Raw genomic sequence first — 90,082 nt, forward strand, 5'->3', positions numbered from 1 at the left:
CGCGGGCGGGTTCGGTCATAGCGCTGGCAGCTCATGCAGAAGAATCGGCGCATTGTAGCCCAGGGTCCCCGGCCGCTATGCGGCGCCGGCCGAAGTTGCTCTAGAATGTCGCGACCACGCATGGGAGACGCCAGGATGATCAACGCCAAACTGCTGCAACTGGTAATCGACGCCTCCAACGATGGGATCGTGGTGGCCGAGCAGGAAGGCGAAGACAATATCCTCATCTACGCCAATCCTGCGTTCCAGCGCCTGACCGGCTACGAAGTGGATGAGATTCTCTACCAGGATTGTCGTTTTCTACAGGCAGAGGATCGCGACCAGCTAGGTGTTACGGCCATTCGCGAAGCAATCAGGGCCAGCCAGCCCTGCCGCCAGATCATCCGCAATTACCGCAAGGACGGCAGCACGTTCTGGAACGAGCTGTCGATCACGCCGGTATTCAACGAAGGTGACCGGCTCACCTATTTCATCGGCATCCAGAAGGACGTCAGCGCCGAAGTCGAGGCCAAGCAGCGCATCCGCGAACTGGAAGCCGAGGTTCGGCAGCTCAAACAGCAACTTGCCGAACTGAAGCGCTGATATCGCGTCCGCGCTTCACTAGAGCGCCTGCGGTGCCCGGCGGCACAGTGCAACCAGCGACCGGACCCAGCTTTCGTGCGTATTCATGCAGGGAATCAGCTGTAGCTCTTCCCCTCCCGCCGCGACGAACTGCTCGCGGCCACGGTCGCCGATCTCTTCCAGTGTTTCGATGCAATCCGCAACGAATGCCGGGCACATCACCAGCAGTTTCTTCACCCCTTTGGCAGCCAGCTCTTCCAGATGCGCCTCGGTGTAAGGCTCGATCCACTTGGCACGGCCCAAACGCGACTGAAACGACACCGACCACTGCCCTGCTGCCAATCCGGCACGGTCGGCAAACGCAGCGGCGCTCTGCAAGCATTGGGCGCGGTAGCAGCTGGCGAGTACCTCACCTTCGGCTCGCTGGCAGCAATCTGTGGTTTTCAGGCAATGCGAGCCCGTCGGATCGGTCTTGTGCAGATGGCGCTCGGGCAGGCCATGAAAGCTCAGTAGCAAATGATCGAATTGCTGGGCCAGGTGCGGCCTGACGCTGTCCACCAGCGCATCGAGGTATTCCGGCTGGTCGTAAAACGGCTGCAGGATCGAGAGTTTGATGTCGAGACGCTTGTAGCGGATCACCCGCTGCGCCTCCGCTATCGCGGTGGTAGTGGTGCTATCGGCGAACTGCGGATACAGCGGTGCGAATGTCACCTGCTTGATGCCCTGCTTCGCGAGCCTGACCAATGACCCTTCGATGGACGGCTCACCGTACCGCATCGCCAGTTCCACCGGACCCTCGGTCCAGTAAGGCCGTACCGCATCGGTCAGACGCCGGCTGAGCACCACCAGCGGCGACCCCTCGGGCCACCAGATCGAGGCATACGCATGGGCCGACTGCGCCGGGCGTTTGACGAGAATCAGCGATACCAGCAGGCGCCGAAGGGGCCACGGCAGATCGACCACATAAGGGTCCATCAGGAACTGGTTGAGATAGCGCCGGACGTCGGCCACCTCGGTAGAAGCGGGCGAACCCAGGTTGACCAATAACAACGCCTGCTCAGTCATGCACATTCCTGACTACTGATTTAGAGAATCCGCCATCCCATCGGTCGGCGCGCTATTTTCACACAGGCCCTACGGCTTGCGCAGGTCCGCCAATGCCGCATCCAGGCCGACGAAGCGAAAGCGAAAACCTTCCGCCTCCAGTCGCGATGGGACCGCCTTCTGTCCGCCCAGAATCAACCCGGACAACTCACCCAATCCGGCCTTCAACGCCAATGCCGGAACAGGTATCACGGTCGGTTTGCCCAAGCTGCGGCCCAGCGCCTTGGCGAAGTCGGCGTTGCGTACCGGTTGCGGCGAGCAGGCATTGTAGGGGCCCTGCGCGGCAGGCTGCCGCAACAGAAAATCTATCAGGGCAACTTCATCGTCTATATGAACCCAGGGCATCCATTGCCGTCCGTTACCCTGGCGCCCGCCCAGACCCAGGCGAAAGAGCGGGACCAGACGCTGTAGGAACCCACCCTGGCGCGCCAGCACCAGACCGGTACGTACCAACACGACCCGGATACCAAGACGCTGCGCACGCAGGGCGCTTTCCTCCCAGGCGTTACATAGCTGGGCCGCGAAATCGTTGGTGACCGGGGCGTCCTGCTCGTGCAGCTCGCGCTCGCCGCCATCTCCGTACCAGCCAACCGCCGAACCGGATATCAGTACCTGCGGTTGCTGCTCGCGCCCAGACAGCCACTCGATCAGCTGTTCAGTCAGGTTGACCCGGCTGCTCCAGAGCAACAGCCGCCGCGATCGGGTCCAGGGGCGATCGGCGATCGGCGCACCGGCCAGATTGATGATCGCATCCAGCGGCATCTGACCCAGTTCCTCCAGTTGACCGATTCCCGTCACCGTCTCGCCGCAACGTTCGGCCACCCGTTCGGGTGAGCGGCTCCACACCCAAAGGCTGTTTCCTTCGGCCACCCAGCGCCTGCACAGTTCTCGCCCGATCAGGCCAGTCCCTCCGGTCAGCAATATATTCATGCGTGGCCTCCATGAATCAGCGAATAGCCGGCCCGTACCCAAACGGTCACCGGTCGATGCCTTGATGATAGACCTGTACGCATAAGCGCCCATGTATAGATTTTTTAGACGACACGGCCGATTAAGCGAAACCGATACAGCAACTGAACTGAGTGGTAAACGTCGTACCAGCCTGTCAGTTCGCCCATGAGCAGCTCCTCATACTGACAGCTTTGAGCTGCACCAATAAGTTGTACAACCTTGTTGACTTGTACAAGAGCAAGCCTAAGATAGCCACAAAGTTGTACAAAATAAAGTTTCCGTGCAAGAACGCATTGAGGCCAAGCCGATGACTCAGCCGTCCCGCCCCACTATCAAGATCGGTATCAGCGCCTGCCTGCTGGGCAATCCGGTGCGCTTCAACGGCGGCCACAAGGAGTCGCGACTGTGCAGTGATACGTTGGCTCGTCACTTCGAGTTCGTGCCGATCTGCCCCGAAGTAGCCATTGGCCTGGGTACGCCGCGCGAGCCTATCCGGCTGGTTGGCGACCCTGCCAGCCCCCGCGCCGTCGGTACGGTGCATACGGAGCGGGATGTCAGCGATGCGTTAACCGCCTATGGCGAGCAGATTGCAGCCGAGCGCGACGATCTCAGCGGCTACATCCTCATGCAAAAATCCCCCTCTTGCGGCATGGAGCGGGTAAAGGTCTACCAATCCAACGGCCATCCAATCGATGGCGGAGGTACCGGCCTGTTTGCCCGCGTCCTGATAGAGGCGCGGCCGGATCTGCCCATCGAGGAGGATGGCCGACTCAACGACCCGGTGTTGCGGGAGAACTTCCTGACCCGAGTTTTCGCGTATGCCGAATGGCAGCGCTTGCTGCGCCTGGGCCTGACGCGCAAAGCGCTGGTGGATTTCCACTCGCGCTACAAGTACCAGCTGATGGCGAACGACCCGCAGCAATACAAGGCACTCGGCCAACGAGTAGCAACGATCGGCAATACCCCGCTGGATGAGTTCGCACCGCCCTACTTCAGCCAGCTGATGTTGGCACTGAAGAAAGCCGCATCACGCGGCAACCACAGCAACGTGCTGCAGCATCTGAGTGGCTATCTCAAGCACGACCTTGGGCGCGAGGACAAACAGGAACTGCAACACCTGATCACCCAGTACCGCGATGGAATCGTGCCTCTGGTAGTGCCGCTGACGCTGCTCAAGCACCACTTTCGTCGGCATCCGGATCGCTACGTTGCTAACCAGGCCTACCTGCAGCCGCATCCCGAAGACCTCAGCTTGCGCAACGGCATCTGATCATGACTGACGTCTCAGATGACCGCATAGACGACGACCTCGCCGAGGGCTGGGTTCCGATCAGGGAGGTCGCACGCCTGACCGGGGTCAACCCGGTAACGCTGCGCGCCTGGGAACGGCGCTACGGCCTGATCATGCCGCGACGCACGCCGAAAGGTCATCGGCTTTATGACGACGGCCATGTGCAGCGCATCCAGAGCATTGTCAGCTGGCTAAACCGCGGCGTTGCGGTGAGCCAGGTCAAGCAACTGCTGGACGAACGCCAGAGTGCCAGCCTGAGCCAACACAACCCGTGGAGCGATCTGCATGAGGAAATGCTCCTTGCCATCGCTCAGCTGGCGGAACACCGACTCGATGACAGCTTCAACCGTGCGCTGGCGATCTACCCGCCGCGCACGCTATGCGAGCACCTGCTGCTACCGCTTTTGCTGAGCCTGGAACAGCGCTGGTACAACACTTTCGGCGCGGAACTCGAGCGCGGCCTGTTCCATTCCTGGCTGCGTACCAAGCTTGGTACGCGCCTTTACCACAGCAATCGCCAGCACAACGGCGCGCCATTGTTACTGGTAAGCCTGAGCGACCAGCACTTCGAGCCGGGTCTATGGCTCTGTGCCTGGCTTGTCGCCAACACGGGCTGCCCGGTTGAAATCATTGAGTGGTCCGTGCCCCTTACAGAACTACCCCTGGCCCTGGAAAGGTTCGCACCCCGCGGCCTGTTGTTTTACGCAAGTCAGTCGCTGGATAGCGGCTATTTCCGGCGGCAACTGTCTCGGCTGGTTCCTCCAGCTTCCCTGCCACTGTTGCTGGCCGGCCCGGCCGCCAGTATCCATCAGGCGGAGCTTCAAAACGTGCCCAACCTGACGCTGGCCAATGATCCGCCTGCCGTGCTTGAAGCGCTACAGACCAGCCTGCTCCTTGGCTGAAAGGAAACCCGAAATGAAGCAATTGCTCTGGCTGCGCAGCGATCTGCGTGTCGCCGATAACACCGCCCTGGTCGCAGCGATGAATGCCGGGCCGACCATCTCCATCTACCTGATTACGCCCGCGCAATGGCTCGCCCATCATGACGCGGCGTGCAAAGTCGATTTCTGGCTGCGCAATCTGAACGCGCTTTCGGCACGCCTCGCCGAGCTGAACGTGCCCTTGCTGATCCGCTGTGTAGATCACTGGCAAGCGGTGCCTGCCCTGATCGCCGACCTCTGTCGCCAGCACGGCGTGGAGGCCGTGCATATAAACGACGAGTACGGCGTAAACGAGCAACGTCGTGACAATGCGACGGCCGAGGCACTTCGCCAGACCGGGACGACGCTGCGACGCCATCTGGACCAACTGCTTTTTGCGCCGGGTAGCGTTAAGACCCTGGCCGGCGACTGTTTCAAGGTCTTCAGCCAGTTCCGCAAAGTCTGCTACTTACGCCTGAGCCATTCGCTGCCACGCTGCCTACCGGTCCCCGCACCGCAAGCGTGGATGGCTATTCCAAGCGATCCGGTGCCCGAGATTGTGCAGGGTTTCACCCCGCCCAGTGACGCGCTGCGTTCGCACTGGCCCGCCGGCGAACACGCTGCATATGGTCGGCTGGCGTCTTTCGCGGCGCAGGATCTGGCGGACTACCAACAGCGTCGCGACTTTCCCGCCGAGCCTGGCACCAGCCAGATTTCGGCCTATCTGGCGGCCGGTGTCGTATCGCCGCGGCAATGCCTGCACGCCGCGCTGGGAGAGAACCAGGGCGAGCTGGACAGTGGCAATCCGGGCGCCGTCACCTGGATCAATGAATTGCTTTGGAGGGAGTTCTACAAACATATCCTGATGGGCTATCCGCGGGTTTCAATGAGCCGTGCCTTTCGCCCAGAAACCGAAGCCCTGCCTTGGCGCCACGCGCCCGACGAGTTGGCCGCCTGGCAGCAAGGCCGTACCGGTTTCCCGATAATCGACGCGGCTATGCGCCAGCTGTTGGCCACCGGCTGGATGCATAACCGCCTGCGCATGGTGGTTGCCATGTTCCTGAGCAAGAACCTGCTGATCGATTGGCGCGAAGGCGAGCGCTGGTTCATGCAGCACCTCATCGACGGCGACCTGGCCGCCAACAACGGCGGCTGGCAGTGGAGCGCCTCAACCGGCACCGACTCGGTGCCCTACTTCCGACTGTTCAATCCGCTCAGGCAGTCGGCCCGGTTCGACCCGGACGGTCGGTTTCTGCGCCACTGGTTGCCGGAGCTGGCGCAGCTGAGCAACCGTGAGGTTCATGACCCGTGCGTTATGGGCGAACGCCTTGCCGCCGATTATCCGCAGCCGATCGTGGAGCTGACGATGAGTCGTGAGCGTGCCCTGTCCGCCTTCAGAAATTTAGGCGCGCTGCCGTAATGGGGTCGGCTCCGCCGCGCGAAGCCGCTCCAATCACTTCAACCGCAAGCACTGCATGAGCGCAGTGGTCGAATCGAGATTCAAACTGGCCGTCAACAACCCCGGCATTCCAATGCACAGACTATCGACGTTTATCGGCTGTCATCGACGGGACGTTACGCGATGTTTTGATTTGGTCTGAGAGTTCATAGTCTTGGTCTCACCAACCAACAGGAGCCAAGCCGATGATCCCAGCCCCGCTGATCGAAACCTTGCGCAGCGCCCGCAATGTCGTGGTGTTCACCGGTGCCGGTGTCTCGGCCGAAAGCGGAATCCCGACCTTTCGCGACTCGCTGACCGGCCTCTGGGAGCGCTTCGACGCCGCCTCCCTGGCCACGCCCGAGGCCTTCCGCACGGACCCTGCTTTGGTCTGGGGTTGGTACGAATGGCGACGCATGAAAGTCTTGCAGGCTCAGCCAAATCCGGCCCATCGAGCCATTGCCGAGCTGGCCCGGTATGTGCCCCGTCTCACACTGGTTTCACAGAACGTCGATGATCTGCATGAGCGTGCGGGCAGCACTGAGGTCATTCATCTTCATGGCAGCCTGCATCACCCACGCTGCTTCACGTGCGGGAAAGCCCCAGAAGAGCCACTGAGCATGCCCGACGAGCCGGAAGGAGGCCGCCGGGTACAGCCACCTCAGTGCGCATTCTGCGATGGCCAGTTGCGTCCAGGCGTGGTCTGGTTTGGCGAAAGCCTTCCGCTCGATCAGCTGAACACCGCATTCGCAGCGGCGGAGCACTGTGATGTGCTGCTGTCGGTAGGCACGTCCGGCCTGGTCTACCCTGGAGCAGAAGTGCCAGGGCTGGCCTGGCGCGCCGGCGCGACGGTCGTCCACGTAAATCCTCAGGCGGGAACCAGCCATGGCGAACGAGAATACGCCCTGGCCGGCCCGGCTGGTGAACAGCTACCTGAGCTCATTCAGCAGACGTTCGGCAAATCCTGACGTTGAAATCAACCCGACCACGTGCTGTTGAGCCCGGCTATACCCGCCACGATCAGCGCGGTCGAGAGTAATTTCAGCGGCGTCAGCGCCTCTCCTAGCAGCAAGGCGCCCAGCAATACGGTGCCAAGCGTGCCAATACCCGTCCAGATTGGATACGCGATGCTGACTGGCAGGTCGCGCAGCGCCAGGGTCAGGAAATAGATGCCCGCGCTCGCACCTGCTGCCACCAGAATACTGGGAAGTAGCCGAGTGAAACCCTCGGCGTACTTCATCGCCATCGCGAACAGCACCTCGAATCCAGCCGCCAGCAGAAGAAATATCCAGCCGCTGGACATCAAAAATCCACTGCCAGCTGTGCCAGCCGTAGTTGCGCCGCCTGGTATGAATCTTCGAACGCCATCCCGCCGAACTCATCGTTCTCCACCGCAACCACCTCTACATCGGTGATACCGATCAACCCAAGCACATCACGCAGATGGGTATCGGCGTGGTTGAGGCGCGCGTTCACACCCTCCGGGCCGTAGCCGCGGTCTCCCCGTGTGGTAATGATCAGGCCGCGTTTGCCAAGGACTCGTGGCTTGTACTGGTTTACTGGGTCCTCGGGCGTGAAGTCGAACGTGCGACCGATACGAACGATCTGGTCGATCCAAGCCTTCACGCCGCTAGGAACACCGAAGTTGTACATGGGAGCAGCAATGACCAGTCGATCCGTGGCAAGCAGCTCACCGACCAATTCATCGCTAAGCGCCAGGTCGGCGTGCATCGCCAGGGTGCGCTCGTGTGGCTTGCTAAAGGCGGCTGCTACCCAGCCCTCGGTGACCGGCGGCAGCGTGATGCGACCCACCTCCCGGCGCGAAATCTCAACGTCACGCTGCTCGGCCGTCAAGGCTTGAAGAAAATGATCGAGCAAGCGCCGTGAATGCGAGCGTTCCCCGCGTGGGCTGCCCTGTATGCCAAGAATTCTTTTCATCACTTACCTCCCGATGCCGCACCATGCGGCTGACGGGGGCCAAGTTATTGGCCACAGCGAGTGACGACAAATGAGCAATACTCTTGTCGGATGAAATCAACTCACCTGAGGGCATCATGTTCGCGAACCTGCCACTCACCGCATTGCGCACTTTCGAATCCGCCGCGCGGCTGCAAAGCTTCAAGGCGGCGGCCGAAGAGCTCGCCGTCACGCCCACGGCGGTGTCGCATCAGGTCAAGTCGCTCGAAGGATGGCTGGGCGTGCCGCTGTTCCAGCGAATGGCTCGAGGCGTGCGTCTGACCGAATGCGGCGAGCGGCTGTTCCGCAGCCTGCACGGAGCGTTGCTCGAGGTCGTGCAAACCGTCGATCATCTGCGCCCGCAGCCGAGCATCGGCAGCCTGACCCTGTCCACCACACCAGCTTTTGCGGCGCTCTGGCTGATTCCTCGCCTCGGCCGTTTCTATCAGGTGCACCCCGGCATCAAGGTGCGTGTCGAAACGAGCACCGACCTGCTCGATCTACATCAGGACGCCAGCATCGATCTGGTGATCCGCTATGGCTATGGCAGCCATTCCACCCTGCACAGCCAGTGCTTGCTCGACGAATGCTTCGGCGTATATGGCGCGCCAGGGCTGCTCGCCTCCCTCGATCCGACGCGACTGACGCTGATCACTGTCCGCTGGCGTAACTCGCAGCTTTACGATCGCAGCTGGAAAGCCTGGTGCGAAGCCGCTGGCGAGTCATGGCTGGAAGCCACCGAGTTGCGCGAATACGACGAGGAGCATTACGCCTTGCAGGCAGCCATCGCCGGGCAGGGTCTGGTGCTGGCGAGCAACGTGCTGGTATCGCAAAGTCTGGCGATGGGACTGCTGCAACCCTACCGCCCCGAGATGACCGTCCCCGGGGCGAACTACACAGCGCTCTGCGTACCCGGCCGTGAGCGGCATCCCCCGGTCAAGGCCTTCTTCGACTGGCTGAACAACGAGTCCGCCAGTCGCTGAGGGCTGTCAGGTCAACGGTGAGATGACTGCGGCCTGATACGCCGGGCGCTGTTGCAGTCGCTCATACCAGCTACGCAGGTTTGGCAGGTCTGGGCGTTCGATGGGCATCTCGAACCAGGCGTAGGCGTAGCAACCGAGTGGAATATCGCCCATGCCAAAGGATTCGCCCGACAGATACGGCTGGTCCGCCAAGACTTGATCGGCGATGGCGAGGAGCTTGCCGCATTGCTCCAGCCCTGCATGCACGGCGGCCATGTCGCGTTTTTCGGGAGCGGTACGCACCATGTTCCAGAACACCGGACGGAAGGGCGCTGCCAGGGATGACGTCACCCAATCCATCCACTTGTCAGCCGAGGCGCGCTCGCGCGGGTCAGCACTCCACAGCGTGCCCTCGCCATACTGCACGGCCAGGTAGCGAACGATGGCGTTGGATTCCCACAACACAAAGTCGCCGTGTTCGAGGCAAGGCACCAGGCGATTCGGGTTCTTCTCGGCGTATTCTGATTCACCCACTACGCCGAAAGCACCTCCCGCATCGACGCGGGTATAGGGAACACCAAGCTCTTCCAAGCACCAGAGCGCCTTCTTCACGTTGGTCGAATTGATTCGGCCCCATAGCTTCAGCATGCAATCACCCTCTCTTCGGTCGGCGTTCGTCGCCGCGTTCAACCCTAACCGCAAATCGATGACACGCGCGATATCCGAGCGGATCAGCGTGCTTTCCTTTGCGCCGCAAGCAGGCGCGTTGCGCCTTGGACTTTCTGGGTGAACCAGAGTACCCGACTCACCCCACGAGTGATCGCCACGTAGGCCAGGCGCAGATTCTCGTCAGCCATGGCCTGGTCGTAACTGTTTCGGAAGAACCCCGAATAGGCGTAGAGCGCATTGCGCAGCGGATGTTTTTCTGGCGGCAGGCAGTCGTCGACGATGATGGCGACTTCCGCCTGCAGCCCCTTGGCCCGGTGAATGGTGTAGGCCTTGACCGGCAGCTTCTTATCCAGCTCGGCCTGGATCGCGCGCAGTGGTTCGTTGCGCCGGCTGAGCACCAATACGGCGTTACGATCCGCATTCGGCCGGGTTGCGACGTGCTCGCACTGTGCCTTGATCTCTTTGATCAGATCAGGCAAACGCGCCTTCACATCGAAGCGGGTCACCAGCTTCACGCCGTGATCGCCGGGTTGCGTCGCCTTGCCGGCCTTGCTGATCTTTGCCTGCTTGAACTCAACGCCGGCCAATACCGCCTCGCCGTCGCGAATGATCGGCTCGATGGATCGATAGTTGGTTTCCAACAGCAGCACCCTGCTCTTCTTCGACGCGCCTCTACTTGGGAAGTACTTGTCGAAATCCATGAACAACTCCGGCGAACTGCCACGCCAGCCATAGATCGACTGCCAATCGTCGCCAATGGCCATCAGACTCACGGCCTCGCCCTGGCTGGCCAGCGATCGATGCAGCGCCTGTAGCCATTGCACGATCTGCGGCGAGATGTCCTGGAACTCGTCGATCAACAGATGACTGAACGGTGCCAGGGCGTCCATGGAAACACTTCCGCTGCCCGACGCCAGTCGCTGTGTGAGTTGCTGGAAGGCACCGTTGAACGTCATCAACCCCTGTGCCTGCAGCGTGGTCTGGAAATGCTTCCAAAATAGGACCAGCGCCTCGATGAACCATCGTTCGCGCTCCGAGCAGGTCATCCGGCTGGTCTGCATGTGCTCGATGCGAATGCCGATGCTTTCGATGAAGCCCGCCTGTGCGTAGAACACTTCGAACAGCGGAGCCGGAGCGAACTCTCCTGCCAGCTTGAACATATCCAGCGGCGCCTTTGGCAGGGTGCGTTTAGCGTTTTCGGTGACAGGCGGTGGCAGATCCAGCAGCTTGTGAACCAGCGTGCGGAAGCCATCCTCTTCGGCGTAACAACGCTGGTACGCCTGCTTCAGCAGCCGCTGCTGTGCCGGGCGCAGACGCGAGGACGTCAGCGGATTGTCCAGCTCAGTCGGCGAGGCGCCCTTATCGTCCAGCTGTTCGAACCACACCGGTTTTCCCAACACATCCCTGGCCAGCTCGGCCATAGACGAGTGGAAGGTGCGCACGCATCGGCGAACCGTGGCCGGGTCGAATTCGACATTCCAGAAACCCAGCACCCTGATCAGCTGCTCGCGCAGTTGCGCGCAGGATGCGTTGGTAAATGAGATCACCGTAAGCCGCTCCGGCGGAATCTCCAGGTGACACAGCATGAACACCACCCGAAGTACGAGTGTGGTGGATTTGCCTGAACCGGCGCCCGCGAAAATCCGCGTCACTGGGCTGTCGCTGAGGATCATTGCCCATTGTTCTTCGGATGGCGCGCAGATCACACCGGCGTCGACCGCACGACCGACGCGCAGACGCATGGCCTGAATCTGCTGATCCTCGACGGAAAGTTTTGCCGGGCCATAGATGCCTTCGCCACCGGGCTTGCGCGGTTTGGCTCGTGGCTTGGCGGGCTGCGTGGGCTTGGCGAAGGACTCGGCTTTCTTGACGCTGCGGTCGAGCGTGGGAGATGACTTGGAGGCGCGCTTGCCGGCCTGCTTGGGAACAGCACCGGGCCAGGGCCGCAGCACCAAGTTATCTTCCGATTGCAGATAGGCCGAGGTGCGGGGGAAACAACGCGCCAGCGCACCCGAGATGAGCAGCTTGTAGCGCTTGACGGCAGACAACATGAAATCAACCAGAGCATGAACAGATGGTTGATATGGTAAGGGTTTTTCGCGATGGGCTGGCGTCTGACCGCACAGTGGCCGCCCTGCGTTAGAACACGACGTTCGTCACCTGCATGGCACCCTGCGGGCGAGCTGACGACTAAACAGAACAGTCGTCCGCGACGCTTGCCGCATATCCATTGCGCAACACGCCACAGGCCCCCCATGTACAGAATCGGTTTCGCCTGCATGTATCGGCATCCCGGCCATAGCGAATCGCTGAAGGAGCTGGAGGCCATCGAGCGCGCATTCAATCCGCGCTCAACCACGCTGCGCTGGCTCAACAGCGTGTCCCAGGACATCGCTCGTGAAAAGCTCAGCGGCATCATCGAACACAACCTGGCCGCGCAGCTGCGCCTGCTCGACTACGTTGGCAGCTTGCCAGCGCCATTGCGCATGCTCCGGCTGAGCAGCGATCTGCTGCCGTTCTACAGCCACCCCGAGGCCGCCGAGTTTTACCAGCAGTCCGAGGTCAGAGCGACCCTGGAGGCCGGATTCGCCAGAATAGGCGAGTGCGCAAGAGCGCAGGCCATTCGCTTGTCGCTGCATCCGGGTCAGTACTGCGTGCTGGGGTCGGATAAGCCGCAGGTGGTGGAAAACAGCCTGGCGGAATTCGAGTACCACGCCGACATGATCCGCATGATGGGCTTCGGCCGGCAGTTCCAGGACTTCAAATGCAACGTGCATATCGCTGGCCGTCTGGGCGTCGATGGCATCCGTGCTGTCTGGCCGCGCCTGTCGCAGGAAGCGCGCCACTGCATTACCTTCGAGAACGAAGAAAAGACGTATGGCGTCGATGACTGCCTGCAGCTAGCCGATCTGGCACCCGTTGTGCTGGATATCCATCATTGCTGGGTCAACGAGGAGCGCTATATCGACCCGCATGACGAACGCGTGGCGCAGATCATCGACAGCTGGCGTGGCGTGAGACCGACCATGCATTACTCGCAGCCACCGGAAAGCTTGATCGCCGAGGGGTTTTCAGCGGAAGAGAAACTCGAGATGCACGCCCTGCTACAGCGTGTAAGCAAGCGCGACCTCTACAGCCACAGCAAGCGCATGTGGAATCGCTGGACGAACCTTTACGCCCGTGAGTTTCTGGATCGCTTCGACATCATGTTCGAGGCCAAGGACAAGAACCTGGCCGCGCTGGATTACTTCGCCGATTACCTGGCGGACGAGGAGGCTTCGAATCTGCGGTAACGCGAGGTCAACGACACAGATGCCGGCGCGTCTGAACTCGCTGGCACGGTAAGGCGAAAGCGCGAAGGCAATGGACTGTTGGTACAGGAGGAATTGTTGCCGGTATGCGCAGTATTGTTTGTCACCGCGTGCCAAACGCGGGCTAGATCACTCGTAAAAGCTATAGGGCTGCGGATGGCAGCCCTGCGCAAGCCCCGTGACGGTTTGCGCAGGGTGGCGAGGGTTAGGAATTCCTTACGTGAATCTCATGTTCCCGACGCTTGGCCAACGCATCGGCGGCGACGAGCGCCAACAGTGGTAGCACACCGACCTTGAGTGCCAGGTCCCAGGATCCAAGGAAACCAATAAGTACCGCTCCTACAACGACGATTATGGCTATGCAATGTGCACAGAAGCGCCACAATTCGAGTGCAACGACCTGAGCATTCTGGTTGTTGATCATACTGAGCCCCTCTCTTGTTGTAGTCGCCTTGTATAGGTTCAGCGTAGCTTTCCTGAGCACATGCGCAAACACATTTTTGTTTCATTAATGTGTCTAGCACGCAGGTTACAGCGATTTTTCACAATGGTTCGGTTAAAGCCAAACGGCCCGATGCGCGGCGCCGAGATACCTGTTGCCGCCCTCCGCAGGCAACAGGCGCGGTACCCCTGTCAGCGGCGAGCTAGCGGTTGCCTGCGAGAATCTCGTCCAGTGCCTGTTCCAGAATATTCACGGTACGGTCGAGGTTTTTTAACTTCTCCAATCCGAATAGACCGATGCGGAAGGTTCGGAAATCGCTCGGCTCGTCACATTGCATTGGTATGCCAGCTGCGATCTGCAACCCTTTCGCGGCAAACTTGCTGCCGCTCTTGATTTCGCTGTCGGTCGTGTAGCACACCACGACGCCTGGCGCCTCGAAGCCATCGGCCGCAACGCTGCTGAACCCCTTCTCGGCCAATAGCGTCCGCACCCGCTGGCCCAGCTCAAGTTGCTGGGTACGGAGGGTCTGGAAGTCATAGCCCTTGGTTTCCAACATGACATCACGGAAACGCGCCAAGGCATCGGTCGGCATGGTCGCGTGATAGGCATGCCCACCCTGTTCGTAGGCCTGCATGATCTGCAGCCATTTCTTCAAATCACAGGCAAAGCTGCTGCTCCGTGTTGCCTCGATGCGAGACAGCGCCGCTTTGCTGAGCATTACCAGCGCACAGCAAGGCGATGCGCTCCAGCCTTTTTGCGGCGCGCTGATCAGCACATCGACCCCGCTTGCCTGCATGTCCACCCAGAGGGCGCCGGAGGCGATGCAATCCAGAACGAACAGACCACCGACCGCATGCACGGCGTCGCCTACTGCACGTAGATAGTCGTCAGGCAGGATCATCCCGGACGAGGTTTCGACATGGGGCGCGAACACCAGGTCCGGCTTCTGCGCGGCAATGGTTGCGACTACTTCGTCTATCGGCGCCGGAAAGTACGCCGCCTGGGACGCTTGGCTTTGCGGTCGCGCCTTGAGCACCGTGGTCCGCTCTGGAATCGCGCCCATCTCGAATATCTGGCTCCAGCGATAACTGAACCAGCCATTGCGAATCACCAGACATCTGCGTTCATGCGCCAACTGGCGCGCTACCGCTTCCATACCGAAGGTGCCACTGCCCGGCACTACTGCCACCGCATCGGCGTTGTAGACGGATCTGAGCGTGGTGGAAATATCGTTCATCACGGTCTGGAACGACCGGGACATGTGATTCAGGGATCGGTCCGTGAAAACAACCGAATATTCAATCAGCCCATCGGGATCGACGTGTGGGTAAAGGTCCGACATGGAATAGCTCCGCAGCAAGAGACCCAACATCGACCCTGCCCGAAGCCCGAACGCTTTACAAGCGCCACCAACCCCCGCCACCGCATCTCCGTGCCGTGCGAAAACGTGCCAACCAACCCAGGCGGCCTGAAGCGCCACAACGCATACCTATTTATAGAAGTTCAATAAGCAACTTACCGCCTGTCGGATTCATGCCAAATAGTCACAGGTGATTGATTAACAGCTAGTTCAAAAAAATGGCGCCATAAATGCTCATCGCCTAGCAATTCAGGGCCTCGAAACGAGTTCTACTTGATCAGCGACATGGCTATCTAGTATCAAACTAGTGTCACTGAATACTATTGACGGTTTATTGGCGGCATTAATAAGGCGTTCGCGGTTTTAATCATAAATAAAACGAATTATAAAAGCGCAACCGAAGCAGCAGGCCGGCCTGGTCGCCCCGCCGCTTCGTCTAGCAGTTCGTTCTGTTTGTGGATTCCGTCTGCTCCGGCAGCGCCCTTTATTGATCGATTCCCTGTCGCTTCGCTTCAGCGAGACGCCTCGTCACGTTTCGCTGTTCCCGTCACGGTGAGCTCATGCCTATTACAACCTTTCCGAGCGCCAACAAAGGCCTCATTTCCGTCATAGCCCTAACCGCCCTGCTGGGCTTTCTTCCCGGCGTCAGCAATGTTCATGCTGCAACCACTGGCGGCACGAGCGCAGCGGGAATCTCCTATTCAGCGCTGATCAACAAATTCACCAACAGCTATTGGCTGAATGGCTCCTGGCGTGCGTCAGCAGGCGTTTCGGTCGCTGCGACTCAGCAGAACATCGAGGCGTTTCGTGTCGGTACATCCGTACGAACCGCAGACGGCCAGATCCGCACCGTCACGTCGATCAAGCCTGCAAGCGGCGCGCTGACCGTTTTCATGAATGGTCCAGCCCTGGATGGCAACGTTATCGGTTATCCGAACCGCCTGAGCGTGAGCAACACCGCCGGTCCGACTCCGGTCGCCACTACGCCGGATAGCGAGCCCGTCGCTGCATCGAGCCACGCCTCGCTGATCAACAAGTTCACCAACGCCTACTGGCTCAACGGGTCCTGGCGCGCATCAGCAGGCGTTTCGATCGCTGCCACCGCCCAGAACAAGGCGACCTTCGTGGCCGGCGCATCGGTACGCACGGCGGATGGCCAGGTACGCACCGTCACTTCGGTAAAGCCGGCCAGCGGCGCGCTGACCGTATTCATGGATGGCCCCGTCCTTGACGGCAACGTCATCGGCTATCCGAACAAGCTAAGCCTGGCCCCGTCCCCGACCCTCTTGCCGGCTACCCCTTCGGCTCCGCTGGCAGAGGTAACACTGCCAGCGCGCGAGCCCGTACAACTCGTCGGCGTCGCTCTGTCCGGTGCCGCATTCGGGCCCTCGGTTCTACCGGGCAAGCATGGCACCAACTACATCTATCCGGCCGAGTCGTATTACAAAAAGTACGCCGAACAGGGTCTGAAACTGGTCCGCCTGCCATTTCTCTGGGAGCGCATCCAGCCGCAACTGGACACCGAGCTCGACGCTGCGCAGTTGGCGCTGCTCACGCAATCGCTCGACTTCGCACAGAAGCACGGCGTAAAGGTCGTGCTGGACATGCACAACTACTACCGTTACTACCGCGAGCCGATCGGCTCGGAAAGCGTACCGATCAAGTCGTTCGCCAACGCCTGGAAACGTATCGCGCTGAAAATAGGCGATCACCCGGCGCTCAGCGGTTATGGCCTGATGAACGAGCCGAACACCAAGGGGCTCTGGCCTGCAGCCGCACTGGCAGCAGCCAAAGAGATCCGCAAGGTCGACCGGACTAACTGGATCTATGTCGCCGGGGATCGTTTCTCCAGCGCCTGGCACTGGCCGCAGTCCAACACTCAGCTCATCGCCGACCCATGGATGCGCGACCCTGAGAACAAGCTGATCTTCGAGGCCCACATGTACCTCGACCGCGATACGTCGGGTATGTATGTCGACAAGACCGAGACCTTCGCTCCGGACCTGGGGATCATTCGCGCCAAGCCATTCGTAGATTGGCTGCGGACCAATAATCTGCGCGGCTTCATTGGCGAGATGGGCGTTCCGAACTATGCCCCCGATGCGATCGTCGCGATGGATAACCTGCTTGGCTATCTGCGCGAGAACTGTGTGCCTCTCACTTACTGGGCCGGGGGCCCGTGGTGGGGCAACTACATACTCGCATTGGACGTCTCGGGCGGCGCGGAGCAACCCCAGCTACCGATCCTGCGAAAGCACGCTGCCACACCGAACAGCTGCGTAGCGATTGGTGAGCCGCTGTAATACGGTTGAAAGCAACGGAATCGAAGGCCCTGTCACGTTCTGCGTGGCAGGCCTTTTTTCTCCATTTCTCGCCTACGCTCTAGTAAAGGCGTGGTTCTTGACGGCGCTGTAGTACAACGCAAGCGGAACCAATCACCAGATCAACAGGACGAATCCCTGTGCCTGTGCCTGTGCCTGTGCCTGTGCCTGTGCCTGTGCCTGTGCCTGTGCTCAGGCATCTGAATGGATTGACATGACGTCGAGCCGAAGCGCCGAGGATCGGAATGACCGAAGGGATCTTGTTGGCAGCGACCGGCCTGCTGCTGGTGCTGACCTTCTTGCCACTCTGGAAGAACCCAGCCTGGTGGGTGCGAGGGCTGGACTTTCCCCGCCTGCAGCTGTGCGTACTGGCCTTCGCATTGCTGCTGGCTCAGGCGTTGCTGCTCTCCTACTCCGAGCCGTTGCAGATCCTGATTTCCGTTCTGGTTGTCGGCTGCCTCGCCTATCAAGCCTGGTGGATCATTCCGTATACCCGGTTATGGCGAGCCGAGGTAAAACTTGCCGACACGAGCCGCGACAGGCCGCGTATCCGCGTCATGGCGGCCAACGTCCTTACACCGAACCGTCAGGCTGACAAGCTCAAGGCGCTGGTGCACAAGCATCGACCCGATGTGCTGGTGACGCTGGAAACCGATCACTGGTGGGAAACGCAGCTCGAGGAGCTAACCGGCGAGTATCCCCACTCCATTCGCTGTCCGCTGGAGAACCTCTACGGCATGCACGTCTGGTCACGGTTACCGTTGGAGAATGCAGAAACTTGTTTTCTCGTCGAAGACGACGTGCCATCCATGCACGCCAAGGTGCGCCTAAACGACCAACTGGCGGTTCGCATGCACTTTCTTCATCCCGCTCCGCCCAGCCCGACGGAGAACGATGAATCCACCGAGCGCGATATCGAGTTGCTCGTGGTGGCGAAAAGCGTACAGGACGACGAGCAAGACACGCCGATCATCGTCACCGGCGATCTGAACGATGTGGCCTGGTCAGCCAATACACGGTTGTTTCGCAAGATCAGCGGGCTGCTCGACCCTAGAGTGGGGCGTTACATGGTCAACAGTTTCCATGCCCAGCACTGGTTTCTGCGCTGGCCGCTGGATCACCTGTTTCATAGCCATCACTTCCAGCTGATCCGCATCCAGCGTTTGCCACAGTTCGGCTCAGATCATTTCCCGGTACTGGTCGAACTGCAGTACGACCCCGCTTCGGAGCAGCAGAGCCTGCAGGGCGACGCGGCCGACGAACTCGAAGCAGACCAAAAGATCAGCGAGAAGCCTGTCAGCGCGTCGGATGTACCGGAGCCAGAGAAGCGCTGAGATCAGGTCCCGCTAGCCGTCATGCCGTCGTGCCGTCAGCCGGCTTCGATTCGCAGCCCGTGCAGGTCGCCGCTCGAGCTTGCCGGTCACCCCTCGGTCCGGCAGCAAGCAGTGCAATCCGTGGCGCTCGAAACCCTTGCTCAGTTTCAGACCTCGTTGACCCGGTTGAACTGCGTCGCCAGACGCATCGTTTCGTGAGACTCAAGCGCCAGCAGATCGTTGGCAAGGTCGCGCGCGCCATCGATTTCGGCCCGACGCGCCAGTGAGCGGTACAGGTCCATGACTTGATTGTGGATCGTGAAGAGCTCGTAGGATATCTGCTCGACGCTCATGGCCGCATACGGCATGGCACAGGGTTGGCTGCGTATAACCGGATTGCGCGCCACGTAGTCGTATATCCAGGTATGCAGGGCCTTCGGGTCGGCATGACGCTCGACGCGTTCGATGGCGTTGGCCAGTGCCTTTTCATGATCGGCGAGATAGGCCAGCAACCATTGTGCCCGCTGTTCTTCGTGTTGCGGCGCGCTCCGGCGCAGGCATCTAGACAGTTCCCGGTGGGTATCACGGGTCCAGTCAATGAGGTCTTCGAATCGCTCGATCTTCATTCTCTCTTCCCTCCACGCCTTTCGATGGGAACGGAGCCGCTCGCTAACGAGTCTTCCGCAGACACCCGCAGCCGCATCCATTTTCCCCGGGCTCAACGGGTCGCTTTTACGGGTCATGATTGAAGATTAGCCATGAGTGACTGAATTGGCCCGGAACCGGCCCAGGCCTGCGCCGAATATTGCCGCCGGTCCCGCCAATCGGCGCGCGACGAAGGTCTACGCTGAACACAAACAGCTCGATGAGCTGACCGACGCTGCGTTCGGAGTGGTCCGTCGCAGCGACACACCGCCATCGCATGACAGAGGGCAGGCATATGGAGACCACAACGCTCGGCATCAAGCTCGACGAGGCAACCGGTGATCGACTCGAGGCGGCAGCCCGGCGGATCGGCCGCACGCCACATGAGCTGGTGGAACAAGCGCTGCTCCAGTACCTCGATCATCTCGAAAATGGTGCAGAACCCCTCGGTGCTACGCCACTGGAGCACGCTACCCAGCAACCGGCGGTCGCTGTCGGGCACGGCCGTGAACCGTTCATCGAGTTCGCCGAGAGCATCCTGCCGCAGCCTGTGCTGCGCGCCGCCATAACGGCAGCCTACCGCCGACCTGAGCCCGAGGCGTTGTCGATGCTGCTGGAACAGGCACGACTGTCGCCAGAAAAAGCCAGCGCCACACACCAGCTGGCCCTGCGTATCGCCGGGAAGTTGCGCAATCAGAAAAGCGCCGGTGGGCGTCAGGGCCTGGTGCAAGGATTGCTGCAGGAGTTCTCGCTGTCGTCCCAGGAAGGCGTGGCGTTGATGTGCCTCGCTGAAGCCCTGCTACGCGTGCCCGACAAGGGCACCCGCGATGCGCTGATTCGCGACAAGATCAGCACCGGCAACTGGCAGCCTCACTTGGGCAACAGCCAGTCTGTATTCGTCAATGCAGCGACCTGGGGGCTGATGCTCACCGGCAGACTGGTGGCCACGCATAACGAATCCAACCTCTCCTCCTCGCTCAATCGCCTGATCGGCAAGGGCGGCGAGCCGTTGATCCGCAAGGGCGTGGACATGGCGATGCGGCTGATGGGCGAGCAGTTCGTGACCGGCGAAACCATCAATGAAGCCCTTGCCAACGCCCAAACCATGGAAGCCAAGGGTTTTCGCTATTCCTACGACATGCTCGGCGAGGCGGCTCTGACCGCCGCTGATGCACGCCGCTATCTGGCGTCGTACGAACAGGCGATCCATTCCATCGGCATGGCCTCGCGCGGGCGAGGCATCTATGAGGGACCGGGCATCTCGATCAAGCTGTCGGCGCTGCATCCCCGCTACAGCCGTGCGCAGTATGACCGCGTTATGGACGAGCTCTACCCGACCTTGCTGTCGCTGACGCAATTGGCGCAGCGCTACGACATCGGCATCAATATCGATGCGGAAGAAGCGGACCGCCTCGAGCTGTCGCTGGATCTACTCGAACGGCTCTGCTTCGAATCCTCATTGAGCGACTGGAATGGCATCGGCTTCGTCATCCAGGCCTATCAGAAGCGCTGCCCGTACGTGGTGGATTATCTGATCGATCTAGCTAAACGCAGCCGGCATAGGCTGATGATTCGCCTGGTCAAGGGCGCCTACTGGGACAGCGAAATAAAGCTGGCGCAGATCAACGGGTTGGAGGGCTACCCGGTCTATACCCGCAAGGCCTACACCGATGTGTCCTTCATTGCTTGTGCACGCAAGCTGCTTGCGGCACCGGAGGCGATCTATCCACAATTCGCCACTCACAACGCCCACACCCTGGCCGCCGTGTACCACCTCGCCAGACAGAACTATTACCCCGGCCAGTATGAATTCCAGTGCCTGCACGGCATGGGCGAGCCGCTCTACGAGCAGGTCGTCGGCAAGGGCAGCGAGCGGCTGAACCGGCCGTGCCGTATCTACGCACCGGTCGGCAGCCACGAGACGTTGCTGGCCTATCTGGTGCGCAGACTGCTGGAGAACGGCGCCAACACCTCATTCGTCAACCGCATCGCCGATAAGAGCATTTCGCTGGAAGAGCTGGTCGCCGACCCGGTGCTGACGGTGGAGCAGATGCTCACCGCGGAAGGCACACTCGGGCTGCCTCACCCGCGGATCCCACTGCCCAGACATCTTTACGGAGAGACACGCCTCAATTCGTGCGGCCTCGACCTTTCTAACGAACAGCGCCTGGCCTCGCTTTCCTCCGCCCTGCTCGCCAGTACACATCAGCGCCATATCGCGGCGCCGCTGCTCGGCTGCGAGAACGCCTCGATGACATCGGCCGAACCCTTGCTCAACCCGGCGGACCATCGAGACGTGGTCGGGCTGGTGCAGGAAGCCAGCGAAGAGGACGTCGACAATGCGCTGCGCTGCGCGCAGGACAACGCCAATCTCTGGCAGTCCACTCCGCCTGCCGAGCGCGCGGCGGCGCTCGAGAGAGCGGCGGCGCTGATGGAACAACGCATGCAGCAATTGATGGGCGTACTCATCCGTGAAGCGGGTAAGTCATACGTCAACGCCATCGCTGAAGTGCGCGAAGCGGTGGATTTCTTGCGTTTTTACAGCGCCGAGGTGCGCAGCAATTTCGATAACGACACCCATCACCCGCTCGGCCCGGTGGTCTGTATCAGTCCTTGGAATTTCCCCCTCGCGATCTTCACCGGGCAGGTCTGCGCCGCGCTGGGCGCCGGCAATACGGTATTGGCCAAACCGGCCGAGCAGACGCCGTTAATCGCCACGTTGGGCGTGCAGATCCTGCATGAGGCCGGCGTTCCCAAGGGCATCCTGCAGCTTCTGCCCGGGCGCGGCGAAACCGTCGGTGCACGGCTGGTGGCCGATGAGCGTGTTCGCGGCGTCATGTTCACCGGTTCCACTGCAGTTGCCTCGATTCTGCAACGCAGCATTGCCGGGCGGTTGGATGAGCGCGGTCGGAGCATTCCGCTGATCGCCGAAACAGGCGGGCAAAACGCGATGATCGTCGATTCCTCGGCTCTGACCGAACAGGTCGTGATGGACGTGATGGCCTCAGCCTTCGACAGCGCCGGTCAACGCTGCTCGGCGCTGCGCGTGCTCTGCGTCCAGGAAGACGTCGCCGAGCGGGTCATCGGCATGCTCAAGGGTGCCATGGCCGAGACGCGCATGGGCAATCCGCAGCGGCTTGCGGTGGATGTCGGCCCGGTTATAGACGCTGAAGCGCGAGACAACATCGAGCGTCACCTCCAGGCGATGCGCGATAAAGGCCGCCGGGTGCATCAGATGGCCCGCATCGACGAGCAGGAATGTGCCCTCGGCACCTACGTCACCCCAACGCTGATCGAGCTGGAGCGTCTCGATGAGCTACAGCAGGAAATATTCGGGCCGGTGCTGCATGTGTTGCGCTATCGCCGTGCCGAACTGGACCAACTGCTGGAGCAGATCAACGCCGCCGGTTACGGATTGACCCTGGGCGTACACACCCGCATTGACGAAACCATTGCCAAGGTCATTGACTGCGCCAAGGTTGGCAATCTCTATGTCAATCGCAACATCGTCGGCGCGGTGGTGGGCGTGCAGCCGTTCGGCGGCGAAGGGCTGTCCGGCACCGGCCCCAAAGCCGGCGGCCCGTTGTATCTGTATCGCCTGCTATCGGAGCGGCCACACGACGCACTGCTGCGGGCGCTGGATTTTGGCGGCACGCAGGCATTGCCAGAGGTGCAGCAATCCCCTGTACAGACCGATTCCGCCCGGCAGTTCAGGCAATGGGCGCAGGATAACGGCCGAAGCGAACTGGCGACGCTTTGCGACCGCTACGCCGAGCAATCCCAGAGCGGCACCACGCGATTGCTCAACGGCCCCACCGGCGAGCGCAACAGCTATAGCCTGCTGCCTCGCGAGTACGTGCTGTGTCTGGCCGAGAATGTAGAGGATCTGCTTATCCAGGTCGCCGCGGTACTGGCTGTCGGCAGCGAAGCGGTGATGCCGGATACGGCGCTGGCCAAGGATCTGATCGCAGAGCTGCCGCAAGCGGTACAAGCCCGCGTCACCGGCGTTGCAGACTGGACCAGCGATGCGGCACGCTTCGATGCGGTGCTTCACCACGGCAATCCCGATCAGCTGCTTGATATCAGCCAGAGCCTCTCACGTCGCAGCGGTCCCATCGTTGGCGTGCAAGGCATGGCCTCAGGCGAAACTGACATCCCACTGGAGCGTCTGCTGATCGAGCGTGCGCTGAGCATCAATACTGCCGCGGCAGGCGGCAATGCGAGCCTGATGACCATTGGCTGATTGTCACGACCCGCCGTCCGGCCGAGGGGCGGCGACCTGTGCAAGCGCGGACCGTTGGGGCGTAGACCGACCTCAGGTAGCAAGTCGTGATCGCAGCACAACCGCCGCTGAAGCGCCGGCTGCCCTGCCACAGGTCCGCTGGAGGCCAATCCGTCGCGTACGCGCAGCTTATAGATCGCTATAGGTTCGGTGCGTTCGAAGTACTCCATCACGCGGGTTACCCCGAGTGGGAAATAACTTCGTTTAACAGACCGATATCACCTCGTACTGCTGGCGCCGGCCATTCACCTGTACTTCGACTTCGTCACCTTCGCGCCGACCGAGCAGTGCCTGCCCCAGCGGTGAGCGTGGCGAAATGACCAGCACCTCGGTGCGGTCCATAGCCACCCGTAACCCTGCTGCGTCCGGTCCCAGAAAGACCCAACGACAATCACCCGCGAGTTCCAGAGATACCAGTGCACCTAGCTTGATCGCTTCATCCACCAAGGAGCGCACTGGCAGGTTGCGGTAGCTGGACAGCGCCGTCTCGATCTCATGGGCACGCCGCCGCTGACCATCCGCCAGATAAGCGGCCTCTAGGCCGCGGGTGTCGTACTTGTTTTCGGCCTTGCTCTCGGCGTGCGTTGCCGCTTCGTGGGAAGCCTTCAACGCATCCCTGGCAATAGCCAGATCGGCCTGTAGCGTCTCGATGATCAGCGCTAGGAGATGGGTTTTGTTCATACGGGCTCGGAATAGGTGTGCAGGCGTCTAGCATGGCATCGGCGCGCACCGTGAGCCATGATGATTGCCGCATCGGTCAGCAGCGCCACGAGCAAAGGCAGCCCTCCGTCCAGACACGTTGGTGACAGACGCACCGTCGCCAACCCCGCCGATGGTCGGGTGGGCGATGAACCGATGCCGAAAAGTAGCTGTCCAGACAGAAGCGTCTGGATCAGCTAAACATGCGATTTGTCGGCCGCGCGCGGGATATTTTTACAAAAGAGGAAAATTGCCGCAGGCGACGGAGCGAGACGCTGCTTATACTGACCACCCATCACAACCTGGAGCCATACCCGTGAATAAAGCCGAGTTGATTGAAGCGATCGCAGCCTCCGCTGATGTACCGAAGAGCACCGCCATCCGTGTATTGGACGCCTTCACCGAAAGCGTAACCAATACCCTGCAGAACGGTGACAGCGTGACACTGGTCGGTTTCGGCACCTTTGCCGTCAAGGAGCGCGCCGCTCGTGACGGTCGCAACCCTCAGACTGGCGCGACGATCAAGATCTCCGCGGCCAAGCTGCCAGGCTTCAAGCCAGGCAAGTCGCTGAAAGATGCGGTGAACTAAGCCAGCATCCGAATACCGGGCCGCTGACGTCCTTCGCGGACGCAGCGCCTGCTTCAACCCTGCCCAACCTGCTCATTCCCCGCACCGATTCCGACCCCCACGGCCTGATGCCCGCGCGACGCGAACGCGACAAGGCGGTCCGGATGATCACATCACCCTCGATAACACGATAGCAACGCCAGCCGCGCGAGACCGCCCTGCCCGGCAGAAAATGTGGCGAGCCAGCGGGCACGATCTGAGCCGCGCCGCTTGTGCTGCCGAGTGGGAGTTACTTGTCGCGGTCCACGGCAAAGCCAGCCCAGGCCTGACGTGACGGCATGATCTCCAGCCGGTTGATGTTGATATGCGCAGGAAGCGTAGCCACGTAGAAGATCTGCTCGGCGATATCCTCAGCCGTCAGCGGTGTGGTAGTGCCGTAAAGCGCATCGGAAGCCGCCTGGTTGCCCTTGGTCCGGACCAGCGTGAACTCGGTTTCAGCCATGCCTGGAGCGATGTCGGTGACCCGCACGCCCGTAGCGATCAGGTCGCAGCGCAGGTTGTAGCTGAACTGCTGGACGAACGCCTTGCTGGCGCCATACACATGACTACCCGGATACGGCCATTGGCCGGCCACCGAACCGATATTGACGATGCTGGCGCCCTTGCCGGTCTCGATCAGTGTCGGCAGAAGCGCATGGGTGACGTTGACCAGCCCGGTGATATTGGTATCGATCATGGTGTGCCAGTCATTCAGATCAGTTTTCTGCGACGGCTCCGGAGCCAGAGCGAGGCCCGCGTTGTTGACCAGGCAGGTCACTGCGCGGAAGGCTTCCGGCAGCTTGGCGACGACTTCCTTGACCGCCTCGTTCTTGCGCACGTCCAGCGTGGCGACATGTACCGGGACCTTGCCGACCAGCTCCTCCTTCAAGGCGTCCAGGCGTTCGGCGCGGCGACCGGTGAGCACCAGCGACCAGCCCGCTTCAGCAAATCGACGGGCGGTGGCGCGACCAAATCCAGAGGTGGCACCGGTGATGAAAACGACCTTACTGTTCATGCTTTTCCTCTTTCGATTAGCGACGCTTGTAGAAGCGCGCAATGGTATCGGTGGCTTATGGTCCGTTGGTCGACTGAAAATTTCGAGTAGTTTCTCCGCCTCGTTAGGCCAACGCATGTACGGATTGATCAAACGAAGCCGCCGCTTATTTCAAATTAATACAAAGCAGAACGCTGGCGGTACGGCCCGCCTGGAGCGTTTTATCAGGCTTTCAGCCACACCGAACAGCGGCTTAATCCCCCGTTCAACCGCTATAGACTGAAAGGCGGATTTCAGGGCGTAAGCGTGGCGGTTAAAAGCCGATCTCCAGCCATCAAAGGAATCTGAACATGCTCACAACAAAAACACTTCTAGCAGGCGCTATCGCGGTACTGGTAGCGAATCAGGCTTCTGCCCTCAACGAATCCACGCAGGACCAGACGGGCACCGATAATTACGCCGATGTGGTGCAGCAGAACGGAACAGATAACCTCAGCAGCCAGTTGCAAGATGGCGACGCAAATGTCGTATATACCCTGCAGAACGGATCGGAATTAACCGCCACGAGTGAGCAGCGCGGGACGGGTAATTTCACTACCATCGAACAGGAAGGCAGAACCAGCCAGGCGGATGTGTCGCAGGACGGTAGCTACAACCTCGCCACTGTCTACCAAGCCGCCTATGGGGAGGTCGGCCACACGGCGACCATTTCGCAAATCGGCACTGACAATCTGGCCTATATCGAGCAGATCGATGGAGCAGCCAATAGCGCAACGATCGACCAGGATGGGCTGCGGAACGTGGTTGACGTATCGCAGCAGCTAACCGCCAACCATCTCGGCGCCACACAAGTTGGCGAAGACAATACGCTACTGGTCGAGCAGCTTGGAAATAGCTCGGCCTATACAAGCCAGACCGGAACCGCCAACGCCATCGACTTGCAGCAGGATGGCGGATTCTCCGGTGCATCTGCCACCATCAGCCAAAACGGCACGGGCAACCAGGCCACGCTCACCCAGCAATCCAGTCAGTACAGCGCAGGTGACGTGCAACTGACTCAGATCGGTACGAGCAACGTTGCCAATGTGGTTGAGAACAGCGGTTTCGGAAGCTTCACCTTCACCCAGGACGGCACAGGGAACGAACTGACCGCACAGCATGGCGGCCGCTCGACGACGGTGGTAGGCACTTCGACCGGTGACTATAACCGGGTCGACATTCAACAGGGCTTCGACGGCAGCAGCCTGCTTATCGACCAGAACGGTACACGCAACGAAATCGATGTTGACCAGACGGGCTACTACGGTAGCGGCGACATTCAACAGACCGGCACGGAGAATTACGCGTCGCTGGTTCAGATCGGAACCTCTGCCAGCGTGACGCAAGAGAGTGCTGTCATCATGCAGACCGGTAACGGCAATTCGGCGTTCGTAACCCAGGGGCAGTAGCGCCTCAAATACACAGGTTATCCGGCAGGCCCGTCGATGCGGGCTTGCCGCGACAAGCTCCAGCCCCCCTGAATCCCCTTCCTCCAGAGCTGAAGAAGAACGGCTTGCGCGACGACGGCCGTCACGCAGCACTGGCGTATTCCAGCGCCCTTAAGTCAAGCGGATACCCCGTGGAAAGCATCTCCGTGTTGCGGACCCTGCCATCTGCGCAGTCCCGGCGGCCAGCATAGCTATAGTTGTCTTCAGAGCCCTGATCGGATCTTGCACCGCTGAATCCATCGCAACGGCGCGGAGTAGTCCTTTTTTCGCAAAGGAGGACGAATAAATGTTTTGTGCATTTATGCAGATCGAGTATGCGGCAACCCGCATTGTCTTGAACAAATTTGCACTCTAGGATCAGGTAAAGCTTGATCGATCCGACGTCCCCGACAACAACAATCGCCAAGGGCCTACTATGAACCAGTCAAGTGCCATCCCCACAGTCAAACTCCTGATCGGCGGCGAGCTCGTCGAGTCGTCTACCAGCGAGTGGCGAGACATCGTCAATCCGGCTACGCAGGAAGTGCTCGCTCGCGTGCCCTTCGCCACCGATGCGGAAATGAACGCTGCGGTCGCCGCCGCCAAAGAAGCATTCAAGACCTGGCGCAAGACACCCATCGGCGCGCGCTCGCGGATTTTCCTCAAGTATCAGCAGCTGATCCGCGAAAACATGAAGGAGCTGGCCGCTATCCTCACCGCCGAGCAGGGCAAAACCTTGCCGGATGCCGAGGGTGACGTCTTTCGCGGACTGGAAGTGGTCGAACACGCAGCGGGCATCGGTAACCTGCAGCTAGGTGAGCTGGCCAACAATGTCGCCACTGGCGTCGACACCTACACCCTGCTGCAGCCGCTCGGCGTCTGCGCCGGCATCACCCCGTTCAATTTCCCGGCGATGATCCCGCTATGGATGTTTCCGATGGCCATCGCCACTGGCAATACCTTCGTCCTCAAGCCGTCCGAGCAGGATCCGATGGTCACCATGCGCCTGGCTGAGCTAGCCATGGAAGCTGGCGTACCGCCGGGCGTGCTCAACGTCATCCATGGTGGCGCCGACGCAGTGAACCTGATCTGCGATCACCCGGATATCAAGGCCGTCTCCTTCGTTGGGTCGACCAAGGTCGGCACCCATGTCTACAACCGTGCGAGTCAGGCCGGCAAGCGCGTTCAGTGCATGATGGGCGCCAAGAACCACGGCATCATCCTGCCCGACGCGCACAAGGAGCAGACCCTCAACAACCTGACCGGTGCTGCATTCGGTGCGGCCGGTCAACGCTGCATGGCGTTGTCGGTGCTGATCCTAGTGGGAGAGGCGCAGAGCTGGCTGCCGGATCTGATCGCCAAAGCCAAGACATTGAAGATCAACGCAGGCGCCGAGAGCGGCACCGATGTCGGCCCGGTGGTGTCCTGCGCAGCGCTGGATCGTATCAGTTCGCTGATCGAGCGCGGCGTCGCCGAAGGTGCAGAGCTGGCGCTGGACGGTCGCAACCCGCAGGTAGCTGGTTACGACAAAGGCAACTTCGTTGGACCGACCATTTTCTCCGGCGTGACGCCCGAAATGAGCATTTACCGCGAGGAAATCTTCGGCCCGGTGCTCTGCGTGATGCAGGTCGACACCCTCGACCAGGCCATCGAGCTGATCAACGCCAACCCCAACGGCAACGGCACCGCCCTCTTCACCCGCTCCGGGGCTGCGGCCCGTCATTTCCAGGAAGAGATCGACGTCGGTCAGGTCGGCATCAACGTGCCGATTCCGGTGCCGGTGCCCATGTTCTCCTTCACTGGCTCGCGCGCTTCCAAGCTGGGCGACCTCGGCCCGTATGGCAAGCAGGTGGTGCAGTTCTACACTCAGACCAAGACGGTCACCCAGCGCTGGTTCGACGAGAACGAAGTCGGCGGGCCGGTGAACACCACCATCAACCTGAAGTAACCGCGACAGGCGCCGTGCCTGTCGGTCACGGCGCCGTCCAATCGCCATCAATAAGAAGAAGGAAACGGCCATGCATATCGGTTTTCTCGGACTCGGCAACATGGGCGGGCCCATGGCCCACAACCTGCTAAAAGCCGGTCATCAGATCAGCGTCTATGATCTTTCCGCCACTGCGGTCTCCGGGCTGGTGGCTGCCGGCGCTAAGGAAGCCACTTCTCCCTCCGCCGTTGCCCAGGCGGGAGTCGAGGCGATCATCACCATGCTGCCGGCGGCCGCACATGTAAAACAGGTCTATCTCGGCGAGGACGGCCTGCTGGCTCACGTGCCGGCCGGTGTGCTGCTGATCGACTGCTCGACCATCGATCCCATGAGCGCGCGCGAAGTTGCCGCCGCCGCGGAAAATAACGGCAACCCGATGCTCGACGCCCCCGTCTCCGGCGGCACGGTCGGCGCGGCGGCCGGCACCCTGACGTTCATGGTCGGTGGCAGCGACGCGGACTTTCAAACGGCTCGGCCGATCCTCGCGAACATGGGGAAGAACATCGTCCACTGCGGTGGCAGCGGTAACGGTCAAGTAGCCAAGGTCGCCAACAACATGTTGCTGGGCATCTCCATGATCGGCGCGGCCGAAGCCATGTCACTGGGCGTCGCGCTGGGGATGGATGCCAAGGTGTTAGCCGACGTAATCAACTCATCCAGCGGTCGTTGCTGGAGCTCTGAGGTCTACAACCCCATCCCCGGCGTGGTGGAAAACAGCCCAGCCTCACGCGGCTACAGTGGCGGTTTCGGCACCGACCTCATGCTGAAAGATCTCGGACTTGCCAGTGAAGCAGCCAAACAGGTACGCCAGCCGGTTATCCTCGGGGGTCTCGCGCAGCAGTTGTACCAAGCCTTCAGCATGCAGGGACACGGTGCACTGGACTTCTCCGCGATCATCAAACTCTACCGTCAGGAGAACTGAGCATGACCCAGGCAGAAGCGCCGGTACTGATCGAGGTTCGCAATCGCGTCGGCTACCTCACCCTCAACCGCCCGGCTGGGCTGAACGCCGTAACGCTGCCGATGGTACAAAGCCTTCATCGCCAACTGCAGGATTGGGCGGATGACCCGGACGTAGTCGCCGTGGTGTTGCGCGCCGCCGGTGAGAAAGCCTTCTGCGCTGGCGGAGACATCCGCTCGCTGTACGACAGCTACCAGAACGGTGAAAGCCTGCACCGCGTCTTCTTCGAAGAAGAATATGCCCTCGACCAATACATCCACGCCTACAGCAAACCGCTGCTGGCCTTGATGACGGGCTTTGTGCTTGGTGGCGGTATGGGGCTGGTCCAGGGCGCTTCGCTGCGAGTGATTTCCGAACGCACGCGGATGGGCATGCCGGAAGTTGGCATTGGTTATTTCCCGGATGTCGGGGGTAGTTATTTCCTGCCCCGACTGCCGGGCAACCTTGGCATCTACATGGGCGTGACCGGTAATCACGTCGGCTCGGCCGACGCGCTCTACGCCGGACTCGCCGATTACTGCGTGCCCCATGAGCGCTTCGTCGAGCTGGAACAGCGGTTGGACGAGCAGAACTGGAGCGCACCGGCCAGCGAAGCGCTCAACACCCTGCTCGCCTCCATGGGCAGCAGGGAACTCCCGGACGCACCCTTCAAGACGCTGTTTCCGACCATCGAAAAGCATTTCGGCCATGAAAGCATCGCTGCCATCCGCGACTCTCTGGCCAGTGAAAGTCGCCCGGAGTATCGCGACTGGGTGGCCGAAACTCTTAAGGTCATCGATAGCCGTTCGCCGCTGGCGATAAGCGTCACTCTGGAAATGCTCCGTCGCGGGCGCGAGCTGCCCCTGGCCGAGTGCTTTCGCATGGAGCTGCACCTGGACCGGCAGTGGTTCGACCAGGGCGACATCATTGAGGGCGTCCGTGCGCTGATTGTCGACAAAGACAAGAATCCGCGCTGGAACCCACCTACGCTGGATGAAGTGACGCCGCAACGCGTTGCCGATTTCTTCGCTGGCGTCTGAGAGGGTCGAACCATGCAAGACATCGAACTGAGTGAAGAACAGCGGATGATCCGCGACATGGCGCGCGACTTCGCCCGCGCCGAGATCGCACCGAAGGCTCAGGCCTGGGAGCAGGCCGGCTGGATCGGCGACGACACCGTGACCCAACTGGGCGAGCTTGGCCTACTCGGCATGATCGTTCCCGAACAATGGGGCGGCACCTATATCGACTACGTCGCTTACGCGCTGGCGGTCGAAGAAATTTCTGCCGGCGACGGCGCCATCGGCGCGTTGATGAGTATTCACAGCTCGGTCGGCTGCGGTCCTATCCTCAAATACGGCACGCCGGAGCAGCAGGACGAATGGCTGCCCGATCTGGCTGCGGGCCGCGCCATCGGCTGCTTTGCATTGACCGAGCCCCAGGCCGGCTCCGAAGCCCACAATCTTCGCACCCGCGCCGTGCTGGAAAACGGCGCGTGGGTGATCAACGGTGCCAAGCAATTCGTTAGCAACGGCAAACGCGCCAAGATCGCCATTGTGTTTGCAGTGACCGATCCCGACTTGGGCAAGAAAGGCCTGTCGGCGTTTCTTGTGCCCACCGACAACCCTGGTTTCGTCGTCGATCGCATGGAAAGCAAAATGGGCATCCGCGCGTCGGATACGTGCGGTGTCACGCTGCGCGATTGCCGCATTCCAGAAGCCAACCTGCTTGGCCCGCGTGGCAAGGGTCTGGCAATCGCCCTGTCCAACCTCGAAGGCGGACGCATCGGCATCGGCGCCCAGGCTTTGGGCATTGCCCGCGCGGCATTCGAAGCGGCACTTGGCTACGCCCGCGAGCGTATCCAGTTCGACAAGCCAATCATCGAGCACCAGAGCGTAGCCAACATGCTGGCCGACATGCACACGCGGCTCAACGCCGCTCGCCTGCTGATCCTGCACGCCGCCCGCCTGCGCAGCGCCAACCTGCCATGCCTGTCGGAAGCCTCCCAGGCCAAGCTGTTCGCCTCGGAAGTGGCCGAGTATGTCTGTTCGAAGGCCATGCAGATCCACGGCGGCTATGGCTATCTTGAAGATTACCCGGTCGAACGCTACTACCGCGACGCGCGCATTACGCAGATTTACGAGGGATCGAGTGAAATTCAGAGGTTGTTAATTGCGCGAGAGTTGAACAATTACGGGTTGTGATCAACTCTCCTGTGGCAGGAAATAAGGGCACGCCTAGGTTTGCTACCGATCAGGAAGCCGTGCGGTACGGGATCGCCAGCAAGCTGGCTCCTACACTTCATCGAGTTGCGATCGATGGTCTACGGCCCTGATCGATTTCGGTATCCTCACCCTTGTAGGAACCAGCCTGCTGGCGATCAAGGCGCGGCACCAGACAGTAAGACGAAACACCTCGAAGCAGTATTCCGAGCGGCAGATGACGGCAAGCGCGACCGCCATCCAGACAACAATAAGAAGGATACGAAGATGCTCAAAGGTACGATGCAGCAGACTCCGCTGATGATCAGCGGCATCCTAACCCACGCAGCCACGGCCCATGGCGACCGGGAAATCGTTTCACGGCTAGTGGACGAACCCATGTGGCGTTACGACTACGCAGGCCTGGCGAGACGCACCGGCCAAGCCGCGTCGATGCTGCGCAGCCTCGGTGTGCAGCCCGGCGACCTGGTTTCGTCCATGGCCTGGAACACCCATCGTCATTTCGAGCTGTTCTTCGCCGTTCCCGGCATTGGCGCCGTCTTGCACACCGCCAATCCACGTCTTTCCGACGAGCAAATCATTTACACGCTGAACCACGCAGGTAGCGGTGTGCTGCTGTTCGATCGCAACTTTCTCGCCGTGGTCGAGCGCGTACGACCACGGCTGGAACACATCCACACGTTCATCATGCTCTCCGACGCGCAACGCACCGAGCCCGGCGAAGTGGGTGCGCTCAGCTATGAAACGCTTATAGCCGAACAGGAACCGATCACCGACTGGCCACAGTTCGATGAAAACGCGGGTGCGATGCTGTGCTATACCTCCGGCACCACCGGCAACCCGAAAGGCGTGGTGTATAGCCATCGCTCCGTGGTCCTGCATGCCATGGCGGCGGGCCTCACCGGCGCCTTCGGCTTCTCCGCGTTCGACTGCATCATGCCCTGCTCTTCGCTCTACCATGCCACCGCCTGGGGTGTACCGTTCACCGCTGCGATCAACGGCTGCAAGTTCGTGTTGCCCTGCGACAAGATGGACGGCGCCAGCCTGCAGGAGCTGATTCAGACCGAAGGCGTCACCTTCTCCGGTGGCGTACCGACAATCTGGACCATGTACCTCAACTACCTGGAGCGCACCGGTGAGAACACCGGCAAGCTCAAGTGTCTGGTCATCGCCGGATCGGCCGTACCCAGGGCGCTTGCCGAGAAGTTCGAGACCCGCTATGGCGTCAGCGTCCGCCAGCTCTGGGGCATGACCGAGACCAGCCCGCTCGGCGTGGTCGCCACTCCGACGCCCAAGCTCACAGCCATGGGAGAGGCAGCCACCAACGAAGCGATCTGGACCCGCCAGGGGCGCCTGCAATTCGGCATCGAGCTGAAGATCATCGACGAAGCGGGCAACGAACTGCCTCACGACGGAACCAGCTCTGGGGCACTACTGGTTCGCGGCCCCTGGACCATCGAGCGCTACTTCCGCACCGAGACCAGTGCGTTGAACGAAGACGGCTGGTTCGACACCGGTGACATTGCGACTTTGGATCCCAACGGTTACATGCGTATCACCGATCGCAGCAAGGACGTGATCAAATCCGGCGGTGAATGGATTAGCTCCATCGACATCGAAAACATCGCCGTGGGCTGCCCTGGTGTGCGCATCGCCGCGGTAGTCGGCGTGGTGCATCCCAAGTGGGAAGAGCGTCCAGTATTGATCATCGAGCCCCATGACGATGCCGATATCTGCGCCGAGGCGGTGCTCAGCTACCTTGAGCCACAGATCGTCAAATGGTGGATGCCCGATGCGGTGATCATCGACACGGTACCGCTCACTGCCACAGGCAAGATCGACAAGAAAACGCTGCGCGATCGCTACCGTTCACACCTGATGGACACGACGGCGGCTGCGGCGAGCGTGTAGTTTTTTTAGGCGACTGGCCTGATGGATTTCGCGGCGCGCGTCATTCTGCAAATCCGCTGGCCGACGCATTCGCAGGTTGGGCTGAGCCCGCGAAAGCCCATCGCAGCCAGAGGCGAACGACAAGTGCCGACAGACCCGCTGGCTATCGCGCTGCGCAACACGCCCCCTGAAGCAGCAGCCGAATGGCCTCGCGCCCGAAGGACTGGGACGAATTAGCGAACCCGTCGATGCATCCACAGATCACCTCGCCTGGAGTCCGCCATGCCCCCGCAAAATACCCAATCTCGCCAAGGACCGCTGCTTGGCTTGCGTGTGCTGGAGTTCGCTAGCATCGGTCCTGGCCCTCACTGCGCGATGCTATTGGCCGATATGGGCGCAGAGGTGCTGCGCATCGAGCGTGAAGGGGGTAATGGCTGGCCGAATCCTGTGGTTGATCGCGGACGCAAGCGGCTGACCCTGGACATCCGCACGCAGGCCGGGCGCGAGCGCTGCCTGGCGCTGGCCGAGAACGCGGACGTATTGATCGAAGGCTTTCGCCCCGGCGTGATGGAGCGCCTGGGGCTCGGCCCCGAGCAAGTTCACGCGTGCAATCCACGGTTGGTTTATGGGCGCATGACCGGTTGGGGCCAGACCGGCCCACTCGCAAACAGTGCCGGACACGACATCAACTACCTGGCGATCACCGGCGCGCTAGCAGCGATCGGCGGACGGGAGGGCCCGGCGATCCCACCGCTCAATCTAGTCGGCGACTTCGGCGGCGGCTCGCTGTATCTGGCGTTCGGCATCATGGCTGCGCTGTGGGAGCGGGAACGATCAGGTCAGGGGCAAGTGATCGACGCCGCCATCGTCGATGGCGTGTCCTCGATGATGACTTTCTTCGCCGGGCTGCTGCCCAGCGGAGCCATTTCCCTTGAGCGCGACCGTAACCTGCTGTCCGGTGCTGCTCCTCATTACCGCTGCTACACCTGTGCCGATGGCCGCGATATCTCCATTGGGCCGCTGGAGCCGCAATTTCTCGCCGAACTGATGCAGCGCATCGATGCGCCGAAATCCTTGCGTGATGGCTGCAACGACCCGGCACAATGGCTGGATCAGAGTGAGCGGCTCGCCGCGCTGTTCGCTTGTCGTACCCAGAACGAATGGTGCGCTCTGCTCGAAGGCACCGATGCCTGCTTCGCCCCGGTGCTTACCCTGGAGGAAGCCGCGCAGCATCCGCATATGCTGGAACGCGGTGTTTATCGTGATCTCAACGGCGTCCTGCACGCCGCACCGGCCCCGCGCTTCTCGCGGACACCTGGAGCGATCAAAGACTCGGTCAAAGATGCGACAGGCTGGGACTGATGGCTCTCATTGCGGTGGGCTGAAGCCCACCCTACATAAGCGGAGCAACGATGCGATCCGGTACACCGATCCCCGCGTCGACTCCCCGTACCCGTAGGGTGGGCTTCAGCCCACCAGACCACGTCCACCTAACGTGGCGGCTACACCCGCCCTACATAAAGAGTTGCCTGTCGTCCGTGGGCCCATGCAGAAACACCGTAGGGTGGGCTTCAGCCCACCGGACAACGTCCACTTAACGCGGGAGTTACGTCCACCCTGCATAAAGGTCGCCTGTCGTCCGTGGGCCTATGCAGAAACACCCTAGGGTGGGCTTCAGCCCACCAGACCACGTCCACCCAGCGCAGTGTGCTAAAGCCCGCTCCACATGACGATGCCGGTCGCCGGTCGGATCTTAATCGCCGCGGAGGGCGGGCTAAATACCGAGTAGAAATCTACTCGCCCAAGTTGCGAGCAATCACCAATCGCTGGATGTCGCTGGTGCCTTCGTAGATCTGGCACACCCGCACGTCGCGGTAGATACGCTCTACCGGGAAGTCTTTAAGGTACCCATAGCCACCCAGCGTCTGAATCGCTGCCGAGCAGACCTTCTCTGCCATTTCTGAAGCGAATAGCTTGGCCATCGACGCTTCGACCAACGCCGGCTGACCGGCTTCGCGCAACGCGGCGGCGTGCAACACCATCTGCCGAGCGACCGCAATTTGAGTCGCCATGTCAGCCAACCGAAATGCGACGGCCTGGTGCTCGCTGATCGCCTTACCAAACGCCTCACGCTCACGAGCGTAATCGCGTGCCGCTTCGAACGCCGCGCGCGCCATACCAACGGCCTGAGCGGCAATGCCAATGCGGCCGCCTTCGAGGTTCGCCAGGGCGATACGGTAACCTTCGCCCTCCTCGCCCAAGCGCTGGGACTCATGCACGCGCATATCTTCGAACGCCAGCTGGCAGGTGTCCGAGGCGTGCTGACCGAGCTTGTCCTCGACGCGCACCACCTGGTAGCCGGGCGTATCGGTCGGCACGATGAAGGCGCTGATGCCGCGCTTACCGGCATCGGGATCGGTGACGGCAAACACGATCACAGTGCCGGCATGCTGACCCGATGTGATGAATTGCTTGGCGCCGTTGAGCACGTAACCATCGCCGTCACGCCGGGCGCGGGTGCGCAGGCTGCTGGCGTCGGACCCCGCATGGGGCTCGGTCAGGGCGAAGGCGCCGATCTGCGCGCCGCTGGCCAATGGCGTCAGGTAGCGCTTCTTCTGCTCGTCGTTACCGAACCGCAGAATCGGCACGCAACCTACCGAGTTGTGCACGCTCATGATGGTTGAGCAAGCGCCGTCGCCCGCGGCAAGTTCTTCCAGCGCCAGGGCATAGGCAATGTAGCCGGTGTCGCTGCCGCCCCATTGCTCCGGGCAAAGCATGCCGAAGAAGCCGAGCTCGGCCATCTCGCCTATCGCCTCGGCCGGGTAGCGGTGCTCACGGTCCCAGTCGGCGGCGAACGGCTTCAGTCGTTCCTGGGCGAACTGCCGGGCCATGTCACGGATGCTGGTGTGGTCGTCACTGAGCAACATGAGCAATCCTCAATCGAGCAGTTCGATGGCCATAGCAGTCGCTTCGCCGCCGCCAATGCAGATAGCCGCGACGCCTTTGCGCAAGCCGCGATCGCGCAACGCGGCGATCAACGTGACCAGAATCCGCGCGCCTGACGCGCCAATCGGATGGCCCAGGGCGCAGGCACCGCCGTTGACGTTGACCTTGGCGTGATCCAGGCCGAGCTCACGCATGGTGACCATGCTGACCACGGCAAAGGCTTCGTTGATCTCGAACAGATCCACCTCGTCGAGGCGCCAGCCGGTGCGCTCCAGTAGTTTGTGGATGGCGCCAATGGGCGCGGTCGGGAACAGATTCGGTGCGTCCGTGAACACGGCATGTCCGTGAATAATCGCCAGAGGTTTCAAGCCAAGCTGTTCGGCCTGGGAGCGACGCGTCAGCACCAGCGCGGCGGCGCCATCGGAAATGGAACTGGAATTAGCGGCGGTAACGGTGCCGCCCTCGCGGAACGCCGGCTTGAGGGACGGAATCTTCTCCGGCATCGCCTTGGGCGGCTGCTCGTCGTCGCGAATGGTGCGCTGCTCGCGTCCCTGTGTGACCTCGAGGGGGGCGATCTCGCTGGCGAAGCGGCCGCTGGTAATAGCGTCGCGAGCGCGCTGCAGCGACGTGAGCGCGTAGGCGTCCTGCTCTTCGCGGCTGAAGCCATGGTTCTGCGCGCAGTCTTCGGCGAAGGTGCCCATCAGCCGACCCTTATCGTAGGCATCTTCGAGACCATCCAGGAACATGTGGTCGAGCACCTTGCCGTGCCCCATGCGATACCCGCTACGGGCTTTTTCCAGCAGGTAAGGCGCATTGGACATGCTCTCCATACCGCCTGCGACGACCACGTCAACACTGCCGGCACGCAACGCATCATGCGCCATGATGGCGGCCTGCATGCCAGAGCCGCACATCTTGTTCAGCGTGGTGCTCGCGGTGGCCTTCCCAAGTCCCGCTCCGAGTGCCGCCTGCCGTGCGGGCGCCTGGCCGAGCCCTGCCGGCAGCACGCAACCCATCAGCACTTCCTGCACCTGGTCGGCAGCGATGCCGCTGCGCTCCACTGCCGCGCGAATCGCAGCCGCGCCAAGCTCCGGCGCGCTGACGCTTTTAAGATCGCCTTGAAAGCCGCCCATGGGTGTACGGGCGCAGCCTAGAATCACGATTGGGTCGTTGTTCATTATCTATCTCCCGATTATTTCGCAGCCATGCGCAGCGCGCCGTCGAGGCGGATCACTTCGCCATTAAGCATGTCGTTCTCGATGATGTGGCGCACCAGGGCTGCGTATTCATTGGCGCGACCCAGACGTGGCGGAAACGGCACGCCGGCGGCCAGGGAATCGCGTACCTCCTGGGTCATGCCGGCCATCATCGGCGTCTCGAACACGCCTGGGGCGATGGTCATCACGCGGATGCCGTGACGCGCAAGCTCGCGAGCCGCCGGTAGCGTCATGGCCACAACGCCGCCCTTGGAGGCGGCATAGGCGGCCTGGCCGATCTGGCCGTCGTAGGCGGCGATGGATGCAGTATTGATGATCACGCCGCGATTGCCCTGCTCGTCCGGCTTGCCCCTGGCAATGGCTTCTGCTGCCAGGCGCAGCATATTGAAGCTGCCGATCAGGTTGAGGCCGATGACCTTGCTGAAACTTTGCAGACCATGCGGGCCCTGGCGGCCCAGAACCTTTTCGCCGCTGGCGACGCCGGCGCAATTGACCAGCCCGTGCAGACCGCCGAAGTGTTCAAGCGCTGCATCGATCGCCGCTTGCGCCGCAGTCTCGTCACAAACATCGGTGACCACACCGAGGGCGCTCGCGCCCAGCGCTTCGCTGCGCTCGTCCAGCAAGTCGGCATTGATGTCCGCCAGCACCACCTTGGCGCCAGCGGCGACCAGCGCATCTGCGGCTGCCGCCCCCAGGCCGGATGCGCCGCCGGTGATCAGAAAAACCTTGTTTTGAATATCCACAGCACGACCTCGCAAAGATGATAGGGATCGCTGCAGACCAGCTGCCGGATCCTGCTGGCTACATCTTCATCAGACCGATCAGCACGAACAATGGTCGTTGCATGCAATCGCGGTGACTGTTTTGGCCAAACCGTTTCGTCTGCTCCACACCTTCACGACCGCCAGCAAATACCTGGCCCTTGCCCGGTTGGGGGTGAACAAGCCCACGCCAGCCACCGGTTCGCGAGCAAGCTCGCTCCTACGAAAAGCAAGACATGCCATGAGCGGGTTGCTGTGCCCGTAGGGTCCAGAGGATGCGGGCAATCCTTGCTCAGCGCGGCGGCTTTAATCGGCGCGCAAAATCAACCCGCGGTACTGGCCCGGATTGGTCCCGGTCCATTTGCGGAACGCTTTGTAGAACGAGCTGACATCGGCGAAGCCCAGTCGCTCGGCGATCTCGACGTAGGTGATCCCGGCGTCGGACAACCACAAGGTTGCCATTTCCTGGCGCACCAGATCCTTGATGGCCTGGTACGGCAAGCCCGCTTCGGCAAGCCTTCGCCGAAGCGTCGATGGCGACATGCATAGCTCCTTTGCAAGCCTTTCACTGGTCGGCCACTGTTCTGCCGGCAGCCTACGCAGCTGTGCCTTGATACGACTGGCGAGGCTGGTGTTATCCCGGTATTTGACCAGAATGTTCGCCGGCGCCTGGGCCAGAAAGCCGTGCAACTCCTGTTCGTTGCGGCGCACCGGCAATGCGAGCACCTCGGCGGCGAAGATGATTCGTGTGCTGGACCGGGCAAAGCGCAGATTGTCGGAGAACATCACGCGGTAATCATCAGTAAAAGCCGGCTCGGCGCAGCGCAGCTCGACGGCCAGTAGAGGGATGCGTCGCCCCACCAACCAACAAGCCAGGCCATGCACAAGCATCCAGAAAGTGAAATAACCAAAGGCGCGTAGAGGTGGCGATTGCGACTCAACCAACCTGATCTCGGCCAGGCTCTGGCTGCGATGCAGCTCGCCGCGAAAACGCTCGAAGGTCAATCCGAAGAAATCCAGCGCCACTTGCATAGCCCTGTCGAGCGTCGGTTGGGCCATCGCCGCGCGGCAAACGAAGGCAAAGCTGCCGGTACGCATCCGTCGTGGATCCATGCCGAAGAACTCATCATCGAAATGCCGCGCCAGCCGCCGCCAGAGCTTGCTGTACTGGACCACGTCAATCCGCGCCTCCGGATTGCCAAGATCGATTGGCAAGAGGCCTAACTTGTCCAACAGAGCTTCGGCAGGCAGCGTTGGCGCGGTGAATGCCAACAGTGCTTCATGCACCAGCTGAACCGAAATGGTGCCTTTGTCCTCACGGTTCATGCGCGACCCATCATCTGGTCCTGGCTCTTGGCGGCAACTTCACGGAGAAAATCCCAGCAGACGCGCATGCGTGCGAGGTCCTTGTTTTCCACCGGCATCAGCATCCAGAAGGTGCGGGTGAATTCGATTTCATCGACCAGCACTTCCTTGAGCAACGGCTCCTTGCGTGCCGAGAAGGCCGGCAGAATCGCCAGGCCTGCACCGGCCGCCACCGCCTCTTGCTGGGCAAGGATGCTGGTGCTACGCAACGAGTGCTGCCGGGGACGGACAATCTCGTCGAGGAAAAACAGCTCCTTGCTGTAGAGCAGGTCTTCGATATAACTGACGAAGATGTGCTGGCTCAGATCTTCACGGCAACGGATCGGCGGATGCTGCGCCAGATAGGCCTCCGAGGCATAGAGCCGTAACACGTAGTCGGTCAGTTTGGTGATCACATAAGGGCCACGCTCCGGTCGCTCCAGGGTGATGACGATGTCCGCCTCGTGCCTTGCCAGGCGCACCGAGCGCGGCACTGCCAGCAGGTCCACGCCGAGGTGCGGATAGTCACGGGTCAGATTGGCCACCTGCCCGGCCAGCATCACCGTGCCGTAGCCTTCGGTGGCGCCGATACGCACCTGTCCGGAAAGCTTGTCGGCGGTCAGGCTCGGTTGCTCGATGGAGGCAATGGCGCTTTCCATAGCTTCCGCCTGGGCTAACAACTCGCGGCCGGCTTCGGAGAGTCGGTAGCCCGCCTTGGCGCGGATGAACAGCTGCCGGTCCAAGGCTTTCTCCAGCGCCTGCACCCGCCGCGCAACGGTCGTGTGGTCCACGGCCAGGCGCCGCGCGGCGATCGTCAGCTTGCCCGCGCGTGACAGTTCGAGAAAGAAGCGCAAATTGTCCCAATCCACCACAAACTCCAGGTCCATCAGGGTTCAGCGAGCCGGTGAATGGCCCGACTGTGCAAAAAAACAGAATACCTCTGCATTTAGTCGCATGGGTTTAATATTTTTACGCTGCTAGGCTCGTTCATCGAAACTGTTTCGCCTCACGGCGTCCGCATCATTCCAACAAGAAGGAACCGACATGAGCCAGAAGATCCAGCTCGAAATGCGCGACCACACGGCACTGCTGACCATCGCTAATCCGCCGGCCAACACCTGGGACCGCGAGTCTCTGGCGGCACTGGAACAGATGATCGGCCAGCTCAATGACGATCCGCACGTGTATGCGCTGGTGATCACCGGCCAGGGGGAGAAATTTTTCTCTGCCGGAGCCGATCTCAAGCAGTTCGCCGATGGCGATAAGCAGGGTGCGCAGGAAGTCGCGGCGCTATTCGGTCGCGCTTTCGAAGCGCTGAGCCGTTTCCGCGGCGTGTCGATTGCCGCCATCAATGGTTATGCCATGGGCGGCGGGCTGGAATGCGCGCTGGCTTGCGATATCCGCATCGCAGAGGAGCAGGCGCAGATGGCACTGCCGGAAGCCAAGGTGGGCCTGCTGCCCTGCGCTGGCGGCACGCAGAATCTGCCGTGGCTGGTTGGTGAAGGCTGGGCCAAGCGAATGATCCTCTGCGGCGAGCGCATTACGGCGCAAAAGGCGGAGAAGATCGGTTTGGTCGAAGAGGTGGTAGGTCGTGGCGAATCGCTCGAAGTGGCCCTGCAACTGGCCGCGCTGGTGGACCAGCAGAGCCCCTCCTCGGTCAGCCGCTGCAAGCGCCTGGTTATGAATGCGCGACAAGCGCCTCAAGACGCCGGCTGGGCTGCCGAGCGCGAGTTGTTCGCTGAGCTGTTCGATACAGAGGATCAAAAAGAAGGCGTCAACGCCTTTCTGGAAAAGCGCAGCCCCACCTGGCGCAACGCCTGAAACGACCAGGCCCCGCGCAGGCGGGGCCTATGGCTTTGCGGATCGGAGCTGGAAAGACCTGAATGCTGCGTATCAGAAGCTAGAACTTCGCCCCGGCGGGTCTACCAATGTCCGCGTCAAATATTCGCTTGCATAAGTCCGCAGTATTCCCTGCTCGCGCGAGCTCGCTCTACAAAGCGGCACCCTACTCCGACGCTGTTGCCCTCCTAGGAGCCGGGGGACGCCCAGCTCCTTTCCGGCGATCCGTAGCCACGCGCTACCCCTCGATCGCGAGCAAGCTCGCTCCTACAGAAACAGCCCATAGCCATCTACTGCCCCCTACGCTCCTGGTGAGCTTCGACACTGCGACTTCGCCGCTCTCTGCCGCCTGTCCAAACTCGCGCTGAAGGGTGAACGGCTGCAGCTTCTTGCTTCTTGCTACCAGCCTCCCGCTACTCGCTACTCGCCTATTTGAAATTCCGCTTGATCAGCCGTTCCAGCCAGCCAACGATGCCGGCGCGAAACAGCAACACGCAGAGCACGAAGATCACCCCGAGAATTACATGCACCCACTCGCCCAACGGACCGTTGGATAGCGAGCTCTGCAGTGTCACCACCACGGTTGCCCCCACTATCGGCCCGAGAATGGTGCCGACACCGCCCAGCAGGGTCATCAGGATCACTTCGCCAGACATGTGCCAGTGCGCATCGGTCAACGAGGCGAGCTGGAATACCACGGTCTTGGTCGAGCCGGCCAAGCCGGTCAGCGCTGCGGAAATCACGAAGGCCAGCAGCTTATGCGCATCGACGTTGTAACCGAGCGATATCGCTCTCGGTTCGTTTTCGCGGATGGCCTTGAGTACCTGGCCGTACGGCGAATGAATGGTGCGCTGGATGATGGCAAACCCGAACACGAACACCGCCAGCACGAAGTAGTACAGGGCCATGTTGTTCTGCATGTCGAACAAGCCCAGCAGGTGCCCTCGCGGCACGCCCTGCATACCGTTTTCACCCCCGGTGAAAGGCGCCTGCACGAAGACGAAAAATGCCATCTGTGCCAATGCCAGGGTAATCATCGCGAAATAGATGCCCTGCCTGCGGATCGCCAGCAATCCAAAGATCAGGCCCAGCACCGTCGATGCCAACGTGCCGGCGAGAATGCCCAACTCAGTACTCAGGCCACTGTAGCTGCTGAGCATATAGCCGGTGATGTACCCGCCACAGGCGAAGAACGCCGCATGTCCGAATGACAGCAACCCCGCGTAGCCCAGCAGCAGGTTGAATGCGCAGGCGAACAGTGCGAAGCACAGCAGTTTCATCAGAAACACCGGGTAGACCATCATCGGCGCCACCAATGCCACCCCCAGCAGCACCGTGTAGAACACATACTGCCGGCGAAGCGCAGCACGACGGCGTTCGCGCTCGGCATTGGCCCGCATGATCATGGGAGACGCTTGAACGCTTTCTTGAGTCGACATGTTCATGCCTCCTTACCGAACAGGCCTGCGGGACGGACAAGCAGGACCAGTACCATGATCACGAAAATCACCGTATTCGCCGCCTCCGGATAGAACACCTTGGTTAAGCCCTCGATCAGTCCCATGGCCAGACCGGTGATGATTGCCCCCATGATCGAACCCATGCCGCCGATCACCACCACAGCGAACACGACGATGAGCAGATTCGAGCCCATGCCCGGGGTCACCGCGTAGATCGGCGCGGCGAGCACACCAGCGAAGGCGGCCAATGCCACACCGTACCCATAGGTCAGCGTAATCAGCAGCGGTACGTTGATGCCGAACGCCTGCATCAGTTTCGGATTTTCCGTGCCGGCGCGCAGGTAGGAACCCAGCCGCGTCCGCTCGATCATGTACCAGGTAGCGAAGCACACTGTCAGAGCGGCAACGATGACCCAGCCGCGGTAGGTTGGTAGGAACATGAAGCCCAAATTATGCCCACCCTTGAGCATCTCCGGCATCGGGTAGGACGAACCCGAGACACCGAACAACTTGACGAAGCTGCCCTCGACGATCAGCGCCAGGCCGAAGGTCAGTAGCAGACCGTAGAGGTGATCCTCACCCGCAATGCGCCGCAGCAGGCCGCGCTCGATCCCGATCCCCAGCAACCCGACCAGCAGCGGGGACAACAGCAGCGCCGCCCAGTAATTGATGCCCAGGTAATTCAGCCCGAGGAATGCTGCGAAGGCGCCGAGCATGTACTGCGCGCCGTGGGCGAAATTGATGATTCGCAGCAGGCCGAAAATAATCGCCAGACCAAGGCTCAGCAGCGCGTAGAACGACCCATTGATCAGGCCGAGCAACAACTGCCCGAACAGAACACTCAGGGGAACGCCGAAAACAAGAGTCATGATTCATACCCACGAAAGTCCGTGACACCCCGACCGCCAGCGGCCGGGGAATGGCTCGGGTCAGGCCGATCAGTTCTTGGTAACCAGCTTGCACTGACTCTCGGAAAGCGGGCGGAACGCCTCATCCCCAGGAATGGTGCTGACGACCTTGTAGAGGTCCCATTCTCCCTTGGACTCGGCCGGTGTTTTGACTTGTACCAGGTACATGTCATGTACCATGCGCCCGTCCTCGCGGATTGTGCCGTTCTTGGCGAACATATCGTTGACCGGCGTCTTGGCCATCTGCGCACGGACGGTTGCGGTGTCGTCGCTACCGGTTTCCTTCACGGCGTTCAGATAATGGGTGGCAGCCGAATAAATACCCGCGTGAACCATGGTCGGCATGCTGCCCATGCGTTCCTCGTAGCGCTTGGCCCAGGCGCGGGCTTCCTCGTTCATATCCCAATACCAGCCGGTGGTCAGCATCAGGCCTTGGGTAACTTCTAATCCCATGGCGTGAATGTCGTTCAGAAACACCACCATGCCGGCCAGGCGCTGCCCGGATTGAGTCACGCCGAACTCGCTGGCGGTCTTCAATGAGTTGACTGTATCGGCGCCAGCGTTGGCCAGCGCAACGACATCGGCACCGGAGCCCTGGGCCTGCAGGATGTAAGACGAGAAATCGCTGCTCGGGAAGGGATGGCGCACGGTGCCGACCACGCTACCGCCCTCGGCCTCGACCACCTTCGTGATATCCGCTTCCATCGCGTGACCGAAAGCGTAGTCGGCGGTGAGGATGAACCAGCTCTTGCCACCATCCTTGAGCACCGCATTGGCAGTGCCATTGGCCAGCGCGAAGGTGTCATAGGTCCAGTGAATATGGTTGGGTGAGCAGAACTCGTTGGTGATGCTGGAGGCCGCTGCGCCGGAGATCAGTGCCAGCTTGTCGCCCTGCTCGACCACCTTGCTTGCCGCCAGCACCACGGAGCTGGCAACCATGCCGGTCACCATGTCGACGTTACGCTCGTCGATCCACTGCCGCACGGTGTTGGCGCCAACGTCCGGTTTGTTCAAGTCATCGGCGCTGAAGGTCACGATCTTCTTGCCATCGACACTGCCACCGAAATCTTCGATCGCCATCTTCAACGCTTCGAGACCACCCGGGCCGGACAGGTCGCGGTAGGTGCCGGACATGTCAGCGAGATAACCGATGCGAATTTCGTCGTTACTGATTTCTGCCTGTGCGACACCGGCGATCATGCTGGAAACCAGAACGGCAGCTGCAGTTTTCTTGATGGTTTTCATATTCACCCACTGTGATTGTTTTTGTTGTTGTGTCCATTGTTGACGCACTCGCCGGCGTACACGGCGAACCGGCGGGTCTTCCTGACAAGAGGCATCAAACCCCCAGACAGCTATTCAAAAACTCCTTTTTCGAATCCAGTTCGGCAGCGCTGATTTCTTCGATGATCTGGCCGTGCTCCATCACGTAATGGCGGTCGGCCAAGGGGGCGGCAAAACGGAAGTTCTGCTCCACCAGAACGATGGTCAAACCACGTTTCTTCAGTTTGATCAGCACCTCGCCGAGCTTCTGCACGATCACCGGCGCCAGGCCCTCGGTGATTTCGTCGAGTAGAAGCAGATTGGCGCCGGTGCGCAGGATGCGCGCCATGGCCAGCATCTGCTGCTCGCCTCCGGACAACCGGGTGCCCTGGCTGAAACGACGCTCATAAAGATTGGGGAACATCTCGTAGAGTTCATCGAGCCCCATGCCGCCACTGCGCACGGTGGGCGGCAGCAGCAGATTTTCTTCAACGCTCAGGCTGGAAAAGATGCCGCGCTCTTCGGGACAATAACCGACACCAAGCCGGGGAATCTGGTGCGCCGGGATTCCAATGGTTTCGTTGCCGTTGATCACGATGGAGCCAGTGCGTCGACCGACCATGTTCATGATGGCGCGCAATGTGGTGCTGCGGCCGGAGCCATTGCGGCCCAGCAGCGTGACCAGCTCTCCCCGCCCAACCACGAGATCGACGCCGTGCAGGATATGGGACTCGCCATAGAACGCATGCAGGTCATCCAGCCGCAGCTGGTCACGATCGGCCAAGGGCGTCATGGATGAGCCTCCTCTGCGGTGGCTTCGCTGCCCATGTAGGCCTCGCGTACCTGCGGGTTGGCTGAGACTGTCTCGTAGTCGCCTTCGGCCAACACTGCACCACGCGCCAGAACGGTAATGCGGTCGCAGAGCCGGCTGACAACACTGAGGTTGTGTTCGACCATCAGTACCGTGCGGTCTACCGCTGCCCGTCGCACCAGCGCGACGACCATGTCGACGTCTTCGCCGCCCATACCCTGAGTGGGCTCGTCGAGCAGCAGTACAACCGGGTCAAGCGCCAAGGTGGTGGCCAGCTCAAGCGCACGCTTTCGGCCGTAGGGCAACTCGATGGCCAAGGTCTGGGCGAAGGTTTCGAGATCCACATCAGCCAGTAGCTGCATGGCACGCTCGTCCAGATCGCGCAGCGTTCTCTCGGATTTCCAGAAGTGGTACGAGTTGCCGAGCTTCTGTTGCAACGCCACGCGGACGTTTTCCAACACCGTCATGTGGCCGAACACCGCCGATATCTGGAACGAACGCACAAGGCCGAGACGAGCGATCTCGTTGGCCTTCATTGAGGTGATCGACTTGCCGCGATAGAGAATGTCGCCGCGAGTGGGTGTGAGGAATTTGGTGAGGAGATTGAAAACCGTGGTCTTACCGGCTCCGTTGGGGCCGATCAATGCATGGATGTGTCCCGCCTGTACGCGTAGATCAACGGAATCCACCGCCGTAAAGCCGCGGAATTCCTTGGTCAGGCCGCGCGTTTCCAGCACGAACTCTGGTGCCATGAGATGCCCTCTAACCCTGATTATTGTTGTTGGTTATGGCGCAGGTCGCTGGATGACCTTTACGTAAACGATAAAAACCGTTTACAGCCTGAGGCAAGCTACAAATTCAAACGTCCGATTGACTTCCGACCTACTGCTTTTCGCTGCGAGAAAAACGGGTCCCCATTGAAAGTAGCCTAAAAAAACCGGGCCACAATGGGCCCGAAAAAAGATCAACGAGGAGGTATTGCGGTGATGCGAAGCGCTGTTACCAGAGTGCCAGCGTATAGCTGAGGATCAGTCGGGTTTCATCGATATCACGACCGAAATTGGTACGTACGGTTGCGTTACGAACCTTCATGCCGACGTTCTTCAACGGACCGCTTTGCACGACATAGGCGATATCAGTGTCGCGTTCCCATTCTTCGCCTTCTCCGCCAGCGCTCAGGTTGACGTTGTCACCCGAAACATAACGGGTCATCAGGCTCAGCCCCGGGATGCCCATGGCGGCAAAATCATAGTCGTAGCGAACCTGCCATGATTTCTCGTCTTCGTTACCGAAGTCGTTGATCTGTAACAGGTTGATCAGCATGTTGTCGCCACCGGAGATATAAGCAAAGCCGGTGTCGCCGCTCATTTTCTGGTAGCCGCCGGTAAAGCCATGGCCGCCGACCTTGTAGGTAAAGAGCGCGCCAAAGGCGTTATTATCAACATTGCTATTGCCGTCATCGGTGGAGCGCACATACCGAAGATCGGTCTTGAAGCTCTGGTTGTCCCCGATCGGCATGACGTGAACCAGCTGCGTGTTGTGCTGCTTGTAGATCCCGTCCAGCCCGCCGTAGTAATAGCTAGCGGTCAGTTCCGGACTGAACTGGTACTTGCCGCCGGCGAAGACGAATTCGTCGCTGGTAGCGGTGCCGCCCAGATCGATATTACGGCCTGTACCGTTGAATACCGTCATCTCCTCGTAATTGGACGAGTCTCGGTAGCTGGTGCGATCGAGCATGCCGAGGTCCAAGGTCAGCCCTTCGACTTCCTTGCTCTGTAACCAGGCGCCTCGGTAAATGCTGGGCAACAGTCGGCTGTCGTTTCGCATCACCACCGGAATGATTGGCTGGAGGGTACCCACATGAAGGGTGGTGTTGGACATCTTCGCTTTGGCGGTCAGGCCCGCGGTCCCGTAATCATCCTCTGGCTGATTGGAAGAATCCCGCGGGAGGAGTCCGGTACCTGAACGGTCGGGGCTGGAATCAAGCTTGACGCCCAGCAGGCCGAGGGCATCGACGCCGAAACCGACCGGTCCTTCGGTGTAGCCGGACTCCATCTTGAGAATGAAGCCTTGGCCCCACTCTTCGGCCTTGTTCTGCCCGGTACCGCTGCGGAAATCACGGTGCATAAAGAAGTTACGTGCCTCGACGCTCGCCTTGCTGTCTTCGAGGAAGGCGGCCGAAGCCATCGTCGAGGTACCCAGCGCAGTGGCCATGAGGCTGCTGTAGACGAAAAAACGACTTAGGGGTTTCAGTTGCATGGTTATCTCTCTTGTTATTGTCTTGGTTGATGCAGCTGTCAGACCCGACCTCGCTCCTGCCGGGCCTGTTTTTACCGCGTCGTGCGGTAAATCGTTCTACCGCTCAGCTTGCGGCAGTCTTGGGTACACGGCCCAGCAAATAGAATTCGTCATTGGGTGGTGTTCGCGCCATCGACACCAGGCGATTGGACAAACCGAACAGCGCGGCAATCGCGCCGATATCCCATATGTCGCCTAGCGTGAAGCCTTGCTCCTCCAGTCGCGCCTGCCAGGCGTCATCCAGTACGCCACGTTGTGCCGCCAGATGCATCGCAAAATCGAGCATGACCCGCTGGCGCTCGCTGATAGCTGCGGTGCGGTAGTTGACTGCAATCTGATCGGCAATCAACGGGTCCTTGGCAAGGATTCGCAGAATCGCACCATGAGCCACCACGCAGTAAAGACAGCCGTGATCGCCGCTGACCGCGACCACGATCATCTCCTTCTCCGCCTTGGTGAGGCTATCCGATTCCCTCTCCATGAGCGCATCGTGGTAATTGAAAAAAGCGCGAAATTCATCGGGCCGATGGGCCAACATCAGAAAAACGTTAGGTATGAAACCCGCCTTTTCCTGCACCGCGAGGATTCGCTCACGTACATCGGCTGGTAGCGATGCGAGGTCTTCAACGAGTGGAAAGCGGCTGATGGCTTGGGTCATTGGAAGCTCCTTATCGTCCGGAGAAGCATACTCAATTGGCTGATCGTAGCCGGCCAACGTTCGCTGTCACTCGGCAAGACCGAGCTCGGCGACACTGACCTCGCGCATACGGAATTTCTGCACCTTGCCGCTGATGGTCATGGGGAAATCATCGACGAACTTGAAATGTCTCGGTGTCTTGAAATGCGCGATACGGCCCTTGCAGAAGTCCCGGAGACCTTCGGCACTGGCTTCGTGCCCCGGATGCAGCTTGACCCAGGCGACGATCTCTTCGCCGTACGTCTTGTCAGGCACGCCAATCACCTGCACGTCGGCCACCGCTGGATGGGTGAAGAGAAACTCCTCGACCTCGCGCGGATATACGTTTTCACCGCCGCGAATGATCATGTCCTTGTTACGCCCGACAATCTTCAGATAGCCATCATCGTCCATGATCGCCAGGTCGCCGGTATGCATCCAACGCGCGCCATCAATGGCGCCCGCGGTCGCTTCGGGGTTATTCCAGTAGCCGAGCATCACGCTGTAACCGCGGGTGCAGAGTTCGCCGATTTGTCCACGAGGAACAATGCGGTTGTGCTCATCGACAACCTTGCTTTCCAGGTGCGGCTGGGTGCGGCCGACGCTGGTGACGCGGCGTTCCAGGTCATCATCGGCAGCAGTCTGGGTCGATACCGGACTGGTTTCGGTCATGCCGTAGGCGATCTGCATCTCGCTCAGGTTCATCTCGTCGATCACACGCTTCATCACCTCGATCGGACAAGTTGAGCCGGCCATGATTCCCGTGCGCAGCTGGCCCAGATTCAGGGACTGACGCTCCGGGTGATCGAGCATGGCGATGAACATGGTGGGCACGCCGTACATGCCGGTGGCTTTTTCGTCGGCAGCGGCCTGCAACGTGGCAAGCGGCTCGAAAGCGGCGCTCGGGTAAATCATGGTGGTGCCATGAGTGACGCAACCGAGGTTACCCATCACCATCCCGAAGCAGTGATACAGCGGCACCGGAATCACCAGCCGATCGTGCTCGGTGAGCTTGAGGCTTTCACCGACCATGTAGCCGTTGTTGAGGATGTTGTAGTGACTGAGCGTGGCGCCCTTGGGGAAGCCCGTCGTACCGGAGGTGTACTGGATGTTGATCGGGTCATCGAACTGCAGCTGGTCGCTGCATTGACGCAGCTGCTCGGGGCCCACGCTTTCAGCCATGTCCAGCAGACCGTTCCAAAGCAGCATGCCATCCACGGGCTTATCGCACAGACTGATCACCCCGCGCAGTTCCGGCAGCATGTGGCTCTGCAAAGCACCGATGGCCGAGCGCTCGAGCTCCGGCAGTAGCTCATGAAGCATCGCGTGGTAATCGGAGGTCTTGAACGCATCGGCACAGACCAGCCAGCGGCAGCCGGACTGCTTGAGTGCATATTCGAGCTCGTTGAGGCGGTAGGCCGGGTTGATGTTCACCAGTACAACGCCAACCTTCGCGCTGGCCAGCTGGGCGATGCACCACTGCGCGTTGTTCGGCGACCAAATGCCCAGGCGCTCGCCAGGCTGCAGTCCGAGGGCCAGTAGACCTCTCGCGCAACGATCCACTTGTTCGGCCAGCTGCGCCCAGGTGTAGCGCAAGTTCTGGTGACGTACGACCAAGGCCTCACGGTCGGAGAACTGTTCGACTGTCCGGTCGAACGCCGCACCGATGGTCATCGCCAACAGGGGTTTGGTCTGCGGTCCGCAGGTGTAGCTCGGAAGACTCATGTCGATCTCCTCAGTCTTATGTTTGTTATGAGGCCTTGCTTTCCCAGACGCCTGGAGTGTTGACAGCCATTCCGGGTGTTGGTTACGTTAACGTAAAGGTAACAGCGTGACAACCCACCGCACCCTACACCAAAAACAGTGTCGGAATGCGTTAAGAGCGGGGCCGAACGTCAGGTGAAATCAGCCTTCCCTGGCGTGGCACCCGCTGACCAGAACAACTACAAGACAAGCAGGTGGCTACATGAACTATTCCGGCCTCAACTTCGCCCTCGGTGAAACCGTCGACATGCTGCGCGATCAGGTCAGTGGTTTCGTTGCCGACGAACTGGCGCCGCGCGCCGAAGCCATCGATCGCGACAACCTCTTCCCCAACGATATGTGGCGCAAATTCGGCGACATGGGCCTGCTGGGTATCACGATAGACGAGGAATACGGCGGTGCCGGTATGGGTTACCTGGCGCACGTGATCGCGCTTGAGGAAATCAGCCGCGGCTCGGCGTCGGTGGGCCTGTCTTACGGCGCGCATTCCAACCTCTGCGTCAACCAGATCAACCGCAACGGCACCCCCGAGCAGAAAGCGAAATACCTGCCCAAGCTCGTCTCCGGCGAGCACATCGGTGCACTCGCGATGAGTGAGCCTAACGCCGGCTCTGACGTGGTTTCGATGAAGTTGCGCGCCGACCGCAAGGGCGATCGTTTCGTACTCAATGGCAGCAAGACCTGGATCACCAACGGCCCGGATGCCAACACCTACGTGATCTACGCCAAGACCGACCTGGACAAGGGCCCACACGGCATCACCGCCTTCATCGTCGAGCGCGACTGGAAGGGTTTCTCGCGTGGCAACAAGTTCGACAAGCTCGGCATGCGAGGCTCCAACACGTGCGAACTGTTCTTCGATGACGTCGAAGTGCCGGAAGAGAACGTGCTGGGCGTTGAGGACGGTGGCGTCAAGGTGCTGATGAGCGGCCTGGACTACGAGCGCGTAGTGCTCGCTGGCGGCCCAGTGGGGATCATGCAGGCCTGCCTCGACGTGGTGGTCCCCTACATCCATGACCGCAAGCAGTTCGGCCAGAGCATCGGCGAGTTCCAGTTCATTCAGGGCAAGGTGGCCGACATGTACACCCAGCTCAACGCCAGCCGCGCCTACCTCTACACCGTGGCGCAGGCCTGCGATCGCGGCGAAACCACCCGCAAGGATGCCGCCGGCGTGATCCTCTACACCGCCGAAGCCGCGACGCAGATGGCGCTGCAGGCGATCCAGATTCTCGGCGGCAATGGCTACATCAACGAGTTTCCCACCGGCCGGTTGCTGCGTGACGCCAAGCTCTACGAGATCGGCGCCGGTACCAGCGAAATACGCCGGATGTTGATCGGTCGCGAGCTGTTCAACGAAACCAAATAAGACAAAGCAGCAGAGACGGAACGCGGTAACCGTAGGGTGGGCTTCAGCCCACCATTCCCGGAGGTGGTGGGCTGAAGCCGGCCCTACCCGGGATGAAGCGCCACTCCGCCCTTCGTCCAGCTTCAGTCTCCAGCGCTCTTTTAGAGGGTTCTATGGCCATCCTGAATACGCAGATCAACACCCGCTCGCCCGAGTTCACAGCCAATCGCGACGCGATGCTCGGGCAGGTGGAAAGCCTCCGCTCGCTGCTCGGCAAAATCAGCGAGGGCGGCGGTGAGAAAGCCCAGCAGCGCCATGTTTCCCGTGGAAAATTGCTCGTGCTTGATCGCATCAACGCCCTCCTCGACCCCGGTTCGGCCTTTCTCGAAGTCGCGCCCCTGGCCGCTTACGAGGTGTACGGCGAAGACGTCGCCGCCGCGGGCCTGGTGGCCGGCATCGGCCGGGTCGAAGGGGTCGAGTGCATGATCATCGCCAACGACGCCACGGTAAAAGGCGGCAGCTACTACCCGCTCACCGTCAAGAAACACCTGCGCGCCCAGGCCATCGCTCAGCAGAATCGTCTGCCGTGCCTCTACCTGGTGGATTCCGGCGGTGCCAATCTGCCGCGCCAGGACGAGGTCTTCCCGGACCGCGAGCACTTCGGCCGGATCTTCTTCAACCAGGCCAACATGAGCGCCATGGGCATCCCGCAGATCGCCGTGGTCATGGGTTCCTGTACCGCTGGCGGCGCCTATGTTCCGGCGATGGCCGACGAAACCATCATGGTGCGCAACCAGGCGACGATCTTTCTCGCCGGCCCGCCGCTGGTCAAAGCCGCGACGGGCGAAGTGGTCACCGCCGAGGACCTGGGCGGTGCCGACGTGCACTGCAAAACATCGGGCGTGGCCGACCATTACGCCGAAAACGACGAACACGCGCTGGCCATCGCCCGGCGCTGCGTCGCCAATCTGAACTGGAAAAAGCTCGGCCAGGTAGAGACCCGTCAACCACGCGCGCCGCTATACCCCGCCGAAGAGCTCTATGGCGTGATCCCTGCGCAATCCAAGCAGCCATACGATGTGCGCGAGGTGATCGCGCGGCTGGTGGACGGCAGCGAGTTCGATGAATTCAAGGCGCTGTTCGGCACCACGCTGGTCTGCGGCTTCGCCACCCTGCATGGCTACCCCATCGCAATACTGGCGAACAACGGCATCCTGTTCGCGGAAGCTGCGCAGAAAGGCGCGCATTTCATCGAACTGGCCTGCCAGCGCGGCATTCCGTTGCTTTTCCTGCAGAACATCACCGGCTTCATGGTCGGCCAGAAGTACGAAACTGGCGGCATCGCCAAGCATGGCGCCAAGCTGGTCACGGCTGTGGCCTGCGCTCAGGTGCCGAAATTTACCGTGGTCATCGGCGGCAGCTTTGGCGCGGGCAACTACGGCATGTGCGGTCGCGCCTACGATCCGCGATTCCTATGGATGTGGCCCAATGCCCGCATTGGCGTGATGGGTGGCGAACAGGCCGCGGGGGTGCTGGTGCAGGTCAAGCGTGAACAGGCCGAGCGCAGCGGGCAGACCTTCTCCGAACAAGACGAAGCACAGCTCAAGCAACCGATCCTCGAACAGTACGAGCGCCAGGGGCATCCGTATTATTCCAGCGCACGTCTGTGGGACGACGGCGTGATCGATCCGGCGCAGACGCGTGATCTGCTCGGCCTAGCCATCTCGGCCAGCCTCAACGCGCCAATTGAACCGACCCGCTTTGGTGTATTCCGGATGTGAGCCTGCCGCGATCAGCGCACAGCATGGCCAGTAGCCAAGGGATGCCACGTCCTCGGGCGAATGGGGCCGCATCTGCGTTTCGTGATCGCGAGCAAGCTCGCTCCTACAGGAGAAAGCAAATGACCGATTTTCAGACCATCGAACTGAACAAAGACGCGCGCGGCTTTGCCACGCTCTGGCTCAACCGTCCGGAAAAGAACAACGCGTTCAACGCCGAAATGATCCGCGAACTGGTGCTTGCCATCGATGAGGTGCAATCAGACAAGAGCCTGCGCTTTTTGCTGCTGCGTGGTCGCGGCAAACATTTCTCCGCAGGGGCCGATCTTGCCTGGATGCAGCAGTCGGCCAAGCTGGACTTCGACGCCAACCTCACCGATGCCCGTGAGTTGGCCGAAATGATGTACAGCCTTTACCACCTGAAGCTGCCGACATTAGCTGTGGTGCAAGGTGCCGCGTTCGGTGGCGCCGTGGGGCTGATCGCCTGTTGCGACATGGCGATCGGCGCCTCCGATGCGCAGATTTCGCTGTCTGAAGTTCGCATCGGCCTCGCGCCGGCAGTGATCAGCCCGTTCGTGGTCAAGGCTATCGGCGAACGTGCCACACGTCGCTATGCCATGACGGGTGAGCGCTTCAGCGGCGAGCGCGCCCGGGAACTCGGCCTGTTGTCGGAAACCTATGCGGCCGAGGCACTGGACGACAACCTTTGCGGCTGGATCGATACGCTCATGCTGAACAGTCCTCAGGCCATGCGCGCCAGCAAGGACTTGATGCGCGAAGCCAGCAGCGGATCACTGAGTCCGGCGCTGCGCCGCTATACCGAGAACAGCATCGCTCGCATCCGCGTCAGCCCAGAGGGCCAGGAGGGGCTGAATGCTTTCCTGGAAAAGCGCAAACCGAAATGGACGCAGGAGCCACAGCAATGATTACCACCCTCCTGGTCGCCAACCGCGGCGAGATCGCCTGCCGCGTGATGCGCACCGCAAAAACCATGGGTCTGACCACCGTTGCCGTGCACAGCGGCATCGACAGAGACGCACGGCACGCCCGCGACGCCGACATTCGCATTGACCTCGGCGGGGCTAAGCCGGCCGAAAGTTACTTGTTGATCGATAAGCTGATCGCCGCCGCCAAGGCCAGCGGCGCCCAGGCGATCCATCCAGGCTATGGCTTCCTCTCGGAGAACGCCGATTTCGCTCGCGCCATCGAAGACGCCGGGCTGGTCTTCCTCGGCCCGCCCGCCTCCGCCATCGACGCCATGGGCAGCAAATCCGCAGCCAAGGCGCTGATGGAAAAAGCCGGCGTGCCTCTGGTACCGGGCTATCACGGCGAAGCGCAGGACGTCGAAACCTTCCGCACCGCCGCCGAGAAGATCGGCTACCCGGTGCTGCTCAAGGCCACCGCCGGCGGTGGCGGCAAAGGCATGAAGGTCGTCGAGCGCGAGGTCGATCTGGCCGAAGCGCTGCAGTCCGCCCAGCGTGAGGCGCAGTCGTCGTTCGGCGACTCGCGCATGCTGGTCGAGAAGTACGTGCTCAAGCCGCGTCATGTGGAGATTCAGGTATTCGCCGACCAACACGGCAACTGCCTGTATCTCAACGAGCGCGACTGCTCGATCCAGCGTCGCCATCAGAAGGTCGTGGAGGAAGCACCGGCGCCTGGCCTATCCGCCGAGTTGCGTCGCGCCATGGGCGAAGCGGCAGTGAAGGCCGCGCAGGCCATCGGCTACGTCGTGCGGCACGTGGAATTTCTGCTCGATGCACGCGGCGAGTTCTTCTTCATGGAGATGAACACCCGGCTGCAGGTCGAACATCCGGTGACCGAAGCCATTACCGGCCTCGATCTGGTCGCCTGGCAGATCCGAGTCGCCCGTGGCGAGCCGCTGCCGATCACTCAGGAACAGGTGCCGCTCAACGGCCACGCCATCGAAGTGCGGCTGTATGCCGAAGACCCTGACAACGACTTCCTGCCGGCTACCGGCACCCTCGCCCTGTATCGCGAATCGGCTGCCGGTCCCGGCCGTCGGGTCGACAGCGGAGTGGCCGAAGGTGACCAGGTGTCGCCCTTCTACGACCCGATGCTCGGCAAGCTGATCGCCTGGGGCCAGGACCGCGAGGAAGCGCGCCTGCGGCTGCTGGCCATGCTGGATGAAACCTGCGTCGGCGGCGTACGCACCAACCTCGCCTTCCTGCGCCGGGTGGTTGGCCATCCCGCCTTCGCCGCGGCCGAACTGGACACGGGTTTCATCCCGCGTCATGAAGCCGACCTGATGCGCACGCCCGGCGAACTGGGCGATGCGTTCTGGCAGCTGGCGGGTGAACTCTTCGTGCAGACCGAACCGGCTAAAGTCCGGGGCGACGATATCCATTCGCCGTGGGCCAATCGTGACGGCCTGCGCTTCGGCATGCCAGCGCGCATTGGCATGCATCTGCAATGCAACGGCCAAAGCCGCCTGGTGCGGGTGGGAACGAATTATCGTAGGAGCGAGCTTGCTCGCGAACCAGCCCCCTCGGAAACCGCCTTCGCGAGCAAGCTCGCTCCTACAAAAGCTTCACGCCAGCCGAAAGCTATCCGACAGGGTCGCACGCTCTACCTCGAATGGAACGGTGAACTGGAGGCCGTGACGGCGTTCGACCCCATCGCTGAAGTCGAAGCCAGCCATCAGCATCACGGCGGCATGACCGCGCCCATGAACGGCAGCATCGTGCGAGTGCTGGTCGAGGCCGGGCAGCATGTCGAAGCCGGTGCCACACTGGTCGTGCTGGAAGCGATGAAGATGGAACACAGCATCCGTGCGCAGCAGGCAGGCGTGGTCAAAGGTCTGTTTTGCGCCGAAGGCGATATGGTCAACGAGGGAGTGGTATTGCTGGAGATGGATGAAGCTTGAAAACAGTTCGCGGACGAGCCCTTTTGGCGCCCCGTTCTACACTGGCGACCCACGCAAGTTGGAAACTGCTAAGCATTTTCCACCGACGGCGGACAAGGCTCCGCCATTGTCCGCCCTACGCCGAACCATAAACCGTACGGAGCCTTCATGACCCTGCCCAAACATGTACGACTGGTGGAAGTGGGGCCGCGCGATGGCCTGCAGAATGAAAAGCAGCCGATCAGCGTCGCCGACAAGGTGCGGCTGATAGATGACCTCAGCGCGGCCGGCCTGCAATACATCGAGGTGGGCAGTTTCGTCTCACCCAAATGGGTGCCGCAAATGGCCGGCTCGGCCGATGTGTTCGCCCAGACCCGGCAGAAGCCGGGCGTGACCTACGCGGCCCTGACGCCGAACCTGAAAGGCCTGGAAGCAGCCATCGAAGCCGGCGTGAGCGAGGTCGCGGTGTTCGGCGCCGCTTCGGAAGCCTTCTCGCAGAAGAACATTAACTGCTCCATCGACGAAAGCCTGGCGCGTTTCGCCCCCCTGATGGAAGCCGCGCGTGAAAACGGCATTCAGGTGCGCGGCTACGTGTCCTGCGCACTGGGGTGCCCCTACGAAGGCGAGATCGACCCGAAGCGCGTGGCACATGTCGCGCATGAGCTGTTCGCCATGGGCTGCTATGAAGTCTCGCTGGGAGACACCATCGGCACGGGCACGCCGGGCAAGACCCGCCAGCTGTTCGAGATCGTCAGCCGGGAGGTTCCGCGTGACAAGCTCGCCGGTCACTTCCATGACACCTACGGCCAGGCGCTGGCGAACATTTATGCAAGCCTGCTCGAGGGTATTTGCGTGTTTGACAGTTCCGTCGCCGGACTCGGTGGCTGCCCTTATGCCAAGGGCGCCAGCGGCAATGTGGCCAGCGAAGACGTGCTGTACATGCTCGACGGCCTGGGCATCCAGACCGGCATTGGGCTGGACGCGCTGATCGCTGCGGGGCAACGCATCAGCGATGTGCTGGGCCGGCCCAACGGATCACGCGTGGCCCGGGCACGGCTCAGCGCGCAATGACGGCGACAGCCCACATACGGAAAACAAGAGGCTCACATGAACAAAATCTACCCCAACGCGCAGCAAGCACTCGCTGGCCTGATCGAGGACGGCATGACCCTCGCCGTGGGCGGCTTTGGTCTATGTGGCATTCCAGAAGCGCTGATCGAGGCGCTGCGTGATACCGGTAAGAAAGAGCTTACGGTGATCAGTAACAACGCGGGCGTCGATGGCTTTGGCCTCGGCTTGTTGCTGGAAACGCGCCAGGTGCGCAAGATGATTTCCTCCTACGTGGGCGAAAACAAGGAATTCGAGCGGCAGTATCTGGCCGGCGAACTGGAACTCGAATTCACCCCTCAGGGCACCCTCGCCGAAAAGCTGCGCGCCGGCGGTTCCGGTATACCGGCCTTCTTTACCAAAACGGGCTACGGCACCCTGATCGCAGAAGGCAAGGACACACGCCAGTTCAACGGTGAGTGGTACGTGATGGAAGAATCGCTGACCGCCGACATCGCGCTGGTGAAGGCGCACAAGGCCGACAAGGCCGGCAATCTGGTGTTCAACAAGACTGCGCGCAACTTCAACCCGCTCGCGGCCATGGCCGGCAAGGTCTGCGTGGTGGAGGTCGACGAACTGGTGGAAACCGGCGAGCTGGACCCGGACCAGATCCATCTGCCCGGCATCTATGTGCAGCGCATCATCCATAACCCGAACGCCGAGAAGCGCATCGAAAAACGCACGGTGAGGAGCTGATCATGGCCTGGACACGTGAACAGATGGCGCAGCGCGCCGCACAGGAATTACAGGACGGTTTCTACGTCAATCTCGGCATCGGCTTGCCGACGCTGGTCGCCAACTACATTCCCGATGGCATGGATGTCTGGCTGCAGAGCGAGAACGGCCTGCTCGGCATCGGCCCCTTCCCCACCGAAGACGAAATCGATCCGGACCTGATCAATGCCGGCAAACAGACCGTCACCGCCCTCCCCGGCAGCGCCTTTTTCGACAATGCCATGAGCTTCGGCATGATCCGCGGCGGCCATATCAACCTGGCAATTCTCGGCGCCATGCAGGTTTCGGAGAAAGGCGATCTGGCCAACTGGATGATTCCCGGCAAGATGGTCAAGGGCATGGGAGGCGCCATGGACCTGGTAGCTGGCGTCAAACGTGTGGTGGTACTGATGGAGCACACCGCCAAGGGCGCCCACAAGATCATCAAGCAGTGCGAGCTGCCCTTGACCGGCGTTGGTGTAGTGAACCGCATCATCACCGACCTAGGTGTGCTGGACGTTACCGAGCACGGCTTGAAATTGGTCGAACTGGCCGACGATGTCACCTTCGAGCAGATTCAGGAAGCCACCGGTTGCCCGATTCAGCGCTGAAGGAGCGGCCGGTGGCCACATGCCACTGGGCACCGTACGGGGCCAGCGTGTAGCCTTGCCCCGATAAAAAACCGAAGAAAACGCGCCCGGCTCGTCACGAGCCGCGGGTGGACAGGCAAGACTGGATATATTCATGGCAAAGCAGACGTACAGCATTTCCGATTTGGCCAACGAGCTCGACATCACCACCCGTGCGATTCGCTTCTACGAGGAACAGGGCATGCTTTCGCCGAAACGGCGCGGCCAGGAGCGTATCTACACGCCGAAGCATCGCGTCGCGCTCAAGCTCATCCTACGCGGCAAGCGCATCGGTTTTTCGTTGGCTGAATGCAAGACGCTGATCGAACTCTACGATCCCAAGGCCGGTAACCAGAAGCAGCTGAACATCATGCTCGGGATGATTGCTGAGCGTCGTCAACAACTTGAGCAACAGCAGCTGGATATCCAACAGATGCAGCTGGAGCTCGATACCGCTGAGGAGCGTTGCCTCACCGCGCTGAAAGCGACTCTGGGCAAGGAAGCTGGCTGATAGCAGCGCCCCCGCTCGCACCCGCTAATACGACACCAACCCACCCTCTCCCCACCACGCTTTCGAGTACGCGACGAGTACAAGCCGCATGTCGCGGTGCGTGCCCGAGAAGCTGGCCGTCCAGATAACCAGACATCGATCCAGAATCGTGGACACTCGGATAAACGCCCCAGGCGAATGTCCGACGGACTGGACACAGGCGCATCCTAGCGATCTCTGAAACCGCTCTGGAATGGGCAATTGAGCATGTATCGGGAGTCAGGCACAGAACCTGCTATGGGATAAGCGCTAGACGCCAAGACTTCTGGCGGGCGAGTGACTGGACGTCGCTCTTCCGCTTTCCGGCTGCGCCGCACCGGGCCATAACCTCTGGCTATCAAAACAACAAAAACAAGGAAACCTGTAATGTCCGTAACGAAAAAGCTGTCCCGTCTCGCCTGTGCCATCGGCGCAGCAACCGTTATCAGTGCCACGCTGGTCAGCGCCAACGCAATGGCCACTGAGAAAATTCGCTGGCAAGTGCCATTGGCCTTCCCGTCCCATCTCGTCGGTCTGACCACGCCGGTCAAGCACTTGTCGGAATCGCTCAAGGCAATTTCCGGCGGCGACATCCAGCTGCGCTACTACGAGCCCGGCGAACTGGTACCGCCATTCGAGATCATGGATGCGGTGAGCAACGGCAAATACCCGGCCGGCTATACCTGGATCGGCTACGACCAGGGCACTATCCCCGCGCTGCCACTGTATTCCGGTGCACCGTTTAACATGGAGCCGCCGGCCTACCTGGCCTGGTATTACGAGGGCGATGGCAAGAAGCTGCTCGAAGAGATCTACGCCGAACGCAATATCCATCCGATGCTGTGCAGCATCATCGGCCCGGAAGGCGCCGGCTGGTTCGCCAAGCCTATCGAGAAGCTGGAAGACATCGATGGACTGCGTATCCGTTTCGCCGGCATCGGCGGCAAAGTCCTGGAGAAACTCGGTGCATCGGTCACCATGATTCCGGGTGGCGAGATCTACCAGGCGCTGGAGCGTAAGACCATCGACGCCACGGAGTTCTCACAGCCCGCCATCGACAAAATGCTGGGCCTCGACCAGATCATCAAGAACTACATCATGCCGGGCTGGCACCAGACGCTGACCACCTCGCACCTGTTGGTGAACAAGGGCGTCTGGGAAAAGCTCGAGCCGCAAAGCCGCGCGCTGATCGAGATGGGCTGCGAATCCGCCACGCTCAAGGGTTTCGCCGAAAGCGAGTGGGCCCAGCCAACCGCACTGCGCGATTACGAGAAGCAGGGCGTCAAGGCTCAGGTCCTGCCCGAAGAAGTGCTGCGAGAACTCGAGCGCGTGACCAAGGAAGTGCTCGATGAGCAGGCCGCTGGCGACGAGATGTTCAATCGCGTCCTGACCAGCCAGCGTGAATTCATGCAGCACCATTCCATCTGGCACGGCAAGGGTTACTTGCCGCGCGATTACTACAAGTACGAGTAACCGCACGGGTCGAGGGGCGCAGCATCGCTGTGCCCCTGGCTCGCAAGCGGGCCGTTGCCAGAGCCAGATTCAGCTTTGCAGCGGCTTCCCCGTGCCGGATTACCGAGGTGGCCATGTCCGTTCATCCCGTTTCCCCCAACGCTGCTGCGCCCGCCTCCCACGAGGCCGCGCTGCCACATAACCGCCTGTCCTATTGGCTCGACAAAGCTTTGGTCGCTATTGGCGAAGCCAGCGCCTGGATCTGGCTGTTGGTGCTCGCGGTAGTGCTGACCAACGTGTTTAGCCGCTTCGTGCTGGCCCGCGGCTCGATTGCCCTGGAAGAGCTGTCATGGCATCTGTTCGGCGCCGCGCTGATGCTCGCCCTCGCCTATGCCGTAGTACGTGACGACCATGTGCGAGTCGATGTCCTGCGCGAGAAGTTCACTCTGCGCAGCCAGGCCATCATCGAGTTGCTGGCGATCCTGATCCTGGCATTACCGGTGGTGTTGCTGATGGTCGATGCGCTGATTCCTTTTGCCTACCAGGCGTTCATCTACAACGAGCGCTCGCAGGCGCCAAGCGGCCTACCGCATCGGTTCATTTTCAAGAGCGTGCTCCCGCTGGGCTTGGCGCTGGTCGCCCTGGCGCTGGCCTCCAGGGCCACGCGCTGTAGCACGCTGCTTTTCAATTTTCCGCGGGCCTTGGTGCCCGCTTCCGGTGACCGCGACCGCGGCCACTCGCAGCCCTGATGGAGCAGTCGTAATCATGGGTCTGGAACAACTACTCGTCATCAGCATGTTCGCTACTTTCATGCTGCTACTGCTGCTTGGCTTTCCCGTGGCCTGGTCACTGGCCGGCATCGGACTGCTGTTCGGCGTACTCGGCCATGTGATGGTCGAACACTTCGATGCCGATCTCTGGTTCACCTGGGACGGCACCATTGGTGTGCTGGATGCGCGCATCTACGGCATTGTCGCCAACGAGCTGATGGTCGCCCTGCCTTTATTCATCTTCATGGGCATCATGCTCGACCGCTCCGGCATTGCCGAACGGCTGATGCATAGCCTGGTGCGGGTGCTCGGCCCGTTACGCGGCGGCTATGCGGTCACGGTAGTGCTGGTGGGCATTCTGCTGGCTGCTTCAACCGGCATCGTTGGTGCCTCGGTGGCCCTGCTGGGCATGTTGTCCATCGGCCCAATGCTGCAGGCGAAGTACAACAAGAGTCTGGCCGTCGGTACCGCCTGTTCGGTGGGTACGCTGGGCATCCTGATTCCCCCGAGCATCATGCTGGTACTGATGGCTGACCGCCTCGGCACCTCCGAAGCCTCGGTGGGCAAACTGTTCATGGGCGCGCTGATTCCCGGCATGATGCTGGCACTGATGTACATCCTCTACATCGTTATCGTGTCCTGGGTGAAGAAAGACTTCGCGCCGGCGCCGGCCAACCGCCCAAAGCTCGATGCGCGGGCGCTGCTCGACGTGTTCTGGGCCGTGGTGCCACCGTTCGCGCTGATCCTGGCGGTGCTCGGCTCGATCTTCTTCGGCATTGCCACCACCACCGAGGCGTCAGCCGTGGGCGCGTTCGGTGCGGTATTGATGGCCGCCTGCAGCCGCAGGTTGAACATGACTGTGTTGAAGGAGGCGCTTTACCAGACCAGCCGTACCTCGGCCTTTATCTTCGGCATTTTCATCGGCGCCACGGTGTTCGCTGCAGTGCTCCGTGGCCTGGGTGGCGACGACGTGATTCGCGCGGCCCTTACCGGCCTGCCGTTCGGCCAGACCGGCGTTTTGCTCACGGTGTTGTTCATCACCTTCCTGCTGGGGTTCTTTCTGGACTGGGTGGAGATTACCCTGATTATCCTGCCGCTGGTGGCTCCGGTACTGTTCTCAATGGGCGTCGATCCGCTGTGGTTCGCGATCCTCTTCGCTTTATGCCTGCAGACCTCCTTCCTGACACCGCCGGTCGGCTTCGCCCTGTTCTACATCAAGGGTGTGTGCCCACCGGAAGTCACCACTCGCGACGTCTATCTCGGTGTGCTGCCTTACATTCTGATCCAGCTGATCGGCCTCGCTCTGGTGTTCTTTTACGCACCCCTTGCAACTTGGCTACCCAACGAGGTGTATGGCCTCTGAGCCCGGTCCGGCTGCCTTGCCCGAGGCAGTCGGTGCCTACCATAATCGGCCGAACCCAAACGGATTCCTCTGCCCATGGCGATTGCGCGCAACGACCTCGACGACAACGGCCTGATCATCGGCGTTTCCCCGGAGCGCTTTCGCGCGGTGGCGATGCCGCTGCTGTTCGATCACCTCAACGCCCAATGCGAGGGCACCATCGCGGTCAACCGCCAGGCACGTATCGTCTGGATCAACGACAAGTACGCCGCGAAGCTCGGCATCAGCGATCCGCGCAGCGTGCTCGGCAAAGAGATCGAAGAAGTGCTACCGGCCAGCCGCCTGCGGGAAGTCATGGAAAGCGGCCTGCCGAGCATGCTCGATCTGATGGCGTTCGGTGACGAGCATTTCGTGGTGACGCGCATCCCGCTGCGTGATGAGGACGGCACCCTCGTGGGAGCCCTGGGGTTCGTGCTGTTCGACCGGGCGCAGCATCTCAAGCCGCTGATGTCCAAATTCAACATTCTTCAAACCCAACTGGTCGCGACCCAGAACGAGCTGGCCAAGGCCCGCCGTGCACGCTACACCATCGCCGGATTCATCGGCACCAGCCCAGCCGCCAGCGAGGTCAAACGCCAGGCCCGCCGTGCCGCGCAGCTCGACGCAACGGTACTGATACGCGGCGAGACCGGCACCGGCAAGGAGCTGCTGGCGCAAGGCATTCACAACCTTTCCCCTCGGGCCAACGGCCCCTTCGTCGCGGTCAACGTCGCGGCCATTCCTGAAACCTTGGTGGAGGCCGAGCTGTTCGGCACCGCACCTGGCGCCTTTACCGGCGCTGATCGCAAGGCACGTATCGGCAAGTTCGAAGTCGCCAACGGCGGCACCCTGTTTCTCGACGAGATCGGCGACCTGCCACTGGCCCTGCAGGCAAAACTGCTTCGGGTGTTGCAAGAACAGGAGATCGAGCCGCTCGGCTCCAACCAGGTCAAACCGCTCAATGTGCGGGTGATCGCGGCAACCCATATCGATCTGGAAGCCAAGGTCGCCGCCGGGCAATTTCGCGACGACCTGTACTACCGTCTCAACGTCCTCGCCCTAAAGGTCCCGTCATTACGCGAACGTGCCAGCGACATTCCCGCTCTGGTTGAACACCTGCTCGATGACATCGCCAACCGCTCCGGCCAGGCGCCGATGGAACTTACCGCCCAAGCCGTGGCATTGCTCTGCAGCCAACCCTGGCGCGGCAACGTGCGCGAGCTGAGCAATCTATTGGAACGCGCGCAGCTGAATGCTGATGGCCTGCCGCTGGCGCCGCAGCATTTGCTGCCTTTGCTCGGCGAGCAGAACAGCAATGTCACGCCGCCGACGCCACCCGCGATTACCAGCACCGTTGAGCCTCCCGCCGTGGAAGAAACCCCGTTGCAGCTGTTGGCTGAAAGCGTTGCCCAGGCCGAACGCCGTGCGCTGCAGCACGCGTTGCGAGCCTGCAAAGGCAACCGCCGCCGCGCCGCTGTGGAGTTGGGCATATCCCGAGCGAGTCTGTATTCCAAGCTTCAGCTGCATGGGCTGAGCGAGCGGTAGGCGACCAGGCCGCTGCGGTAATACTGCTGGCGGACCCGAATCGCATCGCACGGTTGGAGCATTCGAGTCTCTCCGTTCCACCATTGCTTATGGTCCAACCTCGGCGTTGCTGCTCGTAGGGTGGGCTTCAGCCCACCGCGCGCCAACCATCGCCCGTGCGAACACCTACCTGTTGCCGCCAGCCGCGGAAGCTGGTGGGCTGAAGCGGAGCGCTGCCCGGCCCACCCTACGACCCTGCATAGGCTGAGCGAGCGGTGGCACGCAGAACCTACCGCGAAAGCATAGTGGTTCGCGCAGCGGATGAGAGTTCGAGTCTGTCCGTTCCACCATTGCTTATGGGCCAACCTCGGCGTTGCTGCTAGTAGGGTGGGCTTCAGCCCACCGCGCGCCAACCATCGCCCGTGCGAACAACTACCCGTTGCCGCCAGCCGCGGAAGCTGGGGGGCTGAAGCGGAGCGCCGCCCGGCCCACCCTACGACCCTTCGCTACTGCGCCAACCAGCCGCCATCTACATTCCAGGCCGCGCCCCGGACCTGCCTGGCCGCCTCGCTGCAGAGAAAAAGCGCCAGATCACCCAGATCCTCGGGCGTGACGAAGTCCAGTGAAGGTTGTTTTTCCATCAGCAATTCGCGAGTCGCCTGATTCGGGTCGCCATGTACTTGGGCCTTGCTGTCGATCTGCTGTTGGACCAGCGGCGTCAACACCCAACCCGGGCAGAGCGCGTTGCAGGTAATCCCGGTGGTTGCGGTTTCCAGCGCAACGGCCTTGGTCAGACCAATCACGCCATGCTTGGCTGCCACGTACGCCGATTTCTGCGCCGAGGCAACCAGACCATGCACCGAGGATATGTTGATGATCCGTCCCCAGTTGCGCTCACGCATGCCGGGCAGTGCCAGACGCATGGTGTGAAACACCGAGGACAAATTGATGGCGATGATGCTGTCCCAGCGCTCGACTGGGAAGTTCTCAACCGGAGCAACATGCTGGATACCGGCGTTGTTGACCAATACATCGAGGGAGCCGAAGTCGCGTTCGATCTGGCTGATCATTTCACCGATCTGCTCGGCATCGGATACATCGGCCGGGTGATGCAACACGGCGGTGCCATATGCAGCCACTCGAGCGATGGCCGCCTCTACATCGCCGAAACCATTGAGCATCACATTGGCGCCCGCCTCTGCCAGCTTGCAGGCGATGCCCAGACCAATGCCGCTGGTTGAACCGGTGACGAGGGCGGTTTTGCCTTTCACAATCATGGCTGTCTCCGACTGCTGCGAGTAACGGTCAAGGCAGGGGCGCGCAGGCCACCTCGCTGACAATCAGAATAGCGGCTGCCGCAAAGGGTGTTGTGTGGGGTCGCGGCAAAGCGTCGCTGTATGGAGCCGGGAACCAATCCGCCGGAACATTCGAGCAGGGCATTCATGCAGTTTTCCTTGTTGTTCTGATCGTTTCTTCCGCTTTCCTGTCGTACCACTGCTAGCGGTACGACAGGAAACAAGCGAGACAGGGAAGCAGAGCGAAAGCCGTGCCAGCCAGGGAAGCAAGCCGCGAAAAGACCGAAGTGCTGCTGCCGGACGCGTGTCTACTTGCCTCAACGAGAAGTTGTCCGCCCTCCTCCCTCCTTCGCCTGAAAAGCCTTATGTCCATCACGCTGGACATGCTCATAGCCTGCGACATAACTGTTCGTCCCATGTCCGCTAGGCTGGACTGTGCAATCGTCACCTTTTGCGGGCATGCTCGATTGCCGCGAGCGATCGACTCGCAAAAGAGCGTCTCGCGATTGGCTCGCTCATCGAATATACCGCCTGCTTCGTTGGCCTCATTTCAGTTATTACTTGCCACTCATCGACAGACGATAAGCGGCTCGAGCTCTTATTGCACCATGGCTTCTCAACCACAAGGCGACTGTAAATGCAGCAAAACAACGCTGTTGTCGTCTCGTTTAATTGCAACTTTCACGACAGAGGGCAAACACCACGGCTGACAAGAAAGACGGCATGAGCGTTAACGAGGCGGGACGCAAAGGCGGCGAAGCAACCTCTGCTTCTCACGATAAAGAGTTCTATCAGGAGATTGGTAGCAAAGGCGGCCAGAATAGCGGTGGCAACTTCGCCAATGACCGCGAGAGGGCGTCTGAAGCGGGTCGTAAAGGTGGTGAGAACAGCCACGGTGGCGGCCGCAACAGCTGACGCGGCTGGGAGAGTACATCACCTGATGAGGCTGGAGCCTGGCTCCCAGCCTCATCTCTTCACAGGAGGATTCGACATGACACGAGGTGTTGGCGGTGAGTCGCCTGCGAACGTAACGACATATTTGAAGGGAATTGACTATCCAGCCAAGAAAGACCAATTGGTGCAACACGCCCAACAAAACGGTGCGGATTCGGAAGTAATAGAAGTACTGAATAACATGCCACATCAGGAATATGGAAATATGGCGGACGTTATGAAAGGCTATGGCGAATCCAGAAACTAAACCTCCCTTGTTTATACGCACTACGAAACTAATTAGCCCTTAGTCTTCAGCGAAGAGTAGTTATATCAACCAAGCCAGCAAGTCTGGCTTGGTTGATGCTGTGTGTCCTCCGCTTAATATGGCGACCGCTAGGCCAGTGACACAAATTCCCGTTTCACTAAGGGCAATCTGCCGCCCAACCTGACGACGGTATGACACCCATCGCTTACCCAGCCAACACGCCATCTACCAGCGCCTTGGCTTCGTCCTGGATGCGTTTGAGGTGCGCCTCGCCTTCGAAGCTCTCAGCGTAGATTTTGTAGACGTCTTCGGTCCCCGATGGTCGTGCAGCGAACCAGCCATTGTCGGTAACCACCTTGAGCCCGCCGATGGCCGCGCCGTTGCCCGGCGCTTCGGTAAGAATCTGCGTAATCGGCTGACCTGCCAATTCATCCGCAGTGACCTGCGATGCAGAAAGCTTGCCCAGCTTGGCCTTCTGCTCGCGATCAGCGGGCGCATCGATACGTTGGTAGACCGGTGCGCCGAAGCGTTCGGTGAGCAACCGGTAACGTTCACCCGGGTCCTTGCCTGTCACCGCTGTGATTTCCGCCGCCAGCAGACCGAGAATGATGCCGTCCTTATCAGTCGACCAGGCGCCACCAGCCTTGCGCAGGAAGGATGCGCCTGCCGACTCTTCACCGCCGAAGCCCAGGCTGCCGTCCATCAAACCGCCAACGAACCATTTGAAACCTACCGGTACTTCCACCACCTGCCGCCCTATTCCCTGGGCGACCCGATCGATCATCGACGAGGACACCAGCGTCTTGCCGATACCCGCCTGGGCGCTCCATTCAGGACGATGGGTGAACAAGTATTCGATGGCTACCGCGAGGTAGTGATTGGGGTTGAGCAGCCCCACCGACCGCGCCACGATGCCGTGGCGGTCGTGATCCGTATCGCAGGCAAAGGACACATCGAAGCGGTCCTTGTTTTCGATCAGGCCCGCCATGGCGTGCGGCGAACTGCAATCCATACGGATCTTGCCATCCCAATCCAGGCGCATGAAGCGAAAGGTCGGGTCGACGCGGGTCGAAAGCACTTCGAGCGGCAGGCCATAGCGCTCGGCGATGCGCGTCCAGTAGTGCACGCCAGCGCCACCGAGTGGATCGACGCCAAACTTCAGCCCCGAACCGCGAATGGCCTCAAGGTCGATCACCAGCCCCAACCCGCCGACATAACTGTCGATGAAGTCGAATCGCTGGGTCGTCGGAGCCTTCAACGCACGGCCGTAGTCCATCCGCTCGACGCCATTGAGCCCTGCCGCCAGCAAGGTATTGGCACGATCCTGGATCCACTTGGTCACGCCGGTATCGGCCGGGCCGCCGTTGGTGGGGTTGTACTTGAAGCCGCCATCGGCCGGCGGGTTGTGCGATGGCGTGATCACGATGCCATCGGCCAGGCCGCTGGTACGGCCCTGGTTGTGTTCCAGGATCGCATTCGAGATCGCGGGAGTTGGTGTATAGCCGGGCTCGCCGCCCGTCTCGGCGCATCCTGCATCGATGCGCGTCTCGACACCATTGGCTGCCAGCACTTCTAGCGCCGAAACGAATGCAGGTTCGGACAGTGCATGGGTATCCATGCCAACGAAGATCGGGCCGTCGATGCCCTGCTCACGCCGGTAGTCGCAGATCGCTTGGGTCACGGCGAGGATGTGCCATTCGTTAAAGCTGTTCTTAAGCGACGAACCGCGATGGCCCGATGTGCCGAACGAGACCTGCTGCGCCGGGTCCGACGGGTCCGGACGCTCGCTGTAATAACGCGAGATCAGGCGCGGAATGTTAGTCAGGGTGTTTTCGTCCGGCAGGCGTCCTGCGTTGAGGTCGAGACTCATCTGTCGTTCCTTTGGAAGGGTGGAAATATCACCTCAGGCAGAACCGTCGGGCCGCACGGGAGGCAACGAATGCAAAAAAGGCCTGGATCAGTGCCCATTTATCTAGGCGCTAAGACCATCACTCCTTGGGCTTTGGTTCCCCATAGCGTCAGCTGAATGTCCAGGCTGAACGGTTGCGCATGATATTGCCCGCCTTGACCACAGCCAAACGCTACGGCCTTCTGAGGGAGGCTGGGCTTTCGCGCGATCCCGCCATGCCCCGTACAGCGCCGGCAACAGCGTCGCGCCTCGTTAAAGCAACGCAACCGACCCTGAACATACTCCGCCTATGCCCGCTTCCGTTCCGAAGCGGATGGCCGCATCCAGAGAATGAATCGTGAACCCCGCCCCACCTCGCTCTCGACGGTTAAATCGCCTCCCAGCCGCTGAGCGATACGCCGGCTGATCGCAAGGCCGATACCGGCGCCGGACTGGGCATCGGGATCCAACTGGGTGTACTCCTGGAAAACCATTTCCTGCTTGTCTTGGGCTATACCCGGCCCGGTGTCGGTCACGGTGAGCGCCACCCAGGTCCCCGCTTGGGGGCCACCTGAATGTCGCAGTTCCGCATCGATGATCACCTGGCTTTGCGGGGCGTACTTCACGGCGTTGGACAGTAGATTGGCCAGGATCTGCCGCAAGCGCACCGGATCCGTTTCAGCCTGCAAACCCTTCGGCACGCGCACTTGCACATCGACACCAACGGCCATCGCCTGTGCTCGAAAATCCTCTGCCACCTCATGTGCCGCCCTGCCGACATCGGTCTCTACGCACTGAAACTTGAAACTTCCCGACTCGGCCCGGGCGAGCTCCAGCAGGTCGTCAATCAGCCCAACGGAGGTACGGATGGCCCGGCGGATTCCCTGGATGCTCTCGCATTGTTTGGCATTGAGTTGGCCGATTCTGCCACTCTCAAGCAGCCAGCAATGCCCATCGGCCGCACTCAGAGGATTCCTCACATCGTGGCTGAAGCCCCACATGAGCCTGGCCCTGCTCTCGGTTACTCGCTCCAGCTCGGCGCGCCGACGATCGGCCTCGGCTCTGGCCTCCCGTTCGCTCTCGAGCAGCCGTTCACGCTCCTCATCGTGTCGCTTTCGTTCCGAGATATCCGTTAGCGTCCCAATCCACCGGACGATTGCGCCAGTGGTGTTCCGCTGCGGCATGGCCTGCCCCAGAAACCAACAATAAGACCCATCGGCCGCCCGAAAGCGGTACTCCACTGCATAGGGCTCACCGGTGCGCAATGATTGCTCCCAGCGCGCCACCGTGCGATCCACATCGTCGGGATGTAACAGATGGAGCCACCCTACTCCCCAGGTATATTCCAGATCCGCTCCGGTGAACTCGTACCAGCGACGGCTGAAATAGGTGTGATAGCCATCGGGGTCGGTGGTCCAGATGTGCTGCGGAATCATATCGACAAGCAGACGGTAGCGCTCCTCGCTCTCCCGAAGCTTTTCCTCTGCCAGCTTGCGTGTAGTCACGTCGCGGAAATAGACCGACAGGCCATCGTCGGAAGGAAACGCGCGGACATCGAACCAGATTCCCAACGGGGGGTAATACTCCTCGAATTCGACCGGCTGCCGGCTCTCCATCGCCAGCTGGAATTCCAGCTGGAACGTAGCGCCGACTGCTTCAGGAAACTCTTCCCAGACATTACGACCGAGCAGGCCCTCGCGAGGTCTTCGGAGTAGCCGCTCCGCTTCCCGATTCAGGTAAGTAAAACGCCACTGGGTATCGATGGAGTAGAACGCGTCGGTGATGCTCTCCAGCACGCTGGAGAGCTGCTTGCGAGCCTCTCGCTCGCCCACGAGAAGCCGCTCGCGCTCCGTATCCGAAACATGCCACATGATTGCCTGGCGAATGGCGAAGCCCGCAAACAGAACAACGAGCAAAGCCACCAGCAAAGTGATCCCGAACTCTGTATCGACGAAGTCGGAATGATAGGCATCAAGCACCAGCCAGCCGAGCAAGAACGGGCCGAATAGCGCGACGAGAATCAACCGACGCAGCAAGTATCCGGCCGTGCTGTCATCCATGTACAAAGCCGCCAGGCCGCGAGACGGTTCGGCGAAAAACGTTCCGATGGCCAGCGCAGCGAAGCAAAGGCCCGTCGCGAATACCCCTCCGCCCGAGGCGTTGGTCCCGCCGACCAGTCGAGAACCATAGGCGTCTGCGACGAGATCTATCAATGCGACCACCATCGTCAAAGCCACACCCAACGCCATCCATGGGCGTAGCCGTCGATATCGGGCATTGAGCAAAAGCAGAGATGCATTGATGAATATGAGACCCGCCCCGGTGGTAAGGCTCGGCCACCGCACTCCCCAGGAAACGACCGCATCACCGGCTCCGCCACCGGCGCGCCAGTTCGCCAGCTGCGCCAGAACCGTGACGAGCCCAAGCGCAAGGCCTGCGCCAGCCGCTACGAAACTAGACACTCGCACGGCCTGACTGCGTGGAACGCCAAAAAGAATCAGGGAAGCCGCGGCCAGTAGCACACCGGCAGAGGTCGTCGGGAGCATCAAGGGCGAGGCGACATAATCTCGCCAAAGCGACACGAATGAGATGAGGGCAATGGCAGCCGCTACGATTGCGCAGCTCGGCGTGATAAGCACGATGAGGAAAGTCTTGCGGTCGATCTTCCGCAGATCCGTCATGAACAATGCCCACCGAGACAGCTGCTTTAAGCCCATGGTGCAGGCTGCTTCCCGAAGCCACAAGCTGCGGCCAGAGGCCACCATGCTTTCGCGAGGTTCACCGGCTTGTCGCTAGCGCTTGCAGCAAGGCGCTACTCGGCTGCCAGTTCTGCATCGGTGAGCGGGCTAATAGTCTGCGCGCCGCCTCAGGCAGGTGGTTCAGGTGTTACACAGGCGCCGGCACCATAGCCGGCGCCTGACTCAAGCGATCAAGCGGTCTTGGGAGCCGTCGAGAGCCCTGCTGGACGTTGTTCGCGAAACGCGAGCAGGAATGTCAGGAACACACCGAGTGCGAACACGGCGGGGAACAGCCAGATACTCTGCCAGTCATGCCCCTCGACCGTGGCGAAGTGATCGGTCACCTTGCCAGCCACCCAGAATCCGATGAGCATGCCGACACCATAGGTCGCCAGCGTGATGAGCCCTTGCGCCGAGCCCTTGAACGTCTCGCCCGCCTTGGCGTCCGTATAGATCTGCCCGGATACGAAGAAAAAGTCGTAGCAGATCCCGTGCAAGGCGATGCCGGCAACCAGCATGAAGAGCAGATCGCCGTTGTTACCGTAGGCGAACAATGCATAGCGCAGTGTCCAGGCGAACATGCCCAGCAGCAGCGTTTTTTTGATACCGAAGCGCTGGATGAACAACGGCAGCAGCAGCATGAACAGCACTTCGGAAATCTGCCCCAAGGTCATCTTGCCGGTCGGGTTGTCGACGCCGATCTCAGCGAGAAACGGGTTGGCGTTCTGGTAGTAGAACGCCAGCGGAATGCAGATCAGCACCGAGGCGAGGAAGAAGATGGCGAAGCTGCGGTCCTTCAGCAGCTTTAGCGCATCCAGCCCGAGCATTTCCTTCAGCCCGCCCTGCTCTGGTCGCGCCAGCGGTGGTGTGCTCGGCAGGCTGAAGCTGTACAGCCCGAGAAGCGCCGACGCGATGGCACACATCAGAAAGGTGTTACGCAGCGCGCCGGCTGTGATGGCTTGCTGAGAATCCCAGCCGAACAGAAAGCTGATGACCAATCCGGCGATGATCCAGCCGACCGTGCCCCAAACGCGAATTTTCGAGAATTCCTGCGCCGGGTCACGCATCTGGCGGAAGGCCACGGCATTCACCAGCGCCAGGGTCGGCATATAGACGATCATGTACCCCAGTACATAGGGGTAAAACACGCCGAAATCAGTCGCCCGATAGAGCTGGAACAACAGCACGGCGCCGACCAAATGAAGGATGGCCAGCAGGCGCTCGGCGTTGAAGTAGCGATCGGCAATCAGCCCGATCACGAACGGCGCCAGGATTGCGCCCCATGACTGGGTCGAAAATGCCATGCCGATCTGGCCGCCGCTCGCGCCCAGGTTGTTGGCCAGAAAAGTACCGAGGGTGACGAACCACCCGCCCCAGATGAAAAACTGCAGGAACATCATCAGGCTCAGCCGTACGTTCAGTGTGCTCATGGTCTTGTCCTTGTTGTTGTGCACGTTTGTTAGCAAAGCGCCTTAATCGAGTCCCAGCAGCCGGCGGTTTCTCGAGGTACTGCTTGTAACCCCGGCGAAATCGTCGAAGGCCCGCGTGGCGCGGTTGATCAACTGCTGTTGAATGAAATGGGCGCCTTCCTCCGCCCCCTGCGCTGCGTCCTTGAGACAGCACTCCCACTCAAGCACCGCCCAGCCGTCGTAGCCGTACTGCGTCAACTTGCTGAATATCTGTTTGAAGTCGACCTGACCGTCACCCAGCGAGCGGAACCGGCCCGGGCGCTCGACCCAATCCTGATAGCCGCCGTAGACGCCAGAGCGAGCATCCGGACGGAATTCAGCGTCCTTGACGTGAAACATGCCGATGCGCTCGTGGTAGCGATCGATGAAGCCGAGGTAGTCCAACTGCTGCAACAGCAAGTGGCTCGGGTCGTAAAGAATCTTCGCGCGGGGGTGTTGGTCGACCGCGTCGAGGAACCGCTCGAACGAGGCACCATCGTGCAAGTCCTCGCCGGGGTGGATCTCAAAGCACAGGTCGACGCCCGCTTCATCGAAAACGTCGAGAATCGGCCGCCAGCGTCGCGCCAGTTCGGCGAAACCTTCATCGATCAGGCCGGCAGGCCGCTGCGGCCAGGGGTACATATACGGCCACAGCAGCGCACCGGAAAAGGTTGCATGCGCGGTCAACCCCAAACGACGGCTGGCCTTGGCGGCAAGCTTCAGTTGATCAATGGCCCACTCGGTACGGGCCCTGGGTTTGCCACGCAATTCCACGGGTGCGAAGTCATCGAACAGGTCGTCGAATGCCGGATGCACGGCGACCAGCTGGCCCTGCAGGTGAGTCGACAGCTCGCTGATTTCGACCCCGGCTTCAGCGCAGAGCCCCTTGAGCTCATCGCAGTAGGTCTGGCTCTCGGCGGCTCTGTGCAGATCCAGGCATTGCGTGCCAAGCGTTGGCAGCTGAACCCCGCAATAGCCGAGCGACGCCGCCCAACCCACGAGATTTTGAAGATTATCGAAGGGCGTTTGCGATCCGAGAAACTGCGCCAGGAAGATAGCCGGACCGCGAATACCCCTGGATGTCTTGGCGTTATCCATGTGCATACCTATCGTTCGGTGGCTGCGAAAGCCGTCCACTTGCTGTCGCTGCGGTGGCTGGCGATGGCCGTTTCGATGAACGCCATGCCGCGTAGTCCAGCCTCAATACCAGGCACATCGGGCGCCGCACCGGTGCGGATGCCAGTGGCGAGGTCGTTGTAAAGATTGGCCATCGCTTCGAGATAACCCTCCGGGTGCCCAGCAGGCAGGCGCAGCCGTCGGAGCGTTTCGTCGCACAGCTCGTGTCGATCGACCCCGGCGCGGAGCACTCTCAATGCCTCGCCAAGCGGGCGATGGATCAAGCTGTTCGGCTCCTCCTGACGCCACTCAAGACCGCCTCGTTCGCCGTAAAGGCGCAACCTCAAGGCGTTTTCCTCGCCAGCGCAGACCTGGCTGGCGATAAGCACGCCACTGGCGCCGTTATCGGTCTGGAACAGCACGGCGCCGTCATCGTCGAGTCGCCGGCCTTCTACAAACGTGCCTAGGTCGGCACATAGACGCTCGATTCGCTGGCCGCTGACGAATTCAGCGAGGTTGAACGCGTGGACACCAATGTCACCCATGCAACCGCTCGGCCCGGCTTGCTCCGGCTCCCCGCGCCAAGCGGCTTGCTTGTTCCCCCGCCCGGCCTGGTCCTCGCTCAGCCAACCCTGCGGGTACTCGACATAGATCTTGCGCAAGCGCCCAAGCATGCCCGTACGCACCATATGCCGCGCCTGCCAAACCATCGGGTAGCCTTGGTAGGTATGCGCCAGCCCATAGAGCCGTCCGCTGCCGGCCTGCGTGGCGGCCAGACGTTGTACTTCGGCCAACGACAATGCAGCCGGTTTCTCGGAAAACACATGGAAGCCCGCACGCAGCGCAACCTCGGCAACGGGTGCATGCAGATGATTGGGCGTGACAATGGCCAGCAGCTCCATGCGCTGCTCCGCAGGTTGCTCCTGCTCACCCGCCAGTAATGCCTCCCAGGAGGGATAGCAACGCTTGGGATCGAGATGCAGCGACTCGGCGCTTCGCCTGTTGTTGTCCGAATCGCGGCTGAACGCGCCGCAGACCAGTTCGATCTGCCCGTCGAGACGCATCGCCTGGCGGTGCACCTGGCCAATGAACGCCCCTTCGCCTCCCCCTACCATGCCCATCCGGACCTTGGCCCGACCGGCTGAAGCCATGTTTGTCACCCCGCGCATAGGTAATCGTTAACCGACGATGTAACCGGTTACATTGATCAGAAAGTAGCAGTAAAGTTTGGGGTGTCAAGCTGGAGGGGATTTCAACAGCAGTCTGCCGTTGTCGCTGCGCCATAGAAGGCCGGCGGGACCTGAGATCAACCTTGAGGATTGGCCGATCGGACGACCGTTACATCCACCCATGAGTCGAACGCTGCTTGTAGAGACTGCGTTACGCTATCCGCTTGCCGGTTTCTTGATGACGACCGGCGCCAATCGCCGAGGGACTATGCCAAACATTCGCAAGGTGGCCGAGCTGGCTGGGGTTTCCGTGGCCACGGTGTCGCGCACGTTGAAGACGCCTGAAAGGGTTTCACCGCTGACTCGTGAGCGGGTGCATCTGGCTGTCGAACAAGCCGGCTATCGCCCCAACCTGATGGCGGTGCAGTTTCGTTCGCGCAGGACGCGCAACCTTGTCGTGCTGGTCCCGGTGATCGCGAATGTGTTCTTCGCCCGCGTGATCAGCGGCATACAGGAAGCCGCGCAAGCCTTCGACTATCGCGTACTGCTATGCGATACCCGAGGCCGAGAAGACGTCGAGACGGCGTATGCCGAACTGGTCCATGCACACCAGGCCGACGGTGTCATTCAACTCCGCGCCTTCAACCCGTTCGGCGAGGACAGCCGTCAGGGTGACAGCCCGCCACCGATGGTCAACGCCTGCGAAGTGCTCGATACACCGCCCTGCCCCACTGTTCGCCTGGACAACCGCGCCGCTGCCCGTGCGATGACTGAGCACCTACTCGAACTGGGCCATCGCCGCATTGGCCTGATCAAGGGTCCGCAGGGCAGCCCACTGACCCGCGAGCGCATCGCAGGCTATGAAGATGCCCTCAAAGCAGCGGGCATCGCGCCCGACCCCAAGCTGCTGTGCCGCGGCAATTTCACCTTACAGGCCGGCTATGATGCCGCCGACCAGCTATTGGGCTGCTCGGACCGACCCACCGCAATCTTCTGCGAAAACGATGAGATGGCGATTGGCGCCATCCAGCGCATCCGCCAGTCCGGCTTACGCGTTCCGCAGGACATCTCGGTCGCCGGATTCGATGACATTCCCTTCGCCGCCTTCTGCGATCCGCCTTTGACCACCATCGCGCAGCCTGCCGAGGCATTCGGGCGACACGCAGTCGAAATGCTGGTGGCTCAGTTCGAGAAGCGCCCTCTCGACACCCCTCATCTGATCCTGCCTTACACACTGATCGTGCGCGGCAGCACAACGGTCGCTACGACCAGTGAGCTTTAAACCGCGCACCAGCTCGCGCCATCAACAAACCATTGCGTAGAGAAACTCATCAACAGCCCTAATGACCAGATCAGCGTGCTCCCGGTGCGGGACATGATGACAAGCCTCTAGCAGCAACGTTTGGGTCACGCCGCTCGCCAGCGCGGCGATATGTTGCGGGTGCACCACCGAACCGTATTCGTCCTCGACGCCGTGGATGGCAAGCAGAGGGCAGGCAAAGCCTGGTGCACTGCCCGCCAGCGTCCAGCCGGCATAGCCTTCAGAAAGCCAGGTTTCGATCCAGGCCGAGAGCACCCACTCGGCTTTTTCGCCGTGGTATTTGCGTAACCGATCCAGCTGGCCGGGTTCTGCAAACGCGGCTTGGGCCTGGCGGATGCCTCGCAGGGTCCGGTCTTCGACAAAGGCCTGGGCCGATTCGGTGATCAGTGCACGGCAATTTCGCGGGTAGCGCGCCGCCACGCTCGCTGCCATTGCGCCGCCCACGCTATGGCCGAACGCGACGAAATGTTCGATATCCAGGCCTTGCCATACAGGCCGGAAGAAGTACTCGGCTTCATCGCGGATGAAGTGAGGCGACCAACCACCTGGATGCGAAGCGGATCGGCCGAAGCCAAGCCGGTCATAAGCAATCACATCGCGTGCGGTGGCGGCCGCGAGCCGCTCGGGGAAATCGCGCCACAGCTCAACGCAGCCGAGCGAATCATGTAGCAGGATGATGGGTGTCTTGCGCGTCTGGTTGGTGCGCCAACGACGAGTGAAGACATCGCCATGTTCGGTGGGAATATAGCGGTCGTCGATTTCGATGTTCATCGTTTGCATCCTTAGCACGCGTGCCAACGCTGGATGTTTTCGCGGCACAGGAGTAGGCATAACAGCCCGTCGCTCTCCACCGAGCCCCGTGCCTCAAAAAGCTGGCTTCAAAGTACAGATCTCGCCGCGTCAGATCAGACGTCTACGTTATGTGTGCAGCGCTCGTCGCGAACGGCCAGCCAGTCGGACAACTGCTAGCGCGCCCCGGCCATAGGACGCGCTTTTGACGCCCGGTTTCAGCGGACCGCCGCGGCCGGTTGCTGTAGCGCCGTCTTTTCCCGATCGCGCAGCAGGAATCGCTGGATCTTGCCGCTCGGGGTTTTGGGCAGCTCGTCGACGAACTCGACTTCGCGCGGATAAGCGTGAGCGGACAAGCGCGTACGCACATGTTGCTGCAGCTGTTCAGCCAGCACCGTGTCGCCGTTCTGGCCGGCATGCAGCACGACGAACGCCTTTACCAGCTCGGTGCGCTCCGGATCGGGCTTTCCGATCACTGCCGCTTCGATCACTGCGGGGTGTTCGACCAAGGCGCTCTCGACATCGAAGGGACCGACACGGTAGCCGGACGTGGTGATCACATCGTCGGCACGGCCCACGAAACTGATGCTTCCATCAGTATTCATCTCGACCGTGTCACCGCTCAGGTAGTAATTGCCGACGAAAGCCTTGGTCTTGATGCCGACGTAGCCCGAGAACCAGAGCAGCGGTGATCGACTGCGATCCAGCGCAAGCATGCCGGGCTTGCCAGGCTCAAGCTCACGCTGCTGATCGTCCAGTACTACCACGCGGTGTCCGGGCATGGCGTAGCCTGCGGTGCCGATACTGACCGCATGATTCAGTGCGTGGTGATTGCACAACACCATGCCGAGCTCAGTTTGCCCATAGTGGTCGTGGATGGTGCAGCCGAGGCCGTCGCGGAACCAACGGATGACCTCGGGGGTGAGTGGCTCGCCAGCGCTGCTCACGGCGCGCAGGCGACCTTTGATCTGGCCTTCCACCTCGCTTCTGGCTGCTAGCAACAGTCGGAATGCAGTCGGGGATCCCGCCATGTTGGTAATCGCATAATCGCGCACGACGCGACAGGTGCTTTCGACGGTGAAGCCGCCTTCATAGAACAGCGTGCTGTGCCCCATTGCCAATGGTCCGGTGACGGCGTAGTACAAGCCGTAGGCCCAACCCGGATCGGCGATGTTCCAGAAGTTGTCCTCGGGGCGAAGGTCAACCGCATCCCGCATGTAGGTGACGAAGGCAACGATGGCTTTAAGCGGCACATGCAGCTGTTTTGCCGGCCCAGTGGTGCCGGAGGTAAACATGGCCAGAAAAGGCGCCTCGCCATTCAGCAACACCGGCTCGAATTCGGAGGATTGGCGATTCACCTGAGTCCAGAAGTCCTCCACACCGTCACCCACCACAAGCCGTCGCGGCGCTGCCTCGATGGCATCCAGCTTCTCGCTGTTAACCGCGTCGGTGACCACCATCTTCGCGCCGGACTCTTTGATACGGTGCTCGACCGCTTTGGGGCCGAAGGCGGTGAAAAGCGGCTGGTAAATGGCTCCGAGGCGCCAGGCGCCAAGGATGGTAACCAGCAACTCGGGAGTACGCGGCAGCAAGCCGGCAACCGTATCGCCCGGCTGTATGCCGTAGCCGCTCAGGAGATTGGCGAAACGAGCAGCGGCAACCTTGAGCTGAGCGAACGTCCAGTCGGCACGCTGGCCGTCGCGACCTTCCCAGCGCAGCGCGATTTTGTCCGAATCCGCATGACGATCACAGCATTCGACGCAAGCGTTCATGGCAGACAGGTTGCCTGAAAGAATCTCCGCTACCGTGTGGTCGTAGTCGAATTCGCTGGCCGCAGTGACATAGTCGCGCATGGCTGGCTCCTGGATTTATTGTTTTTTGGTCCTTGGATATTGGCTCCGCGTGGCTCAGGCAACAATGGCAAAAGCCTTCAAACTGGGTGAATGTTTTGGACAAGCATCGCCGGCCTGACGGACGGTGTGCCCGGCCGTCGATAGTCAGCAATTCCAGCGGTTGAGATCGCCTTGATATGGGACCGGCTGCGGAGAAAAGATGAGCCATATTGGCGCGAAGCCGCAGTGCTCACCCTCACCGATCCGTCGGTTTCAGCCTTCCGGCAACTTCGCGATCACCTTGATTTCGAACTGGAAGCCATAGAGCCAGGTGACGCCGACAGCGGTCAGCGTTGGGTGCGGCGCGTGCCCCCAGTACTCGGGCACGACCTTCCAGATGGTTTCGAACGTCGTCTGCGGATCGACCATGAACACAGTGACGTCAGCCACATCATCGAACGTGCAGCTCGCTGCTTTCAGGATCGCGTTCAAGTTCTCGAATGCGAGCCGCACCTGAGCCTCCAAATCAGGCTCCGGCGAGCCATCGTCACGGCTGCCGACCTGTCCCGAAACGAACAGCAAGCCATTAGCGCGGATCGCTGGCGAATAGTGATTGCGCTCGTAAAGCGCCTGGCGCCCGGGTGGAAAAACGACGTTGCGCTGGTTCATTGAATACCTCCTTTATGGGTCGTCGCCGACCGTGATTCACAACGAGTTGAATCTTGGCGGGCCGCCCCTTACGGATAAACTGGCGCGTCTATCCATCACTGTTTGCAAAATCCAAACAATCACCGAATCCGGAAGCGAAAAATGGACCGTTTTGATGCGATGAGGGCATTCGCCCGGGTGGTGGAAACCGGCAGCTTCACCAAGGCGGCCGAAACCCTGCACATGAGCAAGACCACCGTGACGCAACTGGTGCAGCAGTTGGAGGCTCGGTTGCGCGTCAGACTGCTTAACCGCACCACACGCAAGGTCAACGTCACGGCCGACGGCGCCGCCTATTACGAGCGCGTACAACGCCTGCTGGCCGACCTGGATGACGCCGAGACCAGCCTGTCCAGCGCCGCGGCATTGCCCAGGGGCCGGCTGCGGGTAGATGTGCCCAGCCCCTTTGCTCGGATGATTCTGGTGCCGGCTCTGCCCGCGTTTCATGCGCGGTACCCAGACATTCAGCTGGACATGGGCGTGAGTGATCGCACGGTCGATCTGATCGGCGAGAACGTGGACTGTGTCGTGAGAGGTGGCGAGCTCACCGACCAGTCGCTGATGGCGCGGCATATCGGCGACCTGCGGCTAGGGGTCTATGCGGCGCCGAGTTACCTGGAGCGCGCCGGCAAACCCGCTCACCCGCGGGAACTGCAGGACACGCACCACCGCATTGTGGGCTTTCTCTGGGCACGCACCGGCAAGGTTTTTCCCTATTCCATGCACTGCAACGGTGAGAGCATCAAGGTACTGGGCCGCTATGTGCTCTCGGTCGACGATGGCAATGCCTACCTCGCAGCCGGCTTGGCCGGCATGGGTGTCCTCTGGCTACCGGACTACATGTCCAGAGAACACCTGGAGCGCGGCGAGCTGCTTCCTCTTTTCGAAAGCTGGCAACTCGACCCGATGCCCATGTACGTCGCCTTTCCCCCGAACCGGCATGTCAGCGCCAAGCTGCGCGTGTTCATCGACTGGGTCGCTGAGCTTATGGCGCAGCATGCTCCTGTAACCCGCCGGCACGGCATCTAGCGTGGCCGCTTGACTAGGCAATCGGCCATCGCACAGCTAATTGGGTTCAGTCACGGCAGCAGAGAGGCCAAGGCGGACAGCAACAGCATCGCTGCCAGACTCCGATTGAACATGATTCGGCGTGCTCGGGGCGTCAGAAATGCGGCCGCGCCTCGTCCGAGCAGTGCCCAGGCCGCCAGACACGGCAAGGAAATGCAGAAGAACATCAGCGACAGTTGCGCCACGTCGTGCCAGCGCTCCGTACCGGGCCGGGTGAACACGCTTATCACCGCAACAGCCATCATCCAGGCCTTGGGGTTGATCAGTTGCAACCCTGCCGAGGCCAAAAAACCGAGACGCGGCCCGGCAGCCTGCCCATTGCGGTGCTCGGGCTCAGGGGTCCAATAGATCTGCCAGGCGAGATGGCTCAGCCATATGATGCCGAGCCCCTTCATCAGCGTTTGCAGCATAGCGTGGGCCGCCACCGCATCACCCACCCCGACACCTACGGTCAACACCATCAGCGCGGCGCCGGCGCAGCCACCCAACACGATCGGCAAGGCACCGCGGAACCCGAAGCGCACGCTGTGATTGAGGACCAGTACGTTGGTCGGCCCCGGCGTAATCGACGCGACGAAGGCGAAAAGGGCAAAAGGCAGTAGCTCGATCATCTCAGGCACCGCCTGCAGTTGGGTTGAGCAAGGGCGTATCGAAAATTTCGCTCATCGTGGTCCGGCTCCTGTGTCACTTAGGGGCCAGTCTGAAGATCGTCTGATCAGACGTCTGGAAGATTCGAGCAGCGCATGCGGTAATTTGCCGGCGTCAGGCCATAGGCGCGCCGAAACCATCGGCCAAGGTGGCTCTGGTCGGCAAAACCGAGAATGGAGGCTACCTCGGCGGGCGCCTTTCCTCGGGCCAGCAGATAGCGCGCCTTGGCCAGGCGCAGCTGGATGAGATACGCGTGTGGCGCAAGCCCGAATGCCGCCTTGAACGCCCGCGACAAGCGAAAACGACTGACGCCAGCCAGCACGGCGAGCTCGTCCAGCCCTATATCCTGGTCGAAGTGTGCATGCAGGTAGTCGCGAGCGCGGATGGCAACACGCGGCAGACGCGGGTCGTCCTGCCGCTCCTGTCGCCAGCGTAAATGACCGCTCAGGTTAAGCAGGAGCGTATCCAGCGCGGTCTCGCGCACGATGCGCAGGTCGCGCTGTTCCAGAGCATGGAAGGCACTGGCAATGGCGGTAAGCAACTGCGGGCGCTCGGTGAGCGTGGTAGCGAATCCGGGGTCACCGCGGATCAACGGCGTATCGTCCAACGTGCGCAACTCCCGCTCGAACCAGGCAGGCTCCAGATACAACATCGAATAGGTGAATCCGCCGTCGGCAGGCGCATCGCCGTCATGGATTTCGCCGGGTTCAAGCAGAAAAATCCGGCCCGGTGTGCTCTGGTGCACCGCGCCCCGGCAGCTGAACTGCTGAACGCCCTGTTCGGTAAAACCAATCAGATAGCTGTCATGCCAATGAGGGTCGTAAGCATGCCCCTCGAAGTGCGCGCGGATGGTTTCGATGCCGGTATCGGCATCCTGGCGGAGGGAGATCCAGCTGCGATCATCGGTGTGCATCAAGCGCTCGGGCAAGAGATATCGGCATGCAAGAAGACGAGCCTAGTTCCGAGCCCAAACTCATGTCTGGAACATTCGTGCAGCTTAGTTCGGCTCTCAGGCATCGCCGAAACAACTGATGCAACGGCAGCTGCTGCGCACTGTGACGGCTGATCAGCACCAATTCACGATAGAAGGTGGCACTGCCGAGCGGCAGTATGCGAACCGTCGGTTCGCGCTCCAGCCACAATCCGGCTTTGGGCACCAGCGCAACGCCCAGACCGCTCTCGACCATCTTGACGATGGCCTCGAGTTCGTCGATTTCGAGCCCTGAGTGTGTCTCCAGACGGTGCTTGCGCAGAAAATGGCTGACCTGCCGACCACCAAACGAACTCCGGTCGTAACGCACGAGAGGATGCTCGGTAAGCAACTGGAACGGGTCGTCACCCTCGACATTCAGGGGCGCAATCAGCACGAACGGCTCCTGCTGAATCAGCTCGGCGTGTAGCTCCTTGGGCAGCGCGAAGGGTGGGCGAATCATGACTGCTAGATCGATATCACCTGCATCGACCTGCGACAGCAGATTCAACGAAACACCAGGGACCAGCTTCGGCGCGACACCGGGCGCCTCATGACGCAAACGCAGCAGTACTGGCGGCAGCAGGCCAGTCTGCACCGTAGCGATGGCGCCAATGCGCAGATCGCCTCGGAACTCGGAAAGCGACTCCGGCTGTCCCATCAGTGCGAATGTTTCGAGGATCTGCTCGGCCAGGGGCAGCGCGCGCTCCCCGGCGGCGTTGAGATGCGCCGAGCGCCCCGTCCGGTCGAACAGACGCAGGCCTAAAGCCTCCTCGAGATTTTTAATCTGGGCGCTCACCGCCGATTGCGTAAGCCCAATCTGATTGCCCGCCGCCGCGAAGCTGCCGCAGCGGGCAATGGCAAGAAAGGTTTTGATCTCTCGTATCATGGACAGCGCTCGTCTGATCGAAATTTTTAAGGCTCGCAACAAAACATATCCGTTGTGGCCGGGTGCGACAACTCGGCCAGAATGAACGCCGCCGTCCCACTAAAAGAAGGAAGCCCGATGAGCCTTTCCCCTTTTCACCTTGCGATTCCCGTTTACGACTTGCCTGCGGCCCGCCATTTCTACCGAGAAGTATTCGGCCTCGCCGAAGGACGCTCATCCGAGCATTGGGTCGACTTCGACTTCTACGGGCACCAACTCGTCATCCATGAGCATCCAAAGACCCAATCCCAGGATGCGGCACACACCAATGCAGTGGATGGCCACGACGTGCCGGTGCCCCACTTCGGTATCGTCCTGAGCTGGCCAGAGTGGGAAGCCTTGGCCGAGCGCCTGCGTTCGCTGGGCACTCAGTTCGTCATCGAGCCTTATGTACGCTTCAAGGGCCAGGTCGGCGAGCAGGCCACCATGTTCCTCTTCGACCCGTGCGGCAATGCGCTGGAATTCAAGGCCTTCAAAGACATGAGCCAGCTGTTCGCCAAGTGACTAAGGTTGTTACGGGCCGAGCGACATGGCGACCGGTACGTGACGCGTAGATGGGATGAAGTCGGCCAGTTGGGTGCGGCATCGCGGCTCGCCTTATAGCGGTGACCTCGCCCTGCGCCCTTACCGAGACGAATAAATGGATTCTCGTAAACCCTTGGACGCGATGGCCGTCGGCCTGATGCTGATGCTCTGCCTGATCTGGAGCATGCAGCAGATCGCGTTGAAGGCGACCGCGGCGGATTTTTCGCCGGTATTGCAGATTGCCCTGCGCTCGGGTGCGGGAGCGTTGCTGGTCGTGTTACTGATGCTCTGGCGTGGCGAACGACTGACCATCGCGCAGGGTATGTGGAAGCCTGGGTGTCTGGCCGGCGTCTGCTTTGCGCTGGAGTTTCTGCTGGTTGGCGAGGCCGTTCGGCACACTTCGGCGGGGCATGTCGTGGTATTCGTCTACACCGCGCCGGTATTCGCCGCGCTCGGCCTGCACTGGAAGCTGCCGAACGAACGCCTGGCTCCGCTACAGTGGATCGGCATAGGCCTGGCCTTTGCGGGAATCGCGGTGGCCTTTCTGCGGGGCGCTAATGCCCAGGCCGGTTTGTCCAGCGTGCTATGGGGTGACTTCCTCGCCCTGCTTGCTGGCGCTGCCTGGGGATCGACCACAGTGCTGATCCGCGCTTCTCGACTGTCCGCGCTACCCGCAACCCAGACGCTTCTGTACCAGCTGGTGATGGGTTTCGCCCTGCTGCTACCGATCGCCCTCCTGATCGGCCACACCACGTTCAACCCAACCCCGTTGGTCTGGCTGAGCCTGGGTTTCCAATCACTGATCGTCTCGTTCGCCAGCTTCCTGCTCTGGTTCGCCCTGCTGCGCCGTTACCTCGCCTCGCGCCTGGGCGTGCTGTCCTTTCTTACGCCATTGCTGGCCGTCGCGCTCGGGGCCTGGTTGCTGGCCGAGCCCATCGAACCGGGCTTTTTGGTCGGTGCGGTGCTGGCGCTGAGCGGCATCATGCTGGTCAGTGGCCACGGCTGGCTTGCATCGGTCACGAAGCGCTAGCTGCACCCACGAGCATCGCCCAGGTTCATTTCCTAAGTGCATAGACGTACGCCTCGACGGTCTCGCCATTGGCGAGTCGAACGGCAGTCGGTGTGCGTAAATAGGCGTCGCCCTCGAACTCATCGAGCACTGGCCAATGCGCAGCGAGTTGCACGGAACTAAAGACCAGGCCATCGATCGTTTCACCCTGCTCGTCCAGATCGAGCCCGGGGAACCCCATCGCTGCACCCCATCCTTCCGCGCGTAGCGTTCCCGTCACGCTCGCCGGCTGCCAGTGGCCGGGCACCTCGGCCAAGATGTGCTCATTCGGCCGGCCGGGCGCGAGTGATCCATATACAAACAGTCTTTCCATCTTCCAGCCTCGTCTCGATGGCAGCGCTCCCCCGCCATGCAACATGAACGTGGTCCATCGCCATCCGGGGCATGAATAACAAGCGGTGCGGGCGGGGACGCTTGCGTCTGCAAGCATCCAGCTACCTATTCGGTGCTGGCTCGCCTGCTGGCTGGCCCAACATTTAACCCATCATTCGGGCAACGCTCTGCATGCCCTGTCGGTGAACTAAGGTCTGCACGGGCCGCGCGCCCTGCTCAGATCCCCATCGATGCACACGTATCGTCCTATGTGGATTTGCGTAGCAGCTCTTGACCTTCCTGCGTCATCAACGCTTTTCCTCACCCCCTGATAAACGGAAGGCTAAGGTTGGAGCCCCTTTGACTGGCTTCAATGCGACTCAGATTCGCCATCTGTTCAGTGATTGCCTGGTTGTCAGCAGCCTGGACCTGACCGATCAATACCAGGGCGACCGCGGTCGAGAAGGGAGCATAGTGCATGCTCAGAATCCTTGGAGTGGGTGGAGGCAGGATTCTCCTCACAAGACCGCACGCGGGGTATGAACCGTATGATGGATTCAGACAGGCAGGCTATTGGTAGTAACCCGGTGGTTGTCATATGGCCCAATAACTGAAACCGCGACTCCGGCGCTGCGTCGCTATGTCGTTGGGCACGTGCTCTGTGGTTGAAGAGATTCTGCGTCTGAAGGCCAGCCGACAAAATGCGAGGTCAATGCACCACTTTCGTACTAAGCGACAAGCCTGTTCTGACCGATAGCGGACGCTTGGAATGGAGAGCAAAGCTCCTCGCACCGGCGAACCCAGAACAGACTGGGTACAATTGGCGCTCAATTACGCAGGGTCATGCAGATTGGATGCATCGAACAAGGAAATCACAACAATGGCGTCCCCTAACAAACAGCAAAAGCGCGCCCAGCGGGCTAAAGCCAAGGCCCAACAGAACCGTTCAGGTAAGACCAGACCCAATGACCTGCATCCGTTGCTGGCCAATCCGCTGATCAATGAGCCGTTCGACGACGTCGTGATCGACCTGAGCACCTTCGACTTCAAAGACATCGAAGAGAACGGGTTCGACCCGGCGCACTTTGATGATCTGTTCCAGGCAATGAACGTCGCTGAAGGCATCAGCCTGCTAGCGATGTGCCTGGTGTTCCTGCAGTACCCAGTGCTGGAACTGGTGGTCGCCGAGGAAGCAGAAGAAGCTGCTATCGACTTCATGATGGGCTTGCTGATCGTTTACCGCGGCATGTTTCACGGTGAAGACGAAGACACAGCATTGAACTGGGTTGGCGACGACGCCTTCCAGAGTGCCTATAACGAAGCGTCCCTGATTCTGCAGAAGAAGAACACTCGGCGCACTTCGGCAAACCGGTATTAGCCGCGCGCGCCGCCTTCTGCCTACACATCGACACCGATGGGCGGCTTTATTAGAACGGTTATGCTCGAACGCTGGCCCGCCGCTACTGCTGAAGAAGCGTTGCCACGTTGCTGTTGCCGCTTTGAGTCGCGGTCAGACTATTGCCTATCCCACTTTGACTTAGATTCAATCGATTCATGCTTCCTGATTGGATGATGCTCGTCGCTTGATCAACCCCGGACTGAGTGATATCGATCGCGTTATCGTTGCCCTGGCTGATAGCCGTTACATGATGAGCGTCCCCGCTCTGGCTCAACACCAGATCAAGGCCGTCGCCAGTCTGCTCATGAAACAGCTCATTGTCATTGCCGACCTGGGACACTAATATTAGGTTCTCGTTGCCCTCCTGCGTCATTGATTGGTCGCTCCCGTCAGCGGTGCCGTTAATCACATTACCTGTCCCCGCCTGGTAGAGTTCGACATCGTTGTTGTAGCCATACTGACGGACGCGGGTCAGGTTCGATTCGCCCACCTGGGCGATCGAGGCACTGTTGTATTCGAGCGCCTGCTGGCTCAAGGCATAATTGCCATTGCCTTGCTGGCTAATCGTAATCGTCGAAAAGTTATTGTGAACATAGCTCTGATCGGCGTGCGCTTCGTTGTTGTCGCCCTCCTGTCGAACCGTGCTCAGCAACTGTGTACCGTACTCGGCGGTGCTGGCCCAATTCCCGTCACCGCGCTGATAGATCGTGGTCACGCTGTCGCCCCCCCGCCATTGGGACATGCTGGCGTGATTGTTGTCGCCAAAGGTCTCGAATGTCGCCGACGCGTTGTTCGTTTCCCTTTGAATCCCACCCCCGGTGTTGTTATTACCTTCCTGATAGGTGGAGATCGAAGAGTCGACGCTGTCGAACTGCCCGTTGTAATGATGATTGCTATTGCCGACCTGCTCAGCGCTGATCACACTTCGGCTGCCCCTGAGTTGCAGAATCAATGAACTGTTGCGATCACCTTGCTGGATGTCGACAAGCTCGCTCCCGGTGCTCGCCTGTCGAATCGTGGAAGTATTGAAATCCCCTGTCTGCACATGGCGAACGCGATCGCCAATCCCTTCCTGAGTTATCGTCGTCGCATTGGCATAGCCTTCCTGAATCAGCTCGACGCTATTGTCTTGCGCATGAACTGAAAGAACCTGCACCGTCAAAACGGCGGCGGTTGAAAGTTTAGCGAGCGTCATGACGGGTCCACTCCGTAATCGTTTTTACGCAGCAATTAAGAGGGTAGCGGCTGGGTGATGCGAAACCAGCACCTGAACGTTAGCTGGTAAGGGAGTGCTCGCGGCGGAAACAGCCTAGCGGGCAAGATCGATTCGTCATAACGGAGGGCGCGGCAGAAACTGCTGATTCTGTTTCAGCGCTTGGGCTGCATTGTAAAAACCGCTCGATGCGGCGCGCGCCAACGCGCCGCCTACACTGACTCGTCTGGCGCCCATGACTGACAGCTCTTTCACCCCTACGCCAACCAGCTGCCGGAAAACGCCGCACCGCTGATCGCTGGCCTGGCCACGGATTACAGCCACGTGCTGGCTGCCGCCACTACCAATGGCAAGAACTTCCTGCCGCGCGTCGCTGCTCAGCTGGACGTCGACCAGATCTCCGAGATCAGCGCCGTCGAGAGCGCTGATACCTTCAAGCGCCCGATCTATGCCGGCAACGCCATCGCGACTGTTCAATCCAGCGCTGCGATCAAGGTCATTACCGTGCGTGCGACCGGTTTCGATCCGGTCAGTGCCGAAGGTGGCTCGGCCAGCGTCGAGCAGGTATCCGGTACTGGCGATGCGGGTGTTTCCGCGTTCGTCGGCGAAGAGCTGGCCAAGTCTGATCGTCCTGAGCTGACGGCTGCCAAGATCGTCGTCTCCGGCGGGCGTGGCATGCAGAATGGTGAAAACTTCAAGCATCTTTATTCGCTGGCCGACAAACTCGGTGCTGCC

Annotated in this window: 77 protein-coding genes and 1 pseudogene (1 of these 78 running past the window's edge); 39 read left to right on the forward strand and 39 right to left on the reverse strand. The window is 60.8% G+C overall.

The window, feature by feature from the left end:
- Positions 1-19, reverse strand: the beginning of a protein-coding gene (locus DQ405_RS12320) for a MerR family transcriptional regulator (protein ID WP_168424497.1). It extends 923 nt beyond the left edge of the window; the window shows 19 of its 942 coding nt (coding positions 1-19); the start codon lies at positions 17-19; its stop codon lies beyond the left edge, outside the window.
- Positions 20-135: 116 nt separating this feature from the next.
- On the opposite strand from DQ405_RS12320, the gene DQ405_RS12325 reads away from it, so the two are divergent.
- Positions 136-582, forward strand: a complete 447-nt coding sequence (locus tag DQ405_RS12325) for a PAS domain-containing protein (RefSeq protein WP_168424498.1) — start codon at positions 136-138, stop codon at positions 580-582.
- Between the two features lie 18 nt (positions 583-600).
- On the opposite strand, the gene hemH is transcribed toward DQ405_RS12325, so the two are convergent.
- Both hemH and DQ405_RS12335 read right to left on the reverse strand, forming a co-directional pair.
- Positions 601-1,626: a ferrochelatase gene (gene hemH / locus DQ405_RS12330; RefSeq protein ID WP_168424499.1), complete on the reverse strand. Its 1,026-nt coding sequence runs from the start codon at positions 1,624-1,626 to the stop codon at positions 601-603.
- A 69-nt stretch (positions 1,627-1,695) separates the two neighbouring features.
- The gene (locus tag DQ405_RS12335) at positions 1,696-2,595 is read right to left on the reverse strand and encodes a TIGR01777 family oxidoreductase (RefSeq protein ID WP_168424500.1); all 900 of its coding nucleotides are present in this window, start codon (positions 2,593-2,595) and stop codon (positions 1,696-1,698) included.
- Positions 2,596-2,923: 328 nt separating this feature from the next.
- On the opposite strand from DQ405_RS12335, the gene DQ405_RS12340 reads away from it, so the two are divergent.
- The 4 genes from DQ405_RS12340 to DQ405_RS12355 all read left to right on the forward strand — a co-directional run bounded on the left by DQ405_RS12340 (position 2,924) and on the right by DQ405_RS12355 (position 7,233).
- On the forward strand, positions 2,924-3,886 hold the full coding sequence (locus DQ405_RS12340) for a YbgA family protein (protein ID WP_168424573.1): 963 nt from the start codon (positions 2,924-2,926) through the stop codon (positions 3,884-3,886).
- 2 nt (positions 3,887-3,888) lie between these two features.
- Entirely contained in the window at positions 3,889-4,809 is a 921-nt protein-coding gene (locus DQ405_RS12345) for a MerR family transcriptional regulator (protein WP_168424501.1), read from the forward strand.
- 13 nt (positions 4,810-4,822) lie between these two features.
- Complete coding sequence (gene phrB / locus DQ405_RS12350) at positions 4,823-6,247, forward strand: deoxyribodipyrimidine photo-lyase (RefSeq protein WP_168424502.1); 1,425 nt, start codon at positions 4,823-4,825, stop codon at positions 6,245-6,247.
- 224 nt (positions 6,248-6,471) lie between these two features.
- A complete protein-coding gene (locus DQ405_RS12355) occupies positions 6,472-7,233 on the forward strand; it encodes an SIR2 family NAD-dependent protein deacylase (protein ID WP_168424503.1) in 762 nt (253 codons plus the stop codon).
- A gap of 8 nt (positions 7,234-7,241) precedes the next feature.
- Here the strand turns inward: DQ405_RS12355 and DQ405_RS12360 are convergent, their stop codons facing one another.
- A complete protein-coding gene (locus tag DQ405_RS12360; RefSeq protein ID WP_168424504.1) occupies positions 7,242-7,568 on the reverse strand; it encodes a DMT family transporter in 327 nt (108 codons plus the stop codon).
- On the reverse strand, positions 7,568-8,203 hold the full coding sequence (locus DQ405_RS12365; protein WP_168424505.1) for an FMN-dependent NADH-azoreductase: 636 nt from the start codon (positions 8,201-8,203) through the stop codon (positions 7,568-7,570). The genes DQ405_RS12360 and DQ405_RS12365 overlap by 1 nt, the downstream gene beginning before the upstream one ends.
- A 116-nt stretch (positions 8,204-8,319) precedes the next feature.
- On the opposite strand from DQ405_RS12365, the gene DQ405_RS12370 reads away from it, so the two are divergent.
- Positions 8,320-9,204 carry a LysR substrate-binding domain-containing protein gene (locus tag DQ405_RS12370; protein ID WP_168424506.1) on the forward strand — a complete coding sequence of 295 codons (885 nt, stop codon included), beginning with the start codon at positions 8,320-8,322 and terminating at the stop codon, positions 9,202-9,204.
- 6 nt (positions 9,205-9,210) lie between these two features.
- Here DQ405_RS12370 and DQ405_RS12375 read toward each other — a convergent pair whose 3' ends face one another.
- Complete coding sequence (locus DQ405_RS12375; RefSeq protein ID WP_168424507.1) at positions 9,211-9,831, reverse strand: glutathione S-transferase; 621 nt, start codon at positions 9,829-9,831, stop codon at positions 9,211-9,213.
- Positions 9,832-9,914: 83 nt separating this feature from the next.
- Positions 9,915-11,903, reverse strand: coding sequence for a UvrD-helicase domain-containing protein (locus tag DQ405_RS12380; RefSeq protein ID WP_168424508.1), 1,989 nt, complete (start codon positions 11,901-11,903; stop codon positions 9,915-9,917).
- 204 nt (positions 11,904-12,107) lie between these two features.
- Between DQ405_RS12380 and DQ405_RS12385 the strand changes: the two genes are divergently transcribed.
- Positions 12,108-13,145: a UV damage endonuclease UvsE gene (locus tag DQ405_RS12385; protein ID WP_168424509.1), complete on the forward strand. Its 1,038-nt coding sequence runs from the start codon at positions 12,108-12,110 to the stop codon at positions 13,143-13,145.
- Positions 13,146-13,368: 223 nt separating this feature from the next.
- Here the strand turns inward: DQ405_RS12385 and DQ405_RS12390 are convergent, their stop codons facing one another.
- On the reverse strand, positions 13,369-13,587 hold the full coding sequence (locus tag DQ405_RS12390) for a hypothetical protein (protein WP_174824672.1): 219 nt from the start codon (positions 13,585-13,587) through the stop codon (positions 13,369-13,371).
- Positions 13,588-13,807: 220 nt separating this feature from the next.
- Positions 13,808-14,947 (reverse strand): aminotransferase class V-fold PLP-dependent enzyme, encoded by a 1,140-nt coding sequence (locus DQ405_RS12395; protein ID WP_168424510.1) that lies wholly within the window; start codon positions 14,945-14,947, stop codon positions 13,808-13,810.
- Positions 14,948-15,525: 578 nt separating this feature from the next.
- Between DQ405_RS12395 and DQ405_RS12400 the strand changes: the two genes are divergently transcribed.
- Positions 15,526-17,268 carry a glycoside hydrolase family 5 protein gene (locus tag DQ405_RS12400; RefSeq protein ID WP_178114096.1) on the forward strand — a complete coding sequence of 581 codons (1,743 nt, stop codon included), beginning with the start codon at positions 15,526-15,528 and terminating at the stop codon, positions 17,266-17,268.
- Positions 17,269-17,531: 263 nt separating this feature from the next.
- Positions 17,532-18,620 (forward strand): endonuclease/exonuclease/phosphatase family protein, encoded by a 1,089-nt coding sequence (locus DQ405_RS12405; RefSeq protein ID WP_168424511.1) that lies wholly within the window; start codon positions 17,532-17,534, stop codon positions 18,618-18,620.
- Positions 18,621-18,766: 146 nt separating this feature from the next.
- On the opposite strand, the gene DQ405_RS12410 is transcribed toward DQ405_RS12405, so the two are convergent.
- A complete protein-coding gene (locus DQ405_RS12410; RefSeq protein ID WP_168424512.1) occupies positions 18,767-19,225 on the reverse strand; it encodes a hypothetical protein in 459 nt (152 codons plus the stop codon).
- A 314-nt stretch (positions 19,226-19,539) separates the two neighbouring features.
- Here DQ405_RS12410 and putA point away from each other — a divergent pair, with 314 nt between their 5' ends.
- On the forward strand, positions 19,540-23,487 hold the full coding sequence (gene putA / locus DQ405_RS12415) for a trifunctional transcriptional regulator/proline dehydrogenase/L-glutamate gamma-semialdehyde dehydrogenase (protein WP_168424513.1): 3,948 nt from the start codon (positions 19,540-19,542) through the stop codon (positions 23,485-23,487).
- A 243-nt stretch (positions 23,488-23,730) separates the two neighbouring features.
- Here the strand turns inward: putA and DQ405_RS12420 are convergent, their stop codons facing one another.
- Entirely contained in the window at positions 23,731-24,207 is a 477-nt protein-coding gene (locus DQ405_RS12420) for a GreA/GreB family elongation factor (RefSeq protein WP_168424514.1), read from the reverse strand.
- A 334-nt stretch (positions 24,208-24,541) separates the two neighbouring features.
- On the opposite strand from DQ405_RS12420, the gene DQ405_RS12425 reads away from it, so the two are divergent.
- A complete protein-coding gene (locus DQ405_RS12425; RefSeq protein WP_168424515.1) occupies positions 24,542-24,814 on the forward strand; it encodes an HU family DNA-binding protein in 273 nt (90 codons plus the stop codon).
- A gap of 268 nt (positions 24,815-25,082) precedes the next feature.
- Here DQ405_RS12425 and DQ405_RS12430 read toward each other — a convergent pair whose 3' ends face one another.
- On the reverse strand, positions 25,083-25,847 hold the full coding sequence (locus tag DQ405_RS12430) for an SDR family NAD(P)-dependent oxidoreductase (RefSeq protein WP_168424516.1): 765 nt from the start codon (positions 25,845-25,847) through the stop codon (positions 25,083-25,085).
- 329 nt (positions 25,848-26,176) lie between these two features.
- Between DQ405_RS12430 and DQ405_RS12435 the strand changes: the two genes are divergently transcribed.
- The 7 genes from DQ405_RS12435 (at position 26,177) to DQ405_RS12465 (ending at position 35,693) form a co-directional block, all read left to right on the forward strand.
- Positions 26,177-27,274 (forward strand): hypothetical protein, encoded by a 1,098-nt coding sequence (locus tag DQ405_RS12435; RefSeq protein WP_168424517.1) that lies wholly within the window; start codon positions 26,177-26,179, stop codon positions 27,272-27,274.
- Between the two features lie 454 nt (positions 27,275-27,728).
- On the forward strand, positions 27,729-29,240 hold the full coding sequence (locus tag DQ405_RS12440) for a CoA-acylating methylmalonate-semialdehyde dehydrogenase (RefSeq protein WP_168424518.1): 1,512 nt from the start codon (positions 27,729-27,731) through the stop codon (positions 29,238-29,240).
- A gap of 70 nt (positions 29,241-29,310) precedes the next feature.
- Positions 29,311-30,201 carry a 3-hydroxyisobutyrate dehydrogenase gene (mmsB, locus tag DQ405_RS12445; RefSeq protein WP_168424519.1) on the forward strand — a complete coding sequence of 297 codons (891 nt, stop codon included), beginning with the start codon at positions 29,311-29,313 and terminating at the stop codon, positions 30,199-30,201.
- 2 nt (positions 30,202-30,203) lie between these two features.
- Positions 30,204-31,259 (forward strand): enoyl-CoA hydratase/isomerase family protein, encoded by a 1,056-nt coding sequence (locus tag DQ405_RS12450; RefSeq protein ID WP_168424520.1) that lies wholly within the window; start codon positions 30,204-30,206, stop codon positions 31,257-31,259.
- Positions 31,260-31,271: 12 nt separating this feature from the next.
- Positions 31,272-32,423 (forward strand): acyl-CoA dehydrogenase family protein, encoded by a 1,152-nt coding sequence (locus DQ405_RS12455; RefSeq protein ID WP_168424521.1) that lies wholly within the window; start codon positions 31,272-31,274, stop codon positions 32,421-32,423.
- A gap of 285 nt (positions 32,424-32,708) precedes the next feature.
- Positions 32,709-34,352 (forward strand): long-chain fatty acid--CoA ligase, encoded by a 1,644-nt coding sequence (locus DQ405_RS12460; protein ID WP_446730879.1) that lies wholly within the window; start codon positions 32,709-32,711, stop codon positions 34,350-34,352.
- Positions 34,353-34,613: 261 nt separating this feature from the next.
- Positions 34,614-35,693 (forward strand): CaiB/BaiF CoA transferase family protein, encoded by a 1,080-nt coding sequence (locus DQ405_RS12465; protein ID WP_168424522.1) that lies wholly within the window; start codon positions 34,614-34,616, stop codon positions 35,691-35,693.
- Between the two features lie 431 nt (positions 35,694-36,124).
- Here the strand turns inward: DQ405_RS12465 and DQ405_RS12470 are convergent, their stop codons facing one another.
- The 5 genes from DQ405_RS12470 to DQ405_RS12490 all read right to left on the reverse strand — a co-directional run bounded on the left by DQ405_RS12470 (position 36,125) and on the right by DQ405_RS12490 (position 41,468).
- The gene (locus DQ405_RS12470) at positions 36,125-37,258 is read right to left on the reverse strand and encodes an acyl-CoA dehydrogenase (protein ID WP_168424523.1); all 1,134 of its coding nucleotides are present in this window, start codon (positions 37,256-37,258) and stop codon (positions 36,125-36,127) included.
- A gap of 9 nt (positions 37,259-37,267) precedes the next feature.
- Positions 37,268-38,455, reverse strand: a complete 1,188-nt coding sequence (locus tag DQ405_RS12475; protein ID WP_168424524.1) for an acetyl-CoA C-acyltransferase — start codon at positions 38,453-38,455, stop codon at positions 37,268-37,270.
- 14 nt (positions 38,456-38,469) lie between these two features.
- Positions 38,470-39,237, reverse strand: a complete 768-nt coding sequence (locus tag DQ405_RS12480) for an SDR family NAD(P)-dependent oxidoreductase (RefSeq protein WP_168424525.1) — start codon at positions 39,235-39,237, stop codon at positions 38,470-38,472.
- A gap of 324 nt (positions 39,238-39,561) precedes the next feature.
- Entirely contained in the window at positions 39,562-40,581 is a 1,020-nt protein-coding gene (locus DQ405_RS12485; protein WP_168424526.1) for an AraC family transcriptional regulator, read from the reverse strand.
- Positions 40,578-41,468 carry a LysR substrate-binding domain-containing protein gene (locus DQ405_RS12490; protein WP_168424577.1) on the reverse strand — a complete coding sequence of 297 codons (891 nt, stop codon included), beginning with the start codon at positions 41,466-41,468 and terminating at the stop codon, positions 40,578-40,580. The genes DQ405_RS12485 and DQ405_RS12490 overlap by 4 nt, the downstream gene beginning before the upstream one ends.
- Positions 41,469-41,643: 175 nt before the next feature.
- Here DQ405_RS12490 and DQ405_RS12495 point away from each other — a divergent pair, with 175 nt between their 5' ends.
- Entirely contained in the window at positions 41,644-42,420 is a 777-nt protein-coding gene (locus DQ405_RS12495) for an enoyl-CoA hydratase (protein ID WP_168424527.1), read from the forward strand.
- A gap of 446 nt (positions 42,421-42,866) precedes the next feature.
- On the opposite strand, the gene DQ405_RS12500 is transcribed toward DQ405_RS12495, so the two are convergent.
- The 8 genes from DQ405_RS12500 to DQ405_RS12535 form a co-directional block, all read right to left on the reverse strand.
- On the reverse strand, positions 42,867-43,877 hold the full coding sequence (locus DQ405_RS12500; RefSeq protein WP_168424528.1) for a branched-chain amino acid ABC transporter permease: 1,011 nt from the start codon (positions 43,875-43,877) through the stop codon (positions 42,867-42,869).
- 2 nt (positions 43,878-43,879) lie between these two features.
- On the reverse strand, positions 43,880-44,767 hold the full coding sequence (locus DQ405_RS12505; protein WP_168424529.1) for a branched-chain amino acid ABC transporter permease: 888 nt from the start codon (positions 44,765-44,767) through the stop codon (positions 43,880-43,882).
- Between the two features lie 69 nt (positions 44,768-44,836).
- Positions 44,837-46,051, reverse strand: coding sequence for an ABC transporter substrate-binding protein (locus DQ405_RS12510; RefSeq protein ID WP_168424530.1), 1,215 nt, complete (start codon positions 46,049-46,051; stop codon positions 44,837-44,839).
- A gap of 94 nt (positions 46,052-46,145) precedes the next feature.
- Positions 46,146-46,862, reverse strand: coding sequence for an ABC transporter ATP-binding protein (locus tag DQ405_RS12515; RefSeq protein ID WP_168424531.1), 717 nt, complete (start codon positions 46,860-46,862; stop codon positions 46,146-46,148).
- Entirely contained in the window at positions 46,859-47,632 is a 774-nt protein-coding gene (locus DQ405_RS12520) for an ABC transporter ATP-binding protein (protein WP_168424532.1), read from the reverse strand. Before DQ405_RS12520 ends, DQ405_RS12515 begins: the two co-directional genes overlap by 4 nt.
- Before the next feature lie 247 nt (positions 47,633-47,879).
- The gene (locus DQ405_RS12525; RefSeq protein ID WP_168424533.1) at positions 47,880-49,139 is read right to left on the reverse strand and encodes an OprD family porin; all 1,260 of its coding nucleotides are present in this window, start codon (positions 49,137-49,139) and stop codon (positions 47,880-47,882) included.
- Positions 49,140-49,242: 103 nt separating this feature from the next.
- Complete coding sequence (locus DQ405_RS12530) at positions 49,243-49,836, reverse strand: peroxidase-related enzyme (RefSeq protein WP_168424534.1); 594 nt, start codon at positions 49,834-49,836, stop codon at positions 49,243-49,245.
- Between the two features lie 66 nt (positions 49,837-49,902).
- Entirely contained in the window at positions 49,903-51,579 is a 1,677-nt protein-coding gene (locus DQ405_RS12535; protein ID WP_168424535.1) for an AMP-binding protein, read from the reverse strand.
- A gap of 241 nt (positions 51,580-51,820) precedes the next feature.
- On the opposite strand from DQ405_RS12535, the gene DQ405_RS12540 reads away from it, so the two are divergent.
- The 12 genes from DQ405_RS12540 to DQ405_RS12595 all read left to right on the forward strand — a co-directional run bounded on the left by DQ405_RS12540 (position 51,821) and on the right by DQ405_RS12595 (position 65,731).
- A complete protein-coding gene (locus DQ405_RS12540; protein ID WP_168424536.1) occupies positions 51,821-52,984 on the forward strand; it encodes an isovaleryl-CoA dehydrogenase in 1,164 nt (387 codons plus the stop codon).
- Between the two features lie 152 nt (positions 52,985-53,136).
- Positions 53,137-54,744, forward strand: coding sequence for a carboxyl transferase domain-containing protein (locus tag DQ405_RS12545; protein WP_168424537.1), 1,608 nt, complete (start codon positions 53,137-53,139; stop codon positions 54,742-54,744).
- A gap of 119 nt (positions 54,745-54,863) precedes the next feature.
- The gene (locus tag DQ405_RS12550; RefSeq protein WP_168424538.1) at positions 54,864-55,667 is read left to right on the forward strand and encodes a gamma-carboxygeranoyl-CoA hydratase; all 804 of its coding nucleotides are present in this window, start codon (positions 54,864-54,866) and stop codon (positions 55,665-55,667) included.
- Positions 55,664-57,625 (forward strand): acetyl-CoA carboxylase biotin carboxylase subunit, encoded by a 1,962-nt coding sequence (locus DQ405_RS12555; RefSeq protein WP_168424539.1) that lies wholly within the window; start codon positions 55,664-55,666, stop codon positions 57,623-57,625. Before DQ405_RS12550 ends, DQ405_RS12555 begins: the two co-directional genes overlap by 4 nt.
- A 147-nt stretch (positions 57,626-57,772) precedes the next feature.
- Entirely contained in the window at positions 57,773-58,675 is a 903-nt protein-coding gene (locus DQ405_RS12560; RefSeq protein ID WP_168424540.1) for a hydroxymethylglutaryl-CoA lyase, read from the forward strand.
- A gap of 36 nt (positions 58,676-58,711) precedes the next feature.
- Positions 58,712-59,407 (forward strand): CoA transferase subunit A, encoded by a 696-nt coding sequence (locus DQ405_RS12565; RefSeq protein WP_168424541.1) that lies wholly within the window; start codon positions 58,712-58,714, stop codon positions 59,405-59,407.
- Positions 59,408-59,409: 2 nt separating this feature from the next.
- Positions 59,410-60,036 (forward strand): CoA transferase subunit B, encoded by a 627-nt coding sequence (locus DQ405_RS12570; protein WP_168424542.1) that lies wholly within the window; start codon positions 59,410-59,412, stop codon positions 60,034-60,036.
- A 133-nt stretch (positions 60,037-60,169) separates the two neighbouring features.
- Entirely contained in the window at positions 60,170-60,565 is a 396-nt protein-coding gene (locus DQ405_RS12575; RefSeq protein ID WP_168424543.1) for a MerR family transcriptional regulator, read from the forward strand.
- A 405-nt stretch (positions 60,566-60,970) separates the two neighbouring features.
- The gene (locus tag DQ405_RS12580) at positions 60,971-62,056 is read left to right on the forward strand and encodes a TRAP transporter substrate-binding protein (protein ID WP_168424544.1); all 1,086 of its coding nucleotides are present in this window, start codon (positions 60,971-60,973) and stop codon (positions 62,054-62,056) included.
- 113 nt (positions 62,057-62,169) lie between these two features.
- Positions 62,170-62,784: a TRAP transporter small permease subunit gene (locus DQ405_RS12585; protein ID WP_168424545.1), complete on the forward strand. Its 615-nt coding sequence runs from the start codon at positions 62,170-62,172 to the stop codon at positions 62,782-62,784.
- A 16-nt stretch (positions 62,785-62,800) separates the two neighbouring features.
- Complete coding sequence (locus tag DQ405_RS12590; RefSeq protein WP_168424546.1) at positions 62,801-64,168, forward strand: TRAP transporter large permease; 1,368 nt, start codon at positions 62,801-62,803, stop codon at positions 64,166-64,168.
- 75 nt (positions 64,169-64,243) lie between these two features.
- A complete protein-coding gene (locus DQ405_RS12595; RefSeq protein WP_168424547.1) occupies positions 64,244-65,731 on the forward strand; it encodes a sigma-54 interaction domain-containing protein in 1,488 nt (495 codons plus the stop codon).
- 485 nt (positions 65,732-66,216) lie between these two features.
- On the opposite strand, the gene DQ405_RS12600 is transcribed toward DQ405_RS12595, so the two are convergent.
- Positions 66,217-66,987 (reverse strand): 3-hydroxybutyrate dehydrogenase, encoded by a 771-nt coding sequence (locus DQ405_RS12600; RefSeq protein WP_168424548.1) that lies wholly within the window; start codon positions 66,985-66,987, stop codon positions 66,217-66,219.
- 741 nt (positions 66,988-67,728) lie between these two features.
- Between DQ405_RS12600 and DQ405_RS12605 the strand changes: the two genes are divergently transcribed.
- Both DQ405_RS12605 and DQ405_RS12610 read left to right on the forward strand, forming a co-directional pair.
- Entirely contained in the window at positions 67,729-67,920 is a 192-nt protein-coding gene (locus tag DQ405_RS12605) for a general stress protein (protein ID WP_168424549.1), read from the forward strand.
- A 76-nt stretch (positions 67,921-67,996) separates the two neighbouring features.
- On the forward strand, positions 67,997-68,206 hold the full coding sequence (locus DQ405_RS12610) for a DUF2795 domain-containing protein (RefSeq protein WP_168424550.1): 210 nt from the start codon (positions 67,997-67,999) through the stop codon (positions 68,204-68,206).
- Between the two features lie 205 nt (positions 68,207-68,411).
- Here the strand turns inward: DQ405_RS12610 and pgm are convergent, their stop codons facing one another.
- The 5 genes from pgm to DQ405_RS12635 all read right to left on the reverse strand — a co-directional run bounded on the left by pgm (position 68,412) and on the right by DQ405_RS12635 (position 76,547).
- On the reverse strand, positions 68,412-70,076 hold the full coding sequence (gene pgm / locus DQ405_RS12615; RefSeq protein ID WP_168424551.1) for a phosphoglucomutase (alpha-D-glucose-1,6-bisphosphate-dependent): 1,665 nt from the start codon (positions 70,074-70,076) through the stop codon (positions 68,412-68,414).
- Positions 70,077-70,402: 326 nt separating this feature from the next.
- Positions 70,403-72,775: a PAS domain-containing sensor histidine kinase gene (locus DQ405_RS12620; protein WP_168424552.1), complete on the reverse strand. Its 2,373-nt coding sequence runs from the start codon at positions 72,773-72,775 to the stop codon at positions 70,403-70,405.
- A 248-nt stretch (positions 72,776-73,023) separates the two neighbouring features.
- On the reverse strand, positions 73,024-74,262 hold the full coding sequence (locus DQ405_RS12625; RefSeq protein WP_168424553.1) for a nucleoside permease: 1,239 nt from the start codon (positions 74,260-74,262) through the stop codon (positions 73,024-73,026).
- A gap of 42 nt (positions 74,263-74,304) precedes the next feature.
- Positions 74,305-75,378 carry a sugar phosphate isomerase/epimerase family protein gene (locus tag DQ405_RS12630; RefSeq protein ID WP_168424554.1) on the reverse strand — a complete coding sequence of 358 codons (1,074 nt, stop codon included), beginning with the start codon at positions 75,376-75,378 and terminating at the stop codon, positions 74,305-74,307.
- An 8-nt stretch (positions 75,379-75,386) separates the two neighbouring features.
- Positions 75,387-76,547: a Gfo/Idh/MocA family protein gene (locus tag DQ405_RS12635; RefSeq protein WP_168424555.1), complete on the reverse strand. Its 1,161-nt coding sequence runs from the start codon at positions 76,545-76,547 to the stop codon at positions 75,387-75,389.
- 286 nt (positions 76,548-76,833) lie between these two features.
- On the opposite strand from DQ405_RS12635, the gene DQ405_RS12640 reads away from it, so the two are divergent.
- A complete protein-coding gene (locus tag DQ405_RS12640) occupies positions 76,834-77,847 on the forward strand; it encodes a LacI family DNA-binding transcriptional regulator (protein ID WP_168424556.1) in 1,014 nt (337 codons plus the stop codon).
- A gap of 21 nt (positions 77,848-77,868) precedes the next feature.
- Here the strand turns inward: DQ405_RS12640 and DQ405_RS12645 are convergent, their stop codons facing one another.
- The 3 genes from DQ405_RS12645 to DQ405_RS12655 all read right to left on the reverse strand — a co-directional run bounded on the left by DQ405_RS12645 (position 77,869) and on the right by DQ405_RS12655 (position 81,176).
- Entirely contained in the window at positions 77,869-78,657 is a 789-nt protein-coding gene (locus DQ405_RS12645) for an alpha/beta fold hydrolase (protein WP_168424557.1), read from the reverse strand.
- A gap of 236 nt (positions 78,658-78,893) precedes the next feature.
- Positions 78,894-80,528, reverse strand: a complete 1,635-nt coding sequence (locus DQ405_RS12650; RefSeq protein ID WP_168424558.1) for an AMP-binding protein — start codon at positions 80,526-80,528, stop codon at positions 78,894-78,896.
- Positions 80,529-80,780: 252 nt separating this feature from the next.
- Positions 80,781-81,176, reverse strand: coding sequence for a RidA family protein (locus DQ405_RS12655; RefSeq protein WP_168424559.1), 396 nt, complete (start codon positions 81,174-81,176; stop codon positions 80,781-80,783).
- Positions 81,177-81,317: 141 nt separating this feature from the next.
- On the opposite strand from DQ405_RS12655, the gene DQ405_RS12660 reads away from it, so the two are divergent.
- Positions 81,318-82,244, forward strand: a complete 927-nt coding sequence (locus DQ405_RS12660) for a LysR family transcriptional regulator (RefSeq protein ID WP_168424560.1) — start codon at positions 81,318-81,320, stop codon at positions 82,242-82,244.
- A gap of 50 nt (positions 82,245-82,294) precedes the next feature.
- Here DQ405_RS12660 and DQ405_RS12665 read toward each other — a convergent pair whose 3' ends face one another.
- The 3 genes from DQ405_RS12665 to DQ405_RS12675 form a co-directional block, all read right to left on the reverse strand.
- Positions 82,295-82,894: a LysE family translocator gene (locus tag DQ405_RS12665; protein WP_168424561.1), complete on the reverse strand. Its 600-nt coding sequence runs from the start codon at positions 82,892-82,894 to the stop codon at positions 82,295-82,297.
- Between the two features lie 104 nt (positions 82,895-82,998).
- Positions 82,999-83,844 carry an AraC family transcriptional regulator gene (locus DQ405_RS12670; protein WP_168424562.1) on the reverse strand — a complete coding sequence of 282 codons (846 nt, stop codon included), beginning with the start codon at positions 83,842-83,844 and terminating at the stop codon, positions 82,999-83,001.
- Positions 83,831-84,790 (reverse strand): LysR family transcriptional regulator, encoded by a 960-nt coding sequence (locus DQ405_RS12675; RefSeq protein ID WP_168424563.1) that lies wholly within the window; start codon positions 84,788-84,790, stop codon positions 83,831-83,833. The genes DQ405_RS12670 and DQ405_RS12675 overlap by 14 nt, the downstream gene beginning before the upstream one ends.
- A gap of 117 nt (positions 84,791-84,907) precedes the next feature.
- Here DQ405_RS12675 and DQ405_RS12680 point away from each other — a divergent pair, with 117 nt between their 5' ends.
- Both DQ405_RS12680 and DQ405_RS12685 read left to right on the forward strand, forming a co-directional pair.
- Positions 84,908-85,333, forward strand: a complete 426-nt coding sequence (locus DQ405_RS12680; protein ID WP_168424564.1) for a VOC family protein — start codon at positions 84,908-84,910, stop codon at positions 85,331-85,333.
- A 136-nt stretch (positions 85,334-85,469) separates the two neighbouring features.
- The gene (locus tag DQ405_RS12685; RefSeq protein WP_168424565.1) at positions 85,470-86,384 is read left to right on the forward strand and encodes a DMT family transporter; all 915 of its coding nucleotides are present in this window, start codon (positions 85,470-85,472) and stop codon (positions 86,382-86,384) included.
- 25 nt (positions 86,385-86,409) lie between these two features.
- Here the strand turns inward: DQ405_RS12685 and DQ405_RS12690 are convergent, their stop codons facing one another.
- Positions 86,410-86,736: a gamma-glutamylcyclotransferase family protein gene (locus DQ405_RS12690; RefSeq protein ID WP_168424566.1), complete on the reverse strand. Its 327-nt coding sequence runs from the start codon at positions 86,734-86,736 to the stop codon at positions 86,410-86,412.
- 879 nt (positions 86,737-87,615) lie between these two features.
- Between DQ405_RS12690 and DQ405_RS12695 the strand changes: the two genes are divergently transcribed.
- Entirely contained in the window at positions 87,616-88,113 is a 498-nt protein-coding gene (locus DQ405_RS12695) for a hypothetical protein (protein WP_168424567.1), read from the forward strand.
- A gap of 82 nt (positions 88,114-88,195) precedes the next feature.
- Here the strand turns inward: DQ405_RS12695 and DQ405_RS12700 are convergent, their stop codons facing one another.
- The gene (locus DQ405_RS12700) at positions 88,196-89,329 is read right to left on the reverse strand and encodes a hypothetical protein (RefSeq protein ID WP_168424568.1); all 1,134 of its coding nucleotides are present in this window, start codon (positions 89,327-89,329) and stop codon (positions 88,196-88,198) included.
- Between the two features lie 276 nt (positions 89,330-89,605).
- Here DQ405_RS12700 and DQ405_RS12705 point away from each other — a divergent pair.
- A pseudogene (locus DQ405_RS12705) lies at positions 89,606-90,082 on the forward strand (electron transfer flavoprotein subunit alpha/FixB family protein); the annotation flags it as partial.

This window comes from Pseudomonas sp. SST3 (genome assembly GCF_003325755.1).

Excerpts from the sequence above, each read along its gene's own strand:
- DQ405_RS12665 (WP_168424561.1), bottom strand. The coding sequence starts at position 82,894 with ATGATCGAGCTACTGCCTTTTGCCCTTTTCGCCTTCGTCGCGTCGATT.
- DQ405_RS12470 (WP_168424523.1), bottom strand. The coding sequence starts at position 37,258 with ATGTTGCTCAGTGACGACCACACCAGCATCCGTGACATGGCCCGGCAG.
- DQ405_RS12565 (WP_168424541.1), top strand. The coding sequence starts at position 58,712 with ATGAACAAAATCTACCCCAACGCGCAGCAAGCACTCGCTGGCCTGATC.
- DQ405_RS12475 (WP_168424524.1), bottom strand. The coding sequence starts at position 38,455 with ATGAACAACGACCCAATCGTGATTCTAGGCTGCGCCCGTACACCCATG.
- DQ405_RS12385 (WP_168424509.1), top strand. The coding sequence starts at position 12,108 with ATGTACAGAATCGGTTTCGCCTGCATGTATCGGCATCCCGGCCATAGC.
- DQ405_RS12610 (WP_168424550.1), top strand. The coding sequence starts at position 67,997 with ATGACACGAGGTGTTGGCGGTGAGTCGCCTGCGAACGTAACGACATAT.
- DQ405_RS12555 (WP_168424539.1), top strand. The coding sequence starts at position 55,664 with ATGATTACCACCCTCCTGGTCGCCAACCGCGGCGAGATCGCCTGCCGC.
- DQ405_RS12460 (WP_446730879.1), top strand. The coding sequence starts at position 32,709 with ATGCTCAAAGGTACGATGCAGCAGACTCCGCTGATGATCAGCGGCATC.
- DQ405_RS12345 (WP_168424501.1), top strand. The coding sequence starts at position 3,889 with ATGACTGACGTCTCAGATGACCGCATAGACGACGACCTCGCCGAGGGC.
- DQ405_RS12595 (WP_168424547.1), top strand. The coding sequence starts at position 64,244 with ATGGCGATTGCGCGCAACGACCTCGACGACAACGGCCTGATCATCGGC.
- DQ405_RS12340 (WP_168424573.1), top strand. The coding sequence starts at position 2,924 with ATGACTCAGCCGTCCCGCCCCACTATCAAGATCGGTATCAGCGCCTGC.
- DQ405_RS12580 (WP_168424544.1), top strand. The coding sequence starts at position 60,971 with ATGTCCGTAACGAAAAAGCTGTCCCGTCTCGCCTGTGCCATCGGCGCA.
- DQ405_RS12585 (WP_168424545.1), top strand. The coding sequence starts at position 62,170 with ATGTCCGTTCATCCCGTTTCCCCCAACGCTGCTGCGCCCGCCTCCCAC.
- DQ405_RS12420 (WP_168424514.1), bottom strand. The coding sequence starts at position 24,207 with ATGAACAAAACCCATCTCCTAGCGCTGATCATCGAGACGCTACAGGCC.
- DQ405_RS12400 (WP_178114096.1), top strand. The coding sequence starts at position 15,526 with ATGCCTATTACAACCTTTCCGAGCGCCAACAAAGGCCTCATTTCCGTC.
- DQ405_RS12660 (WP_168424560.1), top strand. The coding sequence starts at position 81,318 with ATGGACCGTTTTGATGCGATGAGGGCATTCGCCCGGGTGGTGGAAACC.
- DQ405_RS12540 (WP_168424536.1), top strand. The coding sequence starts at position 51,821 with ATGAACTATTCCGGCCTCAACTTCGCCCTCGGTGAAACCGTCGACATG.
- DQ405_RS12370 (WP_168424506.1), top strand. The coding sequence starts at position 8,320 with ATGTTCGCGAACCTGCCACTCACCGCATTGCGCACTTTCGAATCCGCC.
- DQ405_RS12520 (WP_168424532.1), bottom strand. The coding sequence starts at position 47,632 with ATGGCACCAGAGTTCGTGCTGGAAACGCGCGGCCTGACCAAGGAATTC.
- DQ405_RS12495 (WP_168424527.1), top strand. The coding sequence starts at position 41,644 with ATGAGCCAGAAGATCCAGCTCGAAATGCGCGACCACACGGCACTGCTG.
- pgm (WP_168424551.1), bottom strand. The coding sequence starts at position 70,076 with ATGAGTCTCGACCTCAACGCAGGACGCCTGCCGGACGAAAACACCCTG.
- DQ405_RS12575 (WP_168424543.1), top strand. The coding sequence starts at position 60,170 with ATGGCAAAGCAGACGTACAGCATTTCCGATTTGGCCAACGAGCTCGAC.
- DQ405_RS12335 (WP_168424500.1), bottom strand. The coding sequence starts at position 2,595 with ATGAATATATTGCTGACCGGAGGGACTGGCCTGATCGGGCGAGAACTG.
- DQ405_RS12360 (WP_168424504.1), bottom strand. The coding sequence starts at position 7,568 with ATGTCCAGCGGCTGGATATTTCTTCTGCTGGCGGCTGGATTCGAGGTG.
- DQ405_RS12695 (WP_168424567.1), top strand. The coding sequence starts at position 87,616 with ATGGCGTCCCCTAACAAACAGCAAAAGCGCGCCCAGCGGGCTAAAGCC.
- DQ405_RS12430 (WP_168424516.1), bottom strand. The coding sequence starts at position 25,847 with ATGAACAGTAAGGTCGTTTTCATCACCGGTGCCACCTCTGGATTTGGT.
- DQ405_RS12685 (WP_168424565.1), top strand. The coding sequence starts at position 85,470 with ATGGATTCTCGTAAACCCTTGGACGCGATGGCCGTCGGCCTGATGCTG.
- DQ405_RS12650 (WP_168424558.1), bottom strand. The coding sequence starts at position 80,528 with ATGCGCGACTATGTCACTGCGGCCAGCGAATTCGACTACGACCACACG.
- DQ405_RS12645 (WP_168424557.1), bottom strand. The coding sequence starts at position 78,657 with ATGAACATCGAAATCGACGACCGCTATATTCCCACCGAACATGGCGAT.
- DQ405_RS12550 (WP_168424538.1), top strand. The coding sequence starts at position 54,864 with ATGACCGATTTTCAGACCATCGAACTGAACAAAGACGCGCGCGGCTTT.
- hemH (WP_168424499.1), bottom strand. The coding sequence starts at position 1,626 with ATGACTGAGCAGGCGTTGTTATTGGTCAACCTGGGTTCGCCCGCTTCT.
- DQ405_RS12620 (WP_168424552.1), bottom strand. The coding sequence starts at position 72,775 with ATGACGGATCTGCGGAAGATCGACCGCAAGACTTTCCTCATCGTGCTT.
- DQ405_RS12485 (WP_168424526.1), bottom strand. The coding sequence starts at position 40,581 with ATGAACCGTGAGGACAAAGGCACCATTTCGGTTCAGCTGGTGCATGAA.
- DQ405_RS12635 (WP_168424555.1), bottom strand. The coding sequence starts at position 76,547 with ATGGCTTCAGCCGGTCGGGCCAAGGTCCGGATGGGCATGGTAGGGGGA.
- DQ405_RS12600 (WP_168424548.1), bottom strand. The coding sequence starts at position 66,987 with ATGATTGTGAAAGGCAAAACCGCCCTCGTCACCGGTTCAACCAGCGGC.
- DQ405_RS12465 (WP_168424522.1), top strand. The coding sequence starts at position 34,614 with ATGCCCCCGCAAAATACCCAATCTCGCCAAGGACCGCTGCTTGGCTTG.
- DQ405_RS12625 (WP_168424553.1), bottom strand. The coding sequence starts at position 74,262 with ATGAGCACACTGAACGTACGGCTGAGCCTGATGATGTTCCTGCAGTTT.
- DQ405_RS12530 (WP_168424534.1), bottom strand. The coding sequence starts at position 49,836 with ATGACCCAAGCCATCAGCCGCTTTCCACTCGTTGAAGACCTCGCATCG.
- DQ405_RS12395 (WP_168424510.1), bottom strand. The coding sequence starts at position 14,947 with ATGTCGGACCTTTACCCACACGTCGATCCCGATGGGCTGATTGAATAT.
- DQ405_RS12590 (WP_168424546.1), top strand. The coding sequence starts at position 62,801 with ATGGGTCTGGAACAACTACTCGTCATCAGCATGTTCGCTACTTTCATG.
- DQ405_RS12690 (WP_168424566.1), bottom strand. The coding sequence starts at position 86,736 with ATGGAAAGACTGTTTGTATATGGATCACTCGCGCCCGGCCGGCCGAAT.
- DQ405_RS12570 (WP_168424542.1), top strand. The coding sequence starts at position 59,410 with ATGGCCTGGACACGTGAACAGATGGCGCAGCGCGCCGCACAGGAATTA.
- DQ405_RS12545 (WP_168424537.1), top strand. The coding sequence starts at position 53,137 with ATGGCCATCCTGAATACGCAGATCAACACCCGCTCGCCCGAGTTCACA.
- DQ405_RS12365 (WP_168424505.1), bottom strand. The coding sequence starts at position 8,203 with ATGAAAAGAATTCTTGGCATACAGGGCAGCCCACGCGGGGAACGCTCG.
- DQ405_RS12410 (WP_168424512.1), bottom strand. The coding sequence starts at position 19,225 with ATGAAGATCGAGCGATTCGAAGACCTCATTGACTGGACCCGTGATACC.
- DQ405_RS12450 (WP_168424520.1), top strand. The coding sequence starts at position 30,204 with ATGACCCAGGCAGAAGCGCCGGTACTGATCGAGGTTCGCAATCGCGTC.
- DQ405_RS12405 (WP_168424511.1), top strand. The coding sequence starts at position 17,532 with ATGACCGAAGGGATCTTGTTGGCAGCGACCGGCCTGCTGCTGGTGCTG.
- putA (WP_168424513.1), top strand. The coding sequence starts at position 19,540 with ATGGAGACCACAACGCTCGGCATCAAGCTCGACGAGGCAACCGGTGAT.
- mmsB (WP_168424519.1), top strand. The coding sequence starts at position 29,311 with ATGCATATCGGTTTTCTCGGACTCGGCAACATGGGCGGGCCCATGGCC.
- DQ405_RS12455 (WP_168424521.1), top strand. The coding sequence starts at position 31,272 with ATGCAAGACATCGAACTGAGTGAAGAACAGCGGATGATCCGCGACATG.
- DQ405_RS12535 (WP_168424535.1), bottom strand. The coding sequence starts at position 51,579 with ATGAGTCTTCCGAGCTACACCTGCGGACCGCAGACCAAACCCCTGTTG.
- DQ405_RS12700 (WP_168424568.1), bottom strand. The coding sequence starts at position 89,329 with ATGACGCTCGCTAAACTTTCAACCGCCGCCGTTTTGACGGTGCAGGTT.
- DQ405_RS12630 (WP_168424554.1), bottom strand. The coding sequence starts at position 75,378 with ATGGATAACGCCAAGACATCCAGGGGTATTCGCGGTCCGGCTATCTTC.
- DQ405_RS12325 (WP_168424498.1), top strand. The coding sequence starts at position 136 with ATGATCAACGCCAAACTGCTGCAACTGGTAATCGACGCCTCCAACGAT.
- DQ405_RS12655 (WP_168424559.1), bottom strand. The coding sequence starts at position 81,176 with ATGAACCAGCGCAACGTCGTTTTTCCACCCGGGCGCCAGGCGCTTTAC.
- DQ405_RS12525 (WP_168424533.1), bottom strand. The coding sequence starts at position 49,139 with ATGCAACTGAAACCCCTAAGTCGTTTTTTCGTCTACAGCAGCCTCATG.
- DQ405_RS12355 (WP_168424503.1), top strand. The coding sequence starts at position 6,472 with ATGATCCCAGCCCCGCTGATCGAAACCTTGCGCAGCGCCCGCAATGTC.
- DQ405_RS12375 (WP_168424507.1), bottom strand. The coding sequence starts at position 9,831 with ATGCTGAAGCTATGGGGCCGAATCAATTCGACCAACGTGAAGAAGGCG.
- DQ405_RS12505 (WP_168424529.1), bottom strand. The coding sequence starts at position 44,767 with ATGACTCTTGTTTTCGGCGTTCCCCTGAGTGTTCTGTTCGGGCAGTTG.
- DQ405_RS12440 (WP_168424518.1), top strand. The coding sequence starts at position 27,729 with ATGAACCAGTCAAGTGCCATCCCCACAGTCAAACTCCTGATCGGCGGC.
- DQ405_RS12640 (WP_168424556.1), top strand. The coding sequence starts at position 76,834 with ATGCCAAACATTCGCAAGGTGGCCGAGCTGGCTGGGGTTTCCGTGGCC.
- DQ405_RS12515 (WP_168424531.1), bottom strand. The coding sequence starts at position 46,862 with ATGACGCCCTTGGCCGATCGTGACCAGCTGCGGCTGGATGACCTGCAT.
- DQ405_RS12435 (WP_168424517.1), top strand. The coding sequence starts at position 26,177 with ATGCTCACAACAAAAACACTTCTAGCAGGCGCTATCGCGGTACTGGTA.
- DQ405_RS12605 (WP_168424549.1), top strand. The coding sequence starts at position 67,729 with ATGAGCGTTAACGAGGCGGGACGCAAAGGCGGCGAAGCAACCTCTGCT.
- DQ405_RS12390 (WP_174824672.1), bottom strand. The coding sequence starts at position 13,587 with ATGATCAACAACCAGAATGCTCAGGTCGTTGCACTCGAATTGTGGCGC.
- DQ405_RS12670 (WP_168424562.1), bottom strand. The coding sequence starts at position 83,844 with ATGCACACCGATGATCGCAGCTGGATCTCCCTCCGCCAGGATGCCGAT.
- DQ405_RS12510 (WP_168424530.1), bottom strand. The coding sequence starts at position 46,051 with ATGAAAACCATCAAGAAAACTGCAGCTGCCGTTCTGGTTTCCAGCATG.
- DQ405_RS12680 (WP_168424564.1), top strand. The coding sequence starts at position 84,908 with ATGAGCCTTTCCCCTTTTCACCTTGCGATTCCCGTTTACGACTTGCCT.
- DQ405_RS12500 (WP_168424528.1), bottom strand. The coding sequence starts at position 43,877 with ATGTCGACTCAAGAAAGCGTTCAAGCGTCTCCCATGATCATGCGGGCC.
- DQ405_RS12380 (WP_168424508.1), bottom strand. The coding sequence starts at position 11,903 with ATGTTGTCTGCCGTCAAGCGCTACAAGCTGCTCATCTCGGGTGCGCTG.
- DQ405_RS12560 (WP_168424540.1), top strand. The coding sequence starts at position 57,773 with ATGACCCTGCCCAAACATGTACGACTGGTGGAAGTGGGGCCGCGCGAT.
- phrB (WP_168424502.1), top strand. The coding sequence starts at position 4,823 with ATGAAGCAATTGCTCTGGCTGCGCAGCGATCTGCGTGTCGCCGATAAC.
- DQ405_RS12675 (WP_168424563.1), bottom strand. The coding sequence starts at position 84,790 with ATGATACGAGAGATCAAAACCTTTCTTGCCATTGCCCGCTGCGGCAGC.